This is a genomic window from Nocardia sp. NPDC004568, assembly GCF_040609955.1.
In the GTDB taxonomy this organism is placed as follows: domain Bacteria; phylum Actinomycetota; class Actinomycetes; order Mycobacteriales; family Mycobacteriaceae; genus Nocardia.
In genome coordinates this window covers 111,992-203,618 of sequence record NZ_JBEXLL010000004.1, presented here as the reverse complement: position 1 = coordinate 203,618, position 91,627 = coordinate 111,992, and the positions used below count along the sequence as shown (strand labels likewise).

The 91,627-nt window shown below is 69.9% G+C and carries 61 protein-coding genes and 4 pseudogenes (1 of these 65 only partly in view); 49 read left to right on the top strand and 16 right to left on the bottom strand.

The genetic code is table 11. The annotated features are described in order from the left end of the window. Positions 1–298: 298 nt before the first annotated feature. Positions 299–1,114, top strand: coding sequence for a DUF1206 domain-containing protein (locus ABZV91_RS03825; RefSeq protein ID WP_355234906.1), 816 nt, complete (start codon positions 299–301; stop codon positions 1,112–1,114). 144 nt (positions 1,115–1,258) lie between these two features. After that, complete coding sequence (locus tag ABZV91_RS03820) at positions 1,259–2,710, top strand: MFS transporter (protein WP_355234903.1); 1,452 nt, start codon at positions 1,259–1,261, stop codon at positions 2,708–2,710. A gap of 180 nt (positions 2,711–2,890) precedes the next feature. Here ABZV91_RS03820 and ABZV91_RS03815 read toward each other — a convergent pair whose 3' ends face one another. Beyond that, positions 2,891–3,226: a MerR family transcriptional regulator gene (locus ABZV91_RS03815; protein WP_355234900.1), complete on the bottom strand. Its 336-nt coding sequence runs from the start codon at positions 3,224–3,226 to the stop codon at positions 2,891–2,893. A 407-nt stretch (positions 3,227–3,633) separates the two neighbouring features. Between ABZV91_RS03815 and ABZV91_RS03810 the strand changes: the two genes are divergently transcribed. The 4 genes and pseudogenes from ABZV91_RS03810 to ABZV91_RS03795 form a co-directional block, all read left to right on the top strand. Continuing rightward, the gene (locus ABZV91_RS03810; RefSeq protein WP_355234898.1) at positions 3,634–3,918 is read left to right on the top strand and encodes a cold shock domain-containing protein; all 285 of its coding nucleotides are present in this window, start codon (positions 3,634–3,636) and stop codon (positions 3,916–3,918) included. 145 nt (positions 3,919–4,063) lie between these two features. Next, positions 4,064–4,468 carry a Fur family transcriptional regulator gene (locus tag ABZV91_RS03805; RefSeq protein ID WP_355234941.1) on the top strand — a complete coding sequence of 135 codons (405 nt, stop codon included), beginning with the start codon at positions 4,064–4,066 and terminating at the stop codon, positions 4,466–4,468. A gap of 35 nt (positions 4,469–4,503) precedes the next feature. Next, the gene (katG, locus tag ABZV91_RS03800; protein WP_355234895.1) at positions 4,504–6,735 is read left to right on the top strand and encodes a catalase/peroxidase HPI; all 2,232 of its coding nucleotides are present in this window, start codon (positions 4,504–4,506) and stop codon (positions 6,733–6,735) included. Between the two features lie 206 nt (positions 6,736–6,941). Continuing rightward, positions 6,942–7,595: pseudogene (locus tag ABZV91_RS03795) on the top strand (SMP-30/gluconolactonase/LRE family protein); the annotation flags it as partial. A 182-nt stretch (positions 7,596–7,777) separates the two neighbouring features. On the opposite strand, the gene ABZV91_RS03790 reads toward ABZV91_RS03795, so the two are convergent. The 3 genes from ABZV91_RS03790 to ABZV91_RS03780 form a co-directional block, all read right to left on the bottom strand. After that, the gene (locus ABZV91_RS03790; protein ID WP_355234892.1) at positions 7,778–8,662 is read right to left on the bottom strand and encodes an aldo/keto reductase; all 885 of its coding nucleotides are present in this window, start codon (positions 8,660–8,662) and stop codon (positions 7,778–7,780) included. Positions 8,663–9,119: 457 nt separating this feature from the next. Beyond that, the gene (locus ABZV91_RS03785) at positions 9,120–12,344 is read right to left on the bottom strand and encodes a protein kinase (protein WP_355234889.1); all 3,225 of its coding nucleotides are present in this window, start codon (positions 12,342–12,344) and stop codon (positions 9,120–9,122) included. A gap of 211 nt (positions 12,345–12,555) precedes the next feature. Next, positions 12,556–12,930 (bottom strand): hypothetical protein, encoded by a 375-nt coding sequence (locus ABZV91_RS03780; RefSeq protein ID WP_355234886.1) that lies wholly within the window; start codon positions 12,928–12,930, stop codon positions 12,556–12,558. Between the two features lie 1,238 nt (positions 12,931–14,168). On the opposite strand from ABZV91_RS03780, the gene ABZV91_RS03775 reads away from it, so the two are divergent. From ABZV91_RS03775 to ABZV91_RS03755, 5 genes and pseudogenes are all read left to right on the top strand, one after another. Then, positions 14,169–14,741: a 2-dehydro-3-deoxy-6-phosphogalactonate aldolase gene (locus ABZV91_RS03775; RefSeq protein WP_355234883.1), complete on the top strand. Its 573-nt coding sequence runs from the start codon at positions 14,169–14,171 to the stop codon at positions 14,739–14,741. A gap of 100 nt (positions 14,742–14,841) precedes the next feature. Continuing rightward, positions 14,842–15,576, top strand: a pseudogene (dgoD, locus tag ABZV91_RS03770) (galactonate dehydratase); the annotation flags it as partial. A 235-nt stretch (positions 15,577–15,811) separates the two neighbouring features. Further along, positions 15,812–16,030 carry an MFS transporter gene (locus ABZV91_RS03765; RefSeq protein ID WP_355234880.1) on the top strand — a complete coding sequence of 73 codons (219 nt, stop codon included), beginning with the start codon at positions 15,812–15,814 and terminating at the stop codon, positions 16,028–16,030. Then, positions 16,027–16,457: pseudogene (locus tag ABZV91_RS03760) on the top strand (DUF2165 domain-containing protein). Before ABZV91_RS03765 ends, ABZV91_RS03760 begins: the two are co-directional and overlap by 4 nt. A 104-nt stretch (positions 16,458–16,561) precedes the next feature. Then, positions 16,562–17,650, top strand: a complete 1,089-nt coding sequence (locus ABZV91_RS03755) for a methyltransferase (protein WP_355234877.1) — start codon at positions 16,562–16,564, stop codon at positions 17,648–17,650. A gap of 48 nt (positions 17,651–17,698) precedes the next feature. Here ABZV91_RS03755 and ABZV91_RS03750 read toward each other — a convergent pair whose 3' ends face one another. Beyond that, on the bottom strand, positions 17,699–18,208 hold the full coding sequence (locus ABZV91_RS03750) for a CGNR zinc finger domain-containing protein (protein ID WP_355234873.1): 510 nt from the start codon (positions 18,206–18,208) through the stop codon (positions 17,699–17,701). A 25-nt stretch (positions 18,209–18,233) separates the two neighbouring features. On the opposite strand from ABZV91_RS03750, the gene ABZV91_RS03745 reads away from it, so the two are divergent. Next, a complete protein-coding gene (locus ABZV91_RS03745) occupies positions 18,234–18,398 on the top strand; it encodes a hypothetical protein (RefSeq protein ID WP_355234870.1) in 165 nt (54 codons plus the stop codon). A gap of 121 nt (positions 18,399–18,519) precedes the next feature. Further along, positions 18,520–19,164: an endonuclease gene (locus ABZV91_RS03740; protein WP_355234867.1), complete on the top strand. Its 645-nt coding sequence runs from the start codon at positions 18,520–18,522 to the stop codon at positions 19,162–19,164. 37 nt (positions 19,165–19,201) lie between these two features. On the opposite strand, the gene ABZV91_RS03735 is transcribed toward ABZV91_RS03740, so the two are convergent. Then, on the bottom strand, positions 19,202–20,734 hold the full coding sequence (locus tag ABZV91_RS03735) for an FAD-dependent oxidoreductase (protein ID WP_355234864.1): 1,533 nt from the start codon (positions 20,732–20,734) through the stop codon (positions 19,202–19,204). Positions 20,735–20,894: 160 nt separating this feature from the next. On the opposite strand from ABZV91_RS03735, the gene ABZV91_RS03730 reads away from it, so the two are divergent. Continuing rightward, on the top strand, positions 20,895–21,635 hold the full coding sequence (locus ABZV91_RS03730; RefSeq protein ID WP_355234861.1) for a hypothetical protein: 741 nt from the start codon (positions 20,895–20,897) through the stop codon (positions 21,633–21,635). Between the two features lie 257 nt (positions 21,636–21,892). Continuing rightward, positions 21,893–23,617, top strand: a complete 1,725-nt coding sequence (locus ABZV91_RS03725) for an MFS transporter (RefSeq protein ID WP_355234858.1) — start codon at positions 21,893–21,895, stop codon at positions 23,615–23,617. Here ABZV91_RS03725 and ABZV91_RS03720 read toward each other — a convergent pair. From ABZV91_RS03720 to ABZV91_RS03705, 4 genes and pseudogenes are all read right to left on the bottom strand, one after another. After that, positions 23,574–24,206, bottom strand: a complete 633-nt coding sequence (locus ABZV91_RS03720; RefSeq protein ID WP_355234856.1) for a glyoxalase — start codon at positions 24,204–24,206, stop codon at positions 23,574–23,576. The two genes, ABZV91_RS03725 and ABZV91_RS03720, sit on opposite strands and share 44 nt — an antisense overlap. 126 nt (positions 24,207–24,332) lie before the next feature. Continuing rightward, a pseudogene (locus tag ABZV91_RS03715) lies at positions 24,333–24,846 on the bottom strand (OsmC family protein). Positions 24,847–25,137: 291 nt separating this feature from the next. After that, on the bottom strand, positions 25,138–30,606 hold the full coding sequence (locus ABZV91_RS03710) for a carboxyl transferase domain-containing protein (protein WP_355234853.1): 5,469 nt from the start codon (positions 30,604–30,606) through the stop codon (positions 25,138–25,140). 467 nt (positions 30,607–31,073) lie between these two features. Beyond that, complete coding sequence (locus ABZV91_RS03705; protein ID WP_355234850.1) at positions 31,074–31,796, bottom strand: IclR family transcriptional regulator; 723 nt, start codon at positions 31,794–31,796, stop codon at positions 31,074–31,076. 128 nt (positions 31,797–31,924) lie between these two features. Here ABZV91_RS03705 and ABZV91_RS03700 point away from each other — a divergent pair, with 128 nt between their 5' ends. The 10 genes from ABZV91_RS03700 (at position 31,925) to ABZV91_RS03655 (ending at position 41,545) form a co-directional block, all read left to right on the top strand. Next, complete coding sequence (locus ABZV91_RS03700; RefSeq protein WP_355234847.1) at positions 31,925–32,371, top strand: nuclear transport factor 2 family protein; 447 nt, start codon at positions 31,925–31,927, stop codon at positions 32,369–32,371. Positions 32,372–32,421: 50 nt separating this feature from the next. Then, positions 32,422–33,258 carry an SDR family oxidoreductase gene (locus ABZV91_RS03695; protein WP_355234844.1) on the top strand — a complete coding sequence of 279 codons (837 nt, stop codon included), beginning with the start codon at positions 32,422–32,424 and terminating at the stop codon, positions 33,256–33,258. Then, the gene (locus ABZV91_RS03690; protein WP_355234842.1) at positions 33,251–34,033 is read left to right on the top strand and encodes an SDR family NAD(P)-dependent oxidoreductase; all 783 of its coding nucleotides are present in this window, start codon (positions 33,251–33,253) and stop codon (positions 34,031–34,033) included. The genes ABZV91_RS03695 and ABZV91_RS03690 overlap by 8 nt, the downstream gene beginning before the upstream one ends. Then, positions 34,033–35,472, top strand: a complete 1,440-nt coding sequence (locus tag ABZV91_RS03685) for an FAD-dependent oxidoreductase (protein WP_355234840.1) — start codon at positions 34,033–34,035, stop codon at positions 35,470–35,472. Before ABZV91_RS03690 ends, ABZV91_RS03685 begins: the two co-directional genes overlap by 1 nt. Positions 35,473–35,491: 19 nt before the next feature. Beyond that, positions 35,492–36,808: an MFS transporter gene (locus ABZV91_RS03680; RefSeq protein WP_355234939.1), complete on the top strand. Its 1,317-nt coding sequence runs from the start codon at positions 35,492–35,494 to the stop codon at positions 36,806–36,808. Positions 36,809–36,902: 94 nt separating this feature from the next. Next, a complete protein-coding gene (locus tag ABZV91_RS03675) occupies positions 36,903–38,099 on the top strand; it encodes a cupin domain-containing protein (protein ID WP_355234837.1) in 1,197 nt (398 codons plus the stop codon). Next, the gene (locus tag ABZV91_RS03670) at positions 38,048–38,959 is read left to right on the top strand and encodes a hypothetical protein (RefSeq protein ID WP_355234835.1); all 912 of its coding nucleotides are present in this window, start codon (positions 38,048–38,050) and stop codon (positions 38,957–38,959) included. Before ABZV91_RS03675 ends, ABZV91_RS03670 begins: the two co-directional genes overlap by 52 nt. Continuing rightward, complete coding sequence (gene fahA / locus ABZV91_RS03665) at positions 38,956–40,140, top strand: fumarylacetoacetase (RefSeq protein ID WP_355234833.1); 1,185 nt, start codon at positions 38,956–38,958, stop codon at positions 40,138–40,140. Before ABZV91_RS03670 ends, fahA begins: the two co-directional genes overlap by 4 nt. After that, positions 40,137–40,895, top strand: a complete 759-nt coding sequence (locus ABZV91_RS03660) for a CoA transferase subunit A (RefSeq protein WP_355234831.1) — start codon at positions 40,137–40,139, stop codon at positions 40,893–40,895. The genes fahA and ABZV91_RS03660 overlap by 4 nt, the downstream gene beginning before the upstream one ends. Then, positions 40,892–41,545, top strand: coding sequence for a 3-oxoacid CoA-transferase subunit B (locus ABZV91_RS03655; RefSeq protein WP_355234828.1), 654 nt, complete (start codon positions 40,892–40,894; stop codon positions 41,543–41,545). The genes ABZV91_RS03660 and ABZV91_RS03655 overlap by 4 nt, the downstream gene beginning before the upstream one ends. A 177-nt stretch (positions 41,546–41,722) precedes the next feature. Here the strand turns inward: ABZV91_RS03655 and ABZV91_RS03650 are convergent, their stop codons facing one another. Together ABZV91_RS03650 and ABZV91_RS03645 are read right to left on the bottom strand one after the other, a co-directional pair. Next, positions 41,723–42,961, bottom strand: coding sequence for a DUF6596 domain-containing protein (locus tag ABZV91_RS03650; RefSeq protein WP_355234825.1), 1,239 nt, complete (start codon positions 42,959–42,961; stop codon positions 41,723–41,725). Further along, positions 42,879–43,352, bottom strand: a complete 474-nt coding sequence (locus ABZV91_RS03645; protein ID WP_355234822.1) for a YciI family protein — start codon at positions 43,350–43,352, stop codon at positions 42,879–42,881. The genes ABZV91_RS03650 and ABZV91_RS03645 overlap by 83 nt, the downstream gene beginning before the upstream one ends. Before the next feature lie 147 nt (positions 43,353–43,499). Between ABZV91_RS03645 and hypA the strand changes: the two genes are divergently transcribed. The 18 genes from hypA to ABZV91_RS03555 all read left to right on the top strand — a co-directional run bounded on the left by hypA (position 43,500) and on the right by ABZV91_RS03555 (position 59,160). Next, positions 43,500–43,868, top strand: a complete 369-nt coding sequence (hypA, locus tag ABZV91_RS03640) for a hydrogenase maturation nickel metallochaperone HypA (protein WP_355234936.1) — start codon at positions 43,500–43,502, stop codon at positions 43,866–43,868. After that, positions 43,832–44,707 (top strand): hydrogenase nickel incorporation protein HypB, encoded by an 876-nt coding sequence (hypB, locus tag ABZV91_RS03635; RefSeq protein WP_355234819.1) that lies wholly within the window; start codon positions 43,832–43,834, stop codon positions 44,705–44,707. The genes hypA and hypB overlap by 37 nt, the downstream gene beginning before the upstream one ends. Positions 44,708–44,788: 81 nt before the next feature. Further along, positions 44,789–45,844, top strand: a complete 1,056-nt coding sequence (locus ABZV91_RS03630) for a hydrogenase expression protein HypE (protein ID WP_355234816.1) — start codon at positions 44,789–44,791, stop codon at positions 45,842–45,844. 14 nt (positions 45,845–45,858) lie between these two features. Continuing rightward, positions 45,859–47,655 carry a nickel-dependent hydrogenase large subunit gene (locus ABZV91_RS03625; protein ID WP_355234813.1) on the top strand — a complete coding sequence of 599 codons (1,797 nt, stop codon included), beginning with the start codon at positions 45,859–45,861 and terminating at the stop codon, positions 47,653–47,655. A gap of 27 nt (positions 47,656–47,682) precedes the next feature. Further along, a complete protein-coding gene (locus tag ABZV91_RS03620) occupies positions 47,683–48,597 on the top strand; it encodes a NifU family protein (protein WP_355234810.1) in 915 nt (304 codons plus the stop codon). Then, the gene (locus ABZV91_RS03615; RefSeq protein ID WP_355234807.1) at positions 48,594–49,223 is read left to right on the top strand and encodes a DUF5947 family protein; all 630 of its coding nucleotides are present in this window, start codon (positions 48,594–48,596) and stop codon (positions 49,221–49,223) included. Before ABZV91_RS03620 ends, ABZV91_RS03615 begins: the two co-directional genes overlap by 4 nt. Further along, positions 49,220–49,867 carry a DUF6084 family protein gene (locus ABZV91_RS03610; protein WP_355234804.1) on the top strand — a complete coding sequence of 216 codons (648 nt, stop codon included), beginning with the start codon at positions 49,220–49,222 and terminating at the stop codon, positions 49,865–49,867. The genes ABZV91_RS03615 and ABZV91_RS03610 overlap by 4 nt, the downstream gene beginning before the upstream one ends. Continuing rightward, entirely contained in the window at positions 49,864–51,246 is a 1,383-nt protein-coding gene (locus ABZV91_RS03605) for a hypothetical protein (RefSeq protein ID WP_355234802.1), read from the top strand. Before ABZV91_RS03610 ends, ABZV91_RS03605 begins: the two co-directional genes overlap by 4 nt. Positions 51,247–51,256: 10 nt before the next feature. Continuing rightward, positions 51,257–51,379, top strand: coding sequence for a hypothetical protein (locus tag ABZV91_RS03600; RefSeq protein WP_355234944.1), 123 nt, complete (start codon positions 51,257–51,259; stop codon positions 51,377–51,379). Between the two features lie 22 nt (positions 51,380–51,401). Then, entirely contained in the window at positions 51,402–51,719 is a 318-nt protein-coding gene (locus ABZV91_RS03595; protein WP_355234799.1) for a hypothetical protein, read from the top strand. 12 nt (positions 51,720–51,731) lie between these two features. Further along, on the top strand, positions 51,732–52,196 hold the full coding sequence (locus tag ABZV91_RS03590; RefSeq protein ID WP_355234796.1) for a hydrogenase maturation protease: 465 nt from the start codon (positions 51,732–51,734) through the stop codon (positions 52,194–52,196). 2 nt (positions 52,197–52,198) lie between these two features. Continuing rightward, the gene (locus tag ABZV91_RS03585) at positions 52,199–52,441 is read left to right on the top strand and encodes a HypC/HybG/HupF family hydrogenase formation chaperone (protein WP_355234933.1); all 243 of its coding nucleotides are present in this window, start codon (positions 52,199–52,201) and stop codon (positions 52,439–52,441) included. Continuing rightward, positions 52,438–54,708 carry a carbamoyltransferase HypF gene (gene hypF, locus ABZV91_RS03580; RefSeq protein WP_355234794.1) on the top strand — a complete coding sequence of 757 codons (2,271 nt, stop codon included), beginning with the start codon at positions 52,438–52,440 and terminating at the stop codon, positions 54,706–54,708. The genes ABZV91_RS03585 and hypF overlap by 4 nt, the downstream gene beginning before the upstream one ends. Before the next feature lie 19 nt (positions 54,709–54,727). Beyond that, positions 54,728–55,051, top strand: a complete 324-nt coding sequence (locus tag ABZV91_RS03575) for a HypC/HybG/HupF family hydrogenase formation chaperone (RefSeq protein WP_063127075.1) — start codon at positions 54,728–54,730, stop codon at positions 55,049–55,051. Then, on the top strand, positions 55,048–56,160 hold the full coding sequence (hypD, locus tag ABZV91_RS03570; RefSeq protein ID WP_355234791.1) for a hydrogenase formation protein HypD: 1,113 nt from the start codon (positions 55,048–55,050) through the stop codon (positions 56,158–56,160). The genes ABZV91_RS03575 and hypD overlap by 4 nt, the downstream gene beginning before the upstream one ends. After that, positions 56,153–57,232, top strand: coding sequence for a hydrogenase expression/formation protein HypE (gene hypE / locus ABZV91_RS03565; protein ID WP_355234788.1), 1,080 nt, complete (start codon positions 56,153–56,155; stop codon positions 57,230–57,232). Before hypD ends, hypE begins: the two co-directional genes overlap by 8 nt. Before the next feature lie 93 nt (positions 57,233–57,325). Then, positions 57,326–58,387 carry a HoxN/HupN/NixA family nickel/cobalt transporter gene (locus ABZV91_RS03560; protein WP_355234930.1) on the top strand — a complete coding sequence of 354 codons (1,062 nt, stop codon included), beginning with the start codon at positions 57,326–57,328 and terminating at the stop codon, positions 58,385–58,387. Further along, positions 58,384–59,160: a DUF6390 family protein gene (locus ABZV91_RS03555; RefSeq protein WP_355234786.1), complete on the top strand. Its 777-nt coding sequence runs from the start codon at positions 58,384–58,386 to the stop codon at positions 59,158–59,160. The genes ABZV91_RS03560 and ABZV91_RS03555 overlap by 4 nt, the downstream gene beginning before the upstream one ends. On the opposite strand, the gene ABZV91_RS03550 is transcribed toward ABZV91_RS03555, so the two are convergent. After that, complete coding sequence (locus ABZV91_RS03550) at positions 59,130–60,467, bottom strand: MFS transporter (RefSeq protein WP_355234783.1); 1,338 nt, start codon at positions 60,465–60,467, stop codon at positions 59,130–59,132. The genes ABZV91_RS03555 and ABZV91_RS03550 overlap by 31 nt on opposite strands. A gap of 43 nt (positions 60,468–60,510) precedes the next feature. Here ABZV91_RS03550 and ABZV91_RS03545 point away from each other — a divergent pair, with 43 nt between their 5' ends. Continuing rightward, positions 60,511–60,861, top strand: a complete 351-nt coding sequence (locus ABZV91_RS03545; RefSeq protein WP_355234780.1) for a metalloregulator ArsR/SmtB family transcription factor — start codon at positions 60,511–60,513, stop codon at positions 60,859–60,861. Between the two features lie 44 nt (positions 60,862–60,905). Here ABZV91_RS03545 and ABZV91_RS03540 read toward each other — a convergent pair whose 3' ends face one another. Continuing rightward, positions 60,906–61,268: a metalloregulator ArsR/SmtB family transcription factor gene (locus ABZV91_RS03540; RefSeq protein ID WP_355234777.1), complete on the bottom strand. Its 363-nt coding sequence runs from the start codon at positions 61,266–61,268 to the stop codon at positions 60,906–60,908. Between the two features lie 92 nt (positions 61,269–61,360). Between ABZV91_RS03540 and ABZV91_RS03535 the strand changes: the two genes are divergently transcribed. Next, positions 61,361–63,367 (top strand): heavy metal translocating P-type ATPase, encoded by a 2,007-nt coding sequence (locus ABZV91_RS03535; RefSeq protein WP_355234774.1) that lies wholly within the window; start codon positions 61,361–61,363, stop codon positions 63,365–63,367. Positions 63,368–63,392: 25 nt separating this feature from the next. Here ABZV91_RS03535 and ABZV91_RS03530 read toward each other — a convergent pair whose 3' ends face one another. Beyond that, a complete protein-coding gene (locus tag ABZV91_RS03530) occupies positions 63,393–64,430 on the bottom strand; it encodes a hotdog domain-containing protein (protein WP_355234772.1) in 1,038 nt (345 codons plus the stop codon). A gap of 274 nt (positions 64,431–64,704) precedes the next feature. Here ABZV91_RS03530 and ABZV91_RS03525 point away from each other — a divergent pair, with 274 nt between their 5' ends. Next, a complete protein-coding gene (locus ABZV91_RS03525; protein WP_355234927.1) occupies positions 64,705–64,878 on the top strand; it encodes a CsbD family protein in 174 nt (57 codons plus the stop codon). A gap of 107 nt (positions 64,879–64,985) precedes the next feature. Here the strand turns inward: ABZV91_RS03525 and ABZV91_RS03520 are convergent, their stop codons facing one another. Next, positions 64,986–65,597, bottom strand: coding sequence for a hypothetical protein (locus ABZV91_RS03520; RefSeq protein ID WP_355234924.1), 612 nt, complete (start codon positions 65,595–65,597; stop codon positions 64,986–64,988). A 526-nt stretch (positions 65,598–66,123) separates the two neighbouring features. Between ABZV91_RS03520 and ABZV91_RS03515 the strand changes: the two genes are divergently transcribed. The 3 genes in view from ABZV91_RS03515 to ABZV91_RS03505 are tightly spaced (at most 57 nt apart) and all read left to right on the top strand, a layout consistent with a single transcriptional unit that may run on beyond the window. After that, positions 66,124–90,573, top strand: a complete 24,450-nt coding sequence (locus ABZV91_RS03515; RefSeq protein WP_355234769.1) for a non-ribosomal peptide synthase/polyketide synthase — start codon at positions 66,124–66,126, stop codon at positions 90,571–90,573. After that, positions 90,567–91,349 carry an FkbM family methyltransferase gene (locus ABZV91_RS03510; protein WP_355234766.1) on the top strand — a complete coding sequence of 261 codons (783 nt, stop codon included), beginning with the start codon at positions 90,567–90,569 and terminating at the stop codon, positions 91,347–91,349. The genes ABZV91_RS03515 and ABZV91_RS03510 overlap by 7 nt, the downstream gene beginning before the upstream one ends. 57 nt (positions 91,350–91,406) lie before the next feature. Continuing rightward, positions 91,407–91,627, top strand: partial view of an MbtH family protein gene (locus tag ABZV91_RS03505; RefSeq protein ID WP_355234763.1) — the 5' portion only. 10 nt of this gene lie beyond the right edge of the window; the window shows 221 of its 231 coding nt (coding positions 1–221); it begins with the start codon at positions 91,407–91,409; its stop codon lies off the right edge, out of view.

The window sequence follows — 91,627 nt, the reverse complement described above, 5'->3', positions numbered from 1 at the left end:
GGGGGGGGGGGGGGGGTGGGGTTGTGGGGCCGGGGGTCGGGGGGGGGGGGGGGCGGGGCGGCGTTGGGCCGCGGGGCGGGCGGGGCGGGGGGGGGCCGCGCCCCCCCCCCACCCACCCCGAGACGTACCGTTTCACGGCCCTGTTCCCGGGTATCTGCTGAACGTTCCATTCGCTCGAGGAGGCGTGGCAGCGAACAGGCGAGCGCGAGGAGCGGTTTCGGATCGATCCGGCCCGGGCTCGCGTGGGACCTGTTCCGGTACTGCCCGGTCGCGCGCCTCCGGTACGAAGAGAGGCCAGATGATCCAGGTTTCCACATCCAGGCCGGTTTCCGCGGCGCACCGCGTCACCGACAGTCGCGTGTTCGAACGCCTCGCCCGTGCCGGTTACGTCATGGCCGGGCTCGTGCACCTGCTGATCGGTTACCTCGCGGTGCGCCTCGCCTTCGGTGGCGGCGGCACCACCGATCAGTCCGGGGCCATGGCCGAGCTGGCCGCCAAACCAGGCGGTGTCCCCGCGCTGGTCGTCGCCGTCGCCGCCTTCGTTTTCATGGCGCTGTGGCGGTTCACGGAGGCGGCGCTGGGTCCGCGTACCGATGGCCACGAGGACCGCACATCGGATCTGTTCCACCGCGGTAAAGCGGGCGCCGTGGGCGTGGTCTACCTCGGCTACGCGATCACCGCGTTCGGTTTCGTCCGGGGTAGCGGCACCTCGAGCGGTGGTAAGAACGCCGGGTTATCGGCGCGGCTGATGGAGAGCACCGGCGGCAAGATCGCCCTCGTCCTCGCCGGCGCGGTGATCATCGCGGTGGGGGCCTACCACATCCACAAGGGCGCCACCCGGCGGTTCCTGAAGGAACTGCGGACCGAGAGCGCGCTGCTGCGCAGGTTGGGCACCGTCGGGTACCTCAGCAAGGGTGCGGCCATCGCCGGGGCGGGTGCGCTCGTGATCGTGGCGGTATTCCAGGCCGATCCCGGTAAGGCCGGTGGCTTGGACGCCGCGCTGAAAACGTTGGGCGCGCAGCCGTTCGGTCCGGTGCTCCTGGTCGCCGCCGGGCTCGGGATCGCCGCCTACGGTCTCTACGATTTCGCCTGTGCCCGCTACGCCCGGATGTGACCGGCGGATGCTCGTCCCGATCCACCCACGCCATGTTCCGCCCTGCCGACCGGCAGGGCGGAACAGGCGCAGTGGCGGCCCCGTCTCGCGTCCCGGCGTGTGTCGCGCCGTTCCGGACCGCCATGGATCCGTATCTTCGGTGACGTGAACCCCACCGAGCTGCCCCGTCTCGGGTCGGCGGCCGGCCGTTGGATCGTGCTGGCCACCGTGCTCGGTTCCTCGGTGGCTTCCCTGGACGCCACCGTCGTCAATATCGCGCTGCCCCGGATCGGCGCCGCGCTCGATACCGATGTCGCCGGATTGCAGTGGACGCTCAACGGCTACACACTCACCCTCGCCTCGTTCATCCTGCTCGGCGGCTCCTTCGGGGACCGCTTCGGCAGGCGTAAGGTCTTCGTCGCCGGCGCGGTGGGTTTCGCTGTGGCGTCCCTGCTGTGCGGAGCGGCCGTGAACATCGAGATGCTGGTGGCCGCCAGGGTGTTGCAGGGGGTGGCCGGGGCCATGCTCACGCCGGGCAGTCTCGCGCTCATCTCCGCCTCCATCGACAACCGCGACCAGGGTGCGGCGATCGGACTGTGGTCCGGATTCGGCGGGGTGGCAGGGGCGCTCGGCCCGTTCCTCGGCGGCTGGCTGATCGAGGTGGCGGGCTGGCGCTCCATCTTTTTCCTCAATGTGCCGCTGGTGGCGGTGGTCGTCCTGGTCTCGCTGCGGCATGTGCCCGAGAGCCGCGATCCGCGCGCGGCCGCCCGGCTCGACCTCGCCGGCGCGCTCGTGGTGGCCGCGGCGCTCGGCGCGCTGACACTCGGGCTGATCGACGGGCCACCGATCCTGGTGGGCGCCGGCGGGGTGCTGCTGGCGGTCTTCGTCCTGATCGAGATGCGCAGCGACCATCCGCTGGTCCCGCCGGCGCTGTTCGCCTCCCGGGTTTTCACGGTGGCCAATCTGGTCACTCTCGCGGTGTACGCCGCGCTCGGCGGCGTGTTCTTCCTGCTGGTGCTGGAACTGCAAGTGGTGGCGGGCTATTCGCCGTTGCTGGCGGGGCTGGCCACCCTGCCGGTGACGGTGCTGATGCTGGCGCTCTCGGCGCCGTCCGGCCGCTGGGCCCAGCGGCACGGGCCTCGCCTGCCGATGACCTGCGGGCCGCTGCTCGCCGCGGGCGGGCTGCTCCTGCTGCAGCGGGTGGGACCCGGCGCCTCCTATCCGCTCGATGTGCTGCCCGGGGTGCTGGTCTTCGGTCTCGGGCTGTCGGTACTGGTCGCCCCGCTCACCGGCGCGGTTCTCGGCGCGGTGCCGGCGCGCGAGGCCGGAATAGCTTCCGGGGTCAACAACGCGGTCGCGCGGACGGCGCAGCTGCTCGCGGTGGCGGCCCTGCCGGGGCTGGCCGGTATCACCGGTGCGCTGGACGATCCCGCGGCGTTCGACTCGGGTTTCGGTGTCGCCATGTGGATCTGTGCCGGCCTGTTGCTCACCGGTGCCGTGCTGGCCGGGGTGCTGTTGCGGCCGCCGCGGCGCGCCCCCGAGCCGGACCGGGTGGACTGCATGCCGCAGTGCGGGGTCGGTGGTCCCGCGATCGCTCCGGCGCGGGCCGCGCCGTGACGGCTGCCGCGACGCGAGTGGGCGATGCGGTTCGCGGCGAGATGCATGATCGAAAGAATCCGGGGTAGACGCCGCATATGCATTCGACACCCCTCGTCCGGGCGGCCGGCGTTTCCGCCGGTGTCGTCCTGTCGACCGCGAACCCGCGGTACGCGTCGGCGTCCGGTGCGATCTGCGCGGCTACGGCGTGCCGCGCAGATTGTCGTTGTCCGAGCGCAAGCGGTCGTTGTCGGCGTGCAGATCGGCATTGGCATCCTCGAGGTCGAGGATGCGGCCGATACCCGTGAGGTTCACGCCGGCGGCGACCAGCTCGGTGATCCGGCGCAGGCGAGCGAGGTCGTTGCCGCTGTAGCGGCGGGTGCCACCGTCACTGCGGGCGGGGGTGAGCAGACCGTGGCGTTCGTAGAGCCGTAGCGTCTGGACGCCGATGCCCGCGAGACCTGCGGCGACCGAGATCCCGTATACCGCCTGATCGGGATCGGGCAGGTGTTGCCCCGGGTCGCGCTCGTGATCCATGCACTCCTCTTCTCCTCGTCGTACGCGAGGTTTCCTACCTTATCAACTTGCACTATACAAGTGTCAGTGCTATAAGAAATCTGTGCCATGAGACAAAGATTATCTATTCGATCGACGCGAGAGAAGTATGCGGCAGTCGGAGTCCGCCGGGTCGGGAGAAGCCGGGCGGCCCGCTCGGGCCCGCTTCGTCTCGCTCTCGGATATTCCTCCGCCACAGCCGAGTATCCCGTTGTCCACCGATCCGCGAGTTTGGAGATGTGCCTGGTGATGGCCAGTACCGAAATATCGACAGCATCGACACGAGACCGTACGGAGTCACGCCCCGAGGCCCAGGTTGTCTGGCCGGAACCGAGTCCACTCAGTGAGTGGTGGAACCGCGTGATGGGCACTACCCAGGCGAGTGTCCGGTGACGGCGCCCGCTTCTCCGCGCCTCGAGGACTACCCCGGCGCCGCGCAACCCCGGGCGGCGACCGAGCGGTCCTCCGTCCGATTCGGCCGGGTGATCTGGTACGACGCCCAGAAAGGCTTCGGCTATATCGATCCCGACGACGATATAGCCCCGGTCTTCGTGGAGTACCGGAGTATCGACGCCGACGGGTACCGGGTGCTCTTCGCCGACCAACGCGTGGAATTCTCCACGGTCGCCCGGGCCGGTGGGGCGGAGGCCGTGGCGGTGCGCCTCTGCGACTGAGCGAACCGACGGCAAGGGTTGATCCAGACATGACGAGTACATCGCTGTGACCAGCGCAGACGGTCGAACGCAGCGCGCATGCTTGACTCATTCCAGAAAAGAGACAAGACTTTCGGCTGTGCATGCGGCCGTGGATTTCCAGCAGATGCTGCGGGGAGTTTCGCTGCGCGTGACAGCCCCACGCGTGGCGGTGCTGAGCGCGGTGTACGACCACCCGCATGCCGACACCGACTCGATCATCCGTGCGGTGCGGTCGCGCCTGTCGGCGGTCTCGCACCAGGCGGTGTACGACTCGTTGCACACGCTCACCGCGGCCGGACTCCTCCGTTGTATCCAGCCCTCCGGTTCGGTGGCCCGTTACGAGTCCCGCGTCGGTGACAATCACCACCACGTCGTGTGCCGGACCTGCGGCTCGATCGCCGATGTCGATTGCGCAGTCGGCGCGGCCCCGTGCTTGACAGCCTCCGACGACCACGGCTACTCGATCGACGAAGCCGAGGTCATCTACTGGGGCCTGTGTCCCGACTGTGCGGTCTCGCACCGCACCTGATCGCAGCTCCTGCCACTCATTCAGGAAGGAAAGTCGTGACCTCCGATAGTCGTCCACCCGCTCCTGACACCGGAACTCGCAGCGCCAGCGAGAGCGAGAACCCGGCGATCCCCTCGCCTACGGCCCGTACCGACCACCGCCCCCGGACCAACGCGGACTGGTGGCCGGAGCAGATCGATGTCTCGATGCTGCACGGCCATTCGTCCAAAGCAAATCCTCTCGGCGAGAATTTCGACTACGCCGCGGAGTTCGCGAAGCTCGATGTCGAAGCGCTGAAAGCCGATGTCGAGGCGGTGCTCACCGATTCGCAGGACTGGTGGCCGGCCGACTACGGAAACTACGGCGGCCTGTTCATCCGGATGAGCTGGCATGCGGCGGGTACCTACCGGATCGCCGACGGCCGCGGTGGCGGTGGGCAGGGCGCGCAGCGATTCGCGCCGCTCAACAGCTGGCCCGACAACGCCAGCCTGGACAAGGCCCGTCGCCTGCTGTGGCCGGTGAAGCAGAAGTACGGGAACAGTATCTCCTGGGCCGACCTGATCGTCTTCGCCGGCAATGTCGCGCTCGATTCGATGGGCTTCCAGACCTTCGGGTTCGGTTTCGGGCGCCCCGACATCTGGGAACCGGAAGAGGTCTTCTGGGGTCCGGAGGACACCTGGCTCGGCGACGAGCGCTACAGCGGTGACCGGGAACTGGCGAACCCGCTGGCCAACGTCCAGATGGGATTGATCTACGTCAATCCCGAAGGCCCCAACGGGCGGCCCGATCCGGTGGCCGCCGCCCGGGATATCCGGGAGACCTTCGGCCGGATGGCCATGAACGACGAGGAGACCGCCGCGCTCATCGTCGGCGGGCACAGTTTCGGCAAGACCCACGGCGCGGGCGATGCCGACCTGGTCGGCGCCGAACCCGAGGCCGCCCCGATCGAACAGCAGGGCCTGGGCTGGAAGAGCAGCTACGGTACCGGCAAGGGCAAGGACGCCATCACCAGCGGTCTCGAGGTCGTGTGGACCTCCACTCCGACCCGGTGGAGCAACGGCTTCCTGCAGAACCTGTACGGCTACGAATGGGAACTCACCAAGAGTCCCGCGGGGGCCTACCAGTGGAAGCCGAAGGACGGCGCGGGCGAAGGCACCATCCCGGATCCTTTCGACGGCCCACCGCGCACGCCCACAATGCTGACCACGGACCTGGCGCTGCGGGAAGACCCCATCTATCGGGAGATCACCAGCCGCTGGCTGGAACATCCCGAGGAACTGTCCGAGGCATTCGCCAAGGCGTGGTACAAGCTGCTGCACCGCGATATGGGACCGATCAGCCGCTACCTCGGCCCGTGGGTTCCCGAACCGCAGTTGTGGCAGGACCCGGTCCCGGCCGTGGACCACGAACTGATCGACGACGAGGACATCGCCGACCTCGAGGGCAAGGTCCTCGATTCCGGTCTGTCGGTTCCGCAACTGGTCAAGACCGCCTGGGCTTCGGCGGCGAGCTTCCGCAGCACCGATAAGCGCGGCGGCGCGAACGGCGCCCGGCTCCGGCTGGCACCGCAGAAGGACTGGGAGGCCAACGAACCATCCGAACTGGCGCAGGTACTGCCCGTCCTCGAGCGGATCCAGCAGGACTTCAACCGGGCGGCATCGGGCGGGAAGAAGCTGTCGCTGGCCGATCTGATCGTCCTCGCCGGTTCGGCCGCGGTCGAGAAGGCGGCTCGGGACGCGGGCCACGAGGTGACCGTGCCGTTCCGGCCCGGCCGCACCGATGCCACCCAGGAGAACACCGATGTGGAGTCGTTCGCGGTGCTGGAGCCGCGGTCCGACGGGTTCCGCAACTATGTGCGGCCCGGTGAGAAGGCGCCGCTGGAACGTCTGCTGGTGGACCGGGCCTACATGCTCGATCTCACGGCGCCGGAACTGACGGTGCTGATCGGTGGTCTGCGCGCACTCGGCGCGAACCACGGTGGCACGAAGCACGGTGTGTTCACCGACCGGCCCGGTGTGCTGACCAACGATTTCTTCGTCAACCTGCTGGACCAGAACACGGAGTGGAAGGCGTCGGAGTCGGCGGAGAACGTCTACGAGGGCAGCGACCGCCGCAGCGGTGCGGTCAAATGGACGGCCACCGCCAACGACCTGATCTTCGGGTCGCATTCGGTGCTGCGCGCCGTGGCCGAGGTGTACGCGCAGCGTGACGCCGATAAGAAGTTCGTCGACGATTTCGTCGCCGCGTGGGTCAAGGTCGCCGAGAACGATCGTTACGATCTGCGCTGACCGGTGCCGCCGAGCTCCGGGCCGTCCCGTGCGGGGCGGCCCGGACCCGTCTCCGGCGCGGCTGTCGCGGGTTTCGCGGGCGCCGGAGTAGGCGGGTTGACGCGTATCCGCCGCGCGGGACCGGCGAAACACCCACCGGGTCAGTAGGATCTGGGGCTGTGGTCGAGTACCTGCCCCCACCACGGACACTGCTCACCGGCCTGACCATGGTCGAATCGGCCCGGTGGCACGACGGCCGGCTGTGGTTCGCCCACTGGGGCGCGGGGGAGGTCCTGGCGGTCGATATGGACGGCCGGGTCGAGGTGATGGGCGAGGGGCCGCGCGCAATGGGCTGGGCCATCGACTGGCTGCCCGACGGGCGACTGGTCACCACCGGTCCCACGCTCATCCGGCACGAATCCCACGGCGAACGGGTTCCACACCGCGCACTGGGTGGCAACGAGATCGTGATCGACTCGCACGGTCATATGTTCGTCGATGGAGCCGATTTCGATTTTCTCGGCGGCGGCGTTCCGGAACCGGGGTGGATCGATCTCGTCGCCCCCGACGGGACCTCACGCCGGGTGGCCGGGGACCTCGAATTTCCCAACGGCATGGTCGTCACCCCCGACGGTGCCACGCTGGTGGTGGCCGAATCGATGGCCGGGCGGCTGAGCGCTTTCGATATCGGCGACGACGGATCGCTGTCCGATCGCCGGGTGTGGGCCCGGGGCCTGGGCCCGGACGGAATCTGCGTGGACGCGGAATCGGCGATCTGGGCGCAGACCGCCGATACCGCCGCCCATACGGGTGATCCGCGCGCCCCGGCCGGCGCCTGTGTGCGTGTGCTGGACGGGGGCACCGTCACCCACCGTGTCGACATCGGGATCCCGTGCTTCTCCTGCGCGCTGGGCGGGCCCGGCGGACGGGATCTGTTCCTGCTCTGCAACGAGTTCGAAGGGGTCGACCGGATGCAGGCCGTGCAGGCCCGCCGGTCCGCGCGGATCCTGGTCACCGAGGCGCCGGTTCCCGCCGCGGGCGCGGGGGTCGGTGAGCCGCACGTTCAGCTTTCGGGGATCTCGATGCCGAAATGCTCACGGGTGATGTCGGCGGGCTCCGGACCGCCGCGGACACCGGTGTCGAGCGCGTCGATGGCGTCGAGTTCTCCGGCGGTGAGGTCGAAATCGAACACGTCGAAGTTCTCGGCGATCCGCGCGGGCCGTACCGATTTCGGAATCACCTGGCGACCTTGCTGCAGGTGCCAGCGCAGCATCACCTGGGCGGGTGTCCGGCTGTGCGCTGCCGCGATCTCACCGATCACCGGGTCGTCGAGGGTGGAACCGTGTGATCCGTCGCGGTAGAAGGTGACGCCGCCGATCGGCGACCAGGCCTGATTGAGGATGCCGTGCTCGGTATCGGCGGCGAGGAGTTCGGACTGGCGGAAATACGGATGCACCTCGATCTGGTTCACCGTGGGCACGACCTCGGTGTCGGCGAGCAGCCGGGTCAGGTGCTCGGGCATGAAGTTGGAGACACCGATCGCTCGCACGCGGCCGTCGGCGTAGAGCTGCTCGAGCGCCCGGTAGGCCTGGACGGTCCGGTCGAATTCGCCGGGCAGCGGCTGGTGCAGGATCAGCAGATCGATCCGCTCGGTACCCAGTTTCCGGGCGCTCTTGTCGAAGGCGCGCAGGGTGGCCTCGTAGCCGAAATCGGTGATCCAGACCTTGGTTTCGATGAAGACCTCGGCGCGGGAGAGCCCGGAACGACGCACAGCGTCCCCGACGCCCCGTTCGTTGCCGTACACCGCCGCGGTATCGATATGCCGGTAGCCGGTGGCCAGCGCGGCCTCCACGGCCGCGGCGGTCTCCTCCGGCGGGGTCTGGTAGACGCCGAACCCTAGCGCGGGTATCTCGACACCGTTGTTCAGGGTGAGGTTCGGGATGGTCATGTTCCCGACCATAGGCGGCCGCGCCGGCGTGAGCCCGGCTCCGGTGTCCGATGAGCGGTGTCACCCGCATAACGATGCTGCGCCGGGTACGGGACGTCGGTGTCCGACCTGCCCGCGAGCTCAGGACAGCCGGGGGAAGGACACGGCTGCCGCGGTGTCCCCGCGCGGCGGACCGGGTACGGGGCAGTACTACCGGGTGTCGCCGGAGCCGGTGAGGTAGGAGCCGAGCAGCCGGACCGGTCCGGCATGCCTCGAGTGCGGTGGCGGTGGTCGGGCAGCCGTCGAGCCGGTCGGAGTCGCGCAGCAGGGTGCCGAGCGTCCGCGTGCAGGCCACGTCGCGGCGCCCGGGTCGTGCGCGGTGTCGGGCGGGTCCCGCAGGATATCGGCGGACTCCCGGTCGCCATGGCGGACCGCGCGGGACGTCGCATCCGGAGCGATCGGCGTGTGCGAGACAGTGTCAGTGTTGTGCGTTCTCCACCACCCAGGCCGCTATCTGGGCGCGGGAGGTGAAGCCCAGTTTGGTCAGGATGTTCTCGACATGACCCTGGGCCGTGCGCTGCGAGATCACCAGCTTCGTCGCGATCTGCCTGTTGCTGAGTCCCTGGGCCACCAACTCGGCGACCTGATGTTCGCGCCGGGTGAGTTTCGCTGCGTGGTCGGCCGAACCGCCGGCCTCGGCGACGGGTTCACCGAGCGCGTAGGCCACGGCGGCGTCCATACCCATGGTCTGTCCCTGCTGGTAGGCCGCGTCGAATCGCCGGTCACCCAGTGCCGCCCGGGCCTGGCGCTCGGATTCCTCGTGGAGGGCGGCCATATTCCGGAAGACGGTCGTCACCCGGGCGCCGGCCGGCCGCAATCCCTCGGCGGCGCCCATGAGCATCGCGGCGCGTGCGGCCTCGGCCGGGATCTCGAGAACCCAGGCCAGCGCCTCGAGGCAGAACATATTGATCACTGTGCTGTTGAGGCCGCTGTTGACCCGCAACGCGTCCTGGAGCAGTCGCCGGGCACGCTCCGGGTCGCCGTCCCGCCAGACCGCGATTCCGAGCCCGCGCAGGGCCGCCGCGCGGTGGAGTAGTTCGCCGCGCGGCTCGGTGATCCTGAGCAACTCCCGGTAGTACTCGCTCGCCTGGGCGGTCTCTCCGCTCAGTTCGTATGCCCAGCCGAGTAGTGCCAATGCGCTCATCCGCAGCTGGCTTGCCGGGTCCGCACCGGTCAATGCCACCGCGCGTTCGAAATAGGCGGGCGCGGCGTCGGGTTCGCCGCGCGACATGGCGAAAAGCCCTTGGGAATACGCGATCTGCGCGTCGTATATCGGGGCCGCCTCCTGCTCGGCGAGGTCCTGCGCTTCCGCCAGCGCGTCCGCCGCCGCCGGAAACTCCCCGTGCATCGCGGCCAATTTGCCCGCCGCGCACAGAGCCCCGATACGGTCGGGTACCGAGTGCCACCCGGGGCGGGCGAGCGTGCGCTGCGACCACGACCGACCCTCTCCGTAGAGACCGCGGAAGTTCCAGAACTCGAAAAGCCCGACGGCGATCCGCAGGCCGGCATCCGCCGCCGCCTCGGTGTCCTCGGACAGGCAGTATTCGAGTGCTTCCCGCAGATTGGGTTGTTCGCGGGTGAGCCGGGCCATCCAGTAGGGCTGTTCCGCGCTGATCCAGCCGTTCGCGGCGTCCGCGCACAGCTGCTCGCACCATGCTCGGTGGCGCCGGCGCATCTCATCGGTCCGGCCGGCCTCCCGTAATTTCTCCCGGCCGTAGTCGCGCAGGATCTGCAGCATCCGGAAGCGCACCGCCCCGTCGGTCTCCTCGCGGATGAGTATGGATTTGTCCACCAGCGACGACAGCACATCCAGGACGCTGCCCGGACCGGGGTCGATATCGCAGACGTCCTCCGCGGCGTCCAGTTCGCAGCTTCCGGCGAACACCGAGAGCTGGGCCCACAGCCGCTGCTCGGCCGGTGTGCACAGATCGTGACTCGAATCCATGCACAGGCGCAGGGTCTGCTGACGGATCGGCGCGGTGCGGCTGGCCCGGGTGAGCAGCGGGTTGCGGATATCGATCCGCTCCAGGATCTGCTGCGGCGTCATGGTGCGCAAACGAGCGGCCGCCAATTCGATGGCCAATGGCAGGCCGTCCAATCGGGTGCAGATCTGCGCCACGGCCTCTCTGTTGCTCTCGTCCAGTTCGAAGCCCGGCACCGCCGCGGCCGCGCGTTCGGCGAACAGGGTGATCGCGTCGAAGCGGGGCAGTCCGGGCGGGGTGGACCCGCCGCTCGGGTCGGGGGCTTTCAGCGGCGCCACCCGCAGCACCGCCTCGCCGGCGATATTCAACGGTTCACGACTGGTGGCCAGGATGCGCAGTCCCTGGCAGCCCTGCAGGAGGACCTCGTCGAGTTCCGCGACCGCTTGCACCAGCTGCTCACAGTTGTCCAGCACCAGCAAGGTTTCGCGCGGGCACAGGTACTCCACCAGCACATCGATCAGCGGTCGGCCCGTTTCGTCGCGCACGCCGACCGCGGCGGCCACCACATCGACGAGGATGGTGCGATCGGAGACATCGGTGAGGTCGACCAGCCATACCCCGCCGGTGAAGTCCCGCCGCACCTGCGACGCGACCCGCAGTGCCAACCTCGTCTTCCCCACCCCACCGGTCCCGGACAAGGTCACCAGCCGGGAATTCGCCAGCAGGTTCTTCACCTCCACCACCTCGGTGCGCCGATTCACGAGACTGGTGAGCTCCAGGGGGATGTTTCCGGTGCTGTCGGCGCCGACCGGTTTGCGCTGGGCCGGTATCCGGGGCTTGTCCGCGGGTGCTTCGCGGGCGGGCTGCCCGTGTAGCGCCATCTCGTCCACGGGGTATCCGTGCCGCTCCTGCACCCGGCGGATGCACTCGCCCAGGACCGCGGCCGTCGGACGCTCCCGGCTGTTCCGGCTCATCGCCGATTCCACCAGGTCGCTGATATCGGCATCCACCCCCCGCTCGCGCAGATCGGGCAGCGGCTGGGTGGTGATCCGCAGGAACTGGGTGACCATCTTCTCGCCGCTGCGCCGCTCGAACGCGGCGTGCCCGGTGAGTGCGCAGAACATGGTGGCGCCGAGCCCGTACACGTCGGCGCTGGGTGTCGGCGGTTCGCCCTCGAGAACCTCGGGCGCGGTGAATGCGGGCGATCCGGTCACGGTGCCCGCGGCGGTGCGGAAACCACCCGCGATGTGCGCGATACCGAAATCGGTCAGCGCGGGCTCCCCGTAGTCGGTGAGCAGGATATTGCCCGGTTTCACATCCCGGTGGACGACGCCGAGCCGGTGCGCGCTCTCCAGTGCGCCGGCGATCTTGACGCCGATCTGCAGGACGTCCTCGGCGGACAGAGGGCCGTGGTCGCGAATCCAGGCGTCGAGGGAGCCCAGCGCATAGAACGGGGTCACCAGGTAGGGCCGGCCGCAGGCGGTGATGCCCTCCTCCAGCACGGTCACGATATTGGGATGTCCGGTCAACCGGCCCATCGCGCGCTGCTCCCGGGCGAATCGGGCGCGGTTGTCTTCGTCGGATTCCGCGGTCAGCAGTTTCACCGCGACCGTCCGGTCCAGTGGCTCCTGCTTGCACCGGTAGACCACGCCGAACCCGCCGCGGCCGATTTCCGCCGCGTTCTCGAATCCGGCAGCATCCAGCTCCGTCGCGACGGTCATCGTCGACTCGCGGCGGGTACGGACGGGGTCGTCACCGTTCACCGGAGCGGCGCGATCCACCGGGTCTGGTTGTGGGCACCGGGAACCATACGCGTCCCTCTCAACACCACAACTGTATCGCCGGGGCACTCCGGCGGCGAGGCATTGTTCATGGTCCGGCGAGGGCGGGGGTGAGCCGATCACACCGGTGACGCGGGAGCCGCAGGGGTGGTTACTCCGCGGCGCGCGCCGGCTGCCCGCTGCTGATCACGAACACCGGGAAGCGGTCCCCGCGCGGCGGCGCCTGGAAACGTACCCGGACCGGCCGGCAGTCGGCGCGCGGTAATTCGCCGTGGATCGTCGTGTAGACCCACGGCCCCTCGTCGAGTTCCACGATGGCGATCGCGGATTCCACCGCCTCGGTGCGGGCGTTCGGCGCCCAGGCCACGGTCCGCCAGCACACAATGGATCCGCTCCCGGTGGAGGGGATACGTTCGAAATCGTCACACCGGCAGGCCGAGCACCGGGTGACCGGCGGGGCGAACAGCCTGCTACAGCTCCCACACCGGCGGATCATCAGTGCGACCTCGGTGCATTCCGCGTACATATCGCGACAGTTCGGGAGGTTGTCGGAATTCCACTCGTGCATTGCTGCCCTCGATGTGATGGTTGCCGAATCGTTCGGTTACCAGGGTCTGGTATCCGGCGCGCGGATGCGCCGGTCGAACGGCCCCGGGTATACCTGTTTTCGAATAGTGCCCGGTCAGCGCGATGGCAGGCCGCGTGCCGGCCGTTCAGCGGGAGTGACGGGGGTCATACGGGGTGCCCGCGGGGGCCGGGGTGCGCGTGGTGACGGTCGGTGCGCCGGGTGAGCGGGTCCGCCCGTCGGCCGGCCGGGCCGTTGATCTTCGTCCGCGGTGTGGTCATGGCGGTGTGCGGTGCCGCCCCGTGATTCGGTGGCCCCGGGTACGACTACGAGAGAATCGGCGTCAGGGCGACTCGAATGGGCCGCCACCGTGGTATCGGATCTGTGCTGCTTTCTGCGATCGACGTACAGCCCGACCGGTCGCCGCGTGGCGGTCCCGCCGCCGAGCGAGGCATATTCGCGTCTCTCGACCGGAATGCAAAACGACTGCGGACCGATCGTATCGACAATCGTCGATAAAGGTTTCGTCATTCTCCGTGCGGTGATATATGTGAAAATCCGACGATATGGCGGGCGGAAGAATGCAACAGCCCGCCGGGCGCAATCCGGCGGGCTGTAGTCGCAGGGTTTCCTGCTCATGCGCAGCGCATACTTACTCGGCAGAGAAGCTCGACAGGGTTCCGATGCCGCCGAAGATGTCACCGAAGGCGCCGAAGAAATCGCCGAGGGCGCTGAAGTCCACTGAACCCATGATAATGCTCCTGTCGTATCCGTTGCTTCGGCGATGCCGTCTGCGCCGCCGCACACCTTGGTACTGGTGTTATACGAACGTTATAGGTATGCGGGGTTAAATCAAACTGAATTGTGACCTATCCTACACAATTGCTCCGCTGCCCTTCGGATTACATCGGTGTCGGTCGATTCGGCTGATCGCGGGTCGGCAAGTTCGGCATTTCGGAGAAATTGCGTGAATTTTTCACGTATTGCGACGCAGTCGTGAAGCGATGCATTTCGCACAGGTAATTATATGTTCGGGTGGCGCGCTTGCGTTTCCGTCGTTCCGATGGGGCCCGGCCGCCGCGGGTCCATGGCCGCGCCGGTCCGGGCGTAGGTCTGTCGATCGCGGCCGGGCTGGTCGCCGCCGGGGCGGACGCGCGCGGAAGGGCCGTCGGAAAATGAACACTATCGAGGAGTTATTCATGGTGGACGCATCGGAGACCACCCGATCCGGGTTGATCGCCATTCTGCGGGGCATCACCCCACGCGAAGCCGTCGAGGTGGGCGCGGCTCTGCTCGAGGCGGGTTTCCACGCCATCGAGGTGCCGCTCAACTCACCGGACCCGTATCGGTCCGACGAGTTGCTGGCGAGCGGTTTCGGCACGGTCTGCCCGGTCGGTGCCGGCACCGACCTGCGTCCGGAGGAAGTGGAGCGGGCCCGCTCGGCCGGCGCCGACATCATCGTGTCGCCCGACACCAATGTGGAGGTGATCGCGGCCGCTCGCGCCCTCGGTATGCGCTCGTACCCGGGGGTCGCCACGCCCACCGAGGCATTCGGCGCGGTTCGGGCCGGGGCGCGCAGTCTGAAACTGTTCCCGTCCGAGGCGCTGGGCATCTCCGGTATGCGGGCCGTGAGCGCCGTCCTGCCGGCCGAGGTGGAACTGATCCCGGTCGGCGGTGTCGACGAGACCAACCTCGCGGACTGGCGCGCGGCCGGCGCCGGCTGTGCCGGGATCGGCACCGCGGTCTACCGGCCCGGCGGACAGCGCCCGTGACGTACGCGCCAGGACTCGCCGGCTGTCGGAGATGTGGGCGTCCACCCCGTAGGACCCGCTCGTCACCGGACAACGCTGTCCGCTGCACAGGAGGAAATCAATGAAGATCGCGTCGATCGAGACGTTCACGCTGCCGCCGCGCTGGCTGTTCGTGCGTATCGAAACCGATGACGGCATCGTCGGCTGGGGCGAGCCCGTGCTGGAGGGGCGCGCGGCCTCGGTCGCCGCGACGGTCGAGGAACTGTCGGACTATCTGCTCGGGGAGGATCCGGGCCGCATCGAGGATCTGTGGACGGTGCTGTACCGGGGCGGGTTCTACCGCGGTGGCGGTATCCATATGAGCGCGCTGGCCGGTATCGACCAGGCACTGTGGGATATCAAGGGCAAAGCGCTGAGTGTTCCCGTGCACGAATTGCTCGGCGGCCGGGTTCGCGACCGCATCAAGGTCTATTCCTGGATCGGTGGTGATCGGCCGGACGAGACCGCGAAGGCGGCCCGGGACGCGGTCGACCGCGGTTTCGCCGCGGTGAAGATGAACGGCACCGAGGAACTGCAGTATCTCGACACCTGGGACAAGATCGACCGCTGCGTCGCGAATGTGGCCGCCGTGCGCGAGGCGGTCGGGTCGAATATCGGAATCGGTGTCGATTTCCACGGCCGGGTGCACAAACCGATGATGAAAGTGCTGCTGCGCGAAGTGGAACCGTACCGGTTGATGTTCGTCGAGGAACCGGTGCTGTCCGAACAGGTCGACAGTGTGGTGGATGTGCTGCGGCAGTCGCCGATTCCGATCGCGCTGGGGGAGCGCTTGTTCTCCCGATGGGATTCACGTCGGTCGACAAACGACCCGCGGCAGCCGGCGGCCTGGCCGCCAAGGCAAGTAGAGCGCGAATCCTCATCGCGGTCATGTTGTTCGTGACCGTGGTCATCAACTACATGGACCGTGCGAACCTGTCGATCGCGGTACCCGCCATCGCCGACGAGATGAATCTGTCCTCCGCGCAACATGGCCTGTTGCTGTCGGCATTCGGCTGGACCTATGCGGCGCTGCAGACCCGGGTGGCTGGTTCGTGGACCACGTCCCGCCCCGCGTGCTGTATCCCGCCTGCCTGCTGCTGTGGTCGCTGGCGACGGTGTTCATGGGCATCATCGGCGGTTTCGTCGGCCTCATCGCACTGCGGCTGCTGGTGGGAGTTTTCGAGGCGCCGGCCTATCCGATCAACAACCGCGTCGCCACCGCCTGGTTCCCGGAACGCGAACGCGCCTCCGTCATCGGATTCTCGCGGTGACCAACTGCACCGACACCGAGACCAACCGCCGGGGCCTCGCCGCGGTGCTGTCGATGGAGCAGACCATCCACAACGCCGGTACCGGCTGGCGGGCGATCGGCAACGAGACCGTCGCGCTCGTCGCCTACATCCTCATCGTCGGCTGGGAGTTCCTCATCGCGTTCGTCCTGCTCGCGGCGGCCGTCGTGTGGGTGCGCGCCCTGCGCGGGCGCGTGGGTGTCACCGGTACCGCCGCGCGGTTGTCCAGCCTGGACTGGACGATGGCCGTCCTGCTGTTCGCGGGCGCTTCCTGACCGTCGGCGGTGAATGGTTCCGGATGTGGGCCAACGAGGATGTGAACGCGTCATCGGCCGCGCTGCAGAATTTCCTCATCGCCGGGGTCGGGCTGATCCTGGTGTACCTGCCGCGGTCCGCAGAGGCCGGCTGACCCTCGGCGGACCGCGATCCTCCGACACGGACCGCCGCGTTGTCCGGGGCCACCCGCGCGAGGTCGTAGTCTCAGCGGATACCCCGCCACGAGAGGGAGTCGTCATGCTCACCGATCGAACGAAGACACCGCCGCGGGCGCTGGTTCGGGCGGTGGAGCGGGTCCGCGACGGACTGGCCGGGGTCCACCGACGTCTGGTGCCCGGACATCTCGCCCTCCTCGAGATGGTTGCCGCGGGCTGGTTGTCCCAGGCGATCCACGCGGCCGCCGCCCTGGATATCGCCGGTGCGCTCGCCGCCGGCCCGCGCGAGGGCACCGATCTCGCGCGGGCGGTCGGTGCGGACCCCGACGCGCTGCGGCGGTTGCTGCGCCTGCTGACCGCGCACGGTATCTTCGCCCGCCGGCGCGACGGTCGTTACGCGCTCACCCCCATGGCCCAGGCGTTGCGCGCCGACGCGGCAGTGCCGCTACGGGACGCGGTGCTGTTCTACGGTGGCCCGACACACCGTGACCACTGGACGCGTCTGGTGGACGTAGTGCGCACCGGCCGGCCGGCCCTGCCCGCTCGCGCCTTCTTCGATCTCGTCCGCGCCGACCGGGAATTCGGCGATATGTTCGATCGCGCGATGTCCGATATCGACGGCATCGGGCAGAGCGCGGTGCTGGCGGCGCACGATTTCGCCCGCTACCGCACGGTCGTCGATATCGGCGGTGGTCGCGGTGCCCTGCTGTCGGAGATACTGCGCCGGGCGCCGGATTGCACCGGTGTGCTGTTCGATCTGCCCGAGGTAGTGGCCGCCGCGGCGGAGCCGCTGGCCCGGGCCGAGATCGCCGGCCGGTGTACCGCGGTCGGCGGCTCGTTCTTCGACGCAGTCCCCGAGGGTGGCGACCTCTACGTGCTCAAGCACGTCCTGCACGACTGGCCCGCCGAACAGGCCGGGCAGATCTTGCGAACGGTCCGCGCGGCGATGGCCCCCACGGCCCGGCTGCTGGTGATCGAACTGCTACTCCCGCACCGGAATCGCCCGCATCCGGGCAACTACATCGATCTCGAGATGCTGGTGCACACCGGCGGCCGGGAGCGCACCGAATGCGAATACCGGGCCCTGCTGGCCGGCGCCGGGTTCGCGCTCGTTTCGTGCACACCCACACTGTCTCCGGAGAACGTGCTCGAGGCCGTCCCCGTGCCGTGACAGCGGCGCGTGACAGCGGCGCCGTCGCCCCGGTCGCCCCCAGCGCGGTCATCCCGCCCGGTGGGTGGACCTGGCCCGGTGCCTGGCCACATTCACCCGGTTGGCGCACCGCTCGGAGCAGAAACGGCGCCGTCCGTTGCGGGAGGTGTCGACGAAGACCCGCGGGCATTCGGCCCGCCGGCACTGCCCGATCCGGCCGGGCGCGGCGCAGTACAGCTCGGCCAGCCCCGCCGCGGTGTAGGCCTTCACGCGTTCCTCGATCGGCGCGTCCTCGGCGGCGTAGTGCAGATGCGGTGCCCGCCCGTCGTGGGTGGAGATATACGGGCGGCTCGTCGTCTCGGCCAGGAGCGCGTTGATCGGCTCGACCCCCGGGGCACGGAACACCGCGTCGAGCCGACGGGTCCAGCGGCGCAGCTCGGCCATCTGCCGGGAATTCACCGTACCGATGGGTTTGTAACCGGACTCGGCGAGCAGGGCGGCCAGATCCTGATCCGGCGGTGCGTTCACCATTCGGGCCGCCAGTTCGGCCGCGGTGCCGCCGTAAGGGTTGAAATGCACAGAACCATTACAGCAGACTCGGGTCATGACCATCACCTGCCCCGCCTGCTCCTGGCCCGAACCCGCCCTGATCTCCGAGCACGGCGCGGTCCGCTACTGGCGCTGTGTCTGCGGGCAATGGCTGGTGACCGAAGCGGATGCGGTCACCGCGTCACCGGGTGGCAGCGACCTCGCCGGAGTCCAGGGTTGACGGTTGACGCGGCGCCGTCCGTCGAGTCACCGAGGCGGCAGGCGCGCCGATGTCGCGTCGTGCGCGGCAGAGGTGTGGGCCGGCCGGCCGCGGGTACGCGCGGCGGAGACGAGGAGGAGTGATGAGCCACCGAGACGTCGTGCACGCCGTGCTCGACCGGGCGGGCACCACCTACGCCGCCGAAGCCGGGATCAGGCTGGACGACAAACCGGCCCCGCTGTTCCAGCTGCTCGTGCTGACCGATCTACTCAGTGCCCGTATCTCGGCCGATATCGCGATCTCCGCGGCGGCCGAGCTGAGAAACAGCGGTTACCGCACCGCCCGGAAGATGGCCGACGCGGACTGGCAGGACCTGGTCGACGCGCTCGGCCGCGGGCACTATCGCCGATACGATGAGAGGACCGCCTCCCAGTTGGGTGACGCCGCCACCAGGGCTGTCGAGAAATACGACGGTGATCTCCGCAAACTCGCGGACGAGGCCGGCCACGACGCCCGCCGGGCGGCGGCGCTGATCCGGCAGTTCAAGGGAATCGGCCCCACCGGGGGCGATATCTTCCTGCGCGAGGTGCAGGACGTGTGGACCTGGGCGCGCCCCTATTTCGACGAACGCGCCCTCCGCGGCGCCGCGAAGGTCGGGCTGCCCACCGACCGGGAAGAGCTCGCCCGGCTGGCGCCGCGCGACCGTGCCGCCGAGTTCGCCGCGGCGCTGGTGCGGATCGGCATCGATGACGACGCGGCGGACGAGGTCCGGGCGGCGGCCGGCTGACTTTCCGCGCCGCCCACCGGTGGCCGCCCCGGGGTGGTCAACTGTCGCCGGGGTCGTGCGATTCCAGGGGAGTGGTCGCCGGCCCCTCGAGGACCTTGCCGTCGATATCGAAGCGCGACCCGTGGCACGGGCAATCCCAGCTGGTTTCGGCATCGTTGAACGCCACGACGCAACCGAGATGGGTGCACACCGCCGACACCGAGTGCAGTGTGCCGTCGTGGTCCCGGTAGACGGCGCTGCGGCGCCCGGACCTGCGCATCACCGCTCCGCTGCCCGGGGCGAGATCCGCGGCGGAGTCGACGAAGGACTGTGGGCGGAGCCGGTCGCCGACGAGATGGCGGCCCACATCCAGCCCGGATTTCAGCAGGCTGCCGGCCTCGACCGTCGGGTGCAGGCGCCGCGGATCGTAGATCTTCGCCCAGGGCATCGGATCGCCGGCGAGTTCGGCGGCGATCAACCGCCCGCCCATGATCCCGTGGGTCATCCCCCAGCCGCCGAAACCGGTGGACACGTAGACGTGCCGGGCGCCGGGATGGAAGCGGCCGATATAGGGCACTCCGTCGGAGGTGGTGTTGTCCTGGGCGCCCCAGTGGTAGGTGAGGGCGTCGACCGGGAAATGGTCGCGGGCCCACCGCGCCAGCACATCGAAACGGTCCGTGGTCGAGACCGTCCCCGGCCGTAGGTGTTCACCGGTGATGATGAGCAGCCGTCGGTCGGTGCCGTGGGGAGCGGTGCGCACCGAGCGGGTGTTGTTCTCCGGCGTGATGTACATGCCCTGTGGGTCGTGTTCGGCGGCGATCACACCCGCGACGGCCAGCTCCCGGCGCGGTTGCAGGCGGGTGAACAGCAGCGCCCGGTCGAACACCGGGTAATGGGTGGCGACCACGACATCGCGTGCGCGGACCGTGGCGCCGGACTCGGTGGTCAACCGGCACGGGTCGCCCTCGTCCAGCCCGACGACACGTGTGCGTTCGAAGATCCGGCCGCCGCGCGCGGTCAGGGCCTCGGCCAGGCCGAGGAGATAGCGGCGTGGGTGGAACTGGATCTGGTCCGCCACGCGGACGGCCGCCGCCACGGGGAAGGGCAGACCGGTCTCGGTGACCAGCGTGGCCGGCAGCCCCGCCTGTCGTGCGGCATCGACCTCCGCGCGGATCTGGTCGATCCGTTTCTCCTCGGTGACATAGGTGTAGGCGGGTACCCGTTCCAGTTCGCAGTCGATGCCCAGATCCGTGACCGTGCGATCGAGATGCTCGATCGCGTCCTGTTGCGAGTGGGCGTACAGGCGCGCGGTCTCCGCGTCGAACGACGAACGCAGCGTGTCGTAGACCAGCGTGTGCTGAGCGCTCACCTTCGCGGTGGTGTAGCCGGTGGTACCGGAGACTATCCGGTCGGCCTCGAGGACGACGACCGAGCGGCCGGTGGCGGCGATTTCCCACGCGCTGCAGATGCCCGCCACACCCGCGCCGACGATCGCGACGTCTGCCTCGATATCGCCGGCTACCGGCGGATACGACGTCGCCGGGGTGGAATCCATCCAATACGACTCGGCTGTTCCGAAGGGTGAGTTCACGGCGCGCGGATACCCCGGACCCGGCGGGCCACACCTCTCGCCGCGTACGAGTATCGGGCGCCCGGTGGGCGGGGGACGGCCTGCACGGCGCCCACGACTTCCATGGGGCGTAAAAGGTGGATACGGTGAGGCGGATATCGAGGCAGTGGAAGGAACGAAGATGTCGGTCGGCGCCACGGTGAACAGACATATCCAGGAACTCGGCGGCGGTTTCATATTTTCCCGGGAGGCTCGCGAGTACGCCGCCGAAACCGGAGTGGACGGGTTCGTCGGTCCCTATACCCGCGGCCGCGGTGGGGTTCTGGGTGATGTGGACGCCGATGTGGTCACCGCGGCGTTCGGTTTCTTCCCCGCGCATTCGATCCGCGCGGCGTGGGAGTCCATCCCGATGCCCGCCGCGAAGGCCGCCCACCGGTACGCACTCGCCTGTCAGGACTTCGGCCGCCGGAAACTCGGTTCGTTCGACGAGGCGCCGCGACTCGCCGAACTGCTGGAAGCGGTTGTCGCGGCGGCCGAACCGGCCGGACTCCCGTTGTTCGCGGGGTGGCGCGGCGTACCCCTGCCCGCGGACGCGCCGGGCCGGGCCATGCAGCTCTCCCACGTCCTGCGCGAATTACGTGGCGGGCTGCATCTTCTCGCGGTGCGGGCCGCCGGCATCACCCCGCTGCAGGCCGTCCTGATCTCCGGCTCGACCCTCAACGACGGTCCCGGCCAGGCCCGCTTCTACGGGTGGCCCGAGCCGTTCGAGGAGATCTCCGACGACATCCGGTCCGCCTGGCAGCACGCGGAATCGGTCACCGACGACCTCATCGCGCCGGCGTTCTCGGTCCTCGACGACGACGGAGGCGCCGATCTCGTCCGGCTGGTCGCCGCGGCCCACACCGCGACCTTCGCCCGCTGAGGCCCGCCGGTCGCGGTTCCGGACCCGCCGCCGCGGCCCCCGCCGCCCGGCCCTCGGCGCTCTGACGGTATCCACGGTTGCGGCGGGGTACCTTGTCCCTGCACGTGGCGCCCGAGCAGGTCGAGGACAGCGCGGGAACCACGGGCCGGCCTCGCCGAGCCGCGAACCACTGCGCCTCCGCGTCGCCGAATCCGATGGGCCACGAGCCCCTGGCGCATCGGATATCTGCGTTACCTGCGAGAAAGACACAGCACGATATGAGCCAGCCCGAATCGGCCGTCCACGACGATTCCGAAACCGTTCCCGCTCCTGCCATTGCCGAATCCGGGCCGCGAAGTCGCTGGTGGGTACTGGCCGTGGTCTGCGTCGGCACGATGATGACCTTCGTCAATGTCTCGTCGACCATCGGCGGCCTGGCGATCATCCAATCCGACCTGCACGCCGGGTCCGCGGCCGCGGTGTGGATCAGTAGCGCCTACAGCCTGGTGGTGGCCAGTCTCGTACTAGGCGCCGGAACCCTCGCCGACCTGGTCGGCCGCCGGCTCGTCTTCGCCGCCGGCGCAACCCTGTTCGCGGTGGGCAGTGCTGTCGCGTTCGCGTCGCACAGCACACCGGCGTTGATCACCGCGCAGGTGGTCATGGGCGTGGGCGGGGCGATGGTGCTGCCCGCGGGTCTGGCCATCGTCAGCCACGCCTTCGCCGACCACGAACGCACGGAGGCGATCAGCATCTGGGCCGGTAGCTCCGGTCTCGGGCTGGCCGTCGGTCCACTCGTCGCCGGCGCCCTGCTCGACATCTTCTCCTGGCACTCGATCTATATGATCAATGTCGTGCTGGGGGCGATGGCCCTGCTCGGTGCCCTCACCCTCGTCGCCGAGAGCCGCCAGCCCGGCCGCACTCTCGATCCCGGTGGTATCGCGCTGGGCACGCTCGCGGTGGGCGCCCTGACCTACGCGGTGATCGAGGGCGGCGCCTCGGGATACACCGCGGGCCACATCCTGGTGGCGTACGCGGTGCTGGCGGTCTCCCTGGTGGCCCTCATCTGGTACGAGGCGCGCCATCCCGATCCGATGCTCGATGTCACGCTGTTCCGTTCGGCGTCGTTCAGCGCGGTGATGGCCGGCGCCGCCATCACGATGTTCGCGTTCACCGGGACCGCCCTGGTCACCGTGTTCTATCTCCAGCACGTGCAGGAGACCACCCCGCTCGGTGCGGGAAGCCGCCTGCTGGTGATGTTCGTACCGTTCATCGTCGTGAGCGCCGTCGCCGGTCGCCTCGTGCATCGCACCGGATTCAAGACGATGCTGACGCTGGGGCTGCTCGTGATGGCCGCCGGTGTCTTCGGGTTGCTGGCCGCCCCGCCCGAGCCCGGTTTCGGGCGGGTCTGGCCGGGCCTGCTGCTGGTGGGTATCGGCAGCGGGATGCTCGTGGCGCCCTCCACCGCGGCCGCTGTCATCAGCGTTCCGCTGCACCAGGCCGGAATGGCCAGTGCCGCGGTGAACATGTTCCGTCAAGTCGGCAATGTCCTCGGCGCCAGCATTCTCGGTACCATCCTGACCACGCGGTTCGCCACCGAACTCACCGAGGGCCTGCACCGGCAGAACCTTCCCGACGAAACCGTCGGCAAGATCGTCGCGGCCGCCGGCGAAGGCGACTCCTCGACCGCCTCGCTCCCCGCGGCCCTCGCCGACCGGATCGCGGCCGCGGTGCACGAGGCGTTCACCTCCGCCGATCATCTCGCCCTCACCGCCGCCGGCGCCGTCCTGCTCGTCACCGCGCTGCCCGTGCTCGCCTTCGTCCGGCGCACGTCGTCGCCGACTGAGGTTCGGCGAAGTATCCCCTCGGCCGCCGGCATCCGGGCAGCGCACCGGGTGCCGCGGCGCCGAGAACTCGTCCGCGCCACTACCGGTGGAGCGGCCGTCGCCGCCCCGTGCGGCCTCACCCGGCCGTGGACTCCCAGACGAACCCGTCCCGATCGGTGAACGATCCGGCGGTGCCGGCGATCACGATACGGTGCGAACCGTCCCCGTCCGGGGAGACGCCGGCGTCCTTGGCCGCGGCGCGGCGTCCGTAGAGTGCCAGCTTCACCGGCGAACCCGGGGTCGCGAATTCCACGTACTTGCCACCGAAACTCTTGGCCACTGCCAGGCCGCGTTCGACATAGAACCGCTTGGCGGCCTTGACGTCGTCGACCCCGAGCAGCAGCACGACCTCGTCGATCTCGCGGGTGACCGGCCCGGTGTCCTTCTTCTTCGAGGTCGTGATCTTCCAGATCGCGCCGTCCGGTGCCCGGAGGACGCCGCCGTAGCCCCAGAAGCTCTTCTCGGCGGGCTTGAGGACGGTGAACCCGGCGCCGAGGGCGCTGTCGACGAGACTGTCGACGTTTCCCGGCTGCGCCACCACCAGCGAAAGGATATAGCCGCGGAATCCGTTCGTGGGGGTCTGCGCCGCGCGGAAGTCCAGCTCGTCACCGAGGCCGAAGGCGGCGGTGTAGGTGGCCCGGGCGGCATCGGGGTCGGGTACCTCGAGGTGAACGGTGAGGGCGGTGGTGGTGTGTGTCGAAGCGTTCATGCTGTTCACGCTAATTCCGGGCGGGTCGCCGGCGCTTCTCGATTCCTGATCAATGCGCTCGGGAGAACCTGCGGACAGCCCACCGCGTGGTGCCGCTACGACTGTGCGCGGCGGCCCGAACGCGACTCAGGCGGTCTCGAGCGTGGTGTGCACCGGTGTCACGCCGGTGGTCAGGTCCAGGACCGGGCAATGCGCCTCGACCGCGGCCTGGAGTTCGGCGTAGCGCTCGGCGGTCTCCGGTCCGGTGACCCGCACCCGCAACCGCACGGCCTGGAAGCCGGCGCGCACCCCCGTCGTCGAGACCGAAGAAGCCGCGTACGTCCAGGTCGCCTTCGGCTTCGACGGACAGTTCGTCGACCACCAGGCCCAGCCGCTGGGCCCAGAACCGGTAGGTGACGATATGGCAGGAGATCAACGCGCCGAGATACACCTCGACCGGATTGGCGGCGGTGTCGTCGCCACCGAGCGCGGGTGGCTCGTCCACCGGGAAGCGGTGCGCACCCGCGCTGATCGTGCTGCCCACCGCGCCCTGCGGAGTGCCCGCGGCCCGGAAGATCACCGTGGCGGCGGTGGGGTCGTCCCGCACTGCTCTCGCGGTGGCGTCGGTGATGTCGTTGAGCGCTGTGGTGCCGGTGGTCATGGTTGCCGACCGTAGGTCCGGCCACGGTATCCGGCCAGAATTACGCTCTCGCTGAGGCCGATCCGGAAGTGCGAAGCCGGTCGGGCCCCCGAGCCGGAGCGGAAGCTGTTGCCACATCGGTGAACCGAAGATTTCGGAGTCTTCGTCTTCGGGCGGGGTCACGCGCTGGGCGCAGCGCGACGGCCGCTGCCGGATGGCAACGGCCGCGGGCTTCGAGCACACCGGGGCCCCGCCGTGCGGCGGGGCCCCGGTGTGCTCGGGCGGTTGTCGTCGGGGACGACTGTCCGGTGATCAGCCGTTCAGCCGGGCCTCGATGGCCTCGATGATGCGCGGACGCAGTTCGGCCGCGCTGATGACGGCGTCCACCGAGCCGACCTCGACCGCGCGGTGGATATCGTGCACGCGGTCGAACTCCGCGGCGACCTCACCGAGCTTCTCGGTGCGGACCGCGGACCGGAGCTCGTCGAGTTCGGCGGTGAGGGTGGCGCGGTCGGTTCCGGAGGCATTCGCGGCGCGGGCCTCCAGATCGCGGACCCGCGGGTCCGACGCGGTCCGCTTGTCCACCTCGCCGGCGAAGACGACCGCGGCGGCGGGGGCGCCACCGAGCACCGAGGCGAACGAGCCCTCGAGCGCGAGCACGGTCATATTCGGGTTCAGCGTCTTGGAGAACACGACGAACGCGCCGCCGTGGTACCGCGAGATCACAGTGAATACGATGGGGCCCTCGAAGTTGACGATGGCGCGACCGATCTCGGCACCGTACTCGAGCTGCAGTTTGCGCATCGATTCCGGCGAACCGTCGAAGCCGGACAGGTTCGCCAGCACCACCAGCGGCCGGTTGCCGCTGGCCGCGTTGATCGCCCGGGCGGTCTTCTTCGACGACCGCGGGAACAGGGTGCCCGCGGTGTAGGTGTCCGGGCCGTCGGTGGCCGGGAACCCGCGCCGCGGTACGCCCCGCGACTCGATACCCAGCAGGCACACCGGGATTCCGCCCAGATGCGCGTCCTGGACCACCGAGGTCTCGGCATCGGCCATCCCCGCCCACCGTTCCAGCACCTCGTGGTCCTGGTCGGCCACCGCCCGCATGACCGTGCGGATATCGAACGGCTTCTTGCGGTCCGGGTTGGCCGTGGCCGAGAAGATCTCACCGACCGTGGTGAAACTGCTGTCCGCCATGACATGCGGGAAACCGGAGATGTCGCGATCCACCGGGTCGGTGGTCGGCGCCCGGCGCGGCCCCTTCTCACCGGGGACGACATAGGTGTGATCGTAGTGCGACATCAGCACCGCCCGGGCGGCGTGCAGGTTCGGCGCCCAGTACTGGGCCTGCCCGTTGGGGCCCATGACCCGGTCGTAGCCGCCGATCCCGAAGTTGTCCTCGGCGGACACACCGCCGGAGAAGTCCAGCGCCTGCTTACCGGTGAGCACCATGGCCGAATCCGGGGTCATCACCAGAATGCCCTTGGTGTGCATGAGCATGGTGGCCTCGGCGTTCCAGTACGGCTGGGCGCCGACGTTGATTCCGGCGACCACGATATTGATCTCGCCGCCGTCCTGGGTGAACTCGACGATGCGCTTGAGCGCCGCCGCCACCCAGTCCATGTTCTCGGTGCCCGAGGTCATCGAGATGCGGGCGCCGGAGGACAGCGCGTACCACTCCAGCGGGACCTGCAACTTCTCGGCCAGATCCAACGCGGCGATCACCCGGCGGCATTCCGGCTCCGACAGCGCGCCCAGCGATTTGGTGGGATCGCCGAGCAGCACCACCCGGGTGACACCTTCGGGGTGCTGTTCGGTCACGGTGGTCACCACACCCGCCACCATCGCCGCGGTGTTGCGGCCCTTGGGCCGATCGACCGGGACCAGCGTGTGGTCGGCGTCGAGGTCGTACTCGGTGAAGTCACCGAGCTGGCCGGTGAGTTCGTAGGGGTACACGGTGTTGCGGCTGCTGGCGCGCAGCACCTTCTGCCGGTAGGCGTCCAGTGGCTCGACCGGATCGTCGGACCGCTCGCCGACGGTCAGCTCGGTGCCGCCGGTGGCGTCGAAGGAGATCCGCAGGGCCAGCTTCACCAGATCGCCGGTCCGGGCATCGCGCTGGCGCGCGATGAGCAGGATCTCCTCCAGTCCCGCGCCCGTGGTCGTGGGCCGCACCCGCTCGACGATCGACTCCAGCTCACCGCGGGTGATATCGATCGGCGGCCAGACGTACATCACGATGCGGTTGGTCTGCAGCCGCTTGGACGACGGCCGCCCCGCCTGTGCCCGGCGGATGGAGTCCAGGCAGGTGGCGATGGTGCTCTCCGCGGTCGGCAGGGTGACCAGCCGGCCATCGTGATCACGCAGTGCGGTCAGGTCCCGGACCTGGGCGAACGCGACGAGACGCTCGTCGGCCGCGTTCTCCTTGGCGACACACCGGAACAGGTACACCTCCTCGTTGTCCGAGGACGGCAGCTGGGTGAGGTCGAACTTGTGCAGCCGCTTCATCTGCATCCGCTGCGCGATGTAGGGATGCAGGCCGCGGATGAGTCGTTCCTCGTCGAGACCGGTCACCGACGGGCGGAAGGTGAAGTGATGGTGCATGACCGCGTTGTCGCTGCCCGCGACGGTGGCGGTGATCCGGTGCACCTGATTGGACACCGGCTGCGCGTTGAGCACTTCCTGCAGCGCCGCCGCCATGGCGTCGAAGTCCTCGGGCTGGTTCTCCCAGGACAGGTAGATATCGGCCTCGATGGAAGCGGAACCGGTGGACAGTTCGGCCAGTCCGGCCACCACCCGGGGAAGGGAGTCGAAACTGACGGCGGCCGATACCAGGCTCACACCCTTGCGTTCGGCGACGACGAAGGTGTAATCACCGGCGTCGCGGGTGCGGACGTCGGTGAGGTCCTTGTTTCCGTAGTAGCGGCGGGTCAGCACCTCCAGCATGACGGTGTTGTCCGCGGACCCGCGGGAGAGCCGCTGACCCAGCAGACGCACCAGCGGTTCGGTAGCGCTCACCATCTCGGCGATCCGCGTGGACCGGTCGGCCGCGTCCGGATGCGCGTCGAGGTAGCTGAGGTGCTTACGCGCATCGGTGTACACCCGCGCCCGGTTGCGGCGCAGCACGGGCTGTCCGTACCAGGCGAAGACCAGACCGCGGGTGAGGTCCGCGATCACCGGGAACCGCACCTGGGTCGCGGCGACGAGCCGTTCCAGCGCCAGGCCGACCGGCTCCCGCAGTACCCGGTCCGGCATCGGCTCGTTCAGCCATTCGCGCAGCAGCGCCGAGACGACCTCGACGGTATCGGCGGGTCGCTGCTGGGCCAGGAAGATCCGGAACACCGCGGCCTCGAGGTCGGGGGTGCGGTCCAGTTCGGTGACGCCGTAGTGCCCGAGCGCCTGGGCGAGTTTGGCGCGGTAGGACTCCGGCAGGCCGGCCCGCTCGACATCGAGGCTCTGCAGATAGGTGTGGAAGTACTCGCGGGCGCTGTGGACATGCCCCGGGGTGGGGTCGTCCTCCCAGGAACGGTTGTGGCTCAGCTCGGCCAGATCGGCGAATACCTGGACCAGTTCGAGTTCCTCGGCCAGCGGGCGGCGGTTGTCCGCCACGGCCGCGCGGCGTGCGGCGAGGTATTCGTCGAGGACCCGGCGGTCGTCGTGGGGGTCGACATCGAAGCCCAGCAGCAGACTGCGCAGATCCTGCTGGCCCCGGCTGATCCGCTGGTGCGGCTGTGACCGGCCGGCTTCGGTGGGCAGATCGAGTTCGACCGAGGCGGTCGCGGTGGTGGCCTCGGCCTCGTCGCCCTCCTCGGCCAGCGGCTCCAGCCGCAGCAGCGGCGCGCCCGTCTCCACCTGGGTGCCGACGGAGACATTGCATTCCTTCAGCCGGGCCCGGAACGGCGCCCGCAGCACCGTTTCCATCTTCATGCTCTCCAGCACCAGCACCGGAGCACCGGCTTCGACCTCGGCGCCGACCTCCAGCGGGGTGGCCACGACCAGCGCGGGCGCGGGGGAGCGCACGACGCCGCCCTCGTCCCGGCTGACCCGGTGGGTCACCCCGTCGACGTCGACGAGGTGCACCGGCCCGTGGGTGCCGGTGATCAGGCGGTAGCGGACACCGTTGACGACGAGCTGGCCGGTGTGCTGATCGAAACGTTCGAGATCGACGTCGGCGGTGCGGATATCGGTGCCCGCCTCGATTCCGACCCGGAACCGGTGTGCGCCGATCCGGGCGACCCGCACCCGGTAGCTCGCACCGCGCAGCTTCAGGTCGAGCGGACGTCCGCTGTCGTGCTGCACCTGGGGGCGACCGCCGGAGGCGGTGGACAGCAGCCGGTGCTGCTCGACCTGCTCCTCCTCCTCGTAGGCGTCGATGGCGGCGGCGGCCAAGGCGATGGCGGAGTGCCGGTGCGAGACGAGCCGGCCCTCACCACGCACCCGGTCGATCCAGCCGGTGTCCGCGCTACCGTCGATGACCTCCGGCTGATCCAGCAGGTCGAGCACGAAGCTCTTGTTGGTCGCGCCGCCCTCGATGATCACCCGGGTCTCGATGACCGCGCGGCGCAACCGGCCCAGTGCCTCGTCGCGGTTGCGGCCGTAGGCGATGATCTTGGCGATCATCGAATCGAAGTCGGCGGGGATGGTGTCGCCCTCGCTGACGCCGGTATCGACACGGATACCCGGCCCGGCCGGCAGATCCAGATGCGCGATACGGCCGGGGGACGGGGCGAAGTCGCGGTCGGGGTCCTCGGCATTGAGCCGGGCCTCGATGGCATGGCCGCGTTCGGCCGGGGGTTCGCCCTCGAGCCGGCCGCCGGAGGCCACGTGCAGCTGGGCGCGGACCAGGTCGAACCCGGTGGTGATCTCGGTGATCGGGTGCTCGACCTGCAGGCGGGTGTTGACCTCGAGGAAGGCGAACAGCTCGTCGCCCGGATGGTAGAGGAATTCGACGGTCGCCGCGCCGCGGTAACCGACCGCGACCGCCAGCCGCTCCGCCGACGCCTTGAGTTCGGCCGCCTGCTCGGGCCGCAGCACGGGCGAGGCCGATTCCTCGATGACCTTCTGGTTGCGCCGCTGCACCGAGCAGTCGCGCACCCCGAGCGCCCAGGCGGTCCCCTGACCGTCGGCGATCACCTGGACCTCGACGTGCCGGGCGCCGGTGACCAGCCGCTCCAGGAATACGATGCCGCTACCGAAGGCGCGCGCGGCCTCCTGGCTGGTCCGCTCGTAGGCGTCGACGAGCTCGGCCTCGTTGTTGATCACCCGGATACCGCGGCCGCCGCCACCCGCGGTCGCCTTCAGCATCAGGGGGTAGCCGATCTCGCTCGCGGCCGCCGCGGCGGCCTCCACCGTCTCGACCGCGCCGCGGCTCCACGGTGCCACCGGCACACCGACCTCTTCGGCGATCAGTTTCGCGCCGATCTTGTCGCCGAGTTTGCGCATGGCGTCGGGGCTCGGACCGATGAAGGTGACGCCGATCTGCTCGCACAGTTCCGCGAACGCCGGGTCTTCGGCGACGAACCCCCAGCCCACCCAGGCGGCGTCGGCGCCGGTCGCTACCAGCGCGCGCTCGAGGGCCTTGAGATCGAGGTAGGGGCGGGCCGAGGCGGGGCCGAGATCGTAGGCGATATCGGCTTCCCGGACGAAGGTCGCGTTCCGGTCGACATCGGTGTGCAGCGCGATGGTCTGGATCGGCTGCCCGGTTTCGGCCGCCAGATCCCGGACGGCGTGGACAAGGCGCATCGCCGCCTCTCCCCGGTTCACGATGGCGATACGACTGAACACTATCCCTGGCTCCTTCGTCTGTAGGGCACGGTCACGGATGTGCCGTTTGCGGCTCGGTTCTGCGTAGTGTGCACCCGCGGGACCACTATGTGCACAGCGTGCGGGTGCTACTCGCCCGTATTTTCGGCGGGCGGGTGGATCGGCCGGGCCGCGAACGACCGAGTGATCCGGAGAACACTTACCCGAAAGACATGTCGCATTCCACCGACACGGCGCTACAGGCGCCGATCGTTGGATTGAACGAAGGGCGTCGGTGGCCGGCCTCGGCGGCGGGTTCGTGCAGGTGACGCGGCGTGTGCGGGTGCCACACGCCAGGAATCCGGGCGGCCGTTCCCGGATCCGGCGGCGGCCGCGGTACTGCTCGGCGAAGTGCACGTGCGGGTGCGGTGAGCGCATTCCGGGGAGGTCGCCGGTCGCCGGAACCCCCGGCGGCGCGCCGCCGGGGTCCTTGCCGGCCACAGCCGGGTTCAGTGCAGCAGGGTGCCCAGTTGCCGGGCCGCGTCGCGGACCGCGACCGCCAGGGCCGGCTCGTCGTCGACCTCGAAGACGGAGATACCGATGGTGGCTTCCGGTTCGCCCCGGCGACGGGGGACGAGCGCGGAGATGCCGAACACGGTAGCGACGACCTCCCCGCGGGTGAGGGCGTAGCCGCGGTCACGCGCCACCTCGACCTCGGGGCGTTCACCCGGCACGGGCGGCAGCGCGGCCAGCATCGCCAAGCCCGCCGAGCCGCGGTCTATGGGATGGACCTGTCCCGGCCGGAAGGCCACATGGACCTGCGCGTTACGCGGTTCGACCACCAGCAGTGCGCGGACTTCGGTGGCGTTCTCGCGTAGCACCAGGTGGACGGTGGCGCGGGTGCGTTCGGCGAGTTCCTCCATCACCGGCCGCGCGACCGTGCGCAGATCCTGTTCGACCGGCTCGGCCAGGGTGACCAGGCCCGCGCCGAGGGTGATGCGTTTGGTGTCGTCGCGGCGGCACAGGCGGTGGGCCTCCAGGGTGCGGACCAGCCGGTGCGCGACGGTGCGGTGCACGCCGACGGATTCGGCGAGATCGGTGATCGACAGCCCGTGGGGATGGCGGGCCAGGGCCTCCAGGATGTCGAGTCCGTGGTGGAGCGTTTTCGACATTCCGGAGTCGAGCTCGATTCCGGCGGCGCGCGCACTCCCGGTGGCGGTGCTGTGGTTCATCACGTCCTTCTTGACTTTTGTGAGTGCCGACACCTAGCCTTCACTCATATCGCACAGTGCGTGCGATTATCGCACACAGGGTCGGTGGGGGCAAGCGGCGGCTCTGCGATCACGTCGAGGAGAATTCGATGACCACGGTTTCGATCGGCGACCTGCCCGATCCGGCGACGGTCGCCGCGGTCCACCAGCTGTACGGCTTCCAGAGCCACCACATCGACAACGGCCGGGCCGCCGACTGGGCGGCCACCTTCACCCCGGCCGGTGAGTTCCACTCACCGAGCTATCCCCAGCCGGTCACGGGGACCGCGGCGCTCACCGAATTCGCGCGCGCGTTCCACGAGGCGGCCCGGGCGGCGGATGAGGTACACCGGCACGTCGTCACGAACATCGCGGTCCGGCGATCGGACTCCTCGACCCTCGAGGCCCACGCCTACCTGCAGATCGTGGCCACCCCGCGCGGCGGGTCCGCGCGCCTGGTGCGGATGACCACGCTCGAGGACCGCCTCGAACTCACCGGCGACCGCTGGTCGGTCGCCCACCGGCGCGTCTCCCGCGACGACGCGCCACAGCGATAGGCCGCGGCGCGACCCCGCACGGATTTCCACACGATTTCGGAGGACAACAGATGAGCACCACCACCGAGCAGCCCAACCCCGGGCGCACCGATGCGGCACCGATGACCGCGCACTACCCGGAGCTGGCCGGCAAGGTCGCCGTGGTCACCGGGGCGGCCCAGGGGATGGGCGCGGTGTTCGCGGCGGGCCTGGCCACCCGCGGGGTGTCGGTCATCGCCGCCGATATCAACGAAGAGCAGGTCGTCGCGACGGCGCAGGGGATCGGTACCCAGCTCGCCGCGCAGTCGCTCGCGGCGGAACCGGGGCGTGTGGTCGGAATGCGCGCGGATGTGACCGTTCCCGCCGACCACGAGAAACTCGCCGAACGGGCCGTCGCCGAATTCGGGCGGATCGATTTCTGGATCAACAATGCCGGTATCTTCCCCTTCGCGCTCGCCGAGGACATCTCGCCCGAGCAGATCGGCGCCACCCTGAAGGTGAATGTCGAAGGCGTGCTCTACGGCGCGCAGGCCGCGGCCCGGCATATGTCACCCGGCGGTGCCATCGTGAACATGTCCTCGGTGTCGGCGCTGCGGGTGCGCAAGGGGCGCGGTGCCTACTGCACGTCCAAGGCCGCGGTGGCGCATATGACCGAATCGCTCGCCGTCGAACTCGGTGATAAGGGGATCCGCGTCAACTCCATCGCTCCCGGCTACATCGACACGGCGATGACCCGCTGGGTGCAGGACGATCCCGCCGCGCTCGCGCACGCGCTCGAGGTGGTTCCGCTGCACCGGCTCGGCTCGCCCGAGGAAGTGTTCGGCCCGCTGCTGTTCCTGCTGTCCGACAGCGCCCGCTACGTCACCGGGCACAGCATCGCCGTCGACGGTGGGTCCCGCCATGTCTGATCGGCCGACCTATCCCGGCGTCGTCCTGGTGACCGGCGCCGCCGCGGGCATGGGCGCGGCCCACGCCCGGGCCCTGGGCGCGCTCGGCACCCATGTGTGTCTGGCCGACGTCGCCGACACCGAAGAGCTGGCGGCGGAGATCGTCGCCGCCGGCGGGTCCGCCAGCACCCACCGCCTCGATGTCGCGGACCGGGAGGACTGGACCCGGGTGGTGGACGAGATCGGTTCCGGTCGCGGCGAACTCGGCGGGCTGGTGAACAACGCGGGTATCTCGCGGCGGCTCGAGTTCATGGACACGCCGGACGAGATCTGGGACCGGACACTACGGATCAACCTGTTCGGCCCCTTCTACGGGATGCAGGCCGTGGCCCCGCTCATGCGTGACTCCGGCGGCGGATCGATCGTCAACATCTCCTCCATTTCGGGGCAGATCGGCTACTTCTCGCCGGCCTATTCCGCCAGCAAATGGGGGCTGACCGGGTTGTCGAAATCGGCGGCCGGTGGCCTGGCGAAATGGAATATCCGGGTCAATTCCGTGCACCCGGGTCTGGTGGGTACGGCGCTGGTGAGCGGCTCGGGTGGGTTCGTGGAGTCGTCTCTGCGGTCCATTCCGATGGGCCGGATGGGCGCGCCGCAGGAGATCACCGATGCCGTGCTGCACCTGCTGTCGGATCGGTCGAGCTATATGACCGGCAGCGAGGTCACCGTCGACGGCGGTCTGGTCTCCAACGGCCTGTACCACCGCATCGTCGCGGAGACCGAGGGGAGCCTGTAGTGGACGACGCCTTCGATGTCATCGTGATCGGTGGCGGCGGGGCCGGGCTGGCCGCGGCGGTCTCGGCCGCCGAGGACGGCGCCTCGGTGCTGCTGTTCGAATCGGAACGGGAACTCGGTGGTTCCACCCAACTCTCCGCGGGCCTGTTCACCGCGGCCGGTACCAGTGTGCAGCGTGCGCTCGGTATCGAGGATTCGGCGGAGAAGTTCTTCCAGCACTACATGGATCTCAACCAGTGGGTGCTGCGCCCGGGCCTGATCCACACCTTCTGTGAACAGGCCGCGCCGACACTCGAATGGCTCATAGGCCTCGGGGTCGAGATTCCCGCGGTGGAATCCGGCAACGCCCACCAACCCGGCCTGGCCCGGGCGGGCGTCGAGGACGTCTGGCGGGCACATGTACCGAAGGACCAGGGCTACGGCCTCGTCCAGGTACTGGACCGGGCGCGCCGGACGCACGGCGTCGAGGTCGTGCTCAACACCCGGGTGGAAGGCCTCTTGGTCACCGGCGGCCGGGTCACCGGGGTGGTGGCCGACGGTATCGAGGTGCGCGGCGGTGCGGTGGTCGTGGCCACCGGCGGATTCGCCCAGGATCCCGGCTTCGTGGACCGGTACTTCCCGGCGGCCCGCGCGGCGGGCGAGGCGTTGTTCGTCGTCGCCGCACCGGGCAGCCGGGGCGACCATCTGCGGTTCGGCGCCCGGGTCGATGCCGCACTGGCCGGGCACGAGTGGGGTCTGCTCATGCCGACCGTGTACTTCCAGCGCCACCACCACTGGCAGTCCGGTTTCCCGCCGCCCTCGCGGCTGTACGTCAACCGCGACGGCCGGCGATTCATGGACGAGGACGCGCCCTACGCCGTGTCGACCGGGATCATCGACCAGCAGGGCGGCTCCGCCTGGATGATCTTCGATGAGAAGGCACGGGTGGGACTGCCGGCCGGCTACACCGATTGGACTCCCGAGCGCGTCGCCGAGGAAGCCGCGGCCGGGCGCACCGCCCGGGCCGACACGTGGGACGAACTCGCCGCGGCCATCGAGGTGCCGGCCGTGACGCTGAAAGCCAGTGTCGACCGGTGGAACGCCCAGTTGCCGGCCGGCACCGACGACGATTTCCGGCGCCACATCACGCTGGCCGCCAAGCACAGCGATACCCGGCTCGAACCGATCACCGAGGGACCCTTCTACGCGGCCGAGATCCTGCCCGCCGAACTCGTCTGCACCCATACGGGTCTCGAGATCGATTCCGAAACTGCCGTCCTCGACGCCACCGGGCGTCCCGTTCCGGGACTCTTCGCGGCGGGCGAGGCCGGAGGCGGGGTCCTCGGACTCCGCTATGTGGGCGGCGGCAACGCCGTCGCCAACGCATTGACTATGGGGCGCATCGCCGGTCGCGCGGCCGCGGCCGAGTCGCACTCTCGCACGAAAGCACAAGGTAACTGACATGTTGGGAAACGAGCTGATGCCCGAAGAAGCGCACCGCTCCGATTCGGCCGCCGGTGGCTCGCAGGGCCAGTCGTCGGTGAAGGTGGTCCGCGCGGCCATCGTCGGTACCGTCGTCGAGTACTACGACTTCGGTATCTACGGGTACATGGCGACCGTGGTCGCCACCCTGTTCTTCGTCTCGGAGAACGAAACGGCCGCGCTGCTCGGTACCTTCGCGGCGTTCGCGGTGGCGTTCTTCCTGCGAGTGCCCGGCGGGATCTTCTTCGGCCATATCGGTGACCGGTACGGCCGCAAGAGCGCACTGTCGTGGACCATCCTGCTGATGGTGGTCGCCACGGTACTGATGGGGTTGATGCCGACCTACGTCACGCTGGGCGTCTGGGCCACCGCGGCCCTGGTGCTCGCCCGGTGTCTGCAGGGTTTCGCCGCGGGCGGTGAACTCGGCGGTGCCAATGCCTTCGTCTCCGAATCGGCGCCGCGGCGCTGGCGCGCGACCCAGACCTCGATGGTCAACTCGGGCACCTATCTGGGGTCCCTGGTCGCCTCGCTGGTCGCGCTGGCCCTGACCTCGATCGTCTCGGAAGAGACGATCCTGTCGTGGGCGTGGCGTATCCCGTTCCTGCTCAGCGTGGTCATCGGTGTCGTCGGTATCTGGATCCGCAACCATATGGAGGACACCCCGCAGTTCGAGGAACTCGCCGAGAAGGGTGAGACGAAGAAACTGCCGGTGATGGAACTGCTGCGCACCTCCGGTGGTTCCGTGGTCAAGATCGTCTTCCTGGGTGCGCTCATCACCGGTGGGTACTACATCGCCTCGGTGTACGCGGCGACCTATCTGCAGACCGCGGGCGGTCATTCCTCGACGCTGGCGTTCCTGTCCACCTCGCTGGCCCTGGTGCTGGGCGTGATCACCCTGCCGATCGCCGGCTACCTCGCCGACACCTACGGCCGCAAACCGGTACTGCTGTGGGGCAGCGTCGCCGCGGCCGTGCTCGGGGCCCCGATGTTCGTGCTGATGTCCGGGGCGGGCGCCTGGCAGGCGGTGGTCGGCCAGTCGGTGCTGTTCATCTGCGTCTCGGTCGTCAACGGTGCCTCGTATGTGACCTACGTGGAGATGCTGAAGGCCTCGGTCCGCTACAGCGGTCTGGCGCTGGGCAACAACATCACCAACATGCTGCTCGGCGGCACCGCACCGTTCATCGCGACCTGGCTCATCGATGTGACCGGCAATTCGCTGGCGCCCGCGGGCTACTTCGTGTTCTGCGCGCTGCTCACGCTGGGCACGGTCTTCTTCGTCGAGGAGACCAAGGGCATCGAACTCCGGGTGGACTGAGCGCGTCGCCGCCGCGGGCCGACCGAGGTCGCCCGCGGCGGCACCGGGCGCCCACCTTTTCCGATCCACATCCGTTTCCACGAGGAGGCAGGTCATGGCGTACTACCGCCAACTCGGCAACGTTCCGCCGAAACGCCACACCCAGCACCGCGACGACAGCGGCCGGCTCTACTACGAGGAGCTGATGGGGGAGGAGGGTTTCTCCGCGGATTCGTCGCTGCTCTATCACCGCGGGATTCCGTCGGCGATCTCCGCAGCCGACGTGTGGGAGGTCCCCGACCAGACCACCACGCCGAACCATCCGCTGACACCGCGGCATCTGAAACTGCCTACGCTGTTCCCGGCCGGAACCTGGGCGGAAACCGATGTGGTCACCGGCCGCCGGCTGCTGCTCGGCAACTCCGATGTGCGGATCTCCTATGTGGTCGCGGCGAAGGAGTCGCCGCTGTACCGCAACGCCCTCGGCGACGAGATCGTCTATGTCGAATCCGGTACGGCGCGAGTGGAGACGGTGTTCGGCGCCCTGGCGGCACGGCCGGGCGACTACGTCGTGATCCCGACATCGACCACCCACCGCTGGATTCCGCAGGGCGACGAACCGCTGCGCGCGTACGCGATCGAGTCGAGCAGCCATATCGCGCCGCCCAAGCGGTACCTCTCGCGGTTCGGGCAGCTGCTGGAGAACGCGCCCTACTGCGAACGCGATCTGCACGGCCCCCGGGAGGTGCTGCTCGCCGAGGGGACCGATGTGGAAGTACTCGTCAAACATCGCACCTCGCGTGGCATCGTCGGCACTCGCATGGTGTACCCGCGGCACCCGTTCGACGTGGTCGGCTGGGACGGCTGCCTGTACCCGTACACGTTCAATATCGACGATTTCGAGCCCATCACCGGCCGGGTCCATCAGCCGCCGCCGGTGCACCAGGCGTTCGAGGGCACCGGGTTCGTGGTGTGCAACTTCGTCCCGCGCAAGGTCGACTACCACCCGCTGGCCGTCCCGGTGCCGTACTACCACTCCAATGTCGACTCCGACGAGGTCATGTTCTACTGCGGCGGGAACTACGAGGCCCGCAAGGGTTCCGGTATCGGCCTCGGATCGGTGTCGGTGCATCCCGGTGGGCACGCGCACGGGCCGCAGCCCGGGGGTATGGAACGATCGCTGGGTCTGGAATCCGTCGAGGAGACCGCGGTGATGGTCGATACCTTCGCCCCGTTGGAACTGGGCGAGGGCGCGCTCGCATGCGAGGACCCCGAGTACGCCTGGTCGTGGCTGGGGGAGGCGAGCGCGTGATCCCCGCTCTCCTGCGTGGGCTGTGTGACGACGCGGCGCTCTTCCCGCCCGGCAACGCGCCACTGCCCGACGCCCTGGCCGCGCACGCGCGCTATCGGGACAGTGATTTCGCCGCGCTCGTCGGACCGCTGATCTTCCCCATTCCGCGGCTGGCCGAACTGGCGGAACGCGCATCCGGCTCGTTGACCGTGGTGTGCACGGCCCCAGAGGGCCCGGGGACGGTGGCGCCGGCGCTGGAGCAGGCCGGCGCGATCGAGGGGCTGACCGTGGCGGCCCTGGAGATCGCCGCCCCGGCGCAGTCGTCCGCGCCGGAATTCTTCGCGGCGCTCGAGTCGATCGCCGGGCGGACCGCGGGTCTCGAGGTGTACGTCGAGGTACCGCGGGACGACCGGCGGCCGGCCTTCCTGGAGCGGCTCGCCGGCTCGCCCTACGCGGCGAAGTTCCGCACCGGCGGCATCGTGGCCGCGGCGTATCCGGCCGAGCGGGAACTCGCGGTGGCGCTGCGGTCGGCCGTCGCCGCCGGGATCCCGTTCAAGGCGACCGCCGGGCTGCACCACGCCATCCGCAATACCGACCCCACCACCGGGTTCGAACAGCACGGCTTTCTCAACCTGCTGCTGGCGACCCACCTGGCTGTGGCCGGCGCCGATACCGGCGCGCTCGAGGCAGTGCTGGCGAACCGGAACGGCACCGCGGTCGCCGCCGAACTGGCCGCGCTGTCGGAAACCGAGGAGAAAGCCGTGCGGAGCGCGTTCCGATCGTTCGGGACCTGCAGTATCAGCGACCCGCTCACCGAACTGGTGGATCTGGATCTGCTCCCGGCCGCGCTGCGGCCCGTCTCCGAAGGATCAGCGTCATGACCGTCATCGATATCCCCGCCGATTCACCGTTCGGGATCGACAATCTGCCCTACGGCGTCTTCTCCACCCCCGGCGCCGCGCCGCGCGTCGGTGTCCGGGTCGCGGACCGGGTCGTCGATCTGGCCGCCGCGCTGGGCGACGAGGTGTTCGCGCGCCCGTCACTCAACGATTTCATGGCTCGTGGGCCCCGGCAGTGGGCGGCCGCCCGTACCCGGATCACCGAACTGGTCCGGGGTGAAGTGCCCGCGAACGCCGTGTTCGACCTCTCCGATGTCACCATGCATCTGCCCATCGAGGTCGCCGACTATGTGGATTTCTACGCCTCCGAACAGCACGCGACCAATCTGGGGAAACTCTTCCGGCCGGACTCGGCGCCGCTGATGCCGAACTGGAAGCACCTCCCGGTCGGCTACCACGGCCGGTCGAGCACGGTGCTCGTCTCCGGCACCGATATCGTCCGCCCCTGCGGGCAGCGCAAATCGCCCGCCGAGCAGGTCCCGAGCTTCGGCCCGTCCCGGCGGCTCGATATCGAGGCCGAACTGGGTTTCGTCGTCGGGGTGCCCTCCGCGCCGGGCAGCGTCATCACGCCGGACGAATTCGCCGACCATGTCTTCGGCGTGGTGGTGGTCAACGACTGGTCCGCCCGGGATATCCAGGCCTGGGAGTACGTGCCGCTCGGTCCCTTCCTCGGTAAGAGTTTCGCGACCTCGATCTCACCGTGGGTGGTGCCGCTGGCCGCCCTGGACGCGGCCCGGATCGACACTCCGGTCCAGGACCCCGAGCCACTGCCGTACCTGCGCGGTGACCAGAAATGGGGGCTGGATATCGACCTCACCGTCGAATGGAACGGGCAACTGGTCTCCCGGCCGCCCTATGCCCGGATGTACTGGTCGCCCGCGCAGATGCTCGCCCACACCACGATCAACGGGGCCGCGGCGCGCACCGGTGACCTGTTCGCCTCCGGCACCATCTCCGGGGACGCCAAGGACCAGCGCGGCGCGTTCATCGAACTCACCTGGGGCGGCGCCGAACCGGTCGAGGTCAACGGAGAGAGCCGGACCTTCCTCGAGGACGGCGACGAGATCGCCATCGCGGCCACCGCGCCGGGGCCCGGGAGCGCCCGAATCGGTTTCGGCGAGGTGCGTGCCCGGATCCTGCCCGCGACGCAGGCCCACCGGTGAGCGCGAAGGTGGCGGCGTCGGCCGCCGCGGCCGTCGCCGATATCGGCAGCGGGGCGACGCTGGCGGTCGGCGGTTTCGGGCTCTGCGGTATCCCGGACACGCTGATCGCCGCGATCGCCGCGGGACCGGCGACCGGTTTCGAGGTCTACTCCAATAATTGCGGGGTCGACGACTACGGCCTCGGAATCCTGCTCTCCGCCAAGCGGATCGCGCGGGTCACAGCGTCCTATGTGGGAGAGAACAAGGAATTCGCCCGGCAGTACCTCGCCGGGGAACTCGAGGTCGAACTGACGCCGCAGGGCACGCTGGCCGAACGCCTGCGGGCCGGCGGCGCGGGCATCCCCGCGTTCTACACCCCGGCCGGGGTGGGAACGCCGATCAGCGAGGGCGGTCTGCCCTGGCGGTACCGGGCCGACGGCTCGGTGGCGGTGGCGTCCCCGCCCAAAGAGGTGCGCGAATTCCACGGTAGGCGCTACGTCCTGGAAGAAGGGATCCTCGCCGATTTCGCGCTGGTGCACGCCGTAGTCGGCGATACCGAGGGCAACCTCGTCTTCGACAAGACCGCGATGAACTTCAATCCGCTCGCCGCGATGGCCGGGAAGGTGACCATCGCCCAGGTGGAACGACTCGTCGAACCCGGCGAGCTGGATCCCTCGCAGATCCATCTGCCCGGTGTCTTCGTGCAGCGCATCGTCTGCACCGGGCCGCAGGACAAACGAATCGAGAAACGCACAGTCCAGGAGGCCTCGGTATGAGTTGGACCCGGCAGCAGATGGCGCGACGGGCCGCGGCCGAGATGCGTCCCGGTGAATACGTGAACCTGGGCATCGGCCTGCCGACCCTGATCCCGAACTACCTCCCGCCGGAAGTGAAGGTCGTCCTGCACTCGGAGAACGGCATCCTCGGCACCGGGCCCTATCCGACCGCGGACGCGGTCGATCCCGACCTGATCAACGCGGGTAAGGAAACCGTGACGGTCAATGCCGGGGCGGCGTTCTTCGATTCGGCGCTGTCGTTCGGCATGATCCGCGGCGGGCACATCGATACCGCCGTCCTCGGCGGTATGCAGGTCTCGCGCACCGGTGATCTCGCGAACTGGATGGTGCCGGGCAAGATGGTCAAAGGCATGGGTGGTGCCATGGACCTGGTACACGGCGCCCGCCGCGTCCTCGTCGTCATGGAGCACACCGATCGCGCCGGCGGCGCCAAGATCGTCGAGAAGTGCACGCTGCCGCTGACGGGGCAGGGCGTGGTGCAGCGGATCATCACCGATCTCGCCGTCATCGATATCGAGGACGGCGGACCGGTGCTGCGCGAGCTCGCGCCGGCGGTGGACGTCGAGCAGGTGCGGGCGGCGACCGGTACCGAGCTGGCTGTCGATCTCCTCGCCACCGGCGCGCGGTAACGGTCTGCGTAGGGGCCCGGAAGAATCCGCGTAGCCGATGCGGAGCGGACGCCGCTCGACCGCCGCGCCGGGGCCACGGCGCGGCGGTCGAGCGGGATATGGAGCAGCGGGACGGCGGGTCGGAGGGCAGGTGAGTCGAGTCATCGGCGGGAAACCGGCCGATCGGTCCACCGGACGTCATATGACCCGCGCGAGTCGGGCGTTCAGATATCGTTGCTCGGGCAGGCTGGTGGTGAGCGCGGCCGCGCGTCGGTAGTTTTCCGCGGCGGCGGGCAGATCACCGGCCATCTCGAACAGGTGGGCACGCACCGCATAGAGGCGGTGATGCCGGCGCATCGCCGCGTCGTCGAGTAGCGGGTGGGTGAGTCGCAGACCCGGATCGGGGCCGCCGACCATGGACACAGCAACTGCTCGATTGAGGGTTACCGCGGGGCTCGGCGCCACCCGGTGGAGCATTGCGTAGAGCACGCAGATCTGCGGCCAGTCGGTGCTCGCCCAGGTGGGCGCCTCTGCGTGGACAGCGGCTATCGCCGCTTCCAATTGATAGCGTCCGACACGGCCACGGGGGAGCACCTCTTCCAGTAGGGCGATGCCTTCGGCGATGGCGTGCCGGTCCCAGCGGCCGCGATCCTGTTCGGCCATCGGCACCAGCTCGCCGTGGGAGTCGGTGCGGGCCGCGGTGCGGGCGTGAGTGAGCAGCATGAGCGCCAGCGCGCCGGTGACCTCGTCGTGGTCGGGCACCGCGCGGTGCAGTTCCCGGGTCAGGCGCAATGCCTCCTGGGCCAACTCCGGATCGTGCACGAGCGCACCGGCACTCGCGGTATGGCCGGCGGTGAACATCAGATGGCAGACGTCGAGTACGGCGGCCAATCGTTGCGCCAGGTCCCCGGGTGCGGGAAGTTCGAACCGGGCCCCCGCCGCGCGCAGGGTCGCCCTCGCCCTGGTGAGGCGCTGCGTCATCGTCCGTTCCGGGACGAGAAAGGCCGCGGCGATCCGGCCGACCGGCAGGCCGCCCACAGCACGCAGTGTCAGCGCCACCTGCGAGGGGCGGGTCAGGCTCGGATGGCAGCAGAGCAGGAACAATCGCAGGGTGTCGTCACCGGACCCCGGCTCGCTCTCGTCGGCGGACGGTGCCAGATGGGCGTCGGCGGGGAGCGCCGCAGCGGCCGCGGCCTCGCGGCCGATCCGAGATCGATCGGCCCGCATGCGGTCGATGAGCCGCCGTGACGCCACCCGGATCAGCCAGGCGCGCGGATCAGGTATCCCTTTGCGCGCCCAGTCCGCCGTGGCGGCCGCTGCTGCCTCCTGCGCCGCGTCCTCACAGTCACCGAGATCACCGTGCCGGTGCAGGAGGGCAGCGAGGAGGTAGGGGGCCTCCCGGCGCCATACCTCCGCCACCGCCGTCGGCGAACTCACCGGTCGTCGCCTCCGGGCCACATGGTGGGCCGCAGTTCCACCGTTCGCCCGGTCCGGCGAACACGGTGGCGATCTCTTCGGCCCGCGCGTGGTCCTCCACATCGATCAGGAAGAAACCGGCCAGGTGTTCCTTGGCCTCGGAGTAGGGCCCGTCCCCGGCCACTGCCCCACCGTCGGCATTCCACCGGTAGAGGCGTGCGGAGTCGGGTGCCCCCAGGGCTTCGCCGCCGAGGAGCTCGCCTTTTTCCTGCATCTCGGTGAGCAGCCGTTCGAAGTCGCCGGAGATGCGGTCGCGCTCTCGCTGCGGTAGGTCCTGGAATTCGGCCAGGTAGTCGCCGGTGGGGTGACCCCACGGCTGCGGGTTGGAATGAATCAGGACCACATATTTCACAACCGACTCCTTCTGCACAACCGACTCCTTCTGCGAGCGTGGATGGACCCGTACGACCATCCTCACCGAGAACGTCGGAGCCGGACCGTTGATGTCTACATCGATCAGGCCTAGCATCCAGATATCCCTCGACGAGTCGAGAGCATGATGCACGAACTCGCGATTGCGCAGAGTGTTGTCGACGCCGTGTGTGACCACGCGGCGGGGCGCGCGGTGTATCACGTGACCGTCGAGGTGGGTGTGCTGACCGCCGTGGTACCCGAGGCGCTGCGCTTCGCCTTCGAGATCGCCGCCGAGGGCACCGTCGCGGCCGGCGCGAGTCTGGAGATCCGGTGCGTACCGGGTGCGGCGCATTGCCGCGACTGCGGTGCGGACTTCACCGTCACCGACCTGCTCCTGCTGTGCCCGTGCGGAAGCGCGGAGGTGGCGATAGAGGCGGGCCGGGAACTGCGGATCCGCTCGATGGAAGTGAGCCGAGAATGTGCGCAACCTGCGGATGTGGAAACGACACGGTAGGCGTGATCACGGTCGGACGCGACGGACCGGCCGATCCCGGACACGAACACGGCCCGGACGGGCCGCCGCATTCGCACGATCCCGGACACGAGCACGCACACGAGGGTCATGAGCACGCACACGACGGTGGGCCTCCGCACACCCACCCGCCGGCGACCGAGACGGTATCGCTGGAGCAGAAGGTGCTCGCGAGGAACGACCACCTCGCTCGGCACAACCGGGAGTGGCTGCGCGAGCGCGGCATCCTGGCATTGAACATGACCAGCTCCCCGGGCGCGGGCAAGACCACGCTGCTCGAGCGGACGATCCGCGCGCGGCCCGGTACCCCGATCGCGGTGATCGAGGGGGATCAGGAGACGGTGCGTGATGCCGAGCGGATCGCCGCGACCGGAGCGCGGGCCGTCCAGGTCAACACGGGCGCCGGTTGCCATCTGGATGCCGAGATGACCCGCCGGGCCCTGCACGCGCTGGATCCGGCTCCCGGCACGGTGCTCTTCATCGAGAACGTCGGCAATCTCGTGTGTCCCGCGTTGTTCGACCTCGGTGAGGACCGGAAGGTCGTGCTGATCTCGGTGACCGAGGGAACGGACAAACCGCTGAAGTATCCGCATATGTTCGCGGCGGCCGGTCTGGTGCTCGTGAACAAGATCGACCTGCTGCCGTATGTGGATTTCGATCTCGCCGCCTGCACCGACTACGCGCGCGCGGTCAATCCCGGCCTCGAATTCCTCCCGGTCTCGGCGACCACCGGCGCGGGGCTCGACCGCTGGTACGAGTGGCTGGCGGAGCAGCGCCGGGCGGCCGCGACGAGTCTTGAGCGTGCAGGTCGGCCCGTCTAGACTGTTGTGATCAGAGTCACAATCCGTGGTCTACGAGCCGGAACGGCCAGTCCCCGCTTCGACTCCGGAAGGTGGCAGCGTATGCCTACCCAGGAAGCGGTCCGAGCCGAAGAGACCTTGATCCACGTGCTCTGGATCAATGCCGGTCTCAGTTGCGACGGCGATTCGGTGGCGTTGACCGCCGCCACCCAGCCCAGTGTCGAGGAAATCGCCCTCGGCGCCCTCCCTGGTCTCCCGAAAGTCGCGGTGCACTGGCCGCTCATCGACTTCGAATGCGGTCCCAACGGCGGTGCCGACGATTTCCTCGAATGGTTCTTCCGGGCAGACCGTGGCGAAATCGACCCGTTCGTGCTGGTCGTCGAAGGGTCGATACCGAACGAACAATTGCACGAGGAGGGGTACTGGTGCGGATTCGGCAACGATCCCGCCACCGGCCAGCCCCTGACGACCAGCGAATGGCTGGACCGCCTCGCCCCGAAGGCCACGGCCATCGTGGCGGCCGGCACCTGCGCGACCTACGGCGGTATCCACGCCATGGCCGGTAATCCGACCGGTGCCATGGGCGTGCCCGACTATCTGGGCTGGGACTGGAAGAGCAAGGCCGGAATCCCGATCGTCTGCGTGCCCGGCTGCCCCATCCACCCGGACAATCTGTCGGAGACGCTCACCTATCTGCTCTACACGGCCACCGGTCAGGCCCCGATGATCCCGCTCGACGAGGCGCTGCGCCCCAAGTGGCTGTTCGGCGCGACCGTGCACGAGGGTTGCGACCGCGCGGGCTATTACGAGGAAGGCGATTTCGCCACCGAGTACGGCTCCCCGAAATGCATCGTGAAGCTGGGCTGCTGGGGACCGGTGGTCAAGTGCAATGTGCCGAAGCGCGGGTGGATCAACGGTGTGGGCGGCTGCCCGAACGTGGGCGGTATCTGCATCGGGTGCACCATGCCGGGCTTCCCCGACAAATTCATGCCGTTCATGGACGAGCCGCCCGGCGGGAAGTTCTCCTCCGCCGCCTCGGGTCTCTATGGATCGGTGGTCCGCAGCCTCCGCAGCATCACCGGTCGTACCGTCGACAAAGAGCCACGCTGGCGGCACCGAGGCGAGAATCTCGAGACCGGCGCTACCCGAACCTGGTAGGAAGGGTCCAGGCGATGACACAGATCATCCCCGAGCCGTCACATCGGACGATCGAACCGGACAGCCTCGTCGAGATGGCGTGGGATCCGATCACCCGGATAGTCGGCAGTCTCGGGATCTACACCAAGATCGATTTCGACAACAGCGAAGTGGTGGAGTGCCACAGCACCTCCTCGATCTTCCGTGGCTACTCGGTGTTCATGCGGGGTAAGGACCCGCGCGACGCTCATTTCATCACCAGCCGCATCTGCGGTATCTGCGGCGACAACCACGCGACCTGCTCCTGCTACTGCCAGAACATGGCCTACGGCGTGCAGCCGCCCCATCTGGGTGAGTGGATCGTCAACCTCGGTGAGGCCGCCGAGTACATGTTCGACCACAACATCTTCCAGGAGAACCTGGTCGGGGTGGACTTCTGCGAGAAGATGGTCGCCGAGACCAATCCCGGCGTGCTCGCGGTGGCCGAACGGACCGACGCTCCGCACGCGCAAGCACACGGCTATCGCACGATCGCCGACATCATGCGCGCCCTGAACCCGTTCACCGGGGAGTTCTACCGGGAAGCCCTGCAGGTGAGCCGGTACACCCGCGAGATGTTCTGCCTGATGGAGGGCCGGCATGTGCACCCGTCGACGCTGTACCCGGGCGGGCCGGGCACCGTGGCGACAGTCCAGCTGATGACCGACTACATGACCAGGCTGATGCGCTATGTCGAGTTCATGAAGAAAGTCGTGCCGATGCACGACGATCTGTTCGACTTCTTCTACGACGCGATACCCGGCTACGACAAGGTGGGCCTGCGGCGCACGCTCCTGGGCTGCTGGGGCTCGTTCCAGGATCCCGAGTTCTGCAACTTCTCCTATGCGGACATGGAGGACTGGGGTCGCAAGATGTTCGTCACCCCGGGTGTGGTGGTCGACGGCAAGCTGGTCACCACCTCGCTGCTCGATATCAATCTGGGCCTGCGGATTCTGCTGGGCAGTTCGTACTACGAGGACTGGACCGACCAGGAGACGTTCGTGGCGACCGATCCGCTGGGAAATCCGGTGGACCGGCGGCATCCGTGGAATCAGCACACCAATCCCCGGCCGCAGAAACGCGACCTGGAGGACAAGTACAGCTGGGTCATGTCGCCGCGCTGGTTCGACGGCAGCGACCACCTGGCCCTGGACACCGGCGGCGGGCCGCTGGCACGCCTGTGGTCGACGGCGCTGGCCCGGCTGGTCGATATCGGATACGTGAAATCCACCGGCCACAGCGTGCAGATCAACCTGCCCAAGACCGCGCTGGCGGGCCCGGTCACGCTGGAATGGAAGATCCCCGCGCACGGCAGCAACACCATCGAACGCGACCGCGCCCGGACCTACTTCCAGGCCTACGCCGCGGCCTGCGCGCTGCATTTCGCGGAGAAGGCGCTGGCGGAGATCCGGGCCGGGCACACCAAGACCTGGGAGGAGTTCGAGGTGCCCGAGGAGGGCATCGGTTGCGGTTTCACCGAGGCGGTGCGCGGTGTGCTCTCGCACCACATGGTGATCCGGGACGGGAAGATCGCGAACTACCACCCGTATCCGCCCACCCCGTGGAACGCCAGTCCACGCGACAGCTACGGCACGCCGGGTCCGTACGAGGACGCGGTGCAGGGCCAGCCGATCTTCGAGGAGAACGACCGCGAGCATTTCAAGGGTATCGACATCATGCGCACCGTCCGCAGTTTCGATCCCTGTCTGCCGTGCGGTGTGCACATGTACCTCGGAAAGGGGCAGAGCCTGCGAAAACTGCATTCACCGACGCAGACGGCCACACCGGAGTGAGTCCGGTACCGGCGACGGGAGGGCGGAGTGGACGCATCCCCGCGCGAACGGGACGACACAGCACCCGACGGGCAGCGCTGGCGCGCGGCGGGCGACCGGATCGAGACGCTGCTGGAGGCCAGTTCGGCGGGTGGCACCGTCGCCCGTGAGCGGGCCGAGGAGCTGGTGCGCGAGGTGGCCGGGTTGTACGGCGCGGGACTGGCCCGCGTGGTCGAGCTGCTGGACCCGGGGGCGGTCGAACTGCTGGCCCGCGATGATCTGGTCGCGAGCCTGCTGCTCGTGCACGGGCTGCATCCGCACGATGTGGAGGCCAGGGTGCGGGCAGCGCTCGACAGTGTGCGGCCGTATCTCGGTTCGCACGGCGGCGATGTCACTCTGGTCGGCGTCGTCGACGGGGTGGTGCGTCTGGAACTGACCGGCAGCTGTCGCAGCTGCCCGTCCTCGTCGGTGACCTTGGAACTGGCGGTGGAGGACGCCGTGCGTACCGCCGCCCCGGAGATCGAGGCCATCGAAGTCGTGGCCGCCCCACCGGAACCGGCGGGGCTGATCTCCACCGACTCGCTCTTCTCCCGGGTGCGCGCGGAGGACCGGGCGGCGGGCAGCTGGGTGGCGGTCCCCGAACTCGCCGACCTCGTTCCCGGTGAAGTGGGCGGCTTCGCGGTAGCCGGCCATACGGTGCTGGCCTGCCGGGTGGGTGAGCAACTGTTCGCCTACCGCGACCACTGCCCGGCCTGCGGGCATTCGCTCGCGGGTGCGGCGCTGCACCGGCGGGCCGGATACCCGGTCGGTGACGCGGTCCTGCGCTGTCCGACCTGTCGCGCGCATTTCGATGTCGTACGGGCGGGTGCGCGTCTCGACGGCGACGGTCACCTCGAACCGCTCCCGGTGCTCGTACGGTCCGGTGAACTGTCGGTGGCCGTACCGGTGGGGGTGCCGGGGTGAACACACCGTCGCGAGTGCTCCGGCGGATCACCGCCGAACGCCCGCCCCCGGCGCGGGTGGGCGAGCGCTGCGAGATGTGCGCCGAGCCGATCGCCGCCGAACACCGGCACGTCGTGGATATCGAGGGCCGGCAGCTGATGTGCGTCTGCCGCGGCTGCTATCTGCTGTTCGTGGACCAGCAGGCGGCCCTGCGGTACCGGGCGGTGCCCGACCGCTATCTCGCCTTCCCCGGGTTCACGATCGGCCCGGCGGAATGGGACGCGCTGGATATACCGGTGGGGCTGGCCTTCTTCTTCCACAACTCCGCGGAGGACCGGACCGTGGCCTTCTATCCCGGCCCCGCGGGCGCGACCGAATCGGAACTGCCGCTGGACCGATGGCACACGATCCTGCGGCGGCATCCGGAGCTGGATGTGCTCGCCGCCGATGTCGAGGCCCTGCTCATCCGGGTCCCCGGCAACGATATCGGCCGGGCGAGCTGTCTGCTGCTGCCGATCGACGCCTGCTACGAATTCGTCGGCCGGATGCGACTGCTGTGGCGCGGGTTCGACGGTGGTCAGGATGTGCGCGACTACCTGGACGAGTTCTTCGCGGACGTCTCCGCCCGGGCCCGGGACGCGCGATGAGCCCCGTGCACTCGACGACGTTCGCGGTCCTGGAGATCGCGCCCCAGCCCTACTCCGTCGCACCGATCCTGTCCGCCCGGGTCGGCATCGCCTCCCTCGCGGACGACCCCGTCCACGCGATCGCCCTGCGCGCGCAGGTACGGATCCAACCGGCGCGGCGGCGCTACTCCGACGAAGAGGGTGCCGGGCTGACCGATCTGTTCGGCGCGCGCGACCGGTGGCGGGACACGCAGCGTTCCTTCCTCTGGATGCACTGCACCACCATGGTGCCCGGGTTCTCCGGCGGCGCCGAGGTGGATCTGCCGATGCCGTGCACCTACGACTTCGAAGTGACCGGATCGAAATACCTGCACGCTCTGCGCGACGGCTCGGTGCCATTGCTCTTTCTGTTCAGCGGCACCGTGTTCATCAAGGGCAGCGGTGGATTCGCGATCCAGCAGATCCCGTGGGACCGCGAGGACACCTTCGATATGCCGCTGTCGGTGTGGCAGGACCTGATGGCCGCGCATTTCCCGAACACCGGCTGGGTCCGTCTGCACCGGGACACCCTCGACTCGCTGGCCGCCTACAAATCCGGGCACGGCCTGCTCGGCTTCGACGATGCGGTGAACCGGCTGCTCGCGCGCGCGAAGGAACTGCCGTGACCGCCGACTCGCTGGCCCGGGCCCGCGCCGTCGCCGACGCGGTGCTCTACGAGGGCTATCTGCTCTATCCCTACCGGTCGACCACACGGAAGAACATGGCGCGCTGGCAGTTCGGTGTGCTCGGGCCGCCGGGGGCGGCCGCGGCGGGGTTCGGCGAGGAGTCGTCGCTGTCGGCCGGGTTCGTCCTCGATCCGGCCACGGATCCGGTGGTGACGTGGACGATCCGGTTCCTGCAGCTCCAGCAGCGGCAGGTGCTGGACGGCGACGGCCGGCCACGCGCCGAGCTGTCCGCCGGAGACCGCTCATGGGTCTCCTGGGACGAAGCCGTTCCCCAGGAGATCGTGGTCGGCCCGGTGGCGGCGGAGTCCCTCGTCCGTCCGCTGGCGGTCCCGGCAGGCGTCGACACCGAGGAGATCGCCGGCGCCGCGGGGCGGGCGGCCGGGGCCCTGAGGCGGACCCGGCAGCCGCTCACCGGTGAATTCGCGCTCACCGTCGCGCGTGACGGCCGGTTCCTGCGGGTCACGGCGGAGGTGCGGAATGTGGGCCCGCCCGCGACCGGGACCCGGGACGCCCTCGCCCGTTCGCTGATCGGCGCGCACGTCCTTGGGCAGGTGACCGGAGGACAGTTCGTCTCGTTGCTGGATCCACCGGCGGCGGCCGCGCCGGCGGTCGGCCGCTGCGCATCGCACCGGTGCTTCCCGGTGCTCGCGGGCCCGCCGGGTGATCGCAGTCTGCTGCTGATCTCGCCGATCATCCTCTACGACCATCCCGAGATCGCCGCGCAGAGCGCGGGAGAACTGTTCGACTCCACCGAGATCGACGAGATCCTGACCCTGCGGGTGATGACGATGACCGACGAGGAGAAGGCGCAGGCCCGCGCGACCGACCCGCGCGCGGCCGAGATCATCGACCGCTGCGACGCCCTCTCCCCGGAGGAGCTGCGACAGCTGCACGGCGTGTTACGGGAACCCGGGCTCGGAGCCGACGGCGACGACGAGCACCGCGAGCAGATACCGCCGTGGTCGGAGTGGGCCGACCGGCCCCGCCCGGTCCCCGAGGTGCCGGACGGGATGGACTGGTGGGACCCGGCGGCCGACCGTGCCGTCCGGCCCGACCGCGACGCGGTACCGGTGGCGGGTGTGCTGGTGCGCCGGGGCAGCCGGGTCCGGCTGCGCCCATCCCGGCGCGCCGACGCCCAGGATCTGTTCGTCGACGGTGCGCCCGCGCGTGTCGTCTCGGTGCACCAGGACGTGGACGGGGAGTCGCATGTGGGAGTCGTCCTGGACGACGATCCCGCGGCAGAACTGCACGAATGGTTCGGCCGGTACCTCTATTTCGCGCCCGACGAACTGGAACCGCTCGACGGTCCCGAGAAGTGAAAGGAAGTGCGTGATGCAGATGGTGGGCGTTATCGCGACAGCGGTGGTGGCGGCGGTGGTGGCAGCCGGTGTCGTCATCGGTATGCGGTCGGTACCCGATCTCCGGAGATACCTGAAGATCCGGCATATGTAGCGGCGCATCGGAAGGAGACACGATGCAGGACCCGAAAGAAGAACCACAGCAGGTACGCGGCGAGCCGGGCTCGCGCGATACCGGTGCGGGCACCGTGGCCGGCGGGCCCACCGAACGCGAACCGGGCGATATCGGTCACGAGGAGACGACCTCCGCGCACGGCGAGGACGCCGAACGGGAGACCGGATTCACCTCGGAGCCGCCCCGCGGCGGCGAACCGGCCGTTCCGCCCTACGAGGAGCGCAAACCGACGGCGAACGAACCGGAGGAGACAGCGACCGGGACGGTCGACGACCAGGATGTCGGCGGTGCGACGACGCCGACGGACGGAAAGGGTTGAGCGACGGATACCGTGCTGATCGCCGGGATCGGCAATATCTTTCTCGGCGACGACGGTTTCGGACCCGAGGTGGTGCGGCGGCTGCCGGAGCACCCGGCGCCCGGCGCGCGGGTAGTGGACTACGGCATCCGCGGGATGCACCTCGCCTACGACCTGCTCGGTCCGTGGGAGGCATTGGTACTGGTCGACGCCGTGCCGGATCGTGGCACCCCGGGACGGATCGAGGTGATACGGGCCGAACCGGACCGCGCCGAGACCGCCGCGCTCGACGCCCACGCGATGGACCCGGCGGCAGTGTTCGCCGGTGTCCGGGCGCTCGGCGGCACCGTGCCCCCGACCGTGGTCGTCGGATGCCAGGTCGAATCGGTGGACGAGCGGCTCGGACTGTCCGTCCCGGTCGGCAACGCGGTGGACACGGCCGTGGCGACCGTCGGTCGCGTTGTCGCCGAACTGCTCCGCGCACATCAGGAGGTGTGACCATGTGCCTCGGTATCCCCGGCCGGGTCGTCGCGGTACCCGACGGGTACCACCACCAGATCGCCGTGGTGGACGTATCCGGTGAACAGCGGCGGGTGAACATCGGTCTGCTCGAGGAGGATCCGGCGGGCCCCGGTGACTGGGTCGTCATCCATATGGGTTTCGCGGTGGAGAAGACCGACGCCGCCGGCGCGGCCGCGGCGATGGCGGGGCTGCGCCTGCTCGGCCGGGGTGAGCAGCCGTGACGGCCGACCGGGCGCGGCGCCGGTTCGTGGTGCGCGGCGTGGTGCAGGGCGTCGGGTTCCGGCCGTTCGTCTACACCACCGCGGCGGAGCTCTCGCTGAGCGGCCGGGTGTCCAACGACAGCAGCGGCGTGTTCATCGAAACCGAGGGGACCCCCGCCGACCTCGCGGAGTTCGAACGCCGCCTGCGGACTGTCCCGCCGCCGCTGGCCGTGGTGGAATCGATCGAGTGCCGGGAGCTGCCGGTGCGCGGCGGTACCGGTTTCCGGATCGCCGACACCACCGCGGGCGGCGGACGTACGCTCGCCTCACCCGATATCGCGATCTGCGCGGACTGTGCCGCGGAACTGCGCGATCCCGCCGACCGGCGTTACCGGCACCCATTCGTCAACTGCACGAACTGTGGTCCGCGATTCACCATCATCGCGTCCCTGCCCTACGACCGGGTGCGGACCTCGATGGCCGATTTCCCGATGTGCGCGCGCTGCGCCCGGGAATACCACGATCCCGCCGATCGCCGTTTCCACGCCCAGCCCATCGCCTGCCCGGAGTGCGGCCCCCGCCTGTACTACGCCGGGCCGGGCGGTGGTGAACCGCTCGCCGCCGCCCGGGAGCTGTTGCGCGCGGGCGGCATTCTGGCCGTGAAAGGCGTCGGCGGCTATCACCTGGCCTGTGACGCCATGAACGAGACCGCGGTGGCCGCACTGCGCCGCCGGAAACGGCGCGGCGGAAAACCGTTCGCCGTGATGGCGCCGGACCTCACGGTCGCCCGCGGGATCGTCGGGCTCGACGGCGTGGCCGCGGCACTGCTGACCGGACCCCAGCGCCCCATCGTCCTGCTCTCGCGCGGTACGCGGCAGGTCGCCGGGTCCGTGGCGCCGGGCAACCCGGATCTCGGCGTACTGCTGGCCTATACCCCGCTGCACATCCTGCTCTTCGGCCTGTCCGGCGACCCGGCCGGTCCCGATGTGCTCGTGATGACCTCCGGCAACCGCAGCAGCGAACCGATCTGCTACCAGGACGCGGACGCCCGCGAGCGCCTCGCCGGGCTGGCCGACGGTTGGCTGTGGCACGACCGCCGGATCCTGGTGCCCTGCGACGATTCGGTGGTGCGTGTCGTCGACGGCGTCGAAACACCCGTGCGCCGGTCGCGTGGATACGCACCGCTGCCACTCGCACTGCCGGTGCCGGTGGCCCCGACGCTCGCCGTGGGGGCCGATCTGAAGAACGTCTGCGCGGTGGCCGACGGCCGGTACGCCTGGTTGAGCCAGCACGTCGGTGATATGGACGATCTGGCGACGCTGCGGGCCTTCGACGCCACCGAACGACATCTCCGGGAACTGACCGGGGTGCGCCCCGCCCAGCTCGCCGCCGACACCCACCCGGGCTACCGCTCCACGCAGTGGGCGCACCGCGCCGCGGGCGGCCGCCCGGTACGCACCGTGCAGCACCATCACGCGCATATCGCCGCGGTGATGGGGGAGCACGGCCTCGGACCGTCCGACACGGTGCTGGGGGTCGCGTTCGACGGCACCGGATTCGGCCCCGACGGAGCGGTCTGGGGCGGGGAGTTCCTGGTCGCCGGCTACAAGGGCTACCGGCGGCTGGCGCATCTGAAATACGTGCCGCTCGCCGGTGGCGATACGAGCGTGCACCGGCCGTATCGGATGGCGCTGGCGCATCTGTGGGCAGCGGGTATGGAATGGGATCCCGCGATCGCCTCGGTCCGCGCCTGCCCGGCGGCCGAACGCGCGGTGCTGGCCCACCAATTCGCGACCGGCCTGGGATGCGTGCCGACCTCGAGTATGGGCCGGCTGTTCGACGCGGTGGCCTCGTTGGCCGGGGTCCGCCACACCGTGGACTACGAGGCACAGGCGGCCATCGAACTCGAAGGTGTCGCCCGGCACGGCGATCCGGGCGGTGTCGAGTACCGGTTCGCGATCGATACCGGCCGCGACCCGGTGTCGATCGATCCCGCCCCGGTACTCGCGGCGGTGGTCGCCGATACCGCGAACGCGGTGCCTGCCGCGGTGATCGGCGCCCGTTTCCACGCCGCGCTCGCGCGGCTGGTGCTGGAGACGGCGCTGGTCCGGCCCGGTCCGGCCTCGACCGTCGCGCTCTCGGGCGGTGTGTTCCAGAACGCGCTGCTGTTGTCGGCCACCCGGCGGCTGCTGCGGGCCCACGGTTTCACCGTGCTCACCCATCACCGGCTGCCGCCCAACGACGGCGGTCTCGCGTTCGGTCAGGTGCTCGCGGTCGCCGCGGGCTGAGCGGAGAAGGAGGACGATCATGTGCCTGGCAGTTCCCGGAAAGGTACTCAGCCTCGAGGAGCGCGACGGCACGCTCATGTCGGTCGTCGATTTCGGCGGCGTGCACAAAGACGTATGCCTGCAGTACATCCCGGATGCCGCGATCGGCGACTACGTCGTCGTGCACGTCGGTTTCGCCATCCAGCGGCTGGACGAGGAATCGGCCCTGGCGACCCTGGCCGAATTCGAACACCTCGGGGTGTTGAACGAGGAGTTCGCCGATGGTTTCGCCGTCGCGGCCGCGCAGGCGGGAGTGGACAACCCCGAGGCGCCACGACAGCGTGACCCGGAGGAGGAGCCGTGAAATATCTCGACGAATTCAGTGATCCGCACCTGGCGAAGAAACTTCTGGACCGGATCCGCGCGACCACCGACCGCCGGTGGTCGATGATGGAAGTATGTGGCGGGCAGACACATTCGATCATCCGGCACGGAATCGACCAGTTGCTGCCGGACCGGATCGAGATGATCCACGGCCCGGGCTGCCCGGTATGCGTCACCCCGCTGGAGGTCATCGACAAGGCGCTCGAGATCGCCGCCCGGCCGGGCGTGATCTTCTGCTCCTTCGGCGATATGTTGCGGGTGCCGGGCAGCGCGAAGGATCTCTTCCACGTCAAGAGCGAAGGCGGGGACGTCCGGGTGGTCTACTCGCCGCTGGACGCGCTGGAACTGGCCAAGGCGAACCCGGACCGGCAGGTGGTCTTCTTCGGGATCGGTTTCGAGACCACGGCCCCGGCCAACGCGATGACTGTCTACCAGGCCCAGCGCCTCGGTATCGAGAACTTCTCCCTGCTGGTATCGCATGTACTGGTGCCGCCGGCGATCGCGGCGATCATGGAATCGCCGCAGTGCCGGGTACAGGCGTTCCTGCTGGCCGGGCATGTGTGCACGGTGATGGGTACCCGGGAATATCCCCCGCTGGCCGAGCGCTACCGGGTTCCCATGGTGGTCACCGGTTTCGAACCGCTGGATATCCTCGAGGGTATCCGCCGCACGGTGGCGCAGCTCGAGGCGGGCCGGCACGAGGTGGAGAACGCCTATCCGCGCGCGGTCTCGGCGGCGGGGAATCCGGCGGCCAAGGCCATGCTCGAGGATGTCTTCGAGGTCACCGACCGGGCCTGGCGGGGGATCGGCGTGATCCCGGACAGTGGGTGGCGGCTGTCGCCGCGCTACCGCGACTACGATGCCGAACACCGGTTCGCGGTGGGCGAACTGCACGCGGCCGAATCGTCGATCTGCCGCTCCGGGGAGGTCCTGCAGGGTCTGATCAAACCTCACGAATGCGCCGCGTTCGGCACGCAGTGCACCCCGCGACACCCGCTGGGCGCCACCATGGTCTCCTCGGAGGGCGCGTGCGCCGCCTACTACCTGTACCGCCGGCTGGACCAGCCCGCGGAGGTGGCCCATGCGTGAGGATCCGATGATCCCCGCGGCGACGATCGACGCCGAGGGGTGGGTCTGCCCGATGCCGCTGCGCGACGCGCCGAATATCGTGATGGGTCACGGCGGCGGCGGGGCGATGTCGGGGGAGCTGATCGAGCACCTGTTCCTCCCGGCCTTCGGGGCCGCCGCCGACGCCGGCCTGGGGGATTCCGCGGTCGTCGCGGTAGACGGCACCCGCTTGGCCTTCTCCACCGATTCCTTCGTGGTGAAACCGCTGGTGTTCCCGGGTGGTTCGATCGGCGAGCTCGCGGTCAACGGGACCGTCAACGATCTGGCCATGGCCGGTGCGCGGCCCCTGGTGCTGTCCACCGCGTTCATTCTCGAGGAGGGCACCGCGCTCTCCGAGATCGCCCGGGTGGCCGAGGCACTCGGGACCGCGGCGTCGGCGGCCGGTGTCTCGCTGGTGACCGGCGACACCAAGGTCGTGGACGCCGGGCACGGCGACGGCATCTTCATCAACACCGCCGGTATCGGTGTCCTCGCCGACGGCGTCGATATCCGGCCCGAACGCGCCGCACCCGGCGATATCGTCGTGGTCAGCGGTGAGATCGGGGTGCACGGTATCGCGGTGCTCAGTTGCCGGGAGGGCCTGGAGTTCGGGACGACGGTGCTCAGCGATACCGCACCGCTGGCCGGCCTGGTGGCCGCGATGCTGGAAACGGGTGCGGATCTGCACGTACTGCGCGACCCGACCCGCGGCGGGGTGGCCGCGACGCTGAACGAGATCGCCCGGGCCGCCGGGACGGGCATCGCACTGGACGAGACCGCGCTGCCGGTGCCTGCCGCGGTACGGGATGCCTGCGGGCTGCTCGGCCTGGATCCGATGTATGTCGCCAACGAGGGCAAGCTGGTCGCCTTCGTCCCGCCCGCGGACGCGGAGCGGGTACTCGCGGCGATGCGCGCCCACCCGCTCGGGGCGCACGCGGCGGTGATCGGCCGCTGTGTCGCGGAGCATCCGGGAATGGTGGTGGCGCGCACCGCGCTCGGCGGTACGCGGGTGGTCGATCTGCCCGCTGGTGAGCAGCTGCCGCGGATCTGTTGACGCGGCGGGACCGCCGGGACCGCCGCCCGGAAGGAACGAGGTGCACCGACGGTGCGGAGATCGGTGGCGGTCGTGCGGGCGGGATGGTCGGAGCTGGACCGCGCGCAGCGCCGCAGCGTGGCCGGAATGATTCTCACGATCGCGGCCCTGCACCTCGCCGGCTTCGCGACCCTGCTGTTCCTGGTGGTCCCGGGCGGCTATCTCGTGGACGGCGCCGTGTTCGGTGCCGGTCTCGGGATCACCGCCTACACCCTGGGTATGCGGCACGCGTTCGACGCCGACCATATCGCCGCGATCGACAATACGACCCGCAAACTCGTGGCCGAGAAGCAGAAACCGCTGTCGGTCGGTTTCTGGTTCTCCCTCGGGCATTCCACCATCGTGTTCGTGCTGGTCGCCCTGCTGGCGGCCGGGGTGAAGGCGCTCGCGGTCAATCTGCAGGACGACAATTCGCGGTGGCGGCAGTGGACCGGCGTCTTCGGCACCGGTGTGTCGGGGACCTTCCTCATCCTGATCGGGTTGCTGAACCTGATGTCGCTGATCGGGATCTGGCGGGTGTTCCGCGGTCTGCGCGGCGGTGCGTACGACGAAGCCGAACTCGAACGCCGGCTCGACGACCGCGGCGCGCTCACCCGCGTCTTCGGTCCGCTGATGCGCGCGGTGCGCCGGCCCTGGCAGATGTATCCGGTCGGGCTGCTGTTCGGGCTCGGTTTCGACACCGTCACCGAGGTGGGTCTGCTCGTGATCGCCGGTGGCGCGGCGGCCACCGATCTGCCCTGGTACGCGATTCTCGTTCTGCCCGTCCTGTTCTCGGCCGGTATGTCGCTGTTCGACGCCCTGGACGGGACGTTCATGAACTTCGCCTACGGCTGGGCCTTCGCGGGCCCGATCCGCAAGGTCTACTACAACTTCGTGGTCACCGGCCTGTCGGTGGCGGTGGCCCTGTTGATCGGCGCGCAGGAGATCATCTCGATCCTGACCGAGAAGCTCGACCTCACCACCGGCCCGCTCGCCTGGATCGGTGCGCTGGATCTCGGCGCGATGGGGTTCGTCATCGTCGGGCTCTTCGCGCTGACCTGGGCGGCCGCCGCGGCCGTCTGGCGGTTCGGGGACGTCGAGCGGCGGTGGCGGCGCGGAGTGCCGGTGGACCCGTGAGCACCCCCGCCGAGGCCGCCACCACCCGGGGAACCGAAATGTTCGCCCGGTACGCCTACGCGCCCAACCGGCTCGGCTACTGCGGCCCGGCCGAGACCTCGGCCCTGCGCGGCGGTTCCGCGGACCGGGTGCGGGCGGCGGCGCGCCGTTTCACCGGCGCCTGGCCTTATCTGCGGGTCATGTCGCGAATGACCGGTATCGCCGATCCGCTCGATCACCGGCTCGTCGAGTCGTACTGGATCGGCGGCGGCGTCGGCGCCGGATTGGATCCGGAGGCCTTCGTCGCCGAGCTGCTCGCCGTGATCGGCCCGGCCGCCGGACACTATTGGAAGTACCTCGCCGAGGAGTCGCTGGCCGGCGAGGCGGCGGCGAATCACTGCTTCCACGTCTTCGGTGTGTACCCCTGGAGCCGGTTGCTCGGTCGCGGCGGGGCGCAGCCGGTCCGGGTGCTCGACTCCTGCCGGATCAGCTGGGCCACCGTGACGGCCCGGCACGGCGACGAACTGACGGTGCGGCGCCGCCGGCTGTACTTCCACGAGGGCCGGTTGCTGTTGAGCGCGCCGGCGGCGCTGTCGGTGCCCGTATGGGAGGACGGGTACTCCGCTGTGCCCGACGTGGCTCCGGGGCGGCTGGTCGCTCTGCACTGGGACCGGCTGTGCGGCCCGCTGACCACGGTGCAGGCACGCGCGCTGGCCGCGTCGACCACTCGGCAACTGCGGGTCACCAACCGGCGACTCGCGGCTCAGCCGACCGGGGTGGGCCACCGCCGGTGATCGTCGTCGATGACGAAGGTGTGGGTGTGCCGGTAGCTGTGCGCGCCCACCGGTACCGCGTCGTGGAGATGACCGGGATCGATCCGGTCGTCGTGGACGTGGTCGAGCGCGGCGGGATCGTGCCGTGGCCAGTACCGTACCGCCGCGACCAGCCCGGCGCCGGCGACGAGGGCCAGCACGATCCAGGCGGTGACGAATCCGGCCGACGTGCTGAGCCGGCCCGCGAGTGGATAGGTGATCAGCCAGCACAGATGCGAGAGCGAGAACTGGGCGGCGAAGAGGGCCGGCCGGTCCTTCGGATGCGCCGAGCGCCGCAGTACCCGTCCGGCGGGTGTGATCGCCAGCCCGGTCCCGGCGCCGATGAGCGCCCAGACCGCGAGGGCGGCGGTCCGGCTCCCGGGCCCGGTCAGTGTCATGGTGATCGCCATTGCGATGCCGAGAACCAGGGTCCCCGCCCCGGCCAGCACGAGCGAGCGCTCACCGACCCGGTCCAGCACCCGGGGCAGCACCAGGGCCGCGAGCATCGTGCCGAACCCGTTGGCCGCCAGCAGCACCGCGACATCGGCGGGCGAACCGCCCAGCACATCGCGGACGTAGTTGACGGTATCGACCATGACCACCGACCCCACCGCCGCCACCACGAGGTTCACTCCGAGCAGGCCGCGCAGCCGCGGGGTGGCGGCGAAGATCCGCAGACCGGCGGCGGTCCGGTGCCATATACCGGTCGTCGCGCGGTGGACCGGATCGGGGATCGCCGTACCCGCGACCAGGATCGCGGAGGCGAGGAACCCCAGGGCGGTCCCGGCGAACAATCGGTGGAAATCCAGCACGGTGAGCAACAGCGCCGCCAGCACCGGGCTGAGCAGGGTCTCCATCGCCGCCGCGAGTTGTGACGCGGACAGCGCCCGCGTGTAGTCGCGTTCGTCGGGCAGGATATCGGGCAGCGTGGCCTGGAAGGCCGGGGTGAACACGGCCGAGGCGGTCTGTAGGACCGCGACCGACAGATAGACCTGCCATACCTCGTGTACGAACGGCAGACTCAGCGCCGCCGCGACGCGCACCAGGTCCAGCACCACCAGCACCCCGCGTCGCGGCAGCCGGTCGGCGTAGGCCGCCGCCACAGGCGCGACCGTGACGTACACCGCCATCTTGATCGTCAGCGCGGTGCCGAGGACGAGGCCCGCGTCCGGTCCGGCGAGCTCATAGGCGAGCAGCCCCAGCGCGACGGTGGCCAGACCGGTGCCGCACAGGGCCGACACCTGCGCCGCGAACAGACGCCGGTAGGCGCGATGGGCGAACAGTGACAACCCTCGACTCCTCGCTCGTGCCGAGCAGGCAGAATATGTGCTCGTGTACGCACACGATTCTAGTAGTCATTGGTCCGAGCTTCCGTCTCCGGATCTCGTCGACGCGGCCTCGACGGCGCTGCGGATGCTGTCCGATCCCACCCGGTTGCGGCTGTTGTGGCTACTGAGCGGCGACGACGAGCTGGATGTCGGTTCCCTGGCCGCCCGGGTTTCGCTGGCCCGGCCGGCGGTCTCGCAGCATCTGGCCAAGCTCGAACTGGCCGGGCTGGTGGTCCGCCGCCGGGCCGGCCGCCGCATGCTCTACCGCACCCGGGGTGGCCATGTGCGCCGGCTCCTGGTCGAGACGCTGAACGCCGCCGAACACCGGGTGCGCGGAATACCGGACCACGACTGAGATCCCGGCTCCGGTGGTGGTGGGCCCGCCGGTTCCGGTCGTGCTCAGCCCGCCGCTTCGGGGCGGTCGGCGAGACCCAGGCGGAGGTGTTCGCTGTGATAGATCGCCTCGTCGAGCAGCTGGGCGACATGGCTGTCGTAGAGGCTGTAGACGATGCTGCGTCCGGCGCGGGCGCCGGTGACCAGGCCGAGGTTGCGCAGAAGCCGTAGCTGGTGCGATACCGCCGACTGTTCCATCCCGACCGCCGTCGCCAGTTCGGTCACCGGGAGGGGGCCCTGGCGTAACTCGCTCAGGATGAGTAGCCGGCTGGGGGTGGCCAGCGCCTGCAAAGTGGTCGCGACGCGGGCCGCCGCGTCCGCGTCCAGCCGCGCGATCGGGTGGTCCCGGCCTTCGACCCCGTGTCCCATAAGCAGACAGCATATCAACCAGCATAAATGAAGACGTCTTCATATGTTCTGGTACGTTCGGCGGACGTTCTCTTCTGCTGTGGAGGTGACCTGTGGCCGTCCCGACGCGTACGCCCGCCGATTCGACGCGCGTACCCGATCCCGCGACCGTGCGCCGGACGAAACTCTTCGAGCTTCCCGAAAGCCGGTGGGCGGCGGCGGCGGTGGTGCTCTTCGCGGCCGGTGTCGCGACACAACTGGCCGGTGGCCCGGCATGGTCGTGGTGGGCGCTCTACCTGGCCTGCTACGGCGCGGGCGGCTGGGAACCCACCGTGGCCGGGCTACGCGCGCTGCGGGAGCGGACGCTGGATGTGGATCTGCTGATGGTGGCCGCCGCGCTGGGGGCGGCGGCGATCGGTCAGGTCGGGGACGGCGCCCTGCTGATCGTCATCTTCGCCACCTCGGGTGCGCTGGAGGCCTTCGCGAGCGCGCGGACCGAGGATTCGGTGCGCGGGCTGCTCGATCTGGCGCCGGATACCGCGACCCGGATCACCGCGGACGACGAGGAGGAGACCATTCCGGTCGCCGACCTGGAGATCGGCGATACGGTCGTGGTGCGACCCGGCGAACGCATCCCCGCCGACGCCACCGTGGTATCCGGCGGGAGCGAGGTCGATCAGGCCACCATCACCGGAGAGCCGCTGCCGGTGGACAGAGCCGCCGGTGACGAGGTCTTCGCCGGCACCCTCAACGGCACCGGCGCCCTGTGGATCCGGGTGGACCGCCGAGCGCAGGATTCGGTCGTCGCCCGGATCGCGGCCCTGGTGGAACAGGCGAGCCGGACCAAGGCCCGCACGCAGCTGTTCATCGAGAAGATCGAGCAGCGCTATTCGGTGGCGATGGTCGCCGCCACACTGGCGATATTCGCCGTCCCGCTGCTGTTCGGCGAGACGCTGCAGCGGGCGCTGCTCCGTGCGATGACCTTCATGATCGTGGCCTCCCCGTGCGCGGTCGTGCTGGCGACCATGCCTCCGCTGCTGGCCGCTGTCGCGACCGCCGGGCGGCACGGGGTACTCGTCAAATCCGCCGTCGTGATGGAGCGACTCGGCACCACCGATCTGCTCGCGTTCGACAAGACCGGCACCCTGACCCGCGGCGTTCCGGAACTGGTCGAGATCCGGCCCACCACCGAATCGTCCGACGCGGACGAGGTCCTGCGGCTCGCGGCGGCCGTGGAACGGCCCAGCGAACACCCGCTCGCCGCGTCCATCGTCCGGGCCGCTCGCGCGCGCGGACTCGACGTGCCGGCGGTCGGTGATTTCGCCGCGGAACCGGGTCGCGGGGTGAGCGGCCGCGTCGGTGACCATCGCGTCGGGGTCGGATCACCCGCGGCACTGGTGGCGGCCGCGCCCGGTGCGGATACCGAGACGGCCGCGGCCGTGGCCGCGGCCCTGCAGGCGCGTGGGTGCACCGCGGTCGTGGTCACCCGCGACCACCGGCCGATCGGAGTCCTCGCCCTCGCCGACGAGATGCGCTCGGACGCCGCGGCCGCGGTGACCGCGTCCCGGCAGCTGACCGGGGTGAACCCGGTACTGCTGACCGGTGACAACCGGGTGGCCGCCGAGCGGTTGGCGGCCCGGGTGGGTATCACCGATATCCGGGCCGAGTTGCTCCCCGCGGACAAGGTCGCCGCCGTCCGGCAGCTACGCGCCGCCGGCGCCGCGGTGACGGTCGTGGGCGACGGGGTCAACGACGCTCCGGCTCTCGCGGCCGCGCACGCCGGGATCGCCATGGGCGGCGCCGGATCGGATCTCACGCTGCGGACCGCCGATGCCGTGGTGGTCCGCGACGATCTCACCGCCATTCCCGCGGTGCTCGCGCTGGCCCGGCGCGCCCGCCGCGTCGTGATCGCGAATCTGGTCATCGCCGGATCGTTCATCGTGGTGCTGGTCGTATGGGATCTGCTGGGCACCCTGCCGCTGCCACTCGGCGTGGCCGGCCACGAGGGCTCCACGATCATTGTCGGGCTCAACGGCCTGCGCCTGCTGCGCGGCGCGGCCTGGCGGCGCGCCGCCGGGGCCCACTCGAACGCCCGGCCGGTCGCGGTTCCCGCGAGATGACCGGGCGGTCCCTCCCGGGGCTGACTCAGCCCGGGAGGGGTGCGCGGAAATGGCTGGGTTCGGCGTCGGCCGGCAGATCGGCGGCGGTGGCGAACGGTTCGACCTCGGCGCGTAGATCCACGAGGTGACGGGCGTGGGCCGCCAGGGACCGGTCCTCGTCGGAGACCGGCGTCCACTGCTGGATGGGTCGTGCTTTGCCGGCGGCGTCCACCGCCACCACCACGGCGAGGCCGTGCGCGGCGAGGGCCGGCTCGTCGGCGTGCGGGTCGGTCGCGGTCACGTGCGCGCTGATGTGCATACTGCGCGGCCCGGTGTGGATCAGCCGCGCGGTGACCTCCACGATATGGCCGATGACGATCGGCCGGTAGAAGCGGATCCCGCCGAAATAGGAGGTGATCACATGCTGACCGGCCCAGTCGGCGCCGCAGACGTAGGCGGCCTCGTCGATCCATCCCATCGTGCGGCCGCCGTGCACCTTGCCGCCCCAGTTGATATCCGAGGGCGCGGCCAGGAAGCGTAATGTCGCGCTCGGCGCGGTACCGGCGGCGGTGTAGCGCTGCACCGCCATGGCCTCCTCGATGCGCTTCCGGACCGAGATCCGGGCCCGGGCCTGCCGATGGCGGCGCAATTCGAGAATCGTGGCCGGCTCCCACTGGGGCACCTCTACCGTGCGCCGTGCCTCGTCGACCGCGACGAAGATCGTGAGGCACTGTGCCGTCTGCACGGGTTTCTGCCGCGTGGGGTCGGTCGAATAGACGCTGACCAGGATATGCATGCTCGTCCGGCCGGTGTACACGAGGTTCGCGTGCAATTCGACGAGTTCCCCGACCGCGATCGGGCGGTCGAGGTGGATGTTGCCGACATAGGCGGTGACGCAGTAGCGGCCGCTCCATTGGGCCGCCGCGGCGTAGGCGACCTTGTCGATCCATTCGAGAAGCTTGCCGCCGTCCACCGCGCCCGCGATACCCGCGTCAGCGGGTTTGACGAGGAAGCGGTGGATCGCCTCGGACCGTCTACCGGTCGCGGCCGGAGTCGGGAGGGGGTCGATGGTTGTGGCGTTCACGGGCCTGCCGATCTGCTCGGGTGGTGGAGGTACGGTCCCCGACTCCGTTGTCGTCGGAGCAGAATAGGCAGGTGCGGCGCTACGGGCGAGTAGGACACCGCCCGCGGCCGGGAACCCGCCGATCTCCTCGGTGTGGGCCCCATGGGGTGGACGGTGCGCCGCGGTTTCCGCGAGAGTCACCGCGGATGGGTGTTTGAGGGAGCGCGTGGTGGTTATCCGCCCAGGGATCGGCCGAACCGCCGGCCGGTCGGCATCCGACGAGAGGGCACAGGTGATGAGCGCCAAGGACAAGCTCGACAACAAAGCCGAAGGTCTCGCCGGTCAGGCCAAGGAAAAGCTCGGGAAGGCCACCGGCGACGACGAGACGAAGAACGAAGGCAAGGCCGACCAGACCAAATCCAACCTGAAGGACGCGGGTGAGAAGGTGAAGGACGCCTTCCGCGACTGATCGAGCCGTCGAGCGGGCGACGCCGGATACCGGCGTCGCCCGCCGCATGTCCGGACCGGGCCCGGAGCGCCGGATCCGGCTCGTGGCTCCCGCGGCGGCCACCGGGATCACGTGCCGGAGGGAACCGCGCCGTCATCGCGCCCGGCCGGTCCGCGGACCGCGTCCGGGGACCGCGGGGTCGACGGGGGATCGAACCCGGGCAACCGGCCGGCCACCAGCGGAATCATGAGCTGGATCAGCGGTCCGATGGCGACCGCGTAGACCACAGTGCCGAGACCGACGCTGCCGCCGAGCAGCCAGCCCGTGCTCAACACGGTCAGCTCGATGACGGTTCGGACCCGGCGGATCGACCATCCGGTCCGGCGGGCGAGTCCCGTCATCAGACCGTCGCGCGGGCCCGGCCCCAGCCCCGCGCCGATGTACAGCACGCTGGCCAGTGCGTTGAGCGCGACCGCGAGCACCATCACCCCCAGCCGGACCGGCATCGACTCCCAGTACGGGAGGAGCCGGAGTCCCGTATCGACCGAAACGCCCACGAGTATCACATTGCTCACCGTTCCCACACCGGGCCACTGGCGCAGCGGAATCCAGGCCAGTAGTACCACCGCGCCGGTCAGCACGGTCACCGTGCCGAAGCTCATGGGCAGGTGCCGGGTGACCCCCTGATGAAAGACATCCCACGGGTCCAAACCGACTGCGGCGCGGGTCATCACGGCCATCGAGAAGCCGTACAGCCAGAGCCCGGCGAACAGTGCGGTGAGACGTACGATCACGGCACGAGCTTCCCCGTATCTGGCCCCTTCGTACAGAGCCACCTGTGCACAACTGGATACCGGTGTGACCGGTCGAGTGGCTCGCGACCTTTTCTTCCGGCAGAGGGGATCCGGCGCGATCCGTGCGTACAGCGGAGGCGCGACCATATCGCGGAGCACCTGCGCCGTATCCGGCTCGCTCGAGCTCCGGGTCGGACCATGGTTCACGGATGCCGAACCGGGGTCCGGGTTCCGGGTCGTGGGTGGTCGGCGCGCCGACCGGCAAAACGCCGTTCCTGTTTGCACGGCGCGCGGGCGGTGTGCATAAATTGTCCGGCGCACGATCTGATAGCTGTTTGCTCTTGAAGGTGTTCGCGTAGCAGGGGCGCGGACACCGCTTCGTCACGACGAAGTCGTACCCAGGCTTCGAGCGCAGCAGGGGGCGTTTTCTGCTGTGTTCCGGTGCCTCCGAGTCCGAGCGAGAGGTTGGAAGATGAATTCGCGATCGGCCACAGCTGTCGACCACGATCTTGATCTCATTCCGTTGTCGCGGGCGCAGTACAGCATGTGGCTGGCCGACAATCTTCCGGGCAGGCCGAACGTCAATATCGCGCATTACGTCGATATCGAGGGCGCGATAGATGTCGACCTACTCACCGAGGCAATCAACATCGTCGGGCGGGAAACCGAATCACTCGTCGTGCGGGTCGTCGAATTCGACGGCCGCCCCTATCAATTCGTGGACCGCGGTATCACCTATGCCGACGCCCTACTGGATCTGTCCTTTGCCGACGATCCGTATGCCGCGGCCATGGAGTGGATGCGCCGCGACTACAGCACCAAGGCTGTCGACCTCGGCCGTGACCGGCTGGCGGTCGCCAAACTCATCAAGATCGGCGAGCGGCGGTACCTGTGGTACGCCCGCGCGCACCATCTGATCATCGACGGATACGGCGCATTCAATGTGATGAGCCGGATGACCGAGCACTACAACGCGATCATCGAGGGTAGACAGCCGCCGCCGCTGGTGGCGGCGGATCTGCGGGATATCGCCGAGGCCGATCGCGCGTACCACACGAGTCCGCGCTTCGAATCCGACCGGGCGTACTGGCACGACAAGATTTCCGGTCTCCCGACACCGGTGAGCCTTTCGGGACGCGCCGCGCGCTGGAGCGATAACGACCGTATCGCCGGCCGGCAGTTGCCGGACCCGCTGTCGGAGCTGCTCGAGCGGTTCGCCGAGAATCAGGGGGCCTCGCCCGCCCAGGTGGTCATCGCCGCGTTCTCCGCGTTCCTGGCGAGAATGACGGGCTCCGAGGACGTGGTGCTGTCGATGCCGGTGAGCGGCCGGGTGACCCGGCGCCTGCGGCACGCCGCGGCCATGCTGGCGAATATGGTGCCGATCCGGTTCGCGGTGACGCCGCAGACCACGATCGCCGGATTGGTCGGCGCCGCGGTGTCCGAGCTCGTTTCGGCGATCCGCCATCAGCTCTACCGGTTCGAGGATATGCGACGCGAGACGAATATCGCCGATACAGCGGCCAATTCGTTCGGTCCGGTCGTCAACATCTTGTTCTTCGACAGCGAGATCCGCCTCGGATCCGCCGTCGGCCGATATCGCGCCCTCACTTCCGGCGTACTCGACGATATGCAGCTGAACCTCTACCGTCCCGGTACGAACGGGCCGCTGCTGCTCGAACTGCACGGCAATCCGAATCTGTACAGCCAGGACGAACTCGAACTGCACACCACACGGTTCGTCGAATTCTTGGGGCGCCTGCTGGAATCGCCCGTGGACACCCCCGTGGTGGATATTCCACTCGTCGACTCGGCGGAAGAACAGCGCCTCGTCGGCGACCTCGCGGGGCGCGACGGTGTGGTCGCGGTCACTACATTGGTCGATCTGCTGATCGACCGGGCGGCGGTCCGCCCCGACGCGGTCGCCGTGACCTGCGGCCCGACTGTCCTGACCTATCGGGAGCTGGACGAGCGGTCCAATCGGTTCGCCCGCACGCTCATCGCCCGTGGCGCCGGGCCGGAAAGCCTGGTGGCCGTCGCGCTGCCGCGGGACGCGGAGCTGCTCGTCGCCACCCTGGCCGTGCTGAAAACGGGGGCCGGATATCTGCCCCTGGACATCGCCCATCCCGCCGACCGGCTCGACTATGTGCTCGCCGACGCCGCGCCGGTGCTGGTGGTCACGAACAGCGCACTGCGCGAGAGTGTCCCGGGCGACCCGGACCGGATCGTGGTGTTCGACGACCGCGCCGGGTCCGACGGCGACAGCTCGCCGGTCACCGATGCCGAACGATCCCGCCCACTGCGGCCGGACAATATCGCCTATGTCATCTACACCTCCGGCTCGACCGGCCGTCCCAAGGGCGTGCCGATCGCGCACCGTGCCGTGGCGTCGTACCTGACCAATGCCTGCGCCGAGATCGGGGTCCGGCCCGGCGATGTCTGGACCCTGTTCCACTCCTTCGCATTCGACTACTCGGTGTGGGAGATCTTCGGCCCGCTGGTTTCCGGGGGGCGTGTCGTCGTCGTGGACACCGCGACCACCCGGTCGCCCGACGAGGTCGTCCGCCTGGTGGCGCGGGAGAAGGTCACCGTTTTCAACCAGACACCGTCGGCTTTCCAGCAGTTCGTGGCCGCCCGGGAGCGGTACGCGGCCGGCGGGGAAGCCGAGGGGCCGTTGGCGCTGCGGTCGGTGATCCTGTCGGGGGAGCGCCTGGATCCGGCGGGACTGGCCGCCTGGTACGAACACCAGCCGCGGGTGCCGGTCGTGGCCAACAGTTACGGGATCACCGAGACCACCGTGTTCGTCACCTATCTGCCGCTGACGCCGGATATCGCGGTGCCGGGCGCCGCGAGCGCGATCGGCACGGCACTGCCGGGATTGCGCACCTATGTCCTGGACGAGCGGTTGCGGCCGGCCCCGCTGGGGGCGTGGGGTGAAATCTACGTTTCGGGGGCGCAACTGTCCCGCGGATATCTCGGGCGGCCCGCGCTGAGCGCGGCCCGTTTCGTCGCCGACCCCTTCGGCGCACCGGGTACGCGGCTCTATCGCAGTGGGGATATCGCCCGCTGGAACCACCGGGGCGAGCTCGAATATCGCGGCCGGGCCGATCAGCAGGTCCAGTTGCGCGGGTTCCGGATCGAACTCGACGAGATCCGCAATGTACTGCTGGCCGACAGCGTGGTGGCGTCCGCGGTCGTGGTCGTCCATCGGCCGGGTACGGAGGCGGCCCGGTTGGTCGCCTACGTGGTGCCGGTCGGCGATCCGGCCGAGGTCGTCGCCGACGTCCTGCGCGGCCGGATGGCCGGGGTCCTGCCGGAGTACATGGTGCCGGCGAGCGTCGTCGTCCTGCCCGAGCTGCCGTTGACCGTCAACGGCAAGGTCGATCACCGGGCCCTGCCCGAGCCGGTGTTCGATTCGGCCGCGGCCTATGTCGCGCCGAGCACGGTGGTCGAGGAGACGATCGCCGATGTGTTCGCCGACGTCCTCGGCGTCGAGCGGGTCGGCGTACTGGACGACTTCTTCGACCTGGGCGGCAATTCGCTCACCGCGACCGGCGCCGCCGTCCGGATCGGCGAGCTGACCCGCTGTGATGTCTCGGTGCGCGACCTGTTCGGCGCCCCGACCGTCGCCGGACTGGCGGCGCGTATCGCGGCCGGACACCGCCCGGCCCGTCCCGCCCTGCGCGCCCGGCCGCGGGTGGACCCGGTCCCGCCGGCCCCCGCGCAGAACCGGATGTGGTTGATCAACCAGGCGGACCCGGCCTCGGCGGCGTACAACATCCCCCTGGTGGTGCGACTGACCGGCCAACTCGATGTGGCGGCGCTGCGGACCGCGCTCGTCGACGTCCTGGACCGGCACGAGGCCCTGCGGACCGTCTTCCCGGCCGTCGAGGGTGCGGGTTCCCAGGTGGTACTGCCGGCCGAGGAGGTGATCGCCGGCCTGGATCTCGTGCCCGAGATCGCGGACGGGGCGGAGCTCGAGCACCGCATCCGGGAGCTCACGGCACAGGGTTTCGATGTCAGCGTACGGCCGCCGCTGCGCAGCGGCCTGTACGCCTCGGCCGACCGGCGCCGGCACGTCCTGGCCGTCGTCCTGCATCACATCTGCTGCGACGGATCGTCGCTGCGGCCGCTGTCTGCCGATCTCGCGACCGCCTACGAGGCCAGGGTGCAGGGCAAGACGCCGGACTGGCAGGCACTGCGGGTGCAGTACGCCGATTACAGCGTCTGGCATCGCGAACTGCTCGGTGACGAGGCGGACCCGGAGTCGCCGGCGGCCCGTCAGCTGAACTACTGGAAGGGGCACCTGGCCGGAAAGCCGCCGGTACTGGAGCTGCCCACCGACCGGCCCCGGCCGGCCCAACGGTCGCTGCGCGGCGACCGCACCGAAACCGTGATCCCCGCCCAGGTGTACCGCGGGATCGAGAGGCTGGCCCGGTCGGCGAACGTCACCGGCTTCATGGTCGTGCACGCCGCGCTCGTCGTGCTGCTCGCCCGGCTGTCGGGCTCCGACGACATCACTGTCGGTACCGCCGTGGCCGGGCGCGGCGAACCCGCGCTCGAACCGCTCGTCGGTATGTTCGTCAACACCGTGCCGCTGCGCACCCCGGTCCGCCCGGGCGAATCGTTCACGGACTTCCTGGCCCGGGTGCGCGCGGTGGATGTGGACGGCTTCGCCAACAGCGACCTGCCCTACGAGCGGGTCGTGGAGGAGGTCGATCCCCGGCGGTCGGCCGCGTACGCCCCGCTGTGCCAGGTGTATCTGGCCTTCGAGAACATGCAGCGGCCGAGTCTGGAACTGCCCGGCCTCACCGTGGAGGTCCTGGATCCGGAGGTGGCCACGGCGAAGGTGGACCTCGTGGTCACCGTCGCGGAGAACGCTTCCGCCGGTGGTGACGTCGCGCTGCGCGTCGACTACGCGACCGACCTGTTCGACCGGCACACGGTCGCGGAGTTCGCGGCCCGGCTGAACCGGGTGCTCGACGCGGTCGTGACCGATCCGGGCGTCCGGGTCGGTACGGTGGACGTGCTGTCCGCAACCGAGCGGGCCGGGCTGGTCCCGGCCACGGGCGCCCCGGCGGCGGCACCGCGGCTGTTGGCCGATGTACTCGCGGCCGCCGACAGCGACGCGGTGGCGGTGATCGCCGGCGAACGGATGGTCACCTACGGCGAACTGGACGCGTGGTCGAACCGGATAGCCCGTGACCTCATCGCACGCGGGGTCGGTCCGGGTGACCACGTCGCGCTCGTGATGGGACGTTCGGTCGAATTCGTGGCCGGTATGCGGGCGGTGGCGGTGACCGGCGCGGCCTTCGTCCCGGTGGACCCGCGGAATCCGGCCGAACGGATCGCGCTCATGCTCGGCGACGCCGCGGTCCGTGTCGCGGTGACGGTCGAATCCCACCGGGCACTGCTGCCCGAGTCGATCATGCGGCTGGTACTCGACGACCCCGATACCGCGGCCGCGCTCGCCGCCGGATCGGCGGCGCCGGTGACCGACCGGGAACGGACCCGGCCCGGCCGTGTGCTCGATACGGCGTACGTGCTGTACACCTCGGGCTCGACCGGTACACCCAAAGGCGTCGCGGTGACGCACGAGGGCCTGGCGAATTTCGCCGCCGAACAACGCGAGCGTTATCGGGTGGATCCGTCCGCGCGGGTATTGCAGCTGGCAGCGCCCGGATTCGACGCGGTCGTCCTCGAACTGCTGATGGCACATGCGAACGGTGCCGCGCTCGTGATCTCGCCGCCGGAGGTCTTCGCCGGCGCGGAACTGGCGCAACTCGTTCGCGCCCAACGGGTCTCGCACGCGTTCGTGACACCGAGTGTGCTGGCGACGATGACACCGGAGGGCTTGGACTGCCTGCGGGTGCTGGTGGCCGGCGGTGAGGCGGTACCGGCCGAGACGGTGGCGACATGGGCGCCCGGTCGCGAACTGTTCAACGGATACGGCCCCACCGAGACCACCATCATGGTCGCGATCAGCGATCCCTTGTCGGTAGGCGACCGGGTGACCATCGGCGGACCGATCCGCGGTATCGAGGCCGTGGTCCTCGATCCCGCGCTGCGGCCGGTTCCGGTCGGGGTGACCGGGCAACTCTTCGTCTCCGGAGTGCAACTGGCCCGCGGCTACCTGGGACGGCCCGCGGCCACGGCCGCCGCGTTCGTCGCCGCGCCCTTCGGTCCGCCCGGCGCCCGGATGTACCGCACCGGCGACCTGGCGCGCTGGACCCGCGACGGGACTCTGGAATACGCCGGCCGCACCGACTTCCAGGTCAAGATCCGCGGTCAGCGCATCGAACTCGGCGAGATCGAGGCCGCACTGGCCGCGCACCCGGCCGTGGCGGTCGCCCATGTGGTGGGCGTCCCCGGCGCACACGGCGCCCGCCTGGCCGCGTACGTGGTGCCCGCGGACGCCGAAGTGGACACCGCGGCACTGCTGGCGGACACCGCGCAGCGCCTGCCGGCGCATATGGTGCCGGAAACCGTGCTGGTGCTCGAGACGCTGCCGCTCTCACCGGTCGGCAAGATCGATCGCGCCGCGCTGCCCGAGCCGGTGTTCGGCAACGCCGCCACGGAATTCGTCGCGCCCCGCGACAGCGTCGAACAAACCGTGGCACGGGTGTGCGCGCAGGTGCTCGGCGTCGAACGGATGGGAGCCTTCGACAGCTTCTTCGACCTGGGCGGCAACTCGCTGTCGGCCACCCGGGTCGCCGGCCGGTTGAGCGCCGAATTCGGTGTCGATATCGCCCTGCGCACAGTGTTCGACGCACCGACCGTCGCGGCGCTGGCGGACCGGCTGCGCGCGAGCGCTCCGGCCGGCCGGCAACCACTGGTCCCGCAGCACCGCCCGGAGCGGATCCCGCTGTCGCCGGCGCAGACGCGGATGTGGTTCCTCAATCGGTTCGAGCCGGACTCGCCGCTGTACAACATTCCGCTGGTACTGCGACTCTCGGGCCCCCTCGATGTGGCGGCCGTACAGGCCGCGGTCGCCGACGTGCTCGGCCGCCACGAAGCGCTGCGCACTCGCTACCCGGACAGCGACAGCGGACCACACCAGGTGATCGTGCCGGTGGTGGACGCCTGCGCGCCGCCGGAACCGGTCGCGGTGCCGGCCCACACGGTCGAGGCCCGGATCGCCGCGGCGACCGCGGCCGGATTCGACGTCACCCGGGAGGTACCGCTCCGGATCACGCTGCTGCGCAGCGCGCCCGACGAGCACACCCTGGTCCTGGTGGTCCACCACATCGGCTTCGACGGTTCGTCGCTCGCCCCGCTCGCCGCCGACCTGATGACCGCCTACCGGGCCCGGCACCGCGGCCACGAGCCCCGGTGGGCGCCGCTGCCGGTGCAGTACGCCGATTACACGCTGTGGCAGCGGGAACTGCTCGGCACCGAGGACGACCCGCACAGCCCGACGGTGGCGCAGACCGAGTACTGGCGCTCGGCCCTCGCCGACCTGCCCGAAGTGCTCGACCTGCCTACCGACCGGCCGCGCCCGGCCCAGCAGAGCTTCCGGGGTGCGACGTACTCCACCACGCTGCCCGCGGACCTCCATCGCGAGGCGATCGCCCTGGCCCGCCGCCACGACACCACCGTGTTCATGGTGATGCACGCCGTCTACGCGGCGCTGCTGGCCCGGCTGTCCGGGACCGGGGACATCGCCGTCGGAACGCCGATCGCCGGCCGCGGCGAACCCGGCCTCGACGGCCTGGTGGGTATGTTCGTCAATACGCTGGTGCTGCGGACACGCGTGGCGCCCGGTGCGTCGTTCGCCGCGGTTCTCGACCAGGTTCGCGCCGCGGATCTGGCCGCGTTCGAGAACGCCGACATCCCGTTCGAGCGACTGGTCGAGGTGCTCAATCCGCCCCGGTCGACGGCGCACGCGCCGCTGACCCAGGTGGGGTTCTCGTTCCAGAACATCGAGATCCCGGAGGTCCGGATCGACGGGCTGACGGTCACGGCCCGGATGATCGACCCGGCCGTCGCCAAATACGATCTGCACCTGAATCTGGTCGACGCCACGCCCACCGAGGACGGATCCGGCGGGATGGCGGTCGAATTCGGTTATGCCACAGATCTGTTCGACGAGTCGTCGATCCGGTCCCTCTTCGACCGCTATCTGCGACTGTTGCGCGCGGTCCTGGCTGATCCCACCGCGCCCGTCGGCGATATCGACTTGCTGACCACGGCCGAGCGGCAGGCGCTGGCCGAGCGGTCGGCCGGCGTGAGCACAGTCGCCGGCCCGGCGTCGCTGCCGGATCTGTTCACGGCCCAGACCACGGCGACCCCGCGGAATACGGCGGTCGTCGACGCCGCGACCGGCGAGCGCCTGGACTACGGGGACTTCGGGCAGCGGGTGAACCGGCTGGCCCGCGCGCTCATCGGCCGGGGCGCGGGTCCGGGGACGGTGGTCGCCGTCGCGATGCACCGCTGTGTCGATCTGCTCACGAGTCTGTACGCGATCCACGCCGCCGGTGCCGCGTACCTGCCGCTGGATCCGGAGCACCCCGCCGACCGGCTGCGCTCGGTCTGTGCGACAGCGCGGCCGATCGCCGTGCTCACCCGGGGCGACGAGGTGGACCTGCCCGCTGGAGTGCCGCGGTGGGTCCTCGCGGAATTGGGAGTGCCGCGGCACGATCCGGCACCGGTCACCGACGCCGACCGGATCCGGCCCTTGTCTCCGGACGATCTGGCCTACGTCATCTACACCTCCGGCTCGACCGGTGTGCCCAAGGGCGTGGCCGTCACGCACCGTGCGGTGGTCAACCAATTGTGCTGGATGCGCGAGCATTACGGTCTCGACGGTTCCGATGTGATGATCTGGCGCACGCCGGTGACCTTCGACCTGTCGGTGTGGGAACTGTTCTCCGCGGCGGCCTGTGGCGCGGCACTGGTGGTCGCGGACACGGACGCGCACCGTGACACCAGGGTGCTGGCCCGGCTGCTGGCCGAACACCGGGTCACCACGGTCGATTTCGTCCCGTCGCTGCTCGCCGCGTTCCTGGCCACCGCCGAGGGCCGCGAATTCCCGGATCTGCGGCGCGTCCTGTGTATCGGCGAGGCGCTGCCGGCCGAGACGGTCCGTCGCTTCACCGAGGTCAGCACCGCGCGTATCGACAATCTCTACGGCCCGACCGAGGCCGCGGTCAGCGTCACCTCCCACCGTGTCGAGGACGTGTCCGGCTCCGCCGTGCCGATCGGCGTACCCGAGGCGAATGTGGTGGTCCGGGTGCTGGACGCACGGCTGCGGCCGGTGCCGGACGGTGTCACGGGCGAGCTGTACCTGGGCGGGGCGCAGCTGGCCCGCGGATATCACGAACGTCCCGCGCTGACGTCGGCCACCTTCGTCGCCGACCCGTCGGGCACGGGCGGCGCCCGGCTGTACCGCACCGGCGACCTGGTGCGCTGGGACGCCGGCGGCACCCTGCGCTACGTGGGCCGAGCCGATACCCAGGTGAAACTGCGCGGTCTCCGGATCGAGCCCGGCGATATCGAGGCCGCGCTGGTGGCTCACGCCGCCGTGGACGCCGCGGTGGTACAGGTACGCACCGACCACGGCGAACAGCGCCTGGTCGCCTATGTGGTCGCGCCGCCCTCGTGCGATACCCAGGAGATCCGCGCGTCGCTGCGGGAACGGTTGCCCGCCTATATGGTTCCGGCCACGGTGATCCGGATCGATACCCTCCCGCTCACCGCGAACGGCAAGGTCGATCACCGCGCGCTGCCGGCGCCGGACCCCGCCCTGCGTGCGGCCGAGTTCCGCGAGCCGCGGGGCCTGGTCGAACAGACAGTGGCCGAGGTCTTCGGCGAGTTGCTCGCCCTGCCGGAGATCGGCGCCCAGGACGATTTCTTCGAACTGGGCGGTAATTCGCTGCTCGCGACGCGGGCGCTGAGCCGGATCGGCGATATCCTCGAGGTCGACGTCGCGGTGCGGGTGATCTTCGAGGCGCCCACGGTCGCCGACCTCGCCGAGCGCATCACCCGTTTGCGGGCGGTACCGAGCCTCCCGGCGCCCGCGCCCCGCCCGCGCCCGGAGCGGATACCGCTCTCGCCGGCGCAGTCCCGGATGTGGTTCCTCAACCAGTTCGACCCGGCGGCCGCCGGATACATCGTCCCGCTGGCGATCCGGCTCGACGGCGTCCTCGATCTCGGGGCGCTCACGGCGGCCGTCGGTGATGTGGTCGAGCGGCACGAGAGTCTGCGTACCGTCTACCCCGCCGTCGACGGTGTGCCGGCCCAGGTGGTGCTGCCGTACGCGGAGGTCGCCGCGTACGGGGATCTCGTACCGGAACCGATCGCCGAGGGCGAACTGCCGCGGCGGCTGACGGAGTTCTTCGGCCGTACCTTCGATGTGACGGCGGGGGTGCCCCTGCGGGTCGGTCTCTTCCAGCTCTCCGAATCGGTCTGGGTGCTCGCGCTGGCCGCGCATCACATCAGCTGCGACGGTTTCTCGGTGGCACCACTGGCCACCGATCTGATGACCGCCTATCGGGCGCGTTCGCTGGGTGGCCGGCCGGAGTGGGCGCCGCTGCCGGTGCAGTTCGCCGATTTCGCCCTCTGGCAGCGTGAGGTGCTCGGGGCGGCGGACGATCCGCGGTCACGCGGTGCGCGCGAGATCGCCTACTGGCGTACCCGGCTCGCGGGTGTTCCCGATGTCCTGGATCTGCCGACCGATCGGCCGCGGCCGCCGCGGCGCTCCCAGCGCGGTGCGTCCGTACAGGTCACGATTCCCGGTGAACTGCACCGGCGGGTGCAGACACTGGCACGACGCGGCGGCGCCACCACGTTCATGGTGGCGCATACGGCGCTGGCGGTCCTGCTGGCGCGGCTGTCCGGTAGCGACGACATCACCATCGGGGTGCCGCACGCGGGCCGCGGCCACCGCTCGTTCGACGGTCTCGTGGGCATGTTCGTCAATACCCTGGTGATGCGGACCCGGGTCACGCCGCACGAGAGCTTCCGGGAACTCCTGGAGCAGGTCCGGCGGGCCGATATCGAGGCCTACGACCATGCCACCGTCCCGTTCGAACAGCTGGTGGAAGTGCTTAACCCGGTGCGTTCGGCGGCGCATACGCCGCTGTTCCAGGTGATGCTCGCCTATCAGAACATGGACCGGGCCCACGTCGAACTGCCGGACCTCACCGTGGACGATCTCGATCCCGGCGACGATGCCGCGATCTGCGACCTGCTGCTGATGATGTCGGAGGGCTACGGCGCCCACAACGAGCCGGTCGGTATGACACTGCGCCTCACCTATGCCACCGACCTGTTCGACGAGGACACCGCTGCCCGGTTCGCCGCACAGTTCGTCCGCGTGCTCGAGGCCGCGGCGACCGATCCGTACGCGGCGGCCGGCGATATCGAACTCCTCGACGAGGCCGATCGGGCAGTGCTCCTGCGCCAGTGGAACGCCACCGGCGACCCTGTCGTCACCGGCCGCACCCTGGCCGGCCTCTTTGACGCCCAGGTGGCCCGTACCCCGGCCGCGCCGGCGCTGCGCGATCCGGCCGGTGGCGTGCTCACCTACCGGGAATTCGACGGGCGCGTGAACCGTCTCGCCCGCTGGCTCACCGACCGTGGTGCCGGACCGGAAACCGTGGTGGCGGTGGCGATCCGCCGTTCCACCGATCTCGTCACCGCGCTGTACGCGGTGGTCAAGACCGGGGCCGCGTTCCTCCCGCTCGATCCCGACCATCCGGCCGCGCGGATCGGCCGCGTGCTCGCGGCGGCCCGGCCCCTGCTGGTGCTGACCACGTCCGCGGACGGCGGGAATCTGCCGGTGGACTACGCCGCCGAGCCGATCGACCGGGCGGACCTCAGCGGCTACGGCGACACCCCGCTCACCGACGCGGACCGCCGGGCGCCGCTGCGCCCGGAACACACGGCCTACGTGCTGTTCACCTCGGGTTCCACCGGCCTGCCGAAGGGGGTCGCCCTGACGCATGCCGCGACCGCGGCGCAGCTGGCGTGGGCACAGCGGCAGTGGCCGCACGACGGGACCGATGTGGTGCTGTTCAAGACCCCCGTCACTTTCGATATCGCGGTATGGGAGCTGTTCTGGCCGTTGCAGACCGGCGCGCAGCTCGTGGTCGCCGCCCCGGACGGTCACCGCGACCCGGCCTACCTGGCGAAGGTTGTGGCCGAACACCGGATCACCACCGTGCATTTCGTCCCGTCGATGCTCGATGTCCTGCTCGACACCACCGCGGCGCCGTTGCCGTCGGTCCGCCGGGTGTTCGTCGCCGGGGAAGCGCTGGCCCAGCGTACCGTCGACGACTCGGTGCGAATATTCGGCAATGCCGAGGTGGTGAACTGGTACGGGCCGGCCGAGGCCGAGGTCGTCACCAGCCACCGGTGCCTGCCCGGGGAAGGCCCCCGCGCGACCGTGCCGATCGGCCGGCCGGTCGCCGGTATGCGCGTCCATGTCCTGGACGCCCGCCTGCGACCCGTTCCCTTCGGGGTGACCGGTGAACTCTACGTCTCGGGCGTGCAGACGGCCCGCGGGTATCAGGGCCGCCCCGATCTCACCTGCGGCGCCTTCGTCGCGCATCCGTTCGGCGCGCCGGGGGAGCGGCTGTACCGCACCGGCGACCTGGTCCGTTGGACGCGGTCCGGCGATCTGGAATTCAGGGGGCGCCGCGATTTCCAGGTGAAGGTGCGCGGGCAGCGGGTGGAGCCCGGCGAGATCGAAGCCGCGCTGTGCGCGCTGCCGGAGGTCGCCCGTGCCGTCGTCGTCGCGACGACGGCACGGATCGCCGGCTATGTGACGCTCGTTCCCGGCGCCGTGGTCACGGGCCGCGAGCTGCGCGACCGGATCGCGCGGACGCTCCCGGCCTATCTGGTCCCGGCCGCGGTCCAGGTACTGGCGGCGATACCACTCACCGCCAACGGCAAAGTGGACCGTGCGGAGTTGCCCCGGCCGGTGTTCGAGGAACCGGCCGAGTTCGTGGCCCCGCGTACCGAGCGGGAAACCGTGCTGGCGCGAATCGTCGCCGAGCTGACCGGAATCGAGCAGGTGAGCGTGACCGCCGAGCTGTTCGAGCTCGGTGTCGATTCGCTGTCGGCCGCGCGCCTCGCCGCCCGCGCCGAGGCGGCCCTGGATGTCGAGGTCGGCATCCGCGATATCTTCGACGAGCCGACGATCGCCGGTCTGGCACAGCGGCTCGCCACCCGCACCCGCGGCGCCGCCCTCCCGCTCACGGCGCGCGAGCGTCCGGCCGCGGTTCCGCTGGCGGCGGCGCAGCGCCGGATGTGGTTTCTCAACCAGTACGACACCGGGTCCGCCGCGTACAACATCTGTTTCGCGGCCCGGCTCAGCGGTGCGCTGGACGTGGAGGCACTGCGGGCCGCGTTCCGGGACGTGACCGTCCGGCACGAGCCGCTGCGGACGATCTACCCCATGGTGGACGGCGAACCGTGCCAGGTCGTCCTGGACGCCCCGGCCGCCGGGGCCGAGCTGCTGCCGGAGGCCGAAGCGGTCGCCGACGGCAGCGAACTGGCCGAGCGGATCCGGCGGGTCGCCGAAACCGGTTTCGATGTCGCGGTATCGGTGCCGGTCCGGGCCGGGTTGTACCGGATCGGCGCCGGGGAGCACGCGCTGGTCCTGGTGGCGCACCACATCGCCGCCGACGGTGCCTCGATGCCGGTGCTGGCCCGTGATGTGTTCACCGCCTACGCGGCCCGCGCACGCCGGCAGCCGCCGGCGTGGGAACCGCCGGCGGTCCAGTACGGTGACTACGCCCTGTGGCAGCGGGAGCGCCTGGGCGCCGAGGACGATCCCGGATCGCTGATCGCCCGGCAGATCGCCTACTGGACCGATGTGCTCGGCGACAGCCCGGAACTGCTGGCTCTGCCGACCGACCGCCCGCGCCCGGCCACGGTCACCACGGCCGGCGCCGGCGTACGCTTCGGCATCCCGGCGCGACTGCACGACGCGATCGCGCGCCTGGCCCGGCAGGAGGGCGTGACCACCTTCGTGGTGCTGCACGCGGCGCTGGCGCTCCTGCTCGCCCGGACGGCGCACACCGACGATGTCTCGGTCGGTACTCCGGTCGCGGGGCGGGGACACGAGGCACTCGACGATCTGGTCGGTATGTTCGTCAACACCGTGGTGCTGCGCACCCGGATCGCCGAGGGCCGGTCGTTCCGCGACCTGCTCGCGGGCGTGCGCGATGTCGACGTGGCCGCCCTCGCGCACGCCGATATCGCCTACGAACGGCTCGTCGATGTGCTCGACCGGCCGCGGTCGACCGCGTACACCCCGCTGTACCAGGTGATGTTCGGGTTGCAGAACACCGGGCCGGCGCGCTTCGAACTGCCCGGTGTGGACATCACCGTGCTCGACCCCGGGATCGCGCAGGCGAAAACCGATCTCACCGTGCTGCTCGACGAGCGGACCGACGGAGAGCGGCCCGCGGGTATCGGCGGGGAGATCGTCTACGCCACCGATCTGTTCGCGGCGCCGACCGCGACGGCGTTCGCCGAGCGGTTCGTGCGCGTCCTCGAGGCGGTCACCACCGACCCGGCCCGGGCGGTGGGCGATATCGACCTGCTCGACGCGGCGGAAACCGCACAGCTGGTACCGGCCGTCGGCGGCCCGGACGAAACCCCCTGTCTGCTGTCGGATCTGCTGGCCGCGGCGGTCGCCGCGCACCCCGGGCAGATCGCGCTGATCGGCGAGAGCGAAACCCTGACCTACGCCGAACTCCACCGGCGCGCCGACCTGCTGGCCGGATATCTGGTGGCGCGGGGCGCGGGCCCCGGCGTCCATATCGCGCTGGCGGTACCGCGCTCGGTGGACTATCAGATCGCCATGTGGGCGATCTCCCGGACCGGCGCCGCCTTCGTCCCGGTGGATCTGCGGTATCCGCGGGAGCGGATTGCCCACATGGTCGCCGACTCCGGTGTCGTCCTCGGCCTCACGGTGGCCGACGCGGCGCCCGCGTTGCCGGACAGGGTGGGGTGGGTGGTGCTCGACGAGCCGGCCACGGTCGCCGATATCGAGCGGCAGCACGGGCTTTCCGCGAGTGCGCCGGCCCTGCCGCGGGCCCGGACAGAGGATACGGCGTACGTGATCTACACCTCCGGTTCCACCGGCACGCCGAAGGGGGTGGTGGTGACCCACGAGGGGCTCGCGAACTTCGCCACCGCCCAGCGGGTGCGGTATCGGGTGGACCGGTCCGCACGGGTGCTGCACGTGGCGGCACCGGCCTTCGACGCGGTGCTGCTCGAGGCCTTGATGGCCTGTGCGGCGGGCGCCGCGCTGGTCATCTCACCACCGGATGTCTTCGGTGGCCCGGAACTGGCCCGGCTCATCCGCAACCACAAGGTCTCGCATGCCTTCCTGACACCGAGCGTGCTGGCGACCGTATCGCCCGCCGATCTCGAATCGGTGCAGGTGCTGGCGGTCGGCGGTGAGAGGGTGCCGGCCGAATTGGTCGCCTCCTGGGCGCCCGGGCGCCGGCTGCACAATATCTACGGTCCGACCGAGGCGACGATCGTCACCACGATGAGCGCTCCGGTGCGCGCCGGCGGTCCGATCGATATCGGTGGCCCGATCCTCGGCGCGCGGGCCGTCGTCCTGGACGCCCGGCTGCGTCCGGTGCCGGTCGGTGTGCCGGGCGAGTTGTATCTCGCGGGCGCGGCACTGGCACGGGGATATCTGAATCGACCGGCGCTGACCGCGGGCGCGTTCGTGGCGAACCCGCACGGCGGCGCGGGAGCGCGGATGTACCGGACCGGCGATATCGTGCGCTGGACTCCGGCACACACCTTGGAATACGTCGGCCGCAGCGATTTCCAGATCAAGATCCGCGGCCAGCGCATCGAACTCGGTGAGATCGATGCCGCGCTGGTCGCGCAGCCCGGCATCGCGGCCGCGGTCACGGTCGCGCGCCCCGGTCCGGACGGCCGGTCGATGCTCGCGGCGTATGTCGTGGCCGAGCCCGCTACGGAGATCGCCGCGGCCGCGGTATCGGACCGGCTCGCGGGCGTGCTGCCGGCCCATATGCTGCCCGCCACGATCACCGTCCTGGACCGGATGCCGCTCGCCTCGACCGGCAAAGTGGACCGTAAAGCCCTCCCGGAACCCGTGTTCGAGGTAAGGGAAACGGACACGGTCGAGCCGGCCACCGAACTGGAACGCACCGTCGCGGCCGCCTTCGCGGAGGTGCTCGGCGTGCCGTCGGTGGGGGCGACCACCTCGTTCTTCGCGCTGGGCGGGGATTCCATCATGTCGATCCAGCTCGCCGCGCGGCTGCAGGCCGCCGGGGTGGTCGTCCGGGCCCGCGATATCTTCGAACGCCGGACCGTCCGGGCGCTGGCGCGGGCCGCCACGAGCGCGAGCCGGGTGACGCTCCCGGAACTGCCCGGCGGCGGGGTGGGGGATATCCCGAGTACGCCGATCGTGGCCTGGTTCGGTGAACGACTCGGCGCGGCCCGGGGATTCGCCCAGTCGATGCTGGTGCGGTTGCCCGCGGACGCCGCGGTGGCCGAGGTCACCGCGACGGTCCAGGCCCTGCTGGACCGGCACGATATGCTCCGCTCCCAGCTGTGCGACGGTCGTCTGCGGGTGCTGCCGACGGGGTCGATCGATGCGGCGGACGCGATACTCGTGCAAACCTTCCGGGCCGGGCAGGCGCCGGGCCGCGACGGGTTCACCGCGGTGGCCGAGGCCGCGCTGGCCGCTGCCACCGCACGTCTCGATCCGGCCGCGGGCCGGGTGATGCAGGTCGTATGCCTGCTGCCCGCGGCCGGAGTCGATGCGGAGAGCCGCGCGCTCGTCGTCATCCACCACCTGGCGGTGGACGGCGTCTCCTGGCGGATCCTGCTGCCCGATCTCGCGACCGCCTGGCAGCAGATCGCCGAGGGCCGGCGGGCGGATCTGCCCGCCCCGGGGACCTCCCTGCGCCGCTGGGCGCACGCCCTGACCGACGCGGCGGCGGAGCGCACCGGCGAACTCGGCCTGTGGCAGCGCATGAGCACCGCCGCCGACCCGCTGCTGGGCCGGGCGGCGCTCGATCCGTCCATCGACACCCAGGCGACCGTCCGGCAGCTGCCGGTCGCCCTCCCGGCCGAGGTGACGAAGGTCCTGCTGGAGGTGGTGCCCGACGTCGCCCGGGCCACGGTGGACGACGCGCTGCTCGCGGGACTGACGGTCGCCGTGGGCCGCTGGCGGGCCCGCCGCGGAAGCACCCATCGGGGTGCGAAGATTCTGCTCGAGGGGCACGGCCGGGAGGAGCAGCTCGTCCCGGGCGCGGACCTCTCCCGCACCGTGGGCTGGTTCACCAGTGCCTATCCCGTCGCGCTCGAACCGGTCGGCATCGACTCCGGTGATATGCGTGCCGTGGTGAAAGCGGTCAAGGATCAGTTGCGCGCGATCCCGGACAAGGGGATCGGCTACGGTCTCCTGCGCTATCTCGATCCGGACGCCGGACAGCGGCTGGCGAGCGCGCCGGAACCGCAGATCGCCTTCAACAATCTCGGCCGGGCGGGGGTCGATCTGGCCGCGCTGTCGGGACTGGCCTGGGTTCCGACCGGCGAGGAGTTCGACCAGCGCGGCGCGTTCGACCCGGATATGCCCGCGGCAGCGGCGATCACGATCGATGTGCACACCTCCGAGACCGCGGCGGGCCCGGTGCTCTCGGCGCAGATCGGCTACGCCTCGCGGTTGCTGGACCACGCGGAGGTCGCCGAACTGGCCGATGACTGGATCGATGCCGTCCGCGAGATCGCGGCGGCGGCCCGCACCGGCGACGACTGGGGCCTGTGCCCCGCCGATGTACCGCTCGTCGCGGTGAACCAGTCCGATCTGGACACCTTCACCGACCGCTACGGTCCGCTCAGCGATGTGTGGTCGCTGGCGCCGCTGCAGGCGGGCCTGCTCTTCCACGCCGAATTCGCCGCGGGTGAACTGGATGTCTACACCGCCCAGTCGGTGCTGACTCTCGCGGGTACGGTAGACCCGGCCCGGCTCGAAGGGGCCGCGCGAGCGCTGCTCGACCGGCACCCGAACCTGCGCGCGGCCTTCACCCGGACGGTCGACGGTGTGGCCGCGCAGGTCGTTCCCGCCGCTGTGCCGCTGCGCTGGTATCGCGCCGAGACCGGCGGTGACACCGCCGAACTCGACCGGCTGATCGAAGCCGAACGGTCCGTGGTGTTCGATCCCGCCGATCCGCCGCTCTTGCGTTTCCTCGCGGTCACGGTGGGTTCCGGGGATGTCCGGCTGGTACTGACCGCGCACCATCTGCTGCTCGACGGCTGGTCGCTGCCGCTGCTGTGCCGGGAACTCATCGGTCTCTACGCGGTGGGCGACCGCACCGATCTGCTGCCGGCCGCGCCGTCCTACCGTGACTATCTGGCCTGGCTGGACCAGCGCGATCACGCGGCCGGTGTACAGGTCTGGCGTGCGGCCCTGGGCGAGTCGGTCGAACCGACCTTGGTCACCGACGGGCAGACGGCGACCGTCGCCGAGATCCCGGTCGACCTGCCGCTCGTGCTCGAACGCGCCACCACCGAGCGGCTGACCGAGTTCGCCCGGGAGCACGCGGTCACCATGGCCACCGTCGTGCAGTTCTCCTGGGCGGTCGTGCTGGGTAGCCTGCTGGGCACCGAACGAGTCGTCTTCGGTAGCACCGTCTCCGGTCGGCCCGCCGAACTGCCCGGTGTGGAGTCGATGATCGGGCTGTTCATCAATACGATCCCGGTCTCGGCCGACGTGACCCCCACCCGGACCGTGGCCGACCTGCTGACTCGTCTGCAAGCCGACAGCACCCGGCTGCTCGACCACCACTATCTCGAACTGTCCGAGATCACGGCCGCCGCGAACGGTCCGCACCTGTTCGACACCCTGGTCGTCTTCGAGTCCTACCCGGTCGACAGCAGCGGTCTGGGCGATACCGATATCGACGGGATGCGGGTGCTCGCCGCCGAGGGCCGCGACGCCGCCCACTATCCGCTGCTGGTCCAGGCGCACCAGACCGAGGAACTGCACATCCGGGTCCGCTACCAGCGCGCCCGGATCGACGATCGGACGGCGGCCGATCTCGCGGATCGGCTGGCCCGCGTACTGTGCGCGCTCACCGGTCACGCGGACAAGCCGCTCGCGGCGATCGAGCTGCTGTCGCCGGACGAACGCGCGGACCTGGTACCGGCCTCGAGCGGCAGCGCCGAGGCGCCGCGCTCGCTGTCGGAACTGCTCGCGGCGGGGGCGGCCCGCGAACCCGCGGCCGCGGCCCTGATCGCCGACGGACAGACCGTGTCCTACGCCGACCTGGAGGCCCGGTCCGACCGGCTGGCGCGGCTGCTGATCGACTGGGGCGTCGGTCCGGGCGACCGGGTGGCGTTGGCGCTGCCCCGGTCGGTGGAGTTCGTGGCCGGCCTGTGGGCGGTGGCGAAAACGGGCGCCGCGATCGTGCCCATCGACTCCCGCAACCCCGCGGAACGGGTCGCGCTCATGGTCGAACACGCCGATATCCGCGTCGCGCTGACGACCGCAGCGGTGCGCGAGTCGCTGCCCGAGGCGGTGCGGCCGCTGATTCTCGACGACCCGGAGACCCTGGCGTCCCTCGCCGCCTACCCGCCGGGCCGGATATCGGACGCCGCCCGCGTGCGTACCGCGCAGCTGCGGGATACGGCCTATGTGCTCTACACCTCCGGCTCGACCGGGGTGCCCAAGGGAGTGGCGGTCACGCACGAGGGCCTGGCGAATTTCGCTGCCGAGCAGCGGAGACGCTTCGCTGTCGACAGCGGGTCACGGGTGCTACAGGGTTCCGCGCCCGGGTTCGACGTCCTGATCCTCGAGGTACTGCTGGCGCACAGCAACGGCGCCGTGCTGGTACTGCCGCCGCCGCAGGTGTACGCGGGCGCCGAACTGGCCGAACTGATCCGCGCGCACCGGATCTCGCACGCATTCCTGACCCCCAGCGTGCTGGCGACACTGTCCCCGGAGGGCCTGGAATCGTTGCGCGTGCTGGTGGCGGGCGGCGAGGCGGTGACCCCGGAGACGGTGGCGGTCTGGGCGCCGGGCCGGTGCCTGCTGAACGGGTACGGTCCGACGGAGACCACGATTCTGGCCTGTATGAGCGGGCCGCTGCGGCCCGGTGCCCCGGTGACGATCGGTGAGCCGCTGCGCGGGGTGGAGGCCGTGGTTCTGGATGCCTGGCTGCGGCCGGTGCCGCCCGGTGTGGTGGGGGAGCTGTATCTGGCGGGTGTCCAATTGGCGCGCGGGTATCTGAGCCGGCCGGTGACCACGGCGGCCGCGTTCGTGGCGAACCCGTTCGGTGCGGCGGGAACGCGGATGTACCGTACCGGCGACCTCGTGCGCTGGACCCACGAGCGCACACTGGAGTATCTGGGGCGCCGGGATTTCCAGGTCAAGATTCGCGGCCAGCGCATCGAGCTCGGTGAGATCGAAGGTGTGCTCGCCGGCTGCCCGGGGGTCGATCAGGCGGTGGTCGTCCTGCGGCCCGACGCGCGGGGCCGCCACCGGCTCGCCGGGTATCTCGCGGGTGCCGCGTCGGTGGACCTCGAGGCGGTCCGGTCGGTCCTGGGCGACCGGTTGCCGGCGCATATGGTGCCCGAGGCGCTGACCCTGCTGCCCGAGCTGCCGCTCACCACGAGCGGCAAACTCGACCGCCTGGCGCTGCCGGCGCCCGAATTCGGTACCCGCCGGGCGTGGGTCGCCCCGGGTACCGACGCCGAGCGAACGGTGGCGGAGATCTTCGGACGGGTGCTGGATCTCGACGACGTGGGTGCCACGGACAGTTTCTTCGAACTCGGCGGGAACTCGCTGTCGGCGACCCGGGTGGCGGCGCAGTTGAGTGCCGCGACCGGAGCCCGGGTCGGTGTCCGGGACCTGTTCGAGGCGCCGACGGTGGCCGCGCTGGCCGCGCGGCTGACCGGCCTCGACCGCGAACACCGGGCGCCGCTGGTGGCCCGGCCCCGTCCCGCGCGGGTACCGCTGTCCCCGGCCCAGCAGCGGATGTGGTTCCTCAACCAGTTCGACACGTCGGTGGGCGCCTACAACATCCCCCTGGTGATCAGGTTGACCGGCGAGCTCGATATCGACGCGCTGCGCCGGGCCTGCGCCCTGGTCGTCGAACGTCACGAATCGCTGCGTACCGCGTTCCCCATGGCCGAGGGCGTCCCGTATCAACTGGTGGTTCCCGCCGCCGAGGTGGTGCCCGAGCTGCGGCCGGTCCCGGTGGCGGAGGATCAGCTGATGCGGCGGGCCGTCACCGCGGTCAGCACCGGTTTCGATGTGACGCAGGCGCCGCCGCTGCGGATCGAGCTGTTCGAACTGGGCGCGCGCGACCACGTCCTCATGATCACCGTGCACCACATCTGCGCGGACGGACAGTCCATGCTGCCGCTCGCCCGCGATGTGGCGGTGGCGTACGAGGCGAGCAGGCAGGGCCGCGCCGCGGACTGGCCGGCGCTGCCGGTCCAGTACGCCGACTACGCCCTGTGGCAGCACGAGATCCTCGGTGACGAAGACGATCCGGACTCCGTGATGTCGCGGCAACTGCGATTCTGGAAGCAGACGCTGGGCGGACTCCCCGAACTGCTGGAGTTGCCGACCGATCTGCCCCGGCCGCCGGTGGCGTCGCTGCGCGGGCGCGTCGTCGAATTCGAGGTCTCCGCCGAGTTGCACGCCCGGATCGGCGCGGCGGCCCGCGCGGGGAACGCGACGACTTTCATGGTGCTGCACGCCGCGCTCTCGGTCCTGCTGGCGCGGCTGTCGGGCGTCGGCGATATCGCCATCGGTACCCCGGTGGCCGGTCGCGGGGTGCGTGAACTCGACGATCTGATCGGTATGTTCGTCAATACGCTGGTCCTGCGGTCGCGGGTGGCGTCGCGGCAGACGTTCGCCGAACTGCTTGCCGATATCCGGGAAACTGATCTGGCGGCGCTGGCGCACGCGGACGTACCGTTCGAACAGGTCGTGGAGGCGTTGAATCCGCCGCGGTCGACGGCGCATCTGCCGCTCTACCAGGTGACGCTGGACGTCCAGAATCTGAGCCGGGCCGCGGTCCGGCTGCCCGGTCTCACCGTCGAACCGGTCGAGGACGGTTTCGACCAGGCCCAGGCGGATCTGAACGTGAAGCTCGCGGAACGGTTCGACGATACGGGCCGGCCGGGCGGTCTGGTGGGCCGGTTGACCTTCGCGACGGACCTGTTCGTCACGGAGACGATGCACCGGTTCGCGCGTGCCTTTGTGCGGATCCTCGAGGAGGTGACCACCGATCAGGACGTCGTCGTCGGTGATATCGATCTCGTCGACGCCGCGCAGCGGCGCGCGCTGCTGGACGCGGCCGGCCACCCCGGTGCCACGATCCCCGAGACGACTCTCGCGCACCTGTTCGCCGCCCGGGTCGCGGACCGGCCCGGGGCCGTCGCGGTGACCGACGGCCGTTCGACGCTGACCTACGCGGAACTGGACCGGCGCGCCGGCCTGATCGCCGCGCGGCTCGCCGAGTCCGGTGCGGGCCCGGAAACGCTGGTGGCCGTGGCGCTGACCCGGTCGGTGGACCTGGTCGCCGCGCTACTGGCCGTGGTGCGCACCGGCGCCGGATACCTGCCGCTGGATGTGGCCTACCCGGAGCAGCGGTTGCGGTTCGTGCTCGACGATGCCCGCCCGGTGGCGGTGCTCGCCTCCGCGCAGACGGTATCGGCGGTGCCCGAGTTCCCGGCTCCGGTACTGCTCGTGGAGGAGTGCGCGACAGCCGGCGATCCGGCGCCGGTGTTGCCGGCCACCCGGCCGGACAACACGGCCTACGTGATCTACACGTCCGGGTCCACGGGCCGCCCCAAGGGAGTGACGGTGAGCCATCGCGAAGCGGTCACCCTGTTCACCCGGATACCCGGGCGTTTCGACTTCGGCCCCGACGACGTGTGGACCCTGTTCCACTCCTCCGCTTTCGATTTCGCGGTGTGGGAGATGTGGGGCGCCCTGCTGACCGGTGGCCGGCTGGTTGTGGTCGACTACGAGGTGTCCCGCACGCCGGAGGCCTTCGTCGAGCTGGTCGCCCGCGAGGGTGTGACGGTCCTGAGCCAGACACCCTCCGCGTTCTACGGATTCGCCGAGGCGGACCGGGAGCGCCGGGCCGCCGGTCGAGGCGGGCCCGATCTCGCGCTGCGGTATGTCGTGTTCGGCGGTGAGGCACTGGACGCGACGCGGCTGGCCGGCTGGTTCGCGGCGCACGCGCCCGGGTCGCCCCGGATGATCAATATGTACGGGATCACCGAGACCACCGTGCACGTGACATTCGGTGAGGTCACCGGACCGGATACCGCGGGAATCGGTGTGCCGTTGCCGGGTCTGCGGGTCTATGTGCTCGACGAGCGCCTGCGCCCGGTGCCCATCGGGGTCGCCGGCGAGATCTATGTGGCCGGTGGCCAGCTCGCGCGAGGCTACCTGGGCGCCCCCGCGACGACGGCGGGCCGGTTCGTGGCGAACCCGTACGGGCCGGCCGGGGCCAGGCTCTACCGTTCCGGCGATGTCGGCAGCTGGCAGGCCGGCGCGCACGGTCTCGAACTCCGCTATCACGGTCGCGCCGACGCCCAGATCCAATTGCGCGGCTACCGGGTCGAATTGGGCGAGATCGAATCGGCACTGCTCCGGCATCCCGGTGTGGTACGTGCCGCCGCGGCGGTGCACCGGCCCGCGCACGGGGTCGATCAGCTGATCGGCTACGTGGTGGCCGCGGCGGGCGGACAGCTCGATCCGGCCGCGGTCCGGGCGACGGCCGCCGAGGTGCTCACCGGTTATATGGTGCCGGCGACGATCACGGTGCTCCCCGATCTGCCGTTGACGGTGAACGGCAAGTTGGATCGCACCGCTCTGCCCCCACCGGATCCCGGCCCCGCCCCCAGCGAGTTCGTCGCCCCCCGGACGGGCACGGAAAAGGCGATCAGCGAGGTGTACGCCCAGGTGTTGGGCGTCGGGCGCGTCGGGGTCTCGGACGGGTTCTTCGATCTGGGCGGCAACTCACTGCTGGCCACCATGGTGGTGCGCGAACTGAAGGCGCGCGGCGTGACGATCGCGCTGCCGTGGATGTTCGACGACGCCACACCGGAGGCATTGGCCCGCCGGGCCGACGAGGCCGAGGGCGGGTCGGGTCTACAAGTGCTGCTGCCCCTGCGGACGAGCGGATCGAAACCGCCCCTGTTCTGTGTGCATCCGGCGGGCGGGCTGGCCTGGTTCTACGGCGGTCTCGTGGAGCACGTGCACGCGGACCGCCCGGTCTACGGTCTGCAGGATCCGCATGTGGTGGCCGGTGAACCTCCGGCGGGATCGGTGGACGAGCTGGCGGAGCGCTACGCGAGCGAGATCCGCCGCATACAGCCGGAGGGGCCGTACCACCTGCTCGGCTGGTCGCTGGGCGGTCAGATCGCCCATGCCCTGGCGGTCCGGCTCCGGCGCGACGGTGCGGAGATCGGGCTGCTGGCGCTGCTGGACAGCGCGGTGGATCTCTCCGACGGCGACCCCACCGCCCCGGCTGCCGGCGGTCGTCTGCCGGGACAGTTGATGGCGGATCTGCTCGGCGGCTGGCGTGAGCTGTTCGCCCTCGGCGACGACGTCCGTGCCGATACCCATGAGCAGGCCTGGGCGGTCGTCCGGGAACAGGTACTCGGTACCGCGATGTTCACCGCCGAACAGGTGGACCGGGTGATGACGAGTTTCGAGACCGCCGGTGCGATCGCCGATCGGTACCGGCCGGCGGTCTTCGACGGCGACATGCACTTCTTCACCGCCGGGAAGGACCACACCGATCACGAGGCGCTGGCCCGTTCGTGGCGGCGTTATGTGACCGGGGAGATCCACAACCGGGTGGTCGATGTCCGGCACCTCGAGCTGAGCCATCCCGAGGCACTGACCGTTGTCGGTGCGGTAATAGAAAGGGCCGTAGCGCAATGCTGAACACGCACCAGACGCTGAAACTCGACGACGGCAGAGTGGTCGACTGCCCGAGCCCGGCGGAGGCGAGATTCCTCTGGGGTGAGATCACCGCGGCGACCGGTTTCTACCGGCAGGCCGCCGCCGGACTGCGGGCCGGTGACATCGCCCTCGATATCGGCGCGAATATCGGCCTGGCCGCGATGCTGTTCGCCGACGCCTGTCCCGGCGCCCGGGTGATCGCGGCCGAGCCCGTACCGGCGACCTTCCGCTGCCTGGAGAGCAATCTGAACGCGTATGTTCCGCACGCCGTGCCGGTGCGGACCGCTGTCGGCGCCGAACCCGGGATCCTCCCGCTCACCTGGTACCCCCAGGCGCCGGCCAACTCGGGCCTGTACGCCGACCGCGCCGAGGACGACGAAGCGACTCGGATATTCCTGCGCAACAGCGGTCTCGACGACGAGGCGGTCGATCTCATCACCGCCGAACTGCACCGGGGCGAACAGATCGACGTCGAGGTGACGACAGTGTCGGCCATCCTGGACCGGCACGCCCGGGACGCCGAGATCGGTGTGCTGAAGGTCGATGTGGAACGGGCGGAACTCGACGTGCTGCGGGGGATCTCCGCGCGCGACTGGCCGCGGATACGCACGGTGGTGGCGGAGGTGCACGATACCGCCGGGCGCTTGGCGGAGTTCCGCGAGCTGCTGGGCGGTCACGGGCTGACCACGCGGATCCGGCAGGACCCGAGTCTGCGCGGAACCGATCTGCACGAGGTGTACGCGAGCCGCGTCGCCTGACCCCGCGGTGCCGGTCCGGGAGCCGGCAGGACACCGACGACGATCCGGGAGGATGATATGAGCGCGAACCCGTTCGACGACGAGGACGGCCGCTTCTTCGTACTGGCCAATGATGAGAACCAGCATTCCCTGTGGCCGGCTTTCGCCGAGGTGCCGCACGGGTGGCGCGTCGTCTTCGGTGAGGGCAGCCGGACCGCCTGTGTCGACTACGTCGAGCGGAACTGGACGGATATGCGGCCGAGCGGTGTGCGCGACGCGGACGATCCGGCCACCGCGAC

Bases quoted from the DNA above. Each gene is read 5' to 3' on its own strand.
- ABZV91_RS03825 (WP_355234906.1), top strand. From the start codon at position 299: ATGATCCAGGTTTCCACATCCAGGCCGGTTTCCGCGGCGCACCGCGTC.
- ABZV91_RS03815 (WP_355234900.1), bottom strand. From the start codon at position 3,226: ATGGATCACGAGCGCGACCCGGGGCAACACCTGCCCGATCCCGATCAG.
- ABZV91_RS03805 (WP_355234941.1), top strand. From the start codon at position 4,064: ATGCTGCGGGGAGTTTCGCTGCGCGTGACAGCCCCACGCGTGGCGGTG.
- ABZV91_RS03790 (WP_355234892.1), bottom strand. From the start codon at position 8,662: ATGACCATCCCGAACCTCACCCTGAACAACGGTGTCGAGATACCCGCG.
- ABZV91_RS03785 (WP_355234889.1), bottom strand. From the start codon at position 12,344: ATGACCGTCGCGACGGAGCTGGATGCTGCCGGATTCGAGAACGCGGCG.
- ABZV91_RS03780 (WP_355234886.1), bottom strand. From the start codon at position 12,930: ATGTACGCGGAATGCACCGAGGTCGCACTGATGATCCGCCGGTGTGGG.
- ABZV91_RS03775 (WP_355234883.1), top strand. From the start codon at position 14,169: ATGGTGGACGCATCGGAGACCACCCGATCCGGGTTGATCGCCATTCTG.
- ABZV91_RS03755 (WP_355234877.1), top strand. From the start codon at position 16,562: ATGCTCACCGATCGAACGAAGACACCGCCGCGGGCGCTGGTTCGGGCG.
- ABZV91_RS03745 (WP_355234870.1), top strand. From the start codon at position 18,234: ATGACCATCACCTGCCCCGCCTGCTCCTGGCCCGAACCCGCCCTGATC.
- ABZV91_RS03740 (WP_355234867.1), top strand. From the start codon at position 18,520: ATGAGCCACCGAGACGTCGTGCACGCCGTGCTCGACCGGGCGGGCACC.
- ABZV91_RS03730 (WP_355234861.1), top strand. From the start codon at position 20,895: ATGTCGGTCGGCGCCACGGTGAACAGACATATCCAGGAACTCGGCGGC.
- ABZV91_RS03725 (WP_355234858.1), top strand. From the start codon at position 21,893: ATGAGCCAGCCCGAATCGGCCGTCCACGACGATTCCGAAACCGTTCCC.
- ABZV91_RS03720 (WP_355234856.1), bottom strand. From the start codon at position 24,206: ATGAACGCTTCGACACACACCACCACCGCCCTCACCGTTCACCTCGAG.
- ABZV91_RS03705 (WP_355234850.1), bottom strand. From the start codon at position 31,796: ATGAACCACAGCACCGCCACCGGGAGTGCGCGCGCCGCCGGAATCGAG.
- ABZV91_RS03700 (WP_355234847.1), top strand. From the start codon at position 31,925: ATGACCACGGTTTCGATCGGCGACCTGCCCGATCCGGCGACGGTCGCC.
- ABZV91_RS03695 (WP_355234844.1), top strand. From the start codon at position 32,422: ATGAGCACCACCACCGAGCAGCCCAACCCCGGGCGCACCGATGCGGCA.
- ABZV91_RS03690 (WP_355234842.1), top strand. From the start codon at position 33,251: ATGTCTGATCGGCCGACCTATCCCGGCGTCGTCCTGGTGACCGGCGCC.
- ABZV91_RS03680 (WP_355234939.1), top strand. From the start codon at position 35,492: ATGCCCGAAGAAGCGCACCGCTCCGATTCGGCCGCCGGTGGCTCGCAG.
- ABZV91_RS03675 (WP_355234837.1), top strand. From the start codon at position 36,903: ATGGCGTACTACCGCCAACTCGGCAACGTTCCGCCGAAACGCCACACC.
- ABZV91_RS03670 (WP_355234835.1), top strand. From the start codon at position 38,048: ATGCGAGGACCCCGAGTACGCCTGGTCGTGGCTGGGGGAGGCGAGCGC.
- fahA (WP_355234833.1), top strand. From the start codon at position 38,956: ATGACCGTCATCGATATCCCCGCCGATTCACCGTTCGGGATCGACAAT.
- ABZV91_RS03655 (WP_355234828.1), top strand. From the start codon at position 40,892: ATGAGTTGGACCCGGCAGCAGATGGCGCGACGGGCCGCGGCCGAGATG.
- hypA (WP_355234936.1), top strand. From the start codon at position 43,500: ATGCACGAACTCGCGATTGCGCAGAGTGTTGTCGACGCCGTGTGTGAC.
- hypB (WP_355234819.1), top strand. From the start codon at position 43,832: ATGTGCGCAACCTGCGGATGTGGAAACGACACGGTAGGCGTGATCACG.
- ABZV91_RS03630 (WP_355234816.1), top strand. From the start codon at position 44,789: ATGCCTACCCAGGAAGCGGTCCGAGCCGAAGAGACCTTGATCCACGTG.
- ABZV91_RS03625 (WP_355234813.1), top strand. From the start codon at position 45,859: ATGACACAGATCATCCCCGAGCCGTCACATCGGACGATCGAACCGGAC.
- ABZV91_RS03610 (WP_355234804.1), top strand. From the start codon at position 49,220: ATGAGCCCCGTGCACTCGACGACGTTCGCGGTCCTGGAGATCGCGCCC.
- ABZV91_RS03595 (WP_355234799.1), top strand. From the start codon at position 51,402: ATGCAGGACCCGAAAGAAGAACCACAGCAGGTACGCGGCGAGCCGGGC.
- ABZV91_RS03585 (WP_355234933.1), top strand. From the start codon at position 52,199: ATGTGCCTCGGTATCCCCGGCCGGGTCGTCGCGGTACCCGACGGGTAC.
- ABZV91_RS03575 (WP_063127075.1), top strand. From the start codon at position 54,728: ATGTGCCTGGCAGTTCCCGGAAAGGTACTCAGCCTCGAGGAGCGCGAC.
- hypE (WP_355234788.1), top strand. From the start codon at position 56,153: ATGCGTGAGGATCCGATGATCCCCGCGGCGACGATCGACGCCGAGGGG.
- ABZV91_RS03540 (WP_355234777.1), bottom strand. From the start codon at position 61,268: ATGGGACACGGGGTCGAAGGCCGGGACCACCCGATCGCGCGGCTGGAC.
- ABZV91_RS03525 (WP_355234927.1), top strand. From the start codon at position 64,705: ATGAGCGCCAAGGACAAGCTCGACAACAAAGCCGAAGGTCTCGCCGGT.
- ABZV91_RS03520 (WP_355234924.1), bottom strand. From the start codon at position 65,597: ATGGCCGTGATGACCCGCGCCGCAGTCGGTTTGGACCCGTGGGATGTC.
- ABZV91_RS03515 (WP_355234769.1), top strand. From the start codon at position 66,124: ATGAATTCGCGATCGGCCACAGCTGTCGACCACGATCTTGATCTCATT.
- ABZV91_RS03510 (WP_355234766.1), top strand. From the start codon at position 90,567: ATGCTGAACACGCACCAGACGCTGAAACTCGACGACGGCAGAGTGGTC.